We start from the raw sequence: 112,875 nt of genomic DNA on the forward strand, positions 1-112,875 counted from the left end.
AAACAAAAACAAACCGCGACCCTGGTGTCTGCGTCCCCTGCGCTTCGCTCCGGGGCAACCTGCGGTGCTCGGTCCAGGCGGGGTCTCGCTAAACTCGCTACGTTTCACTTCGCTCAGACAACGCGATCCCTGATCCGCCTGGACCTCCGCTCCTCGGCGCATACACAAGGGGTGGGGACAAAAATACCAAAAACCACAAGGACACGCCATGGCGTGTCCTTGTTTGTATTTGGTTTCTTTGTCTTCTGTCCCCGCTCCCGATTGCCCCGTCCTGGCTGGGCCGAGGAGCGCAGACGTAGGCGGATCAGGGATCGCGTTGTCTGAGCGAAGCGAGTTTGCGCGAGACCCCGCCGTAGTCGAGCACCGCAGGTTGCCCGCAGCGCAGCGGAGGGACCCAGACTGCGGGCCGCCTTTTCTTTGGTGACTTTGGTGTTCGCGTAACTTCGCTGCGCGAAGTGAGCGAACCCCGCGCGCGCAGCGCGCCTTTTGGCAAACAAAAGAAAACCCGCTTTGCGGGTTTCGCCAAAGTTACTTGCCGCCGGGCAACCCCGGCTAGCCGCCCTTAGCAGAGAGCGCAGCCGCCGGAAAAAATCAATTTAAATAGAACCTAAGTCCTGGATAGCATCCACCACCATACTCGTCCCCACCGCAATCAACAGGATGTCGGTCGCAACCCGCACATACTTGTGCCCGGCGGGCGGGGCACCGAGCTGCACCACCACAGCCGCGGGCACGGGGTAGTACACGACGTCGCGCGGCAGCGGCTGGCCGATGGCGTATTTCTTGGCCTGGCCTGGGGGCAGGCAGCCGTTGTTTTTCTTGGCCAGGCCCGGAGGGCAGTGGCCGGCCTTGAACTGCTTGCCGTAGTAGTTCTGGACCACCACACGCTGCTGCGGCACAAAATAGCCGCCGACCTTGACCTCGGTGGCTTGCTTGTTTTTCTTGGCTTTTTTGCCGCCCTGCTCTTGATTGCCCTGGTCGGACTGCTCCGCCTGTTGCTCGTGCTTGTTGCCTTTGTTTTTGCCGCCGCCCGCCCATTCGGGTTTTTCGGCAAAACTCGTGGAACAGGCCAGGGTGGCCGCCATCAGCAGTGCAATGCTGCGCCCCATTGTCATCGTGGTGGTTTTCATTATGGTTCTCCGGTGGTTTGGCAAGGGCCTGCGGCAAACAGGGCATTGGCCGCATGCCTGACTGTTCAACGGGGGGCTTGCGCGGCCGTTGACGGGACTTTGCCCATTCTCGCCATCACGGAAGGAAAAGATCTGTAGGGCAACAAGCTGAAGCAGCGTCCTACATTTGCTCACATTCAGGCTCAGGCAACACAGGCCTAGCTCGAAGGCTCCGCGAACTTCAGCAATCGCGTCGCCAGCAAGGTCTCCGCCAGAAAGCACACCAGGGCCAGCAGGAAGCAAACCACGCCCGACAAAAAGCACACCGTCGCGATCCGCAAGGTCGGCAGCTCGCTGGTCTCGCCGAGGAACAGCAGGATGATGGTGGTTCCGATCAGGATGGCGCAAAAAGTCAGCAAGGCGATGCAGATGTTGACCAGCCAGCCGCGGTGGCGAAGTTCGCGCAGTTCGGCATACATGCGTTGCGCGCGGGCGTCTTCCACGCCGCCGGCCTCCAGCCGGTTTTCCAGAAAGCGCGCGCGGTCAATGATGCGGGCCAGGCGGCCGGCCACGGCGGCAATCATGCCCGAGACGGCGGTGAGTAAAAACACCGGCGCCACCGCCAGCTGGATGCCGTGTGTGACCGTGGCAAGGTCGGGCGCGAAGTTCATGCAAAGCTCCAGCTGCGGGGTTTGAGAAAACCGCATTTTGTCATGCCACCCGCCGAGGCAAGCCCCCTAGCTCAGTTCGAACGGCGCTTCGTAGCGGTGCTGGCAGTTTTCGCAGAAAAAGCTGCGCCTGTTCGTTTTCCCCAGGTGGGCTTTCACAAAGGGGATGTCGCAGCGCGGGCAGATGCTCTTGGTATGGGCCAGCCAATGCTGCCTGAGCACAAAAGCTTTTTTCCAGGCCAGGAAATCAAAGCTGTACTGCCGGGCTTGCGTCACCAGTTCGCGCAGCTTGGGGGCGGGCAAGGCACCCACGGTTGACAAGGGGTGGACGCGCATGCGAAACAGCACCTCGTTCTTGATGATGTTGCCCACGCCGGAGAACACCGCCTGGTCCAGCAGCGCATCACAGACCAGGGTGGCAGGCATGGCGCGTAGCTTCCTGCGAGCGGCAGCGGCATCCCACGCATCGGAAAGCACGTCGGCGCTCCAGTCGTAAACAGCGTCCAGAGGTTCTTCGATGTAGCGCACCGAGCAGGTGTAGAAATTCAGTTCCTTGCCGCCCGCAAACCCCAGGCTGAGCCGGGGCACGGCCCCCTCTTTGCCTTCGTTGATACGGTAGCTGCCGAACATCAGCAAATGAATGCGGACGGTGAAGCCGTCGAACTCGAGCAGAAAATGCTTGCCCCAGCTGCGCACCGCCAGCAGGCGCTGGCCCACCATCCGCGCCGTGTCTATGCGGGTATTGCCGCCGACGCGCCGCACGACCTTGCCGGCAAAGCCCGCGGCTTCCTCCCTGAGGATCTGGATTGACGGCCCTTCGGGCATAAGAAACTCCTGAGCGCCCGACGGCAATCGGGCGTGGTGAGATTCTGGAATGCGGCCCGCGTTGTGCATGTGGGCCCGGGCCGGCCGCGGCTGACGGTAGGCGCGCGGTCGCGCACATGGGATTGCCCTACAGCAATGTCGTCGCTGTCCGACAGCCTGCGGCCCCAGGCGCTTCGCACAATGAATGTCATCGGCCACCGCTATCAGCCGTGGCTGCCGTGCAACCCCCTACCCGAAGGACTTCCCATGCTCTCCAACAACGAGGGACAGCGCGTCCCCGACGTCACCTTCAAGACACGCCAGAACGAACAGTGGGTCGACGTCTCCAGCGCCCAGCTGTTCGCAGGCAAGAACGTTGTGGTGTTCTCCCTGCCTGGCGCCTACACGCCCACCTGCTCTTCCACCCACCTGCCGCGCTTCAATGCGCTGGCCAAAACCTTCAAGGCCCACGGCATTGACGACGTGGTGTGCTTCTCGGTCAATGACGCCTTTGTGATGAATGAATGGGGCAAGGCGCAGGAAGCCGGCAACATCACCTTGATCCCCGACGGCAACGGCGATTTCTCCAGGGGCATGGGCATGCTAGTCGACAAGAGCGATCTCGGCTTCGGCAAACGCTCATGGCGCTATTCCATGCTGGTGCGCGACGGCCTGATCGAGAAGATGTTCATCGAGCCCGAGAAGGACGGGGACCCGTTCGAGGTCTCGGATGCCGACACCATGCTCAAGTACGTCGCACCGGAGGCCGTGGCGCCCGAACCCATCACGCTCTTTAGCAAGCCGGGCTGCCCGTTTTGCGCCAAGGCCCGGGCCATGCTGGACGAGGCCGGCCTTTCCTACGAGGAAATCACGCTGGGCCACGGCATCAGCACCAACACGCTGCAGGCAGTGGCGGGCGCCGCCACGGCGCCGCAGGTGTTTGCGGGTGGCAAAAAAATCGGTGGATCGGAAGCCTTGCAGGCCTGGCTCAAGGAATTGCAGTTAACGGCGAGACCGGCATCGCCGCAACAGCCGGAGCAGCAGAAGCAGCCGGAACAATTCCTCAGTTAGCCGCAGTGCTTTGCGCCCTGCGCCTGGCGCCCGCCGCGCGCCGGGCCCGCCAGCTTTTCACCGCGTCGCAGGCCTCGAAGTGCTTGAGCAGGTTCTGCTTTTGCCGCTCCATCAAGGCGCTGCCCTCAATCATCTGCGGCCACGATTCGCAGGCCTTTCCCACAGCCTCATTGAGCACGCCGCGCACGCGCGTTTCGAACATACCTGAGGCATTGCAAAAACTGCGCAGGGTCTGGGCCGTGAGCCTGGCCTGCTTTTCGCCGCCGGGCACAAAACGCAGCGCATGGCCGCGCCCGCCCAGGTAGGCCGCGTAGGCGACCACGTCGTAGGCCGGTGACAGTTCGGGCGTACGGCCGTCGCGGTACAGCACGCCGAAATTCTTCACGTGGGCATCGTAGTTGCCCAGCATTTCATTGACCATGACGCGGCGTATCAGTTCTTCCGCGGCGCCCTCGCCCACCTGGGCCGGCAGGCTCATGCCTTCGCGCAGCGTCCTGGCCATGGCGGCATAGCTGGCGGCCGGGTGGGTGTATTTTTCTTCGGGCTGTATGCGCAGGATCTGTGCGAAATCCTCGCAGTGGATGTGCCCCTGGGGTCCCCGGTCAAAGCGTTTGACAGCCAGGAAATGCCGGCTCTCGCCGAGCACAAAAGGCTGGCCGGCCGTGATCTCATCCAGGGGCGCCAGCCAGGCTTCGCACACGTCGACGCCCGCGGCCCGCGCCAGGCGCAGCGAGAGTTCCTCCACCTCGGGCAGCAGGGCAAACTCCGCCGTGGGCAGCTTGGCGATGATGTGTATGCCCTGGGCATCGCGGGTGCGCGCCACATAGCGGCCCTGCTGCTGCACCAGCGCCAGCTTGGGCTGCACGCCGGACAGCGAGGTTGCGTCGGGCAAAGGGTCGGCGCTGACGGACATCTCCAGCGCGTCATGGTGCTGGGTGACCACGCCGGCCAGCGCCTGGGCATCAAGGTGCGCCGGATAGGCGTAGACATTGCCCGGCAGGTCGGTGCCGCAGGCGGCCAGCATGTCGAAATGGTCGTTGGGCCCGCAGCCGCGCAGCTGCTCGAGGTGGCGGCGCAGCGGGCCTTCGGGCAGCAGGTTCTGGAAGAAAGCCGGCAGGCGCCCGCCCTCGGCATTGAAGAACGGGGTGTTGACGTAGCTGCGCCAGAAAATCTCGCGGCGCTGCGCGTCGTCGTCCGTAGCGGCCCAGGAAAACACCGGCGATGCCGGCTTGGACCAGAAGGCCTCGTCGGGGATGAAGCGCGTGAGCGCCGTGTTGCCCGTGCCGTACTGGAACAGCAACCCGGCGCGCAGGGAGCCCAGGTAGATGTCCAGCGCCAGGACGTTCATGGCCGCTCACCCTTGGTCTTCTTTGCGCGTGCGGCGGCGGCTGCGAGCTGCGAGGTCTCTGCCACGATGCGGTCCACCCGCGACAAGGCGGGTGGCACAGGCTCCTGGACGCTGTGAGCCTGCAGGCCGGCGGCCGCCACCTTGGGCAGCAGCAGCACCTCCAGGCCCAGCTGGTCGGCAATCGCCATCAAGGTGGTAATGCGCGGCGCGCTGCGGCCCTGCAGCACATTGCGTACCGCCAGGGGTGTGAGGCCCGTCCTTTCTGCCAGGGCCTGGTAGTCCAGCATCAGACGCTGCCGCTCCGCTTCAAGAAGGGTCGCCATTTCAGACAGTGTTTTCATCAATAGAAAAGCATCGTTTTTTATAGAAACGATAGTATTTTATCTATTTATGGATTAAAAACAATATTTAACTATCTTTTTATCGAAAATAGATAGTTAAGCATCTATTCCTATTTCAAAAACCGGAAATTGGGCAAAATCCCGCCGGGCAGATCCGGCCAATTCCGCCGCGCGACCGGCTTGGAACAGGGGGCTTTAGCCGGCAGCCTCCCTAGCCGAACTTGCGCACCGCATCGAGCGCCAGTCCCGCGCCAATACTGCCGAAGCGGTCGCCCTCCACGCTGCGCGCCTGGGGCAGCAGCGCGGAAATCTGCTCACGCAGCAAAGGCACGCCACTGGAGCCGCCGGTGAAGAACACGGTGTCTATGGCGTCCGGGTCGACGCCGGCGTCCTTGAGCAGGCCCAGGACAGCGCGCGACACCGTGCCCACAAGCTCGCCGATGGCGCCGTCAAAGTCGGGACGATGCAGGGTGAGCGTCTCGCCGGGGGCGATGCGCCCCAGGTCCATGACGGCCTCGGGCGCATCGGACAGCGTGATCTTTGCCGCCTCGACCTGCATCGCCAGCCAGTGGCCTGCGCGCTCGCGCACCAGGTTCTGCAGGCGGTCCAGCTTGTCCTTGTCGACCGCGCCGCGCCGTATGTCGCTGATCTGCGTCCAGGACTTCTTGCTGTAGACCTGGTTGATGGTGTGCCAGGTCGCGAGGTTGAAGTATTGCGCCGAGGGCACCTCCAGCCCGCTCACCAGCCGGCTGCCCAGGCCCAGCGTGGGCATGACGCTGGCCAGGCTCAGGTATTTGTCGAAATCGGTGCCGCCTATGTGCACACCGCCGCTGGCCAGGATGTCATCCCGCCGCTCGGCCTTTTTTGCGCGCTCCGGCGACAGGCGCACCAGCGCGAAGTCCGAGGTGCCGCCGCCGATGTCCACCACCAGCACCAGCTCTTCGCGCCGGATCTGCGACTCATAGTCAAAGGCTGCGGCGATGGGCTCGTACTGGAAGGCAATGTCTTTGAGGCCGACCGCGTGGGCGATCTCGGCCAGGGTGTTTTCGGCCTTCTTGTCGGCTTGAGGGTCGTCGTCCACAAAGAACACCGGGCGGCCCAGCACCGCCTGGCTGAAGGATTGGTCGGCGGCTTTTTCGGCGCGGTGCCTGAGCTCGCCGATGAACTGCGCCAGCAGCACGCGAAACGGCAGCGCGCGGCCGGCAACCTCGGTGTGGTCGTCAATCATGGCCGTGCCCAGCAGGCTTTTAAGCGAGCGCATCAAGCGCCCTTCGTAACCGGCCAGGTAGTCGGCCAGCGCCGCGCGGCCGTAGCTCACATGCTCGTCCTCGGCATGGAAAAACACCACCGAAGGCAGCGTCGGTTTGCCGCTTTCGAGCGGCAGCAGCGCGGGCAAGCCGGGCCGGCTCCAGCCCGCCGTGGAGTTGGAGGTGCCGAAGTCTATGCCGCAGGCTTGGGGAGCGCTCACCGGCCGGCCGGCTTGGCAAAGCCGCTTTCAGCCCAGGCCACGGCGCTGGCGCGGTTGAGCTTGAAGGACGGCGCCACGCGCACCTGCGCCAGTTGTTCACCGGCCTCGTCAGCGGCGCCAAGCAGGCCGTGCGGGTTGTCCTCATCCGGAACGATGTCCAGCGTCACCGTGACACGCGCCGCATGGGCGGTCACGGTGATGCTCTGGTGCAGCGTGGCATGCAGCTGCTGCTCGTGCCTGCGCACGAATTCCGAGGCGGTCTTCACCAGCGTGCTGAAGGCGGGGCCGTCCAGCGGCTTGGGATTTTTCTTGTCGCGCCCCATGGTCCAGGGGCCGACCAGCGCGGGCTCGGGCTCGCCGTCCTTGATCATGGCGACGGCCCAGCCGTCGTCGTCTTCGTTCTTGATAACCTTGGCCGTCCAACCGTCGCCGCGCCAAAGCCGCGGCTCCTGGAGAACGGGCTGCTCGTCGTGGAGGGATTCGTCGTCCGGGCCGGCCGGTGGGGTGTGGGAGTCAGTCAAAGCGGGATCACTCGGGTCGGGCGCCCCAGCAGCAGGCCGGGGGGCAAATTCAGGTCACACACCGCCTTCAACACGGTGCGCACGAGGGACACGGATTCTACAGCCCCTGCCCCATACCCTCACAAGCCAAGGTCGCTCAGGCTCGGGTGGTCGTCGGGCCGGCGCCCCAGCGGCCAGTGAAACTTGCGATCGGCCGCCTTGATGGGCAGGTCGTTGATGCTGGCGTGGCGCACCGCCATCAGGCCCATTTCGTCGAATTCCCAGTTTTCATTGCCGTAGGAGCGGAACCAGTTGCCGGCATCGTCATGCCACTCGTAGGCAAAGCGCACCGCAATGCGGTTGCCGCCGAAGGCCCACAACTCCTTGATCAGGCGGTAGTCCAGCTCTCGCGCCCATTTGCGCGACAGCAGGCCGACGATTTCCTCGCGGCCGGTGCCGAACTCGGCGCGGTTGCGCCAGCGGCTTTGCGCCGTGTAGGCCAGCGACACGCGCTGCGGGTCGCGCGTATTCCAGCCGTCTTCGGCGGCGCGGACTTTCTGCACAGCGGTGTCGTGGGTGAAGGGCGGGAGCGGCGGCCGGGTTTCCATGGAGGCATCCTTTAAATGGTGTGGAGGTGGCGGAGGCGACAAAGAAAAGAAAGTAGACAGGTCTGTCTACTTGTCGAAATTCTGGCACAAGTAGACAGACCTGTCTACAATCAGCTCATGGACGTTTCAGCCCCCTCCCCGCGCGAACGCATCCTGCTCACCGCGCACGACCTGTTTTACCGTGACGGCCTGCGCGCCACCGGCATAGACCGCATCATTGCCGAGTCGGGCGTGGCCAAGCTCACCTTCTACCGCTGCTTTCCGAGCAAGGACGAACTGATACGCACCTTCCTGGACTACCGCCACGAACGCTGGATGGCCTGGTTTGTCGACGCCCTGGGGCGGCACGGCGCGGTGGCGGGCGGCGGCCTGGCGCCGCTGTTGCCCGCGCTGGCCGAATGGTTTGCCGACCCGCTGTTTCGCGGCTGCGCCTTCATCAATGCCACGGCCGAAGCGGGCGCCCTGCCCGGCGTGGCACAAATCGTGCAAAACCACAAAAGCGAGATGCGCCAGGTCATTGCCGGCCTGTTGCCGGCCGGCCCGCGCCAACAGGCTATCGCCGGCGCGGCGGCGTTGGCCGTGGATGGCGCCATCGTGCGGGCGCAGATGGAAGGCGGTGAAGCGGCGCTGGCGGGACTCCGCCTGCTGCTCGATGCGCTGGATGCGCCGCAGGCTCCCGCCGGCTAAGCCTTCAGAGGCCGGCGCGTCTTCACCTTGGGCCGGGACGTGAGCGCCGTACCCGCGCGCTGCGCCACCTTCACCGCGGGCCGTTTGCCCGAAGCCACCCATTCATCGTAAAAATCGATCTTGCTGTCCAGCAGCTTGAGCGCCAGCTGCCACTCGGCAATCATGCCCCTGACCTGCTCGCGGTGCGCCGAGAGCAGGGCCTGCCGTTTGGCCAGCGTGCCGCTGCCCTGCTTGACCAGCGCGGTGTATTCGCGCATTTCGGCAATCGACATGCCGGTGCGCCGCAGCCTGTCCATCAGCTCCAGCCAGCTGATGTGCAGCTCGCCGTAGACGCGGCGCCGCCCGCCGTCGCGCGCCACGCCCGGAATCAGGCCCTGCGCCTCGTACCAACGTATGGTGTGCACACTGCGCCCAGTGCGCGCGGCGAGTTGCCCGATCAGGAAAGTTTCAGCCATGCGTCACTATAGAACCTGTTCACGGCCTAAACGGGGCCGCGTTGGGTGCAATCGGGATGAGTGGGCCGACCGGGACCGCCGCATGGGCTAATGCCCATGCAAGGGCCTGGGTGGCTCAATCGCCCGATTTCACGCCAACCCCGAGGGCAAGTGCCTTCTCGGGCGGTCTGCGGCGTTGCGGTGCTAGCCCATAGCCGTGCTATGGGCGTCGCACCGCGCCTTGCATCCCATCCCGATAAGGCGCTTGCGCGGCCCCGTTTAGGCCGTGAACAGGTTCTAAGAACCTGCCGCTCAGGCGGCAAGCGCCTGCGATGGCGGGGCCTCCAGCGCCGAACTCACGAGCGCGGTATCCAGGTACTCCATCAAGTCCTTGATCCGCCCGCCCTCCATGCGGCAGACATAGCAATAACGGTTGTTGTAGGCCTTGCCGGCTTTGGTCGTTACCCGCCCGTCGAACTCGATGATGACCATGTCGCCGTCGGCCATGACGCGGCGCGTGGTGCTGACATAAGGCGTGGCGAACTGGGCATACAGCGGCCGCAGCAATTCCTGAAGGACCGCCTGCTTGCCGCTGTAGGTGCGCGACCACGGCGTGTCGCCGGGAATGGTCCATGAAACATCATCGGCCATGGCCTCGACAAAGGGCTTGCCGTTGCCTTTGTCCAGCTCGGCCATGACTCGCTGGATGTACTCTTTGTTAGCCGCCGTGGTGGCGGCGGAGGATGCTGTGCTCATGAGGAATCTCCTGGAATGCCCTTCGCACCGGGCGTGGAGCCCTGCACGTCGCGAGGGCTTGCAGGGATTAAAAATCCTGGAGTGCACTCAAGGTCAAGCGCCGCTGAGGAAAAAGCGCTGCCGCCTTGAGGCCAACCCTACAATGCCCGCATGAACCAGAAACGACCGGCCGCCAGCGAATGGGTCAGCAAAATGCTGGCAGTGCTCAAAAGCGGCAACACGACGGCGGCGATCGCCCAGATCAAGGCGACCACCAGCAGCAAGGATTTGCGCCAGCTGCACGCAATGCTGGAAAAAGCCCAGCTGTTCAAACAGCTCCCGGGAGTGGAGACAGCGATTTCCGACCAGTTGCAGGCGCTGGCCTCACCGCGTCTGAGCCGCTCGCCCTGAATCGCGCTACGCCGGGCGAATCTCGAACTGCGCATCACCCATATAGCGATGTGGGCCCAGGGCGGCCGTCACGGCCGCCAGCTCCGCCGCCTGCCACTGGCTGAAGATCTCCTGTTCGTCGGCCGACAGCACATCTTCCGCCGGCGATTCGCCATAGGTCGCGACCAGCCGCATATAGGCGTTGTAGACCGGCAGCACCAGGCTTTCATGGCCCAGCGCCTCCTCCAGCGCCGTCCGGAAGCGCTGCTCGGCCGCCTGCAGCTCTCCTTCGGACGCATCTTCATAGGCGTACAGCCTGAGCCGGTAGCTCATCACACGAGCTCTTTCATGGCTTCACGGCTGCGGGCGTGTTTTGCGTCAGCTCGATGCGGCGGCGCAGGCGCTCAGCCTCGGCCGTGTTGCCGCCCTGCTCCGCCAGGCGCAGCTCCGCACCCAGCCAGGCCAGCAACGGGCGCCGCCAGCCCTGGGCCGAGGCGGTGTCTATCGCCTGGCGGATCACGGCCGGGCTGGCCTTGCCGGTTTGCAGCAGCACACCGGCCGCCACCAGCTTGGACAAAGGATCGGTGATGCCAGCCAGCGCACCCGCGTTGCCGGCCGCGGCGGCGCGCTGCGATTCAGGCAGCAGCGCGATGCCTTGCGGCGCCACCCGGCCCTTGAGATAGTCGGCATAGGCGCGCTGCGCCTCGGTGGCATCGGGGCGCAGTTTTTCAAAGCCGGCGCAGGGCTCGTCCAGCACCAGGCTGGCGACGCGCGTCGCGCAATGCAGCAGCTCGGCCGTGGCCAGCAGGTCGGCACGGCCCGAGCGCGTGAGCTGGCCGCGCGCGCGCTCCAGCTCAGCCATCTCGACACGGCTGTTGCCTTCCATGTAGGCGGCGACGGAACGGTCCATGGAACCCTTGGCTTCGAACTGCCAGTCCGGCGCGCGCGGGCCGCTGGAACAGGCGGCCAGCAGCCCGGCGGCCACCACCAGCGCGGCGGGTTTGATCAGGTGGGTGTTCATGGCAGTTTCATCTCCGCCTCGCTCGCATCCTTGGCGAAAGGCCATTTGCGGCTGATCTCGTTGATCAGGCCTTCCACCTTGCGCAGGCTGGCCTCCACGTCGGCACGCAGCGCGCCCAGGTCGGCCGTGGCGTCCTTGGCGTTGCGGGTCACGGCCTGGGCGTCCTGCAGTAGCGCATCGACCTTTTTGAGGCTGGTGCGGGCCTCGCCCAGCATGGTGTTGAGCTGCACCACGGTGGCGCGGGTTTCGGGCATCAGGCCCTTGTCGCCGAAGACCTGGGTGTCGGTCTTGGCGGCCAGGCCGTCCAGCTTGGTGAGCAAGGCATTCGTACGGTCCAGGGTGGCGGCGAATTTTTTGGCCTCGGCCTCGCTGCCCAGCAGCACTGTGAGCGCGCCGCCCGGGCCGTTCAGCCTGTCGGTCAGGGTTTTCAGGTTGGCCAGGCTGGCGCCCACCGAGCCGCCCTCGCCGGTCAGGGTGTTGAGGTTTTCGATCAGGTCCTTGGCCGCGGCGATCACCTTGGGCACCTCGGCGGCCGCGTCGCCCAGCAGCACTGTGCGCTCCGCGCCCTCGGGCAGCGGCGGGTCGTTGAGCAGCCCGGTGTAGGCACGTATGGCGGTGCCACCGACCAGCCCGCGCACCAGCGTGAACACGCTGCTGGTGCGCAGCCAGTGGGCGTCCTTGGCCGCCACGTCGACCAGGATGCGGGCCTTGCCGTCCGGGGCCAGTTCCACGCGGTTGACCCGGCCTATGGGGAAACCTGAAAACGTCAGGTCCATGCCGACCACCACGCCGTCGGAATCGTCGGCGATCAGCACCAGGCGCTGGGTGGACTCAAACGCGCCGCGCGCGTACATCACATACAGCGCCGAGCCGCACACCAGCAGCAGCATGAAAAACAGCAGCAGCCTGGCCTTGAACTCCAGGCTGCGGATTTCCGCGGGCGAGGACTGCTGCGCCTCGCGCGCCGGCTGCAGCGGGTCCGGCCGGTCCGGCTGCGGATTGGGATTGTCGTGGGGTGAACTCATGGGGTATTTTTTTCTTGTGGAGATCAATAGTAATTGCCGACCAGCGAAGCAATCTCGATCAGCAGGATCACCGCGAACATGCGCACCAGCCCGCGCATCTCGGCGCTGGTACGCACGCTGGCCTCGGACATGCCGTACAAGGCCGAGGCCATGGGAATCAACGACACGGCCAGGCAAAAAAACAGGGTCTTGAGCACAAAGATCAGCGTCACCGCCGGGCTGAACACCTGGCCGAACAGCCGGGTATAGGCCGCCAGGCCCGAGAGCGCGAAGCCGTAGGTCGCGATATAAGCCACCACCAGCGCCACCACACAGCTCAGCGCCGCCAGCGTGATGCCCGAGAACATGCCCGCCACTACACGCGGCAGCACCTCGCGCCGCACCGGCTCAATCCCCTGGCGCCGCATCTCGTCGAGTTCGCCGCTGGCCTGCATGGCCGTCAATTCGGCACCATCGGGAATCGTGCAGCGCAGCGCCACAAACAGCGCCGCCGTCAGCGGGATCAGCTCCAGCACCAGCACCCGTATCACCACCTGCAGCGCATACTGCGACAGCCCATAGCTGAGCGCCGTCACCAGCACGATGCGCGTCAGAACCACCGTCACCAGCGCGCACAGCACCGTGAACCACAAAAGAATGGGCGCGGTATTGACGTAAATGTGGCGCGCCAGAATCGCGCGGCTCTGCGGGCTATAGCTCGAAGGCGAGAGCGTCAGCACCAGGATGATCGCCCCCAGGTGCACCAGTCGCCACCACTCGATCACCCACAGCTGCGCGGCACGGCCGGTTTGCGTGAGTTGACTTTGTGCGTATCCCTTGGAGGCCATGCGGGCATGATACCCAAGGGGGCCGCTTCCATGCGCTTATGCCAAGCCTGCGGAGAATCTCCTCTATTCGAATGAGAGGCCGCGCGCCACTGTGATCCCGGTATGTAACGGAGGGCTCAAGAGGGCACGGGTCACATAGAATCCAGGGACTGTCACATCCGCTTGCAATTTCTGGTTCACCGCTCCCCATGCATCCCCTTTTCAATACCCCCCTGTCCAGGTGGCCCTTGCGCTTTCATGCAGCGGCGGCGTGCCTGGCCGTGGCATCCAAACCACTACAACACTGCTCAAAAGCGCAAGACCGAGCGCTCTGACAGTGCGGCTGTCGATGAAGAAAGAAATTAATGGTCTTCAGTTCACCACTTTTCCTGTTTCTGTTTTTGCCGGTCGTTGTGGGCATCTACTATTTGATAAAGGCCATATCTCCCGCGACGAACAGGTTCGCAAACATATGGCTACTTTTTGCAAGCATCTTCTTCTACGTTTGGGGCGCACCTAAATCGTCATATTTGCTGGTCTTTGGTGCGGGCGTCATCCTGGACTACTACATTGCACTTGCGATTGCCGCTCACCGTCAATCCGCATCCGGCGCCAGGTCCGCAAAAATCCTGCTCTGGATCGCCATCGGGATCAACCTCCTGTTGCTGGGCTATTACAAATACGCAAATTTCTTTGTTGACGAACTCAGCAAACACCTTGGGAACATGCAGTGGACGTGGCAAGCCGTCATATTGCCCATTGGCATTTCATTTATTGTTTTTCACAAAATCAGCTATTTGGTGGACGTGTACCGACAGAAAGTGGAGCCGCGGAGAAACATCGCAGAGTTCGTGCTTTACCTGCTGTTTTTTCCACAGCTCATTGCCGGGCCCATCGTGCGTTACCACACCATCGCTGCCCAGATTACAGAGCGCACTCATTCCGTAGACCTGATGTTCCATGGTATATGGCGTTTCATGGTCGGCCTTGCAAAAAAAGTGCTGATTGCAAATCAGTTGGGGCTTATCGTTGACACGATCTTCTCGCAACCGGTCACTGCGCTGGATCCAACATTGGCCTGGCTTGGCGTGATCTTTTATACGCTTCAAATCTACTTCGACTTTTCTGGATACACCGATATGGCCATTGGCATCGGCATGATGTTCGGCTTTCGACTTCCCGAGAATTTCAATCGTCCGTACACCTCAAAAAGCATCACTGAATTCTGGCGGCGGTGGCACATGTCCCTTTCATCATTTTTTCGGGACTATGTTTACATCCCCCTCGGCGGAAACCACCTGACGCTTGGCCGGACACTGCTGAACCTGTGGGTGGTTTTTCTGTTGTGCGGTTTGTGGCATGGCGCCAAATGGACCTTTATCTTCTGGGGTGCCTACTATGGCGTGTGGCTGACAATTGAGCGGCTTTTCCTGCTGCGTACGCTTGAGCGCGTCCCTGCATTCGTCGCAACGGCATATGCATTTTTTGTCGTTGTCATCGGATGGGTGTTTTTCCGGTCCCCTGACTTGACCTATGCATTTGCCTATCTGGGGAAGATGTTCAACATCCAGGGTGCGATATCCAGCGTGACACCCTACAACCTGACCGTCGATTACGGCCTCTACCCCAAGGTCATGCTTTGCGCGTTTGTGGGCCTGCTGATCAGTTTCTTTCCGGACAATATTCTGAAAAAAATCCATGCACCGGAAAAGTCAAAGCCGCTGTTAAGAAGTTTTGGCATATTGCTTTTATTGGGCTATTCGGTCATGAACCTGGCGACAGGCACATTCAATCCTTTTCTGTATTTCCAGTTTTAAGCTGAAAAGCCAATGGTCATGAAAAAAACTATCCAGGTAGCCACTATCTCGCTGTTTTTTGCATTCCTTGTTATCACAAGTATGCAGATGGTTTTGCGTGTGGTGCCGGAACCTACGCTGCTTGAAAAGCGGGTTCTCGCGCCCCGCCCCCCAGTCCCAGAAGTCCGGGATGTCTTGTCGGATAAATTCACAACCGGCTTCGACGCGTATGTGAATGACAATTTCGGATTTCGTAAGCTTCTAATACGGTTGAATAATCTGATAGATCTGAAGTTATTGGGAACTTCTTCAAACAAAAGAGTGATCCTGGGGGATTCAGATTTCCTGTTTGGACTACCGGATTGGGAAAGTTTTGTTCACAGTCACACGAAGCATTCGGACCAGGAGGTGCTCGATGCGGCCTTGAAGATCAGGGCCTTGCAGGATCGCCTGAAGTCCCGTGGCATTGAATTTTTATTTGTCATGGCGCCAAACAAAGGTAGTGTCTACAAAGAATACATACGCCAGCGCGGCTATCTTTTGCACCCGCTTTCAGAGGGAGACAGATGGTCGCGAGCTTTGGTTCAGGCCGGCGTGAATCAACTGGACATGCTTCCGGAAATATTGCAGGCCAAAAACGAACGTCTGATGTATTACAAGGGGGATCATCACTGGAACAGGTATGCCGGCCTGATGGCAACCCAACGAATCTCAGAGTCACTGGCCTCAAAACTTGGAGTGCCGTCGCCGCGTCTCAGTGTCACAGGGGCAGAAATTGACGACACCGAAAAAACGGGTGGTGGCTCGCTGGACGAACTGCTCGGCGTCAAGAAAATGCGTGTCAATGAGCAACCCACATTCACCGTCAGTGGCAAGTTGCTTCCCCCCGGCGTGGTGTTCGGCGACAGCTTTGTTCACTGGCTTAACCTGGACCGTGCTTCTGAGAAACTGATTCCCGTTGCAGATTTGAATGCGTCGAAGAAATTCCGGATTGCCATGGAGAATCCCGATATCCGGTTTTTAGTGATTCATCTATCAGAAGCACATCCTGATGACTTGATGAAAACCAGCATCTGGAATGTGGACGGCAGGGGCCTCGCCCCTGAAGTTCGCTAAGCGAGCACTGAGTCAGGAAGCTACGTAATTCGGGTCTTCTAATAGGTCAGGCTTCAGCGAAATTCAACAGGCCATCCCCATTCAGCGCCAATGCTGCCGTGTAGGATGCCTGCGTTTCGCCTCCCTCCCCCATTCCTTCTTCAATCGCACCCGACCATGGCCCTCGACACCTGGACCGCCTACTTCCTCGCCTCTATCCTGATCGCGCTGTCCCCCGGTTCAGGCGCCGTGCTGGCCATGAGCCACGGCCTGAGTTTTGGCATGCGGCGCACGCGCGCGACGATTGCCGGTTTGCAGATCGGGCTGGTGGTGATCCTGCTGGTGGCGGGTGCGGGTGTGGGTTCGCTGCTGGTGGCGTCGGAGCTGGCCTTCAGTGTCGTCAAGATCCTGGGCGCGCTGTACCTGATCTACATCGGCTGGGCGCAGTGGCGCTCGTCGAACGGCATCGCGGCAGATGGCGAGGCCGGCGTGGCGGATGCCAATGGCCTCTCAGCGAAACGCCGCTTCCTCACGGGCCTGCTGACCAATGTGACCAACCCCAAGGGCATTCTGTTTATGGTGGCGGTGCTGCCGCAGTTCATCAGCCCCAGCCGGCCGCTGTGGCCGCAGTTGCTGGTGATGGCCGTGACCACGGTGGCGGTGGACACCGTGGTGATGCACGGTTATGCCTTCGCGGCCAGCCGGCTGCAGACGCTGTTCAAGAATGCGCGCGCGATCCGGCTGCAGAACCGGGTGTTCGGCGGCATGCTGATGGCGGTGGGCGCAGGCCTGTTCTTCGTGAAGCGCAGCCACGCGGCGGCGCATTAGGTTTCATGCTCAGGCTTTGGCGGTCTGGGCCGAGACAATCGCCGCCAGCGTGCGCAAGGCCTCATCGACCTGGCTGGAGAACGGCTCGCCGCAGCTGATGCGCAAAAAGTTGTCGAAACGGTTCGAGTTGGAAAACATGGAGCCGGGCGCGACGCGTATGCCCTGGCGTATGGCGGTGTCGAAGACGGCCTGCGCCGAGCTGCCGGCCGGCAGCTCCACCCACAGCATCATGCTGCCCCTGGGCACCGACAGCCGGGTGCCGGCCGGGAAGTGGGCCGCGATGGCCTCGGCCATCTGCTCGCGCTGCGCATTGAGCATGCGGCGCAGCCTGGCCATGTGGCGGTCGTAGGCGCTGGAGGCCATGAACTCGGCCACGGTGTACTGGCCCAGGACTTCATTGGCGCGGCTTTGCGCGTACTTGATCATCTGGATGCGGGCCTGCCAGCGGCCGCCCGCGACCCAGCCCAGGCGCAGGCCGGGCGCCAGGGTCTTGCGCAGCGAGGCGCAGTAAATCACCGAGCCGTCACGGTCCCAGGCCTTCGCGGCCTTCAGGGGCACGTCGTCGGGGCCCAGGGCGCCGTAGGTGTCGTCCTCGATCACCGCGACCCGCTGGCGCTCGCACAGGCGCACCAGCTTTTCTTTTTCGGCATCGGGCATGACGCTGCCCAGCGGGTTATGGAAATTGGGCATGACCACCACGGCGCGAATCCTGTCATGCGTGCGCAGGGCCAGGTCCAGGGCCTCGACGGAGATGCCCTGCTGCGGGCTGGTGGGGATCTCCAGCGCGCGCAGGCCCAAGCTCTCGAGGATTTGCAGCAGGCCGTGGTAAGTGGGCGACTCCACCGCCACGGTGTCGCCCGGCTGCGCCACCGCGCGCAGGGCGATGTTGAGCGACTCTATGCAGCCGTGGGTCACCAGGATGTCTTCGGGCGAGAGCTGCATGCCGGCTTCCAGCGCGCGCTTGGCCAGCACGGCATTGAGCGGCGAGTCGTGCAGGAAGTCGGGTGCGCTCACCAGCAAAAAGGGGTGTTTGCGCAAGGTCCGCGTGGCGGCGTTTTTCAGCGCTTCGGCCGGGTACATCGCGGGTGAGCCATAGGTGCCCGCAAGGTTGGTGACCAGCGGGTAGACATCGCATTTGGCGACAAAGTCCGAGACGCGGTCGTGCACGCCGACGTACTGGGCCGGGTCCAGCTTGCGGCCGGATTCGGGCTCGCTGGGCGGCTGCAGGTCGGTGCGCCGGCGCTTGAGCACAAAGTAGCCGGAACGCGGCCGCGCCTCGAGCAGGCCTTCGTCCTCCAGCGTGTGGCAGGCCTCGACCGCGGTCGACAGGCTGACCTGGTGCAGCCGCGTCAGCGCCCTGACCGAAGGCATGCGTTCACCGGGCATCAGTACGCCTGACTGGATCGCCTGCCGGTAGTGGCTGGAAAGCCGCAGGTAAAGCGGTTGCGACGGGGCTTGAGCGGGGGCCGAGGTCAGGGGTAACACGTCCATGAGCTGAATGATCCGTGAAGGGACTGCGGCGACACAGCCACAGATGGGGCAAAACCAGACCATAACAGATGGGGAAAAAGCCTTCTGTACCGATACAGAAAGGGCTTGTGTGCATCTGTCAGGAATGGGGCGCTTTCCTTAATCTTGCAGCCATGCCCTCCCCGACCGACCACCCCTGATTGGAGCCGCCATGCAGCACCGCCCCGCCCCTCGCCACCTTGAGCTTGACGCCGGTGAATCCCTGTTTTTCCACAGCAGGGCCGGCAGCGCGCTGATCAGCACCTCGGGCACGCTGCTGGTGACGGGCGCGCCGCGCTGGCTGGGCGAGCAGGTGTTTCGCGACGCCGCGGCGCTGGAGCCCGGGCAGTCGCATGCCGTCGCCGAGGATGGCTGGATTACGGTCACCGCCCAGCACGGCGGCGCGGCCTGCCTACTGAGCCAGCCGGCCCGCGTGCCACTACCGCAAAGGCTGGCGGCGGTGGCTCAAAAATGGCTGGGCCGGCTGTCGGGAATCACCCAGGCCGCGCGCGGGCGATACCGCAGCGCCAAGCCGGTTTGAGGCCGCCACGGTAAATTCGATCATCCGTTCCATTCACTCGTCACCCACGCCCCATGACCACTTCCGCCTGGCTTTTGTTCATCACCATTTCACTTGTGACCGCGCTGAGCCCCGGGCCGGGCATTTTGCTGGCGGTTTCCAATGCCGTGGCCTGGGGGCCACGCAAGACGCTGTGGAGTTCCGGGGGCAATGTGCTGGGCGTGTTCTCGGTCTCAGCCGCGGCGATGGCCGGCCTGGGAACGCTGCTGCACACCTCGGCCTGGCTGTTTGCGGTGCTCAAAGCCGTGGGCGCGGTCTACCTGGTCTACCTGGGCTGGCGCCAGTGGACCAGCAAGACCTCGATGTTCGACGCGCCGCTACCGGAGCAGTCGCAGCCCGGCAAAACCAACGCCGCGCTGTTCCGCCAGGGCCTGCTGGTGGCGCTGACCAACCCGAAAAGCATTCTGTTCTTCACCGCGCTGTTTCCGCAGTTCATCCATCCCGAAGCGCCGGTGCTGCCGCAGTTCATGGCGCTGACCAGCGCGTTTGCCGCCTGCGTGCTGGTGTCGCACATGGCTTATGTGCTGCTGGCGCGCCATACGCACCGCTGGTTCGGCACGCCGCGCCGGGCCCGGGTGTTCAACCGCATCTGCGGCGGTGCCTTCGGCCTGCTGGGGCTGAGCCTGTTGCGGCTTAAAAGTCCCAGCTGATTCCCCTGGATTCCCGCCTCCCCTCTATATAACTCTCCAGAAAGAAAGCCTCTGCCATGGAAGATTCACGCGACGCCCGTTTTGCCGCCCAGGAAACCGCCCTCGGCTACAGCTTTGAGGGTGAACTCAAGATAGGCGGCAACTATGTGTCCACTGTGCGGCACGGCGACGTGGTTTATGTCAGCGGCCAGGTGCCGCGCGTGGGCAGCACGGTGGTGGTCACCGGCCGCGTCGGTGCCGACGTTTCGCTGGCCCAGGCCCAACTGGCCGCCAGGGTCTGCGCCATGCGCGCGCTGGTGCTGCTGCGGCAAAGCCTGGGCAGCCTGGACCGCATCCAGCAAATCCTGCGCGTGACGGTCTACACGCAGTCCGCCGCCGACTTCAGCCAGCAAAGCGAGGTGGCCGATGCCGCTTCAGACTTGCTGCATGCGGTGCTGGGAGCAGCCGGCACGCACACGCGCACCTCGGTGGGCGTGGCGCAGCTGCCCAAGAATGCGGCCGTCGAGCTGGACCTGATCGCCGCCGTCACGCCGGACTAAGGAGCTTCAGCCGGGCTTCAACCGCCCGGTAGCAGGCGCACCAGCTTGCCGTTGCTGTTGTCGGTCAGCACGTAAAGCAGCCCGTCCGGGCCTTGGCGCACGTCGCGTATGCGCTCGCCGAGTTCTGCAAGCAGCTTGCTTTCGCGCACCACCTTGCCGGTAAAAGGTGTCGTAAAAGGCGCAGACAGCTCGATGCGGTCCAGGTAGCCGAACTTGAGCGAGCCGACAAACAGGTTGCCCTGCCAGGCCTTGCCATAGCGCTCGCTGGTCAGAAAGGCCATGCCCGAAGGCGCGATGGACGGTACCCAGTAATGCAGCGGCTGCTGCATGCCGGCTTTTTCGGTGATGCCCTCGCCTATCTTGCCGCCGCCGTAGTTCTCGCCGTAGGTGATGACAGGCCAGCCGTAGTTGGCGCCGGCCTTGGGGAGGTTGATTTCGTCACCGCCCTGCGGGCCGTGCTCATGCATCCAGAAAGTGCCGTCCGGCGCCAGCGTCGCGCCCTGGGCATTGCGATGGCCGTAGCTCCAGATCTCCGGCAGGGCCCCGGCTTTGCCCACAAAGGGGTTGTCTTGCGGCACCGAGCCGTCCTTGTTGATGCGGACAATCTTGCCGTGGTGGTTGTCCAAGGTCTGGGCATCTTCCTTGCGCGAAAAGCGCTCACCCAGCGTGAGAAAAAGTTTGCCGTCCACAGCGCCGCTTCCGGCAGCCCGGCTTTCCACGATGCGGCAACCGAAATGCGCGCTGCTGGCCACCTTGGGCTTCTGGCTGAAGATGATTTTGAGGTTTTCCAGCCGGCCTTCGTCGGCGCTCAGGCTCGCCCGCGCCAGCGCCGTGCTGTTGCCGCGGCCGGCGGGGCCGGGTTCCGAGAAGCAGAAAAAGACCGTGCGGTTGCGGGCAAAGTCGCTGTCGGTGATGAGGTCCAACAGGCCGCCCTGCCCGCCGGCGGCTATTTCCGGCAACCCGGCCACTGGTGGCCCCAGCCTGCCGTCAGCCGCGACCACCCGCAAGCGGCCCGGGCGCTCGGTCACCAGAAAACGGCCACCGGGCAAAAAAGCCAGGCCCCAGGGGTTTTGCAGGCCGCTGGCCACAATTTCCGGGCGAACGGCCTGGGCCTGGGCAGACAAGGCGACCGCAAAAACCGCTATCAAAACAAGAGCGAACTTTGTAGACAAGGCCTTGGAATTACTCATATTTTTGCCCTCAAGCTTGATGCCAGATCAGCGGCTGCGAGCCAGCGACGGAAGCCGGCTCCCATCGGACCGCCAATGCGCCTTTTTCATATGCAAACATAGGACCTGAAGTGAAAAAAGGGGTTTTCCCGTAGATAAACTCGTTACAAATCAATGGTTTGTAAAGCTTATCAAGAAGCCACTTGAGGTTGACGTAGGACAGATCTGTCAAGTATCCTAGGCGCCATGCGAAAAATTGCCCCTGTCCTCGTCATTGCCTCTGCCGCTTTGCTGGCAGCCGGCGTGCATGCGGCGCCGGCTAACTCCGGCGATGACATGGACAAACTGCTGGCCGACAAAGGCCTGCTCGCGCAAATCGGCCAGGTCCGCCAAAACGTCAGCAACAAGGCTTCTGAACTCGTGGTCAATGCCATGGGCTTCCTGGGGGTTCCCTACAAACGCGGCGGCAATAACGTGGAAACCGGTTTTGACTGCAGCGGCTTTGTGCGTGCCATCTACGAACAAAGCGTAGGCCTGCTGCTGCCGCGCCGGGCTGAGCAACAGGCCGCGGCCACCCAGCGTATCGAGAAAAACGAGCTGCAGCCCGGCGACCTGGTGTTTTTCAATACCATGCGGCGCGCTTTCAGCCATGTCGGCATTTATGTCGGCGACGGCAAATTCATCCACTCTCCCAAGCCCGGTGCCGAAGTGCGCGTCGAAAGCATGGGCGTGAGCTACTGGCAACGCCGCTTTGACGGCGCCCGCCGCGTGCAGGCGCCGGGCGCTGCCCTGCCGGAAACCGAGCGCACGGCGGCCCAGCCGGTTTCCCAGGCGGCGGCAGTCCGTGCCCCCGAAATCCAGGCCGCGCAAACCGCAGCCCAGCCCCTTGCAGCCGGCTTGCAGGCGCAGCAACTGCAGGAACTATACCGGCGTTGAGCCAATTCCTTGCGCCCTTTTGCCGGGGCTTTTTTGCCCTTATTCCTTCTCCCGTTCGTTTTTCGGCGACATGTCGAGTTCCACCGCTTGGCCGTTGTCTATGGCCTCGCCGGCGCCGGACGGTGAGCTCCGCACCGTGCGCACCTCGGTGTCGCCCACCAGGCCGGCCGCCTTGGCCAGCTGAAGCACGGGCTGCTCGGCCGGGGCGCCTTCGGCCAGGTTGCTGCCGGACGGGATCACGCGGTTGTTTTCGGCATTGGACGACAGCTGCTGGTTGCCCTGGGGCTTGCCGTTGACGTTGACCAGGCCGCCGCCCGAATTCGTCACCTGCCCGAAATTTCCGCTGACGCTGCCGCTGGCCGCCGTCACCGTGACCTGCGAGGACGAGCCTGTCACCTGGGCCTCGCCGGCGGCGGCCACCGCCACTACGGGCGCCACGACGTTGGCCACCACCGATTCGCCGGCCAGCGAGGCAGAGCCTGAGGCCACCACCACCACATTCACGTCGCCCTGCGGCGCCTGCACGACCACGTTGCCGCCGCTGATGTTGCCGCTGACGTTGCCGGTGGTGCTGCTGATCTGCACATTGCCCTGGCTGGTGGTGGTGGCGCTGATGTCGCCCTGCGCCTGCACGACCACACTGGTGCCGCTGATGCTGCCGCTGACGTTGCCGGTGGTGCTGCTGACCTGCACAGTGCCCACACTGGTGGTGGTGGCGCTGATGTCGCCCTGCGCCTGCACAGTCACGTTGCTGCCGCTGATGGTGCCGCTGATGTCGCCGGTGCTGCTGCTGACCTGCACATTGCCCTGGCTGGTGGTAGTGCCGCTCACATCGCCGACAGCAGCCACCGCCACCGCGCTGGCCGTTACGTTGGCCGAAACGTCGCCGCCGCTGGTGACCTGGACGGCGCCCTGGCTGATGGTGGAGCCGCTGACGTCGCCGCCGGCATTCAGGGTGTTGGTGGCGCTGGCGTCCTGGCCGCGCAGGGTGTGGTTGCTCAGCGCGACGTTGCCCAGGGCGTTTATGCCGTAACCCTTGACCCAGAGCGTGCTGTCCAGCCTGAATGCGTTGGACACCACCTCGAACTGGCCCAGCGCATTGGCCTCGGAGCCGCCCGACAGCATATGCACATTGCCGCGGCTGGCGCCGGAGCCGGCGAGCAGGTTCAGCGCGCGGGCCGCCCCGCCGGCGTTCTGGATATCGCCATTGAGCGTGATGTCGGCACCCAGGGTGGCCAGCGTGGTGTCACCCAGCAGGCTGACCGGCGCCTGGAACACGATGCCCCCCACGCCGTCGGCCGTCACCGTGCCGGCGATGCCGGAGCCGCCCGCGCCGGCATTGAGCGCCAGGCTGTGCAACGTGCTGCCGCTGAAGTAGAGGTTGTAGGGATTGTTCACCACCACGTTCTCGGCATAGGTGCCGGCGCCCACGCGGATGTTGGCGCCGTTGCCCGCGTTGCCCAGCGCCGTGTTGATCGACAGGGCCTGCGTGCCGCCGCCCAGCAGGCTGCCGATGCCGACGTGGAAGTCCTGCGTGGCCTGCGCGCCGTTCCAGCCCTGTACATAGCTGGAGGCGGAACTGCCAAGGTTGACCGCGTAGTCAAACGCGTTTTGCTGCGAGGCCTGCAGCCAGGTGTACTGGTTGTTGTCGCCCGCGCTGCTGGCGTTGCGCACCGCGAAATCGAAGCCGGCGATGCTGAGCGTGCCGAAGTTGCGGCTGGCCGACTCGTCCTGCAGGTAGACCGGGTTGCGCTCGGTGAAGCTGTTGTTGCCCGCCACCGTGATGTTGTTCATCTGCTGGTTGTAAAAGCGGTTGGCCTGGTAAAGCGCCAGGCCGCCCCAGTCGTTGTTGCGCGTGGTGGAGTTGCTGACCGTCACGTTGGCGCTGTCGGTCAGCTGGATGCCCGCGCCCTGCGTGCTGCCCGCGTCATTGCCCACGGGCGCGCCGTTGGCCGTGACATGGTCGATGAGCGCGCCGTCCACACCGTTGAGGTCCAGCTCGGCCCGGCCCGCGCCTCGACTGGTGACGTTGCTGATCGAAAAATTGCGCAACCGGGCCGATGCCCCGCCGACCGGGGCCACCTTGATGCCGTAGGCCGAGGCCACATTGGCGCTGGGCCCGTAGAGCGAGAAGTCCCTGAGCGACACATTGTCGGCCGTCACGTTGATGCCGTAGCCGCTGACGCCGCGCGCGTCTATCACGGTAGCTCCCTGGCCCGAACCGGCCAGTGTCACGCCGCGGTTGACATTCAGCGTGGCCGCCTGGACGTAACTGCCGCCGCCCACATTCACCGTGCCGCCCGCGGCCACGGCATCCACCCCGCGCTGTATGCTGCCACTGGCCTGCGTGACATAGACATTGCCGTCCGTCCAGGTCACCAGGCCGCGCCCAACGCTATCCAGCGCATGGGTCACACGGTCTTCAATCGCAAAGCCGTCGGCCGCGCCCACAAAGACGGCGCCGCGGGCATCGACCGAGGTGGCATCGACCACGATGTCCTGCCCGTTGTTCTTGAACTGGGTGCCGGTGATGGTGACGCTGGTCTGGCCGCCGTTCCCGTTCCCGTTCCCGTTCCCATTGCCATTGCCATTGCCGCGGCTCAGTGTTTCGAAGCGTATGCCGGTGCGGCTGGAGTCCTCTATGCTGCCGCCCGAAATACTGACGCTTTGCAGGCTGGCCGGCGCGGCGGCATAGTCACTGTCGCCGGGAATGCCGCGGGTCTTGATCACCACAGCCGCGGCCGTCGGATCGTTCGAGCTATAGCCCGAATTCCTGACCACCACGTTGTCGAAATTGATCGAATTAAAAGCGTCGTACTTGAGGTTGATGTCTATGCCCGCGCCGTAACGCTGGTGCAGCGACGATGAAGCGGGCGCGCCGTAATTGCCGGCGTTGATGACGGTGACGTTCCTGAGCGTCAGGTTGTTCGCGGTCTCAAGGTAAAAGCCCTTGAAGGTCGGGCCATCCACCGTGACGTTCTCGAACAGGGCGTTGTTGAAAGAGCCCGTGGCTACCGGGTGGCCGCCCACCATCTGGTAGCCATTGTAGGTCTGCACGCCGATCTGCCCACCAGTGATGCTGCTGTTCAGCATCCTGAAATTGTCGGCCCGGGTCGCCGTGCCATTGCGCATGCCGGAGGTGTTGTTGTTGAAGGCGACCCGATTGACCGTTACGTTGTTGGAGGTGCCGTCTATGCGCAGGCCGTTGCCGTAGTTGGCGATCGACAAGTCGGAAAGAGTGACGTTGGAGGCGTTATTGATGGTCACCCCGTCACCGACGCCCGCCGAGGCGGACTGCAGTATCGTCTGCCCCGCGCCCGCGCCGTCCAGGGTCAGCGCTTTGGTGATGGTGACGTTGCCGCTGTAGCTCCCGGCCGCGACATTGACCGTGCCGCCCGCGACCACGGCGTCTACGGCGTTCTGGATGCGAGCGCCGCCGTAGACGTCGACCCGGTTGGAATTGCCGCTGACACTGGGCGCCTGCAGCGCGGACTTGAGCACCACCGCATTGCCGTTCACCACGATGGCACTGCTGGCCTGCTGCACGCCTTCAAGGTTGATCACGCCCGACAGCAGGTTGGCCGCGTCGCCCACGCCCAGCCGCAAGTTCGCGCCGTTCAGGCTGGCGCCGGCCTCGTTGGACACGCTACTGCCCGTCGCCCCGCCGGCAATGGCGAATTCATACAGCCCGCCGTTGAGCGACACCGTGGCAGCAGTGGCGCCGGCCAAGGCGATGGTGCCGCCGGTGGCTCTGATGCTGCCCTGGTTGGTGACCGAAGGCGCGACCAGTGCCACCAGCCCGGCGCCTTGCGCGGTGATACCGCCCTGGTTCACGATGCTGCCCGCAGCGCCCGTGATCTTCGCGCCGCCGGTGGTCAGGAAGTAGCTCTCGTCAATCGTGCCCGTGGTGGCGATCAGCGAGCCTACGTTCACCACGGCGCTCTGCCCAAACATCACGCCATTGGGATTCATCAGCATCACCGTGCCGTTGGCCGACAGTCCGCCCAGGATTTGCGAGGGGTTGGCGTCGGCAGTGACGCGGTTCAGGATGGCCGACGCGGCGCTGGGCTGCGCGATCTGCACAGCCTTGCCGGCATCGATGTTGAAGGAGTCCCAGTTCAGCACGGCCCGGTTGCTGGTCTGGTTGATGGTCATCTGGCTACCCGTCACCGAACCCGAGGCCGTGCCGGAAGTCACCGTACCGTTCTGCGGCAGGCCCGCCGCGCCCACGATGTCGACGCTCCAACCGGGCGGAGCGAACAGCAGCGCCGCCGCGGCGGGAAGGACTTTCAGCGCGAAGGACGGCCGCCGCCGTTCGGGAGGACGCGAACGCTTCGCAGGAAGTTTGGCTTGCATGGAATCACCTCTTGAACGCAAAAAAGACAAAGAACAACAGGGACGGATCCAGTGAGCATCATCAAAACCGCGCCAGCAGCGAGCCCATCAGCCGCGGGTTCTTGCCGTCGGTCTGGTAGCTCGAGATGGATTTGGTCAGCGGCCAGGCTGCCTCGATGGCGGCGACCACATCTTTTTCAAGGAAAAGGCGCAGCCCCAGGCCGGCGGACGCCAGGCTCTGGCTGGCCGGCGTTCCGGGCGTGACGCTGCCGACTTTCCAGACCTTGCCGATGTCGTAGAAGCCGAACAACTGCCAGGACCTCAGCCCCGGCATGCCGGCAGCGGCGCCGGCATAACGCGGCTCCAAACGAAAGGCCAGCGCGCGTTCACCCACGAGTTCCGCCGGTTCATAGGCCCGGCCGAAGCGCCGTCCGCCCAGCGCGTATTGCTCCGACGACAGCAGGGGCGTATTGGCCCACTGCCCGCCCACGCCCACGGTGAACGAAAAATTCGATCCAACAAATTGCGAGCGCTCGTAGTCGAAGGTGAATTTGTTGAATACGCCCTTGGCTCCCACCCGGCTCTTGAGCACATCGGACTCCTGCGTGCCGCCCAGACCCTGGCTGAAATCGACGTCCAGCGTGTTCTGCCCGTCCAGGCTATCCAGCACGCGCCAGCTCAGGCCCAGGCGCAACGCGCGTATACGGTCTTCGATCACGCGGGTGCCCAGCACCTCGGTATGGACGTCGGAATGGTCGTAGGCCGCGCGCGCAGTCAGGCTTTCGTTGCGGCCGCGCAGCAGGGGGTAGGCGGCGGACAGCGACACCGTGTCGGCACTGCCGTGCACATCAAAGGACCTGAGCACATCGCCCGGTTGCGTGCGGGCGCGGGACACGGCGGCCGAAAGCCGCAAACCTTCCGTGCTGACAACCTGGCTGTAGGAAAGCTGGGCATAGGCCATTTCGGAGTTGCCGGTTCCCACGCCGACAAAACGCCACTGGTCGTTCACGCCCAGCAGCTGGTTGCCGACCACGCCCAGGGTCAGTTGGGTGGGCCCGAGGTATTTGGAGCCGTAGTTGTCGATGGAGGCAAAGCCTTCCATCCTCTTGACGTTGGCTACCAGCGTGAGGTCGGCCGCCCCCGGCATCTGCGAAGGCGCGAGCACGCTGCGCAATTCCACGCCGGGAAAATCGTTGGCGATCAGCAGGTAGCGCTCCAGCACTTGGCCCTCTATGGGCCTGGAGGCCTGGATCTTTTCGCCTATGCGCATCAGCTGTTCCTGCACATGGGCGCTCACGCCAGGCCCCGCCTGGATGTTCACGCGGGCGATGTAACCCTCGATGACGCGCAGCGTCAGCGTGCCGTCCGCGAGCGACTGCGGCGGCACCACGACCAGCGAAAGAATGTAGCCCGCGTTGCGGTACATCGCGGTGAGCGAAGACGCAAGTTCGAGGATGTCGGCACCCGTGATCTCGCGCCCGGTATAGCTGTCGGCGCGCGCCTGCAAGGCATTGCCAGGCAGCACAGTGCTGCTCTCGATGCGGACCTCCGTGAGCGTGACGCGTATCGCCTTGAGAGAATCCGGCAAGGGCTCGGCGGACTCGCTCTTGAGCTGCGGCGGCGGCGGCGCGGGCTCAGGCGCGGGCTGAAAGTCAAAACGTTCGCGAAGGCGCCCGGGGTCTACGGTGGAGGGTTGCTGTTGTGCCAGGGCGGCGACTGGAAAAGCCAGGTACAGGGCAAGGGCATAAGAGAGAACGTTGTGCATGCCTGCACCATCGGTACGCTTCATTGCTACATCCCACTCAAAGGTCGAAAGTTACCAATCGCTGGACCCGGCTGCCCGCACTCGAAACAGCTTTTTTCGTGAATTAGTTCACAGTAACCAATTGTGAAACACGATACAAGCAAGAAAAAGTGATTAATAACTGCCAACTTTGTGTCATGATTTTTCGCCGTTTTTTGGTAACGAATTCTTGTTACTTACATTTACAGTTCCGCCTTTGCTTTTAAGGCTTGCAGAACCGGCTTTCTTGTTACCTATGGCTTACTGCAAGCCTTTGTCCGGCTGCCTCACCGTGGCGTGAATCACCCTAAAAAAATGCGGGCGGCTGTGTAAAGTTTTTGTAGATCGCGGCCGTTAATGCCGCTGCCCCGCTTTCCGGCACCCAGCGTCTTGTCACATGCACGCCTGCACCCGCAGGTGCAAAATCAACAGCAGTCCCGCCTTGTTGTCCATGCCTGTTTGCATGCGTCTGTCTTGACCTGAAGGAGGCCTGCCATGTCGAACTCACTCATCATTCCCTGCCTGCGCTACCGGGATGCGGCCGCCGCCATCGAGTGGCTCTGCAGCGCTTTCGGTTTTGAAAAGCAGGCGGCCTATCCCAATCCCGATGGCTCCATCGCGCATGCCCAGCTCACGCTGGACGGCGGCATGGTCATGCTGGGCTCGGTGGGCAGGGTGCCCACCGAGTGGGGCAAGCTGATACGCCAGCCCGATGAACTAGGGCCTGTTAACGCCATTAATGCAAATGCGAATGGGGTGAAAACGGCGCCAATCAAGGCGCGCGACGAAGCCCAGACCGGGCGTCTGGGCTAGGAGCGCAACGCCGAGTGGCGCCGCTTTCACCCCATTCCCTCCGGGTTGCGATCAAAAAGGCCTTGCGCGGCGTTGCAAAGCCTTGACGGGGTCTCCCCCGTCTGCGTTTTGCGCCTTGCTCAAGGCCTTTTTGACTCGCAACGCATCTTGCATTAATAGCGTTAACAGGCCCTAGGCGTGGAAACACAAAGCGCCTATGTCTGCGTGCACGATGCCGACACCGTGTACCTGCGCGCCAAGGCGGCGGGTGCCGCCATCGTGATCGACATCAAAGACGAGGACTACGGCGGCCGCGGCTTCAGCTGCCGCGACCCCGAAGGCCACCTGTGGAGCATAGGCACCTACAACCCCTGGTGAGCGGCCCCGTGTTTTCCGATGCCCCCCGTCGCGCGGCGAAATTGCGCTATAAGAGGCAAAAAGAAAAAACGGAAAACGCATTGAGATTCCATCTCTATACCGACATAGACACCCTGTTCGGCCGTGCCGTCCGGCTGTGGATGGACGTCCTGCTGCAAGCCGGGCACGAGGTCGAGTTCATCGACATGGGCAACAGCACCGAGGCGCCGCTGCCGGAGGTGGGCCCTAGCGATATCAACCTGCTCGTCGCCGGCATTTACGCCCTTCCGCGTTTTGCCAGGCACGGCCTGCCGCGGCACGGCAAGCATGTGCTGTGGATGTTCGACCCGCTGACGCGAAACGCATCGGCCACGGTGCACCGGCACAAGGCCGATCTCTTCGACGCCATCGCGCCCGGCCTGCATGCCGTGATGGCCATGGATGCATCCATCGAACGCTACCTCGCGCAGCATTTCCCGGCCCTCACCACCTTCCGCCTGCCCTATCTGGTGGCGGGCAAACATGTGCGCGCGCCGCTGCCCGAAGCGGACAGGACACGGGACATCGTCATGCTGGGTGGCGAGACGGCCAGGCGGCGCGAAGCCGAGCGCCTCTTCCTCGCCGGCGTGAACCCCCTGAAGGCCGAATTCATCTGGAGCGGCCTGTGGGGCGCGGCGCGCGATACCTGCCGCGCGGGCGCGCGCATCAACCTCAACGTGCATGCCGATCCCGAACTGCGCTACTTCGACCAGTTCCGCACCTTCGAAGCCTGGGCGGCCGGCACGGCCGTGGTGTCCGACAGCTTTGAGGGCTGGGAGGATTTCGGCATTGTTCCCGGCGTGCACATGGTGATGGCCGGACTGGAGGACCTGCCGCAGGCCTGTGCCGAGCTGCTGGCCGACGTGCCGCGGCGCGAGGCCATGGTGAAGGCATCACAAACGCTGCTGCGCGAACGCTTTTCGCCGGCAGCCTGGCAAAGCCGCATGCTCGCGATGATCGAAAGCATGGCCTGAGCATGGCCGACATCTCGAGGCAGGAGTTGATCGCGTTGCGGCTGGCCAGCCATCGCCTGGCCCCCGTGCCTTCCATGCCTTCCGGGCCGGCCGGTTTCAAGCGGGTCGAGCAGGCCGTGCAATGGATGGGCGCGGTGCAGGCGCAGGAATATGCCCATGCGCGCTGGGCCGTCGGTTCACGCTTCGCGGAGCCTGTCGCCGTCACCGACGCGGCGATAGAAGGCGCGCTGGCCGGCCGCAAGGTGGTGCGCAGCTGGGTCTTGCGTGGCACGCTGCATCTGGCGGCGGCCGCCGACCTGCGCTGGCTGCTGGCCCTGGCAGCGCCGGCCTTGCTGACCCGCACCGCGGCCGCCTACCGCGAGGTGAACCTTGATGAGGCCGCCTTCCGCAAGATCCTGCCGGCCTTGCGCAAATGCCTTGAAGGCGGGCAGCAACTGACACGCGCAGAACTTTTTGCCGCACTCGCCCGACGCCGCATAGACACCGAAGGCCCGCGCGGCGGGCGCATCCTCTACCGCGCGGCCCAGGCCGGGCTGATCTGCCTGGGCGACCCGCAGGGCAAGCAGGCCCGCTACACCCTGCTCGACGAATGGCTGCCGCCGCAGCCTGAACTGCCGCGCGAGGATGCATTGAAAAAACTGGCACAGCGCTATTTCGCCAGCCACGGCCCGGCAACGCTGGCGGACTTCACGTGGTGGTCCGGGCTGGCGGCCGGTGAGGCCAGGGCGGCGCTGGAGATGGCTGCGCCCGGCCTCGCGCACGCGCTGTTTGAGCGCGACACCGTCTGGTGGTCCAAAGGTACGCAAGCGCTTGCCCAGCCGACCGGCAAGCCGGCGCCGCAGCTGCTGGCGGGCTTTGACGAGTATGTGCTGGGCTACACCGACCGCAAAGCCATCGTCGATACGGCGCATGCCGGCAAGCTCATGACGCCCAACGGCCTGTTCCGCCCCGCGTTGCTCATCGGCGGCCGCGTGGCCGGCACCTGGCAGGCGGAAGTCAAAAAAAGCGGGCTCAGCATCAGCACCGCGCCGTTCACGCCGCTGCCGCGCGGCAGCGCCGGTGCGCTGCGGCTTGCCGCGCAGCGCTATGCGGCTTTCATGGACTTGCCGCTGGCGCAAGTTTGCTAAGGCAAGCCACCGGCCGTCACAAGGGTTTACCCGGCCGAACTTAATTATTAAGAGCAAGTCAGCACATTACTCAGGTATAGAAGTCCCTGGTGCATCCGACATGCGCCGGCGCTACTATCTTCCGGCCCATTCTGTTCTTTCAATCGCGAGGAGCGCATCCATGGCAAAGCTGAACGTCAACGGTACCGTGCGTGAGTTTGAAGTGGAGGACGACACACCGCTGCTCTGGGTCCTGCGCGAGCAGCTCGGGCTTACCGGCACCAAATACGGCTGCGGCATCGCCGCCTGCGGTGCCTGCACCGTGCACATCGACGGCGTGCCCACACGCAGCTGCGTGCGGCCCGTCTCCACAGTCGGCGCGGCCGAGAAAATCGTGACCATCGAAGGCCTGTCGCCCGACGGCTCGCACCCGGTGCAAAAAGCCTGGGTCGCGCTGGACGTGCCGCAGTGCGGCTACTGCCAGTGCGGCATGGTGATGACGGCGGCGGCGCTGCTCAAGGCCAAGCCCAACCCGACGGACGCCGACATCAACGAGGCCATGACCAATATCTGCCGCTGCGGCACTTACAACCGCATACGCGCCGCCATCAAGGTCGTTGCCTCGGGCGGCAACACCAAAAGCGCGGCGCTCGCCATCCAGCACACCGACGGGAGCACGACATGAGCACCACCACCCTGCCCTCCTCATCCGCTTTGGCATCGCCCCCGCTGTCGCGCCGCCGCTTCCTGGCCTCGGGCGCATCGGCCGGCCTGGTGGTCGCCTTCCATATTCCCTTCGCCGGCATGGCCGCGGCCCAGGGCACCGACACACAGGAGATCAACGCCTGGGTGGTGGTGCGTCCCGACGACACGGTGGTGATCCGCATCGCCCGCTCTGAAATGGGCCAGGGCAGCCTGACCGGCCTGGCGCAGCTCGTGGCCGAGGAGCTGGAATGCAACTGGGCGAAAGTCAGCACCGAATACCCGACACCGGGGCAAAACCTCGCGCGCAACCGGGCCTGGGGCAATTTCTCCACCGGCGGCAGCCGCGGCATACGCGAATCGCACGACTATGTGCGCAAGGGCGGGGCCACCGCGCGCATGATGCTGGTGCAGGCCGCGGCCGATGACTGGAAGGTGCCGGTGTCCGAATGCCGTGCCGCCAACAGCCTCATCACGCACACGCCCAGCGGCCGCAGCGTGAGCTACGGCAAGGTCGCGGTCGCGGCGTCCAGGCTGGCCCCGCCCGCCGAAGTCACGCTCAAGGACCCGAAGGACTGGAAACTCGTGGGCAAGCGCCTGGCGCGCCTGGACACGCAGGACAAGGTCACGGGCAAGCAGGTCTACGGCGCCGACCTCAAGCTGCCAGGCATGCTCAATGCGGCCATCAAGGACTGCCCGGTGTTCGGCGGCAAGGTCAAGAGCTTTAATGCCGCCGCAATCGAAAAACGCCCCGGCGTGAAAAAAGTGCTGGCAGTCGGGGACAGCGCGGTGGCCGTCGTGGCCGACACCTGGTGGCGCGCCAAGACCGCACTCGACGCGCTGCCCATCGAATGGGACAACGGCCCCAATGTCGCCAACTCCAGCGCCAGCGTGGCCCAGATGCTCAAGGCCGGACTGGATGCACCCGATGCGGCCGTCGGAAACCAGAATGGCGACGCCAAAGCGGCATTGGCGTCAGCCGCCAGGCGCATCGAAGCGGTGTATGCCTACCCGCACCAGAACCACGCGACCATGGAGCCCATGAACGCCACCGCGCGCTGGACGCCCGAGCGCTGCGAAGTCTGGACGCCCACCCAGAACGGCGAAGCGGCGCTGGCCGCCACCTCTGAAGCGGCCGGGTTGCCAGCCAGCAAATGCGAGGTCTACAAGATTCACCTGGGCGGCGGCTTCGGCCGGCGCGGCGCGGTGCATGACTGGGTGCGCCAGGCCGTGGACATCGCCAAGCAGATGCCAGGCGTGCCGGTGAAGCTGCTGTGGACGCGCGAGGAAGACATGCTGCACGGCCGCTACCACCCGGTGACGCAGTGCAAGCTGCAGGCCGGGCTGGACGCGCAGGGCAATGTCACGGCTTTGCACATGCGCATCTCGGGCCAGTCCATCCTGGCCGGCGTGGCGCCGCAGAACATACGCAACGGGCTGGACCCGGTGCAGTTCCAGGGGCTGAACGCGCCGGGGCCCGAGGCCTCCATAGGCTACAGCTTTCCCAACCTGCTGATAGACCATGCGATGCGCAACCCCAGCGTGCCGCCCGGTTTCTGGCGCGGCGTGAACCTGAACCAGAACACCATCTACCTCGAGTCCTTTATCGACGAAATCGCCTTCGCCACCAAACAAGACCCGCTGGCCCTGCGGCGCAAGCTCATGGGCAATCACCCCAAGCACTTGGCCGTCCTCAACGCGGTGGCCGAGCGCGTCAAGTGGGGTGTGGCGCCGCCCGACGTGGGCGGCCAGAAGGTCTACCGCGGCCTGGCCCAGACCATGGGCTTCGGCAGCTATGTGGCGGCCTGCGCCGAGGTGTCGGTGAGCCCGGACGGGGTGCTCAAGATCCACCGCATTGTGGCGGCCACCGATCCGGGTTACGCCGTCAACCCGCAGCAGATCGAGGCCCAAGTCGAAGGCTCTTTCGCCTACGGCCTGTCCGCGGCCCTGTTCGGCGAATGCACGCAAAAAGACGGCCGCATGGAGCAGGACAACTTCAGCACCTACCCGGTCGTGCAGATGCAGCACATGCCAGCGGTGGAAACCCTTATCGTGCCTTCGGGCGGCTTCTGGGGCGGCGTGGGTGAGCCGACCATCGCGGTCGCCGCGCCGGCAGTGCTCAATGCCGTGTTCGCGGCCACGGGCAAACGCATACGCGAGTTGCCGCTGAAAAACCACGACCTCAAGAAGGCATGAACTGGCAAGGCGCCATCGCCGGCGGGGTGATGATGGTGGCGCCCTGGACAGGCTTCGCGCAACAACAGCAACCACAGCAACAACAGCCGCCGCTGCAGGTCGTCGGCGACGCCATCCCGCAGGCACTGACGGCCACCCCCGGCGACCCGGCGCGCGGCCGCGCCCTCGTCGCGAGCCGGCAACTGGGCCTGTGCCTGCTGTGCCACAGCGGGCCGATTCCCGAAGAACGCTTCCAGGGCAACCTGGCGCCCGACCTCGCGGGCGCGGGCTCGCGCTGGAGCGAAGGCCAGTTGCGCCTGCGCATCGCCGACGCGCAGCACCTGAACCCGGCCAGCATGATGCCCGCCTATTACCGCAGCGAGGGCCTGGTGCGCGTGGGCACCGTCTGGCAGGGCAAACCCATCATGAACCCACAGCAGATCGAGGACGTGGTGGCTTTCCTGCGCACGCTGCGGAACTAAGACGGCCATGACGCTGCCCATGCCTCCACCCACCCTGCCCCGCCGGCGCCACATCCTCGTGGGCGCCACCGGCCTGGCCATGGGGGTGGTGCTGCGCCCCGCCTCCGCCTCCGCCGCCGCGGGCGACCTGGCGGTGGCCGTGGCGGCTTACACCCAGGGCGCGCCGGTTCGCACGGGCAAGGTCAAGCTTGACATTGCCGAGCTGGTCGACAACGGCAATGTGGTACCCATCACCGTGACGGTGGACAGCCCCATGACCGCTGCCGACCATGTCAAAAGCATCGCCGTCTTCAACGAGAAAAATCCCCAGCGCGACGTGGCCCGCTTCACGCTGGGCCCGCGCGCCGGCAAGGCCAGCGTGAGCACGCGCATACGGCTGGCCACCTCGCAGCAACTCGTCGCCGTCGCGCGGATGAGCGACGACAGCTACTGGTCGCATACGGTGAACGTGATCGTCACCCTGGCGGCCTGCATAGAAGGTGACCCCTGATGGCCCGCACCCTGATCAATGCCCCTTCCACCGCCCGACGCGGCGAAGTCATAGAAATACGCGCGACCATAGGCCACCCCATGGAAACCGGTTTTCGCGCCGGCGAGGATGGCAAGGTCCTGCCGCGCAACATCATCCAGACCTTCAGCTGCCGCTACAACGGCGAGCTGGTCTTCAGCGCCGAGCTGTTTTCGGCCGTCTCGGCCAATCCCTATATCGCCTTCCACACCGTGGCCACTGAGAGCGGCACACTGGTGCTCAGTTGGGAAGGCGACAACGGTTTTTCGCAGGCGGAAAGCATCCAGCTGGCCGTCACGGCATGACGCGCATCCTGGCCCTGCTGCTGGTGTGCCTGATGGGCACCGCCGGCGCGCAAACCCCTCCCCCCAAGGACAGCCGCCGCTCGGGCTTTGAAGACATGGGCGCCGCTACCCAGGCCATGCAGAAAGACGATGCACTCAACCCCGGCATGCTGTGGGTGCAGGACGGCGAGGCACTGTGGAAGCAGCCGGCGGGCGCCAGCGGCAAGGCCTGCGTCAGCTGCCACGCGGCGGCGCAAAGCAGCATGCGCGGCGTGGCGGCGCGCTACCCGGCGTTTGATGCCGGCCTGGGCCGCCCCCTCACCCTGGGCCAGCGCATCAACCAATGCCGCCAGCAGCACCAGCAGGCCGCGCCGCTGCGCCCCGAAAGCCAGGAACTGCTGGGCCTGGAAGCTTATGTCGCGCTGCAGTCGCGCGGCCTGCCGCTGGCGCCGCCCGACGATGCCAGGCTGGAACCGTTTCGCCAGCGCGGCCAGCAGCTGTTCATGCAACGTATTGGCCAGCTCAACCTGTCCTGCGCACAATGCCACGACGGCCTGCCCGGCAAACGCCTGGCCGGCAGCCTGATCCCCGAAGCGCACCCGACAGGCTACCCGGTGTACCGCCTCGAATGGCAGGCCATGGGCTCGCTGCAGCGCCGCCTGCGCGGCTGCATGAGCGGCGTGCGCGCCGAGCCCTTTTCCTATGGCGCGCAGGAACTGTTGGAGCTGGAGCTCTACCTCAAGACACGTGCCAAGGGCATGGTCATGGAGGCGCCGGGCGTGCGGCCCTAAAGGCCCCCAGTTCGCCAGTCGATCTGCTCAAACAGGCGCATGAGTCTGGCTTGGCGCGTCATGCTGAATTGCCCGACCCAGCCGATCCTGCCCAGCAGGTGCGAGCGGAAGTCGGCAAGCCGGTCCACGTTTTGCGATGCCGGCCCGTGCAGCACACTTTGATGCAAACACGCTTTAAGCCGGTCAAAATCGTCTCGTGGCACATTCGGACGGACGTTGACCACGACGCCGGTCACACGCTGGCGCTGATGCCGGGGCAGGCAACGCGTCTTGTCCGGATGCAGGGTAAAACCTTCCTCCCGGACGATCTCTGCAACCCAGGCATGCAAGGCGCGAAACTGCCGGCGCAGCGACTCCGGCCCAGAAAATACAAGGTCATCGGCATAGCGCGTATAACTCGCGCCGAACACCCAGGCCAATCCTTCAAGCCGCAGATCGAGGTTGAAAGCACAGAGGTTGGCCAGTGCCGGGGAGCTAGGTGCGCCCTGCGGCAAATGCGCGGAGCCCAGGCGCTTGGCACCCATCCAGTCTAGCCCGCCATCGTCGCGCAAACGCTCAACAACCATTTTCGCCGTGCGGTGCGTGCAGAGTGTGGTGAGGCTTCGCGCGATGCCTTCGGGGTAACCCAAGGTACGCCATACAGCGTTGACTTGAGCACCCCCCACGCTGCCAAAGAAATCGCGCAAATCAAAACGGATGACCACGGCCTGTCCCGCATGGGCCGCCGCATGGGTCTTGACTGAACGGCCGGTGCTAAAGCCGTGCGCGGCTTCATGCACAGGTACCTGGCTTAGCAGCGTGTGCAGGATGCGGCGCTGCACACGCTTGAGTTCCGCCTTGGGCGTCTCGAGCAGGCGCAGGCCACCCGTCTGTTTGGCCTGCAGGCTGTAACGGTAGTGCTCAACTACCGGCGGTGTCGTCGGCGCCAGCCAGCGCAGTTGCTCGCGCGAAAGCTGGAGCCAGCGCATTAGATCAGCATCCGTGGTGATCTCAGGCAAGACGCAGGCTTCCAGCCCCATAGGCCGGGGCCGCATCACCGGTGGCCGCAGAATCAGCCGGCGAATGCGCGGTGGCTTTTCCGGTTCGGGATCATCATGGCCAAGGTTCTGCTGCAAGCTTTGCGCATCATTGGCGTCGTCGGTCTCTTCGTCTTCGTCGTCCTCCTTCCCAAAGGCCAGGTCGAAGGCATGCGATGCGTCGAGCCGCCGCGCAAGCGAAGTAACGTCAAATTTTTGCCAGGTGATAGCCGACAGCAAAGCCAAGGGTTCAAGCAACTCTCGAAGCCATGCGGGGCGCTGTCCGAGCGCTGCCGCGGCCCTGGCCTGCAAGGCGCGCAAGGCGGTGCCTCCCGGCCTGTCCGCGTCGGCAAGCAGTGCGCGAGCCAGGCCGCGTGCAATCAGATATCGGGAGTTGGCTTCGCGCATGGAATTGGGTTGACGCCCGCATCCCAACCAGCAGGTCCTGCGTGAGCTGGGTGCGCAGAATGCGCAGGCCGCTCACGCGCCGAAATCGCAAAGTACAAAACAACCATGGGGGTACCCCATGGTGCGGACAGGCAGCAACGAATCGCGTCCCGCTCGCAACACTTGGAATGCTGGCGTCGCGGAAATTCTAAGGGGATGCCCCCGCAAACAGCGACTATTGATCGCTTCGACGACGGCAAAACAACACAAGAATGCTTTTGTCGCCAGTCTCAGGCATGTTCATTACCGACATTTAAGACAAGGCTGAAGCAAAAAAAAAGCCCGAACCCGTCAAGGTTCAGGCTTGGGATCGGCCCTGGTGCAATTACTTGCGCGCAGGCGGCAAGTCGGTGCAACTGCCGTGCGCCACTTCCGCGGCCATGCCCATGCTTTCGCCCAGCGTGGGGTGCGGGTGTATGGTCTTGCCGATATCGACCGCGTCGGCGCCCATCTCGATGGCCAGCGCGATCTCGCCGATCATGTCGCCGGCATGGGTGCCGACAATGCCGCCGCCCAGGATCTTGCCGTGGCCGTGGGCTTCGGGGCTGTCGTCAAACAGCAGCTTGGTGAAACCTTCGTCGCGGCCGTTGGCGATGGCGCGGCCGGAGGCCGTCCAGGGGAACAAGCCCTTTTTGACCTTGATGCCCTGCGCCTTGGCCTGGTCCTCGGTGAGGCCGACCCAGGCGATTTCGGGGTCGGTGTAGGCCACGCTGGGGATCACGCGGGCGTTGAAGGCGGCGCTGGCCAGTTCCTTGTTGCCCTGCAGTTCACCGGCAATGACTTCGGCGGCCACATGCGCTTCGTGCACGGCCTTGTGCGCCAGCATGGGCTGGCCCACGATGTCGCCGATGGCGAAGATGTGGGGCACATTGGTGCGCATCTGGATGTCGACGGGGATGAAGCCGCGGTCGCTCACGCTGACGCCGGCCTTCTCGGCGCCGATCTTCTTGCCGTTGGGTGTGCGGCCCACGGCCTGCAGCACCAGGTCGTAGGTCTGCGGTGCCGGGGCGCCCTCGCCTTCGAAAGTCACTTCAATACCGGCCTTGGTCGCCTTGGCACCTACGGTTTTGGTCTTGAGCATGATGTTGTCAAAACGCGGTGCGTTCATCTTCTGCCAGACCTTGACCAGGTCACGGTCGGCGCCCTGCATCAGGCCGTCCATCATCTCGACGACATCGAGGCGCGCGCCCAGGGTGGAGTACACAGTGCCCATTTCCAGGCCGATGATGCCGCCGCCCAGGATCAGCATGCGCTTGGGGACTTCCTTCAGGGCCAGTGCGCCGGTACTGTCCACCACGCGAGGATCGTCGGGCATGAAAGGCAGGCGCACGGCTTGCGAACCCGCCGCGATGATGCAGTTCTTGAAGGCGATGGTCTGCTTCTTGCCAGTCTTTTCCTGGCCCTCGGCCCCAGCGGTTTCTTCGACCTGCAGGTGGTTGGCGCCGACAAACTGGCCCACACCACGCACAGTGGTGACCTTGCGCATCTTGGCCATGGCCGTGAGGCCGCCGGTCAGCTTGCCGACGACTTTTTCCTTATGCGTGCGCAATTTGTTGATGTCGAGCTTGGGCTCCCCAAAACTCACACCCAGGCTGTCGAAATGTTTGACCTCATCCATCACGGCGGCCACATGCAGCAGCGCCTTGGAGGGAATGCAACCGACATTGAGGCAGACGCCGCCCAGCGTGGCGTAGCGCTCGACCAGCACGACCTTCAGGCCCAGATCGGCGGCGCGGAAGGCGGCCGAGTAGCCGCCGGGGCCGGCGCCCAGCACCAGCACGTCGCAGTCGAGGTCGGCGGAGCCGCTGAAGCTGGCGGCCGTTGGGGCCGGTGCAGCAGGTGCAGATGCTGCGGCCGGAGCGGGGGCGGCTTTCTTCTCAGGCGCAGGCGCAGGCGCTGGAGCGGCGGCAGCGGCGCCGGAGGCCTCCAGCGTCAGCACCACGGAACCTTGCTTGACCTTGTCGCCCAGCTTGACCTTGACTTCCTTGACCACGCCAGCGGCGGAGGATGGAATCTCCATCGAGGCCTTGTCGCTTTCCACGGTGATCAGGCTTTGCTCGGCCTTGATGGTGTCGCCGGCCTTGACCAGCACTTCTATCACGGACACTTCGTCAAAATCGCCAATGTCCGGCACCTTGATGTCTACCAGGCTGGATGCGCTCATTTGGAGGCTTTCAATTTAAGGGTGAATATGTCGACGGGTCCGGCGGAGTTCTTGTCGAACTCGCAACCCGCATTGAGGCCGGCCATGGCTACTTCGCGCGCGGTCTTGGCCTTGTCCCAGGCGGCATGCATGGCGCCCAGCGCGAAGCTGCGGCCCGAGCCTATGCCCCAGAACTCCTTGAACTCAAAGACCTCGCGGTAGCTGTAAAGGCCATAGATGCCGCTGGCGTTGGCGATGACGACGGTGAACTGGCTGGACTCGTAAGGGTCGTTGTCGTCTTCCTTGGTCTGCAGGAAAAAGGTTTCCTTGAGCAGCGGATGCAGCTTGACGAAGGTATCGAACACCTCGTCGCGCGAGCCCAGCTTGAGCTGGTCCTTGGGCAGGGCCGCCATGGCCTTGCGCAGCACCGGAAAATGCGCCACCGTGCCGGCCATGCCGACGTAGCTCATGCCGGCAGGCGTGTCGACCTTGAAGATCTTGCTGTTGGCCTCGAAGCGGTTGCTCAGGCTGGTGTCGCCGAAGGTGACCAGCGTGTCGGCGGCGATGGCAACCTGCCCCGCCTTTTTGACGACTACAAGCGTTGTCATCTTTGGATTAAAGGAGGACGCGGCGGAAGTCGGCGAGGATCTGTCCGAGGTAGGCGTTAAAGCGCGCGGCGGCGGCACCGTCGATCACGCGATGGTCCCAGCTCAGCGACAGCGGCAGCATCAGGCGCGGCTGGAAGGCCTTGCCGTCCCAGACCGGTTCGGTCGAGCTCTTGCAGACGCCCAGGATGGCCACTTCAGGCGCATTGATGATGGGCGTGAAGTAGCGCCCGCCAATGCCGCCCAAGGACGAGATCGTGAAGCAGGCACCGGACATGTCGGCCGGGCTCAGCTTGCCGTCGCGCGCCTTCTTGGCGAGTTCGCCCATCTCCTGCGAGATCTGCACGATGCCCTTCTGGTCGGCGTTCTTGATGACCGGAACGACCAGGCCGTTCGGGGTGTCGGCGGCGAAGGCGATGTTGTAGTACTGCTTGAGCACCAGCTGGTCGCCGTCGAGCGAGGCGTTGAACTCGGGGAATTTCTTGAGCGCGGCGACCGAGGCCTTGATCAGGAAGGCCAGCATGGTGATCTTGATGCCGGCTTTCTCGTTTTCCTTGTTCATGAGCACGCGGAAGGCTTCGAGCTCGGTGATGTCGGCGTCGTCGTGGTTGCAGACGTGCGGGATCATCACCCAGTTGCGGTGCAGGTTGGCGCCGCTGATCTTCTTGATGCGCGACATGTCCTTGCGCTCGACCGGGCCGAACTTGGTGAAGTCGACCTTGGGCCAGGGCAGCAGGTCGAGGCCGGCGCCACCACCGGACGATGCCGGCGCCTTGGCGGCCTGCGCCTGGGTGCGCACGCTGCCGTCCATCACCGACTTGGTGAAGGCCTGCACGTCGTCCTGCGTGATGCGCCCCTTGGGGCCTGAGCCCTTGACTTCGGCCAGCGGCACGCCGAGCTCGCGCGCGAACTTGCGCACCGAGGGCGAGGCATGCGGCAGGCTGCCTTGCGGCGCCGTGGTGGGGTCGTGGGCCGGCTGGCTCGCGGGGACCGATGCGGTGGCCTGTGCGGGCGCGGCTGCCGCAGCAGCGACGGCGGGAGCAGGTGCTGGCGCGGGGGCCGGCGCCGCAGCGGGCGATGCGCCCGCAGCCGAGGCGGTGGAGCCTTCGAGGATGGCCAGCAGGTCGCCGATGTTGACGGTGTCGCCCAGCTTGACCTTGAGTTCCTTGAGCACGCCGGCGGCCGAAGACGGGATCTCCATCGAGGCCTTGTCGGATTCGACGGTGACCAGCGACTGCTCGGCCTTGATGGTGTCGCCGGGCTTGACCAGCACTTCGATGACGGACACGTCCTTGAAGTCGCCGATGTCGGGCACGCGGACTTCGACCGGGCCGGAGGCCGTAGGGGCAGCTACAGGCGCCGGTGCGGGCGAAGCGGCTGCGGGAGCTGCCGGCGCGGCGGCCGGCTTGGCCGCTGCGGCGGGAGCCGGTGCGGCGGCTTCGGCGCCCGCCACTTCCAGCGTCAGCACGACCGAGCCCTGCTTGACCTTGTCGCTCAGCTTGACCCGCAGTTCCTTGACCACCCCCGCGTGGCTGGAGGGGATTTCCATGGAGGCCTTGTCGGACTCCACGGTGATCAGCGACTGCTCGGCCTTGACGGTGTCGCCGGGCTTGACCAGCAATTCGATCACGGTCACTTCGTCGAAATCCCCGATATCAGGAACTTGAATGTCTACCACTGCCATATTCTTGTCTCCGTTTGCTTCAGGCGTTCAGGGCGTCTACGTCAGGGTGTTAACTCAAGCGTAAAGCGGGTTGATCTTGTCGACATTGATGCCGTATTTTTTGATGGCCTCGGTCACCTTGGCAACCGGCACCGTGCCCTCTTCGCTGAGCGCCTTGAGCGCCGCCACGACGATGTAATGGCGGTTGATCTCGAAGTGCTCGCGCAGCTTGCTGCGGAAGTCGCTGCGGCCGAAGCCGTCGGTGCCCAGCACCTTGTAGGTGCGGCCCTTGGGGATGAAGGGGCGGATCTGCTCGGCGTAGGCCTTCATGTAGTCGGTCGACGCGATGACGGGGCCGGTGTGCTTTTCAAGCTGCTGGGCCACGAAGGACACCTGGGGCTTGTCGGCCGGGTGCAGCAGGTTCCAGCGCTCGGCGGCCTGGCCATCGCGGGCCAGTTCGTTGAAGCTCGGGCAGCTCCAGACGTTGGCGGCAATACCCCATTCCTTTTCGAGCAGTTCCTGCGCGGCGATCGACTCGCGCAGTATGGTGCCGGAGCCCAGCAGTTGCACGCGTGGCGTGAGCTTGGCGCCCTCTTTGCACAGGTACATGCCCTTGATGATCTGCTCTTCGGTGCCGGGCTTGAGGCCGGGCATGGCGTAGTTCTCATTGAGCAGGGTGAGGTAGAAGTAAACGTTGTCCTGTTTTTCGACCATGCGTTTGAGGCCATGGTGCAGGATCACGCCGACTTCGTGCGCAAACGTCGGGTCGTAGCTGATGCAGTTGGGAATCGTGCCGGCCAGGATGTGGCTGTGGCCGTCTTCGTGCTGCAGGCCTTCACCGTTGAGCGTGGTACGGCCCGAGGTGCCGCCCAAGAGGAAGCCGCGCGCCTGCATGTCGCCGGCCGCCCAGGCCAGGTCGCCGATGCGCTGGAAACCGAACATCGAGTAGTACACGTAGAAGGGCACCATGATGCGGTTGTTGGTGCTGTACGAGGTGGCCGCCGCGATCCAGCTGCTCATGCCGCCGGCCTCGTTGATGCCTTCCTGCAGGATCTGGCCCTGCTTGTCTTCCTTGTAGTACATCACCTGGTCTTTGTCGACCGGCGTGTACTTCTGGCCGTCGGGGTTGTAGATGCCGATCTGGCGGAAGAGGCCTTCCATGCCGAAGGTGCGGGCCTCGTCCACCAGGATGGGCACGACGCGCGGGCCCAGGGCCTGGTCGCGCAGCAGCTGCGTGAGGAAGCGCACATAAGCCTGGGTGGTGGAGATTTCACGGCCTTCGGCCGTGGGCTCGATCACCGACTTGAAGGTTTCCAACGCGGGCACGGTGAACTGCTCGTCGGCCTTGACGCGGCGGTGCGGCAGGTAGCCGCCCAGGGCCTTGCGGCGCTCGTGCAGGTAGCGCATCTCGGGCGTGTCGTCGGCCGGCTTGTAGAAGGGAATGTCGGCCAGCTTGCTGTCGGGGATGGGGATGTTGAAACGGTCGCGGAAGGCCTTGATGTCCTCGTCGGCCAGTTTTTTGGTCTGGTGGACGTTGTTCTTGCCTTCGCCGATCTTGCCCATGCCGAAGCCTTTGACGGTCTTGATCAAGAGGACGGTAGGCTGGCCCTTGTGGTTGACCGCCTTGTGGAAAGCGGCATAGACCTTTTGCGAATCGTGGCCGCCGCGGCGCAGGTTGAAGATGTCCTCGTCGCTCATCTTGGCGACCATCTCGAGCGTGCGCGGATCCTGGCCGAAGAAATGCTTGCGCACATAGGCGCCGTCATTGGCCTTCATGGCCTGGTAGTCGCCGTCCAGCGTGTCCATCATGATCTTGCGCAGCGCGCCGTCCTTGTCGCGGGCCAGCAGCGGGTCCCAGTTGCTGCCCCACAGCAGCTTGATGACGTTCCAGCCGGCGCCGCGGAACTCGCCTTCGAGCTCCTGGATGATCTTGCCGTTGCCGCGCACCGGGCCGTCCAGGCGCTGCAGGTTGCAGTTGATGACGAAGACCAGGTTGTCGAGCTTTTCGCGCGCGGCCAGGCCGATGGCACCCATGGATTCGACCTCGTCCATCTCGCCGTCACCGAGGAAGGCCCAGACCTTGCGGTTTTCCGTGTTGGCGATGCCGCGAGCATGCAGGTACTTGAGGAAACGCGCCTGGTAAATCGCCATCAGCGGGCCCAGGCCCATCGAGACGGTGGGGAACTGCCAGAACTCGGGCATCAGCTTGGGATGCGGGTAACTGGACAGGCCCTTGCCGTCGACTTCCTGGCGGAAGTTGAGCAGTTGTTCTTCGGTCAGGCGTCCTTCAAGATAGGCGCGGGCATAGACGCCGGGCGACACGTGGCCCTGGATGTAGAGGCAGTCGCCGCCGTGGTTTTCGCTCTCGGCGTGCCAGAAGTGGTTGAAGCCGGCGCCGAACAGGCTGGCCAGCGAGGCGAAGGAGCCGATGTGGCCGCCCAGATCGCCGCCGTCGGCGGGGTGCAGGCGGTTGGCCTTGACCACCATGGCCATGGCGTTCCAGCGCATGTAGGCGCGCAGGCGCTCCTCGATCTCGAGGTTGCCGGGCGAACGCTCTTCCTGGTCAGTTTCAATGGTGTTGACGTAGCCGGTGTTGGCCGAGAAAGGCATGTCTATGCTTTTCTGGCGGGCGTGCTCCAGGAGTTGCTCCAGCAGGAAGTGGGCGCGCTCCGGGCCTTCGCTTTCGATGACGGCGGACAAGGCGTCCATCCACTCTCGGGTTTCCTGGCTGTCTTTGTCCAGCGCGTCGTTGGCGGCGGCGCGCAAGTTGTCGCCGGCTTGGGTGGGATTGGCAGCCATGTTTGTCTCCTGAGTAGCCTGGTAAAGCTTGTTTAAGCTGCGATGCGGCCTCTTATTGAGCCGCTCACAGGGCCTGTGTCCAACTTGGTCTAAACGTGTTGTAAACGCAAATTAGATTCAAGTCCCTAGTTTCTCATAATATTTGTGAGATTTCAAATAGTGCTTATTGATTTCACATTAAGAAATTTAAAAGTAAGCATACGTCGCATCAACAGGCCCGGGACGGTCCTTTTCAGAGGCATTGCCATCGCATCGCCGCGCCGCGCTTCACCTTCGAAGATCAGGGTCAACCCTGAATGCCGGGAGCATCTCCCTTAAACTGCACCATTCCTCCTATGACCCAGCAAGCCCCTGCCCTCGCCGAATCCGCGGTGCCCCCCGCTCCCCTGGCCTTGTGGCGCCGCTGGTGGCGGCGGCAGTCGCCGTCGCGCCAGGACCGCTTCATCACGCTGGGCCCGCTGCTGGCCGTCGCGCTCTTCCTGGCGGCCGTGATCGCCGCCTTCGGTTACCTGCGCATTGAGGAAATCGACCGCGAGCAGCAGGCTGTCAAACGCGACGTGGAGTACGCCCAGCAGCGCCTTCGGCTGCGCCTGCTGGAGCGGCAGGAGCAGCTCATGCGCATAGGCCGCGACGTCTCCAACAAGGAAGTCGACACCGAGGAATTCATCACCCAGGCCGAGTCGCTGGTCAACCAGTACCCCGAACTCATGGCGGTGACCTGGGTGGACAGCAAACGGCGCATCAAGGTGGCCTATGTATCGCCCAGCGCCAACGGCAGCCAGCTGCGCGGCGCCGGCGAACAGCTCAAGGTCGGCGAGACCGACGGCACCTACGAGCTGGCCCGGGACCTGCGCCAGCCGGTGTACTCCCGGCCGCTGACGCCCAAGGAAGCCGGCGGCTACAACGCGCCCACCCTGCAGTTGCAGGTGCCGCTGGACGACCAGGGAAAATTCGCCGGCGTCATCATGGGCGAATACTCCATCGACGGGCTGCTGCGCTTCGGCGTGCCGACCGAGGTCACAGCCAAATACGCGGTGACCCTGATCGACGACAAAAACCGGGTGCTGGCGGGCAACCTGCCGCCGCCGCGCAATCCCGCGGCCAGGCTGCTGCCCTGGTCCGACGGCGCGGCCGAATACGAGATACCGGTCTCGCCGGTAGGCAACGGCCTGCTGATACGCGCCGAGGGCTACCGCGCCTCGCTGGGCGTGGTCGGTAGCGGTTTTTTCTGGCTGGTCAGCGCGCTGAGCGCGCTCACGGTGTGGATGCTGCTGGGCACCTGGCGCCACACGCGCCGCCGCGTGCAGGCCCAGCAGGCGCTGATCGCCGAGACCAATTTCCGCCGCGCCATGGAGAACTCCATGCTGACCGGCATGCGCGCGCTTGACCTGCAGGGCCGCATCACCTACGTCAACCCGGCCTTCTGCCAGATGACGGGCCTGACCGAAGGCGACCTGGTGGGCCGCACACCGCCGTTCCCGCACTGGCCGGAAGGCGAGATCGACACCCTGATGCAGCGGCTGGACGACGAGCTGCACGGCCGCACGCCGCCGGGCGGCTTCGAGGTGCGCGTCAAGCGCAAGAACGGCCAGATCTTCGACGCGCGCATGTACGTCTCGCCGCTGATTGACCCGCGCGGCCAGCAGACCGGCTGGATGACCTCCATGACGGACATCACCGAGCCCAAGCGCATACGCGAGGAACTGACCGCCTCCTATGAGCGCTTCACCACGGTGCTCGAAGGGCTGGACGCTGCCGTCTCCGTGGCGCCGCTGGGCAGCGAAGAGCTGCTGTTTGCCAACAAGCTGTACCGCTCCTGGTTTGGCGGCGAGGTGTCGGGCCACCTGAACCTGATCGCGCAGGCCGGCGTGCCCAGCGCCGTGCCCACCGACGACACGCTGGACGCGGTCGACGGCCTGGCCGGCTTCCCGACCGATACGCTGACGGCGGCGCAGACGGAAAACGCTGAAATCTACGTGCCCGAACTCAGCAAATGGCTGGAAGTGCGTTCACGCTACCTGACCTGGGTGGACGGCCGCCTGGCCCAGATGGTGATCGCCACCGACATCACGCCGCGGCGCCATGCCGAGGAACAGGCCGCCCAGCAGAACGAGCGGGCCCAGACCGCCAGCCGCCTGATCACCATGGGCGAGATGGCCTCCAGCGTGGCGCACGAGCTGAACCAGCCGCTCACGGCCATCAACAACTACTGCAACGGCATGGTCTCGCGAATCAAGGGCAAGCAGATCAGCAACGAAGACCTGCTGATCGCGCTGGACAAGACCGCCAAGCAGGCGCACCGCGCCGGGCAGATCATCCAGCGCATACGCTCCTTCGTCAAACGCAGCGAGCCCAACCGCATGGCGGCCGACGTGGCCACCATGGTCAGCAACGCCATGGAACTGGCCGACATCGAGTTGCGCCGCCACCATGTGCGCCTGAGCCACTACATCGCGGCTCGCCTGCCCGAAATCATGGTGGACCCCATCCTGATCGAGCAGGTGCTGATCAACCTGATGAAAAACGCGGCTGAATCGATCGAGCAGGCCCACCTGCCCACGGCGCGCCGCAGCGTCGAGCTGCGCGTAGTGCCCAAGCAGATCGAGGACCAGGCCGTGGTGGAGTTTTCGGTCCTGGACACCGGGCGCGGCCTGTCGCCCGAAGTCATGGGCCGGCTCTATGAGGCTTTCTATTCCACCAAGGCCGAAGGCATGGGCATAGGCCTGAAGCTTTGCCGCAGCATCGTGGAGTCCCACCAGGGAAGAATGGAGGCCGAGAACCTCTACAATGGGGACGAAGTGGTGGGGTGCCGGTTTACCTTCTGGATCCCTGTGACACCCCTGATCCTGCCGACGGCGCCAGCCGGCGACAGCACGGCAGCCAGGAACGCTGGCGTTCATTGAAAACCCTTCAAGAACCGTCTCTTGAGAAGTTCACGAAAGAAAGTTTGGCATGAGCTTGATTCCCAAAAAAGGTACCGTCTACGTCGTTGATGATGACGAGGGCGTGCGCGACTCGCTGCAGTGGCTGCTCGAGGGCAAAGACTACCGCGTTCGCTGCTACGACTCGGCCGAAACTTTCCTCTCCCGCTACGACCCGCGCGAAGTGGCCTGCCTGATCGTCGACATCCGCATGGGCGGCATGACCGGGCTGGAGCTGCAGGACCGCCTGGTCGAGCGCAAGTCGCCGCTGCCCATTGTGTTCATCACCGGCCACGGCGACGTGCCCATGGCGGTCAACACCATGAAAAAAGGCGCGATGGACTTCATCCAGAAGCCTTTCCAGGAAGAAGCCCTGGTCAACCTGGTCGAGCGCATGCTGGAGCAGGCCAAGGAAGCCTTCAGCGACTTCCAGCAGTCCGCCAGCCGCGACGCCCTGCTGGCCAAGCTGACCTCGCGCGAGGCCCAGGTGCTCGAGCGCATCGTGGCCGGCCGGCTCAACAAGCAGATCGCCGACGACCTGGGCATCAGCATCAAGACGGTGGAGGCGCACCGCGCCAACATCATGGAAAAGCTCAATGCCAACACCGTGGCCGACCTGCTCAAAATCGCCCTGGGATCCAACGCGCCCAAAGGCTGACCGCTCTTTCGCTGTCTTTGCGATAGCCCTTGACGCCCGTATTGATTGGACCAGCGGGCGTTTTTACTTTGATAGACCGATTCAAAAATGACCGCCCAGCTGATTGACGGAAACGCCCTCTCCAAACAATTGCGCGCCGACGTCGCACGGCGGGCCGCCGCCCTGCGCGCGCGCGGCATCACGCCGGGCCTGGCCGTGGTGCTGGTGGGCGAGAACCCGGCCAGCCAGGTCTATGTGCGCAACAAGGTCAAGGCCTGCGAAGACAGCGGCCTGCATTCGGTACTCGAGAAATACCCCGCCACCCTCAGTGAAGCCGACCTGCTGGCGCGCGTGGACGCGCTCAACAAGGACCCGGCCATCCACGGCATCCTGGTGCAGCTACCGCTGCCCGCGCACATCGACGCGCACAAGGTCATCGAGGCCATCTCGCCGGCCAAGGACGTGGACGGCTTTCACGTCGCCAGCGCCGGCGCGCTCATGGTCGGCCAGCCCGGCTTCTGGCCCTGCACGCCTTACGGCTGCATGAAGATGCTGGAAAGCATCAACTACGACCTCAAGGGCAAGCATGCCGTGGTGATAGGCCGCAGCAACATCGTCGGCAAGCCCATGGCGCTGATGCTGCTGCAAAAGAACGCCACCGTCACCATCTGCCACAGCGCCACCAAGGACCTCAAGGCCATGACGCTGCAGGGCGACGTGGTCGTGGCGGCGGTCGGCAAACGCAATGTGCTGACGGCCGACATGGTCAAGCCCGGTGCCGTCGTGCTCGACGTGGGTATGAACCGCAATGACGAAGGCAAGCTTTGCGGCGACGTGGATTTTGAAGGCGTCAAGGAAGTCGCGGGCTACATCACGCCGGTGCCCGGCGGTGTGGGGCCCATGACCATTACCATGCTGCTGGTCAATACGCTCGAGGCCGCTGAGCGCGGCTGAGTCACCCCTAATCGACGATAGGCTCCGCGGCCTGAGATGCGGGCTCCATCCGCACCAGGCGCCACAACGCCAGGCCGGCGCACAGCCACTGCACGACATACAAGGCCGTACCCAGTCCGTGCCAGAGCTTAAGGTTGCCGCCTTCGGCACGCGCGCTGACGATGTGCGGCGCGATGCCGAACTCCACCAGCAAGGCCAGCAGCAAGCCGGCCACGACGAACTTCATCGCGGCCTGTGCCTGCCGCGCGAGGGCCGCATCGTCTTTTTTATTGAGCACCACGAGCAGCAGCATGGCGCAGCCAGCGCTGACCCAGGTCTGCGCGGTGAAGAGTTTGGCGGCCATGGCGCCGGCCGCGGCGGGCGCGCCCAGGTTGGTGAACAGCATGGGAACCACGACGAAGCCCAGGCCGGTCAGGCTGCCCCACCAGAGGGCGGCCACCATCACATTGAAGCGCTGCTTCACGAAATGAAACTCAGATGTACATCACCGCGATGATTTCATAGCGCTTGACACCACCCGGCGCCTGGACTTCGGCCGTGTCGCCCTCGTCCTTGCCGATCAGCGCGCGCGCGATCGGCGAGCTGATGTTGACACGACCCAGCTTGATGTCGGCCTCGTCTTCGCCGACGATCTGGTAGGTCACCTTATCGCCGGTGTCTTCGTCTTCCAGCTCGATGGTCGAGCCGAACACGACCTTGCCGCCCGCGTCCAGTTCGGATGGATCGATGATCTGCGCGGCCGAAAGCTTGCCTTCGATTTCCTGGATGCGGCCTTCGATAAAGCCCTGGCGGTCCTTGGCCGCGTCGTATTCGGCGTTTTCGCTGAGGTCGCCCTGGGCGCGCGCTTCGGAAATCGAATTGATGACCCAGGGGCGGTCCACAGTTTTCAGCTGGTGCAATTCCGCCTTGAGGCTTTCCGCGCCGCGTTTGGTGATGGGGATGGTGGCCATGTTTTTTGCTCCTGCAAAAGCGAAACCGCCACCAGTCACCTGGCGGCGGCGCTTGAATTCAAAACTTCAATGAAACAAGTTTAATGCAAATCGGGCCCGGCGAAATCCGGGAAAAACCGGTGGCCGGGCCCGGGTTTTCAGGTCAGCTGGGCGTGCAGTTCCTGCACGGAATAGACCGGCAGGTTGTCCAGGTACTTCATGCCCTCCACGGCCGCTTCGGCGCCGGCAATCGTGGTGTAGGTCGTCACGCGGGCCAGCAGCGCCGAGGTGCGGATCTGGCGCGAATCAGTGATCGCGTTGCGCCGCTCTTCGACGGTGTTGATGACCAAGGCAATCTCGTTGTTCTTGATCATGTCCACCACGTGCGGCCGCCCTTCGGTGACCTTGTTGACCACGGTGCAGGCAATGCCCGCCGCCTGGATGGCCGCGGCGGTACCCTTGGTCGCCACCAGCTCGAACTTCTGCGCAGCCAGCGCGCGCGCGACTTCCACAGCGCGCGGCTTGTCGTTGTTCTTGACGGTCAGAAAAACCTTGCCCGAAGTCGGCAGCTTGGTACCCGCGCCCAGTTGGGACTTGACGAAGGCTTCGCCGAAGGTCTTGCCCACGCCCATGACTTCGCCGGTGGATTTCATCTCGGGGCCGAGAATCGTGTCCACGCCGGGGAATTTGACGAAGGGGAAAACCGCTTCCTTGACGCTGAAGTAAGGCGGCGTGACTTCGTCCTTGATGCCCTGGGACGCCAGCGACTGGCCGACCATGCAGCGCGCTGCCACCTTGGCCAGTTGGATGCCGGTGGCCTTGCTGACGAAGGGCACGGTGCGCGAGGCGCGCGGGTTGACTTCCAGCACGTAGATCACGTCCTTGCCGTCGATGTTCTGGATCGCGAACTGCACGTTCATGAGACCCACCACCGTCAGCGCCTCGGCCATGGCCGCGGTCTGGCGCTTGATTTCGGTGACGGTCTCCGCGCTCAGCGAGTACGGCGGCAGCGAGCAGGCCGAGTCACCGCTGTGCACGCCGGCCTGCTCGATGTGTTCCATCACGCCGCCGATAAAGGTGCGACCCTCGGGATCACGCAGGCAGTCGACATCGCATTCGATCGCATCGTTCAGGAAGCGGTCCAGCAGCACGGGCGAGTCATGGCTGACCTTGACGGCTTCGCGCATGTAGCGCTCGAGGTCGCGCTGCTCGTGCACGATTTCCATGGCGCGGCCGCCCAGCACGTAGCTGGGGCGCACGACCAGGGGGTAGCCCAGCGCGGCGGCTTTTTCGAGCGCCTCGGGCTCGGTGCGCGCCGTGGCGTTGGGCGGCTGGCGCAGCTTGAGCTCGTGCAGCAGCTTCTGGAAGCGCTCGCGGTCTTCGGCCGCGTCGATCATGTCGGGCGAGGTGCCGATGATGGGCACGCCGTTGGCTTCGAGGTCCAGCGCCAGCTTCAGGGGCGTCTGGCCGCCGTACTGGACGATCACGCCCAGCGGCTTTTCCTTGTCGACGATCTCGAGCACGTCTTCCAGCGTCAGCGGCTCGAAATACAGGCGGTCGCTGGTGTCGTAGTCGGTGGAGACCGTCTCGGGGTTGCAGTTGACCATGATGGTCTCATAGCCGTCTTCGCGCATGGCCAGCGCCGCGTGCACGCAGCAGTAGTCAAACTCGATGCCCTGCCCGATGCGGTTGGGCCCGCCGCCCAGCACCATGATTTTTTTCTTGTCGGTGGGCGCGGCTTCGCACTCGCTGCCTTCGGCCTCGTAGGTCGAGTACATGTAGGCGGTGTTGGTCGCGAACTCGGCGGCGCAGGTGTCCACGCGCTTGTAGACCGGGCGCACGCCCAGGGCGCGGCGCTTTTCACGGATGGCCGTGTCGGTGGTCTTGAGCTGTTTGGCCAGGCGGCGGTCGGAAAAGCCTTTTTGCTTGAGCGTGCGCAGCGTGACGGCGTCTATCTTGTCGAGCGAGGTGGTTTCGAGTTCCAGCTCGATCTTGACGATCTGCTCGATCTGGATGAGGAACCAGGGGTCGATCTTGGTCAGCGCGAACACTTCGTCGACGCTCATGCCCTGGGCGAATGCATCGCCCACATACCAGATGCGGTCCGGGCCGGGCGCGCCGAGTTCTTTCTCGAGCACTTCGCGGTCCTGGGTTTTCTCGTTCATGCCGTCCACGCCGACTTCCAGGCCGCGCAACGCTTTCTGGAAGGACTCCTGGAAGGTGCGGCCCATGGCCATGACTTCACCGACGGATTTCATCTGCGTGGTCAGGCGCGAATCGGCGGCCGGGAATTTTTCGAACGCAAAGCGCGGAATCTTGGTGACCACGTAGTCGATGCTGGGCTCGAAGCTCGCGGGGGTGGCGCCGCCCGTGATCTCGTTGCGCAGCTCGTCCAGCGTATAGCCCACGGCCAGCTTGGCCGCGACCTTGGCGATCGGAAAGCCCGTGGCCTTGGAGGCCAGCGCCGAGGAGCGCGAGACGCGCGGGTTCATTTCGATCACGACCATGCGGCCGTCGACCGGGTTGATGGAGAACTGGACGTTGGAGCCGCCGGTGTCCACGCCGATTTCGCGCAGCACGGCCAGGGAGGCGTTGCGCAGGATCTGGTATTCCTTGTCAGTCAGCGTCTGGGCCGGGGCGACCGTGATGGAGTCGCCGGTATGCACGCCCATGGGGTCCAGGTTTTCGATGGAGCAGACGATGATGCAGTTGTCGGCGGTGTCGCGCACCACTTCCATCTCGTACTCTTTCCAGCCGAGCAGTGATTCCTCAATCAGCAACTCGTTGGTGGGCGAGGCTTCCAGGCCGCGCTTGCAGATGACTTCGAATTCTTCGGAGTTGTAGGCGATGCCGCCGCCGGTGCCACCCAGCGTGAAGCTGGGGCGGATCACGGTGGGGAAGCCGACGCTCTTTTGCACGGCCCAGGCTTCGTCCATGCTGTGTGCGATGCCGGAGCGGGCCGAGCCCAAACCGATCTTGGTCATCGCGTCCTTGAACTTCAGGCGGTCTTCGGCCTTGTCGATGGCCTCTGGCTTGGCGCCTATCAGCTCGACCTTGTACTTGTCGAGCACGCCGTTGTGCCACAGGTCCAGCGCGCAGTTGAGCGCGGTCTGCCCACCCATGGTCGGCAGGATGGCGTCGGGGCGCTCCTTGGCGATGATTTTTTCAACCGTCTGCCAGGTGATGGGCTCGATGTAGGTGACGTCGGCGGTGGCCGGGTCGGTCATGATCGTGGCGGGGTTGCTGTTGATCAGGATGACCTTGTAGCCCTCCTCGCGCAGCGCCTTGCAGGCCTGTACGCCGGAGTAATCGAACTCGCAGGCCTGGCCGATGATGATGGGGCCGGCGCCGATGATGAGGACGCTTTTGATGTCTGTTCTTTTAGGCATTTGATTGAACAGCAAACTGCTGCAGCTGAATTTGAATGCGAATATTGCGAATGATGACGAACAACCCTGTAACTCCAGCCACAAGGCCGCCCAGGCCAATCGCTACAAAAATGGCAAGGTCGACTTCAGTCGGGCCAAAGATGACTCCACGGAGCCGCGTTTTTTCTGCGAAGTTGGTAAGCACAAAGCTCAGTCCAATAATTACCGACAGCAATGCCATCACGAAAAGATACCCTCCCGGCGCCAATCCAGAAATCTTTCCATTCGCTGTATCGACAAACGCAATAGCAGAATGAGGGTCCTCTGGCCTCTTGAGCCAAACGACCAGATGCTGTCCTTTGTACACATGAGGTTGACCGGACATTGCTTTAACACGAACCACTTCATTGCCGGAACGAAATGAAAAATCCGTACTGTCGAGAGCGTTCCCGGCAGGGTGATAAACGTAGTCCAAAACCTCTTCAACAGTGAATTTAACGAGGTGAGGATCGCTTGAAATCACTTCTTGTGATTTCAAGGCATCGATGTCTCCCACATCAGCCACGCTGCTTCTCCATCAGCGCGGTGAAACGGTCAAACAAGTATGAAATATCGTGCGGGCCTGGCGAGGCTTCAGGGTGGCCCTGGAAGCAGAAGGCCGGTTTGTCGGTGCGGGCCAGGCCTTGCAGCGTGCCGTCGAACAGGCTGATGTGCGTGGGCCGCAGGTTGGCGGGCAAGCTTTTTTCGTCGACCGCGAAGCCGTGGTTCTGGCTGGTGATGCTGACGCGGCCGTTGTCCAGGTCCTTGACCGGGTGGTTGGCGCCGTGGTGGCCGAACTTCATCTTGAAGGTCTTCGCGCCGCTGGCCAGCGCCATGATCTGGTGGCCCAGGCAGATGCCGAAGGTCGGGATGCCGGTTTCAATCAGCTCGCGCACCGCGGTGATCGCGTAGTCGCAAGGCTCAGGGTCACCCGGGCCGTTGGCCAGGAAGATGCCGTCGGGCTTGAGTTTGAGCACGTCGGCGGCGGGGGTTTGCGCCGGCACCACGGTGATACGCGCGCCGCGCTCGGCCATCATGCGCAGGATGTTTTTCTTCACGCCGAAGTCGAAGGCCACAACATGGAACCGGGGCGTGATCTGCACGCCGTAGCCCGCGCCGAGTTTCCACTCGGTCTGCGTCCATTCGTAGGTCTGCTTGACGGAGACGACCTTGGCAAGATCCAGGCCGGCCATGCTGGGCGCACCGCGCGCCGCCGCGACGGCTTTTTCGATCGCGGGCTGGCTCACCGCCTCGCCGGCGGGCAAGGCCAGGATGCAGCCGTTTTGCGCGCCCTTGGTGCGCAGCAGGCGGGTCAGCTGGCGCGTGTCTATGCCGGCGATGGCGACGGTTTTTTCCTTGACCAGGTATTCGGACAGGGTCATGGACTTGCGGAAATTCGAGGCCAGCAACGGCAAGTCCTTGATGATCAGGCCTGCGGCGTGGACTTTTTCAGCCTCGACGTCTTCGGCATTGACGCCGTAGTTGCCGATGTGCGGGTACGTGAGGGTGACGATCTGCTGGCAGTAGCTGGGATCCGTGAGGATTTCCTGGTAGCCGGTCATCGCGGTGTTGAACACCACTTCGCCGACCGTGGAGCCCGCGGCTCCAATCGAATTGCCGATAAAGACCGTGCCGTCTGCGAGCGCCAGGATGGCGTGAGGGGTGTTTCCCTGTAGAGACAAAAGCACTGGGTTCTCCGGGTTGGTTACGGTTCGCCCAAGCGTGCACAAGATACGTCTCGGTCAAGACTCTTGCAGGCTGCTTTTGAGAGGGTGGTGGCTTTGTATGCGCTCGGGCGAAGCTGTGTTTTGAAAAGCCACTGATTATAGCTCAGGCTGCGGCCCCCACGGTCGCTCATTGCGTGAGCCTGCGGCATCTCCCTGCCCCTTTCATCACGAGAGGAGCCGCCGCCTGCGGCCTGGCAAAGCCAGTTCCGCGGCCCCTGCTGGAATTAAGAATCTCTAACCAGGGAACTGGCGTATAGACAGATCGCGGCGGCTGCCGCCACATTGAGTGATTCTTCGCCGCCCGGCTGGTCTATGCGGACCTTGAGTGCCGCCCTGGCCATCAGGTCATCACCTACGCCCTGCCCTTCGTGGCCCATGGCCCAGGCGCAGGGCATGGGCAGTTTTTGCTGGTGCAAAAAGTCGCCGTGATGCGAGCTGGTGACGACGATGGGCACCGTCAAGGCCGCCAGCGCCTCGGGCTCCAGGCTTTCCACCAGGTGCAGGGCAAAGTGGGCGCCCATGCCGGCGCGCAGCACTTTGGGCGACCACAGCGCCGCCGTGCCCTTGAGGGCGATGACCTGGCCGAAACCAAAGGCCGCCGCACTGCGCAGGATGGAGCCGACATTGCCGGCGTCCTGCACCCGGTCCAGGATCACCGAGGCCGCATCGGGCCGCAGGCCGGCAGCAGCGGGCAGGCCCAGGACAAAGCCCATGCGCGCGGGTGACTCGAGGCCACTGATCTCGGGCAGCAAGGCGTCGGGGATCACGATGCTTTTGTCAGCCGCCCGCGTAAATTCCGCGGGTGCCGCAGGCCAATAAGACTCGGCGAACACGGCCAGCGCTGGTTTGAGTCCGCGCGCCAGCGCCGCGCGGCACAGGTGGTCACCCTCCAGCCAGACACGCCCCTGCTTGCGATAGGCCGTGCTGTCCTGGGACAGCTTGCGCAAGTCCTTGATCAGCGGGTTGTCGCGCGAGGTGACGTGTGTGGCTTCGGTGGACATCCCGCCTGAGGAGGCCGAGCCTGGACTCACCGCAGAACCTCGGCCACCGGGGCGAAGGACTTGCGGTGCTGCGGGCAGGCACCATGCTCGCGCAGCGCAGCCAGGTGCTCGGCCGTGCTGTAGCCCTTGTGGTCGGCAAAGCCGTATTGCGGGTATTCGAGATGGAATTGGGCGCACCAGCGGTCGCGGTGCACCTTGGCCAAGATGGAGGCCGCCGAGATGGCGGGCACCAGCGCATCGCCGCCCACAATGGCTTCCGACAGGATCACCAAGGTGGGCAGGCGATTGCCGTCGACCAGCACCTTGTTGGGCTTGAGGCGCAAACCCTCCACCGCGCGCTTCATGGCCAGCATGGTGGCCTGCAGGATGTTGATGCTGTCGATTTCTTCCACGCTGGCCTCAGCTATCGAGCAGCACAAGGCCTTGGCACGGATTTCGTCGTAGAGTTTTTCGCGGCGCAGGGCCGTGAGCTTTTTGGAGTCAGCCAAGCCCTTGATCGGGTTCAATTCGTCAAGAATGACGGCGGCGGCCACCACGGGCCCCATCAGGGGACCGCGCCCCGCTTCGTCAACACCGGCCACCAGCCCGGGTATGTCCCAGGACAGCGCGGTTTGCTCAGCTTTCAAGAATTTGCTGGATCGCATCGGTCGCTAATGTTGAGGTATCTCGCCGCAGTTCGGTATGCAGTGCGGCGAATCGTTGTTCCACGGCCACTATTTTGTCAGGTGCCGACGATTTTGCCTCCACCCATTGCAGGACCGCCGCAGCCAGCGCTTCGGGCGTGGCCTGGTCCTGCAGCAACTCGGGGACGACAAAGTCCCGGCACAGGATATTGGGCAGCCCCACCCAGGGCTGCAGTTTTTTGCGCCGCATGATTTGCCACGACAGCCAGTTCATGTTGTAGGCGATGACCATGGGCCGCTTGAAAAGCGCCGCCTCCAGCGTGGCGGTGCCGCTGGCGATCAGCGTGAAGTCGCAGGCGGCCAGCGCGGTATGTGACTGGCCTTCGAGGATTTGCAGCTGGTCTCGCATGCCGGTTTCGCCGGCGATGCGTTCGATGGCGGACTTCAGGGCGGGAATGGCGGGTACGACGAAACGAACGGCCGGCTGCGCCCGCCGGATCAGAGCGGCTGCCGCAAAGAAGCGCTGGGCCAGGTACTGGATTTCCGACTTCCGGCTGCCCGGCAGGATGGCAATCACGGTGTCTTCATCCCGCAAGCCCAGCGCGCGCCGCGCGGCGGCGCGGTCGGGCTGCACGGGAATGACATTGGCCAGCGGATGCCCGACATAGGTCGCGGCGATGCCGTGGGCGGCCAGCAAGGCCGGCTCGAACGGGAAGATGCACAGCACATGGTCCACGCTGCGGCGGATTTTCTCGACCCGGTCGGCACGCCACGCCCAGATGGAGGGGCAGACGAAATGGACGGTCTTGATGCCCTGGGCTTTCAGCGCGGCCTCCAGGTCCAGGTTGAAGTCGGGCGCATCCACACCGACAAAGACATCGGGACGCTGCGCCAGCAGGCGCTGCTTGAGCTGTTCACGTATGCCAACGATCTCGCGGTAGTGGCGCAGCACCTCGACGTAACCGCGCACGGCCAGCTTCTCGCTGGGCCATCCCGCTTCAAACCCGCGCTTGGCCATCTGCGGGCCGCCTATGCCGCTGGAACTCAATGCCGGCCAGCGGGCCTTGAGGCCGTCGAGCAGCAAGCCCGCCAGCAGGTCGCCGGAGGTTTCCCCCGCGACCATGGCCACCTTGGGCCTTGCCGTGGGGCCGCCAGCCTCTCCACGGGCTGGCAGAGGGCTGGTCTCGAGAGACATGGGCCTTACCGGACGATGCCGCGTTGCGGCGAGGTTTGCTCCAGGAAGGAGAGCATCATCTGCACATCAGGCGCAGCCTCCGGGTGTTTCCCGGTCAGCTCGGCAATGCGCACGCGTGCCTGGTCCAGCGTGAGGTCGTCGCGGTACAAGGCCTTGTGCATGGCTTTGACGGCGGAAATACGGTCGGGCGAAAACCCGCGCCGGCGCAAGCCTTCGAAGTTCATGGACCGCGCCTCGGCGGGCTGGCCCTGCACCATGACAAAAGGCGGCAGGTCGGCGAACAGCAGCGAGCACATGGCCGTCATGCTGTGCGCGCCCAGCCTGACAAACTGGTGAACCACCGTGAACCCGCCCAGGATCACCCAGTCGCCCACATGCACATGGCCGGCAAGTTGGGAGTTGTTGGCAAAAATGGTGTTGTTGCCGACCGAGCAGTCGTGCGCCAGGTGCACATAGGCCATCAGCCAGTTGTCGTTGCCCACGCGCGTCACGCCGGTGTCGCCCGGCGAACCGATGTTGAAGGTGCAGAACTCGCGGATCGTGTTGCGGTCGCCTATGACCAGTTCGCAGGGCTCGCCGGCGTACTTTTTGTCCTGCGGAATCGCGCCCAGCGAATTGAACTGGAAAATGCGGTTGTCACGGCCTATGGTGGTGTGGCCTTCGATGACGCAGTGCGCGCCAACGGTAGTGCCCGCACCTATCTTCACGTGCGGCCCGATGATGGTGTAAGGCCCGACACTCACCGACTCATGGAGCTGGGCCTGCGGGTCAATCAGTGCGGTGGGATGGATAGTCGTCATGACAAAACCAATTGTTCAGCGAATAGGGCGGCCGAAAGCCGTACGGGCAAGTCCCCAGTCACGCCGGGGCCGTGGAACCGGCTTTGCCGGGCCGCAGGCGCAGCGGCCCCATTCGTGAGGAAAGGGGCAGCGCGCCGCAGGCGCGAAGCGAAGAGCGTGGGGGCCATTCAGGCAATAGTGCGCATGGTGCACATCAGTTCGGCCTCGCAAGCGACGGTGTCGCCGACGCGAGTCACGCCCTTGAACTTGAAAATACCGGCCTTCATGCGGTCCAGGGTGACATCCATGATCAACTGGTCGCCCGGCTCGACGGGGCGCTTGAAGCGCGCGCCGTCTATGCCCGCGAAGTAGTACACCGTCTTGTCGTCGGGCGTCACGCCCAGGGTTTCAAAGGCCAGCAAGGCGGCGGCCTGCGCCATGGCTTCCAGCATCAGCACGCCGGGCATGACCGGGTGATGCGGGAAATGGCCCATAAAAAACGGCTCGTTGATCGTGACGTTCTTGAGCGCCTTGATACTTTTGCCTTTTTCAATTTCGAGTACGCGGTCCACCAGCAGGATGGGATAGCGATGCGGAAGCTGCTTGAGAATTTGGTGGATATCCATCATGATTTTTCTTCAATGTGTCCTGAGTTCAGAATGGCTTTTTCAGCCTGCCGCAGGCGCTCGCGCAACGTGTGGAGCTGCTTGAGCGAGGCGGCATTTTTTTCCCAGACAGCATTGTCGTCGATGGGAAAGAGCCCGGTGTAATTTCCGGGCTTGAGGAGGGACCGCGTCACAACGGACGCCGCCGACACATGCACGTGGTCGGCCAGGCTCAGGTGGCCCAGCACAATGGCGCCGCCGCCCACCGTGCAGTGGGCGCCAATGGTGGCGCTGCCCGCAACACCGGCACAGCCCGCCATGGCGGTGTGTTTGCCCACCCGCACGTTGTGGCCGATCTGCACCAAGTTGTCGAGCTTGACGCCGTCTTCGAGTATGGTGTCCTGCAGGGCGCCGCGATCTATGCAGGTGTTGGCCCCGATCTCCACGTCGTCGCCTATCAGCACGCCGCCCAGTTGCTCTATCTTGACCCATTCCCCCTGGTGCAAGGCAAAACCGAAACCGTCGGCGCCTATCACCGCGCCCGGGTGCACAATGCAGCGCGCGCCCATGCGGCAACCGTCAGCCAAGGTGACGCGCGCCGACAGGCGGCTGCCGGCGCCGACCTGCGCCCCCCGGCCGACGACGCAGTGCTCGGCGATGCGGGCACCCTCGCCTATGACCGCGCCCTCCCCTATGCAGGCAAAAGCCCCCACTGAGACGTCGGGGGCCAGCGAAGCCGTGGGATCAATGAAGGCACTGGGGTGAATGTACGGCGCGGCCTGCGGGGCATGCCGCTGCTTCCAGAGCTGGGTGACCAGCGCGAAGGCATGGTAGGGGTCGTCCACCACGATGCAGGCGCCCCGGGCCACTGCGGCCTGCCGCGCGGCGGGCGCCACGATGACGCAGGCCGCGGCGGACTGCGCCAATTTCGCCACGTATTTGGGATGGCTGAGGAAGCTCAGGTCCTGAGGCCCGGAGGCCTCCAGGGTGGAGAGCCGCTCAATCTGCAGGCCGGGATCGCCGATCAACTCGGCATTGAGGCCGGCGAGGAACTGGGCGATGTCGGCAAGACGGAGTGTCACACTGCGCCTGCCGTTTTGGCGATGGTGATCGTGGTGAACACCCCCGCTATCAACGGGCGGCGTTCAGCGCCTTGATCACCTTGTCGGTGATGTCGTGTTTGGGGTTGACGTACACCGACTCCTGAAGGATCAGGTCGTACTTTTCGGTTTCAGCCAGGGTTTTCACGACCTTGTTGGCGCGCTCAATCACCTGCTGGAGTTCTTCGTTCTTGCGGGTGTTCAGGTCTTCCTGGAACTCGCGGCGCTTGCGCTGGAAATCCCGGTCCTGGTCCACCAGCTGCTTTTGCCGCGTGTTGCGCTGGCTTTCAGCCAGCGTGGGCGCCTCGCGCTCAAACTTGTCGGACAGCGTCTTGAGCTGGTTCGCCAGGTCGTTCAGTTCTTTTTCACGCTTGCTGAATTCCTGCTCGAGCTTGGTCTGGGCGGCTTTGGCGGAATTGGCTTCGCGGAAAATCCGGTCCAGATTGACGACACCGACCTTGAACTCCTGCGCGCTCGCGGAGAAGCCCGCCAATGCGACAACAAGGCCGAGGAAAATTTTGTGTGAAAGATGCTTCATTAGAAAGATGTACCAATTTGGAATTGCAACCGCTCTATTCTATCGCCTGGCTTTTTACGCAGGGGCGTGGCAATGGCGAGCCGCAAGGGCCCCAACGGGGAAATCCAGCTGATGCCGACGCCGGTTGAGACGCGCAGGTCATTCAGCTTGTATTGCTCTTTTTCCCCGAACACGTTGCCGGCGTCGACGAAACCGAACAAACGCAGGGTCCTGTCGTTGCCGGCGCCTGGGAACGGCGCGATCAGTTCAGCGTTCAGGGTCAGTTTTTTCGGTCCGCCAATGGCCAGGTCGGACGCATCGCGCGGGCCCAGGGAGCTCTGCTCGAAGCCGCGCACCGATCCGAGGCCGCCCGAGTAGTAGTTCTTGAACAGCGGATAGGGCTGGCCGTTCAGGCCCTTGCCCCAGCCGAACTCGCCGTTCAGGGCGACGGTGAACTGCTTGTTCAGCGGAATGTACTGCTGGATCTGGTAATTGGCCCGCACGAACTTGATGTCGCCGGCGACACCCCAGTCGCCGTACACGCGCTGATAGCGGCCCGTGGTGGGGACAAGGGAGCTGTCCCGGCTGTCGCGGGACCAGCCGATCGTCAGGGGAACGGAGCTGCTCTTGTAACCGAACTGGTTGGCGTAGTCCTGGTAGCTGACGGGAAGGTTGGTGCCGGGAACAATGGTCAGTTGCTCGTAACCGCTGCCGAAATAGACGGTATCGTTCTCGGTGAACGGCACCCCAAAGCGGATGCTGGCGCCGCGGGTTTTCAGGCTGTAGTCACCACCCTGGCCGGAAAGCGGTTTGGAGGTGCGGTCATAAACGTCGATGGTGCGCGAAATGCCGTCGGCCGTGAAATACGGGTCTATGGTGCTCAGCACCAGTTGGCGATTGGACTTGCTGGTATTGAGTTCAATGCCCAGGTAGTTGCCCGAACCGAAGACGTTTTCCTGCTTGATGCCGAACAGCAGCGACACGCTGTCCGCACTGGAATAACCCGCACCGAGTTGCAAGTTGCCGGTGGGCTTTTCCGTCACGGTCATCGTGACGTCGACCTGGTCCTGGGTGCCGGGGACTTCCTGCGTGTCTATGTTCACATCGGTGAAGTAGCCCAAGCGGTCCACGCGGTCGCGCGAAAGGCGGATTTTGTCGCCGTCGTACCAGGACGACTCGAACTGGCGGAACTCGCGGCGCACGACTTCGTCGCGCGTGCGATTGTTGCCCGCCACGTTCACACGGCGCACATAAGCGCGGCGGGAAGGATCGGCCTGGATCACAAAGGCCACGCGGTTGTTGCTGCGATCGATCTCGGGCACGGCCTCGACGCGCGCGAAGGCAAACCCGAAAGTGCCGAAATAGTCAGTGAAGGCCTTGGTGGTTTCGGCCACCTGGTCGGCGTTGTAGGGCTCGCCAGGCTCAATCTTCACCAGGGTCTTGAACTCTTCTTCCTTGTTGAGGTAGTTGCCTTCGAGCTTGACGCCCGACACCACAAAACGCTCGCCTTCACTCACATTGACGGTAATGGCAATGCTTTGTTTGTCCGGGGAGATAGCGACCTGGGTGGAGTCGACCTTGAATTCCAGGTAGCCTCGCGACAGGTAGTAGGAGCGCAGCGTCTCGATGTCGGCATTGAGCTTGGTGCGTGAGTAGCGGTCGGACTTGGTGTACCAGCTGAGCCAGCCGCCGGTGTCCAGGTCAAACAGGCCCAGCAGCGTCGACTCGCTGAACGCCTTGTTGCCGGTGATGTGGATTTCCTTGATCTTCGCGACCTCGCCCTCAACCACGCTGAAGGTCAGGTTGACGCGATTACGCTCAATCGGCGTGACGGTGGTGATCACCTCGACGCCATACAGGCTCTTGTTGATGTACTGGCGCTTAAGCTCCTGCTCGGCCTTGTCGGCAAGCGCCTTGTCGAAAGGCTGCCCGTCGGCGACGCCCGCTTCGCGCAGCGCTTTTTTCAACGCTTCCTTGTCGAATTCCTTGGTTCCGACGAAATCCACGTCGGCCACGGTCGGGCGCTCTTCAACAATCACCACCAGCACGTCGCCGCTGACTTCCAGCCTCACGTCCTTGAACAGCCCCAGGCCGAACAGCGCGCGGATGGCGGTCGAGCCCTTGTCGTCGTTGTAAGTTTCGCCGACACGAAAGGGAAGCGACGCAAAAATGGTTCCAGGCTCCACGCGCTGCAAACCTTCAACCCGAATGTCGCGTACCGTGAAAGGGTCAACCGCCCAGGCGGTGCTGGCTGCAAAAAGACCGGCGGCCATGGCGCAAACTGCGCGAAGTTTGAAGCGATTTATTTGTTTTTGCATGAAATGTATGGAATTAGCCCAAGAGCCGGGTGACATCATTAAACAGGGCAACACACATCATGCCCAGCAGGATCGCAACGCCACCGCGCTGCAACCGGTCCATCCAGGCGTCGGACACGCCTCGGCCAGTGATCCCCTCCCAAAGATAATACATCAGGTGCCCCCCATCCAGAACCGGCAGCGGGAGTAAATTCAGGACGCCAAGGCTCACGCTGATCAGGGCCAGGAAGGTCAGGTAATAGCTCCAGCCGAGGCTGGCCGATTTGCCCGCATAGTCCGCAATCGTGAGCGGCCCGCTGAGGTTTTTGAGCGAGGCCTGGCCGGTCAGCATTTTCCCCATCATGCGCAGCGTGAGCGCGGATACCTGCCAGGTGCGGACAGCGCCTTGCCACAAGCCGTCGACAAAGCCGTAGCGCACCGTCACAAGCTCAGACGGAGCGTCCACGGAGGCCTCGATCCGGGGCACCATGGTCCCGTTCACGAGCTTGAGTTCAGGGGTGACCTGCAGCGTCAGCTTCTGCCCTGCGCGGATAATCTGCCAGCTCTGGGGCACGACGGCTACCGCCCCCGCCCCGGAGGTTCGCGCAGAAGTGCGTATGACTTCGCGCAACTGCTGCCCATCAGTGATGGCGGTATCCCCGATATGCACCACCACGTCCCCAGCTTTCAGGCCGGATTTGTCAGCCGGGCTACCGGGCAGGATGTTCCCGATCACGGGGCGGGTCCACGGCCCGAGGATGCCGATTTTGCGGAACAGCTGGGCATCGGCTTCGGGAGCGCTCAGCGTGCTGAGCGCCAGCCGCACCGTCCGCCCGGCACCCGCCGTATCGCCGCCCAGCGCCAGCGTGAGGTCGCGGCCGTCGAGTGCGCCCTGGGTCAGGCGCCAGCGCAGGTCCTCAAAAGAGCGGACGTCCTGGAGCTCATCACCTTCAAAAGCCGCCTGCGCCACCGTTTCCTGGCCGCGCAGGCCGGCTTTTTCCGCGAGCGATCCGGCCACGGGACTGGCGAGAACAGCTTTGGGCTCCTGCAGGCCGCTCCAGTTGAGAATGGCGTACAGCAGCACGGCCAGCAACAGGTTGGCCGCGGGGCCTGCCGCCACCACAGCGGCACGAGATTTCAGCGGCTGGGTGTTGAAGGCCAGGTGACGATCGGCCGGGTCGACGGGCGCTTCGTGCTCGTCCAGCATCTTGACGTAGCCGCCCAGGGGCAGCATGCCGATGGAAAACTCGGTGGACTTGTTCTTGAGTTTCCAGGTGTAAATCGGCTTGCCAAAGCCGATCGAAAATTTGAGGACCTTGATGCCGCAGGCCACGGCCACCCGGTAGTGTCCGTATTCGTGCACGGCAATCAGGATTCCCAGCGTCACAACGAAAGAAACCAGGGTCAGCATGTCAGCGCTCCAGTTGTCCGGCAATGCGAAGGGCAAGGCGGCGAGCCTGCCCATCCAGACCGAGCAGGCCTTCAATATCACTTACCTCTGAGGGCGCCAGCGCCTCCAAAGTTGCGTGATTTACATGGTGAATATGGTCAAAACGTATGCGTTTTTCAAGAAAGGCGGCGACGGCCACCTCATTGGCCGCATTGAGTACGGCGGTGCTGCCCACGGGGCCGTTCAGCACCTCCCAGGCCAGCGGCAACCCCGGGAAACGCGCGTCATCGGGCACTTCGAAGGTCATGGTGGCCAGCGACCGAAAATCCAGGGCCTTGGCCCCCGACACCACCCGGTCCGGCCAGGCCAGGCCGTAGGCGATGGGAACGCGCATGTCGGGCGTTCCGAGCTGCGCCACCACCGAGGTGTCGCGGTACTGGACCATGGAATGGATGATGCTTTGGGGATGGATCACAACTTCGATCTGCTCCGGCGTCAGGCCGAACAGGTACTTCGCCTCGATCACCTCCAGGGCCTTGTTCATCATGGTGGCCGAGTCGACCGAGATTTTCCGGCCCATCACCCAGTTCGGGTGGGCGCAGGCCTCGTCGGGCGTGACATGGCGCAGGCTGGCTGCATCGCGGGTGCGGAAGGGCCCGCCGGAGGCGGTCAGGATGATTTTTTCGACACGGTCGCCCCAGGTCGCGGCGTCTTCGGGCAGGGACTGGAAGATGGCCGAGTGCTCGCTGTCGATGGGCAGCAGCTTGGCGCCGCCGGCGCGCACAGCCTGCATGAAGACCTCGCCGCCCACCACCAACGCTTCCTTGTTGGCCAGCAGCAGGCGTTTGCCCGTGCGGGCCGCCGCCATGCAGGGCGCCAGGCCCGCCGCCCCCACGATGGCCGCCATAACGGTGTCCACCGATTCATGGGAGGCGATCATTTCCAGCGCATCGGGTGCCGACAGCACCTGCACAGGCAATTGATGGGCCTTGACTTTGTCGGCCAGCTGACGGGCATGCGGCTCGCTCGCCATCACGGCATAGCGCGGCTTGAACTGGACGCACTGGGCCAGCATCAGGTCGACCTGGGTCGCCGCGCTGAGCGCGAACACTTCAAAACGCTCGGGATGGCGCGCAATCACGTCCAGCGTGTTGACGCCTATGGACCCGGTGGAGCCCAGAACGGTGATGCGCTGCTTGCTGAAGGACATACCGGGCTTAAAGGGTGACCAGCATCATGGCCAGGGGCAGCGTGGGCAACAGGGCGTCGACGCGGTCCAGCACCCCACCGTGGCCGGGCAGCAGGCCGCTGGAGTCCTTGACGCCCGCGCTGCGCTTGATCAGCGATTCGACCAGGTCGCCCACCACACTCATGGCCGCCAGGAAAATAACCGCCAAAAGCATGACCCACAAACCGTGGCTGGCCACCAGCCGGCTGTAAAGCGTGGCCTCGCCCCAAAAACCGGCGCCGCCCACAGCAGCGCCCGTGTAAACCCAGGCGAGCGACAGCGCGACCACACCGGCCATGCCGCCCCAGACACCCTCCCAGCTTTTGCCCGGGCTGATCGAAGGCGCGAGCTTGCCCTTGCTGAAGCGGCCACCGAAAGTACGCCCGGCGAAGTAGGCAAAGATATCGGCCACCCAGACCAGCAGCAGCACGGACAGCAGGAAATTGATACCGGCGACACGCGCCTGGGCGACGGCCAGCCAGGCCAGCCACAATGCGACCAGCCCCGCCGCGAGCCGCAGTGCCTTGGGAATTTGCGGCCAGCCGGCCACGCCCTTGCGCAGCAACCAGCCACCGGCCAGCACCCAGGCGGCGCCGGCGGCGGCCCAGAGCATGGGCAAGGATTTATCCAGCAGGCCGACGTACCAGGACAGCGCGCAGGCCGCCACGCTCACAAGGCCCAACCCCACCGAAACGCCCTGCCCGTAGCCGTTGAGTCGGCCCCATTCCCAGGCACCCGCCGCGATCAGCAACAGCGCCACGGCGCAAAAGGGCTGAGGGGTGGAATAAAAAAGTGCGGGCAGCAGGATGGCCAGCAAGACAATCGCCGTGATGACACGCTGTTTAAGCATCAAGCCGCCTTTGCATTGTGGTTGTTGCCCTGGCCGCTGACCTGCGCGGAGGTCTGGCCAAAGCGCCGCTCGCGGGTGCGAAAAACGGCGATTGCCTCATCGAGTGCTGCCTCGTCGAACTCGGGCCACAGCTTGTCGGAAAAATGCAGTTCCGAATAGGCCGCCTGCCAGAGCAGGAAGTTGCTGATGCGCAGCTCGCCACCCGTGCGTATCAGCAGGTCCGGGTCGGGCACGTGCGCCATCGCCATCGCCCGGTCCAGCGACAGCTCGGTGATGGCCTCGCCGCGGCTCGCCAGCTTCTGCGCGGCCTGCGCGATGTCCCAGCGGCCGCCGTAATTGAAGCAGACATTAAAGACCAGCCGGCTGTTGGCCGAGGTATCCAGTTCGGCCTTTGCCAAGCCGGCCCTGACCTTCTCGGAGAGCCGTTCACGGTCGCCGATGAAGTGCAACTGCACGCCATTTTCATTGAGGCTGGGCACTTCCTTGGCCAGCGACAGGGCCAGCAGCTCCATCAGGCCCGACACCTCTTCGGAAGGCCGGTTCCAGTTCTCCGATGAAAACGCGAACACCGTCAACACGCCAATGCCGCGCTCCAGACAGGCGCGCACGCAACGGCTCAGCGAATCAACACCCTGCTTGTGGCCCGCGATGCGGGGCAAAAACCGCTTGGTCGCCCAACGGCCATTGCCGTCCATGACGATGGCGATATGGCGCGGGACCGGATGGGAGGTGGTGGCCATGGACAATTCAGGCCAGACGCTGAAGCGTCAAACCGCCATGATGTCTTGTTCCTTGCCGGCGACCAGTTTGTCGACTTCGGCAATGAAACGGTCGGTGAACTTCTGGATGTCGTCCTGGGCGCGGCGTTCGTCGTCCTCGGACGCGAGCTTTTCCTTGACCAGTTTTTTGATGCCGTCGTTGGCATCGCGGCGCAGGTTGCGAATGGCGACCTTGGCGTGCTCGCCCTCGGAGCGCACAACCTTGGTGAGCTCCTTGCGGCGCTCTTCGGTCATCGGCGGCATGGGGACACGGATCAGGTCGCCCTGCGCCGCCGGGTTGAGCCCGAGGTCGGAATCGCGGATGGCTTTTTCAATCTTGGCGCCCATGCCCTTTTCCCAAGGCGAGACGCTGATGGTGCGCGCGTCGAGCAGCGACACGTTGGCAACCTGGCTGATCGGTACCATGGAGCCGTAGTAGTCGACATGCACGGTGTCGAGCAGGCCGGGGTTGGCGCGACCGGTGCGGATCTTGGTCAGGCCGTTCTTGAACGAGTCGATGGACTGCAGCATTTTTTGCTCTGCCAGCTGCTTGACGTCAGCAATGCTCATGGTCGGATCTCCGGATTTTTATGGCGAAAAAAAGCAAGCCCTGCAGGCTCAGACGTGAACCAGTGTTCCCTCGTCTTCTCCCTGCACCACGCGCTTGAGTGCGCCGTGCTTGAAGATGCTGAACACCTTGATGGGCAGCTTCTGGTCGCGGCACAGCGCAAAGGCGGTGGCATCCATGACCTCGAGGTTTTTGCCCATGGCTTCATCAAAGGTGATGTTCGTGTAGCGCGTGGCCTTCGGGTCCTTCTTGGGGTCCGCAGTGTACACACCGTCGACCTTGGTAGCCTTGAGCACGATCTCGGCGCCTATCTCGGCGCCGCGCAGCGCTGCCGCCGTGTCGGTGGTGAAAAAAGGATTGCCGGTGCCGGCCGCGAAAATAACGACCTTGCCCTCTTCGAGGTACTGCAAGGCCTTGGGGCGGACATAAGGCTCGACCACGCGCTCAATGCCGATGGCCGACATCACGCGAGCGATCAGGCCGGCCTTGTCCATGGTGTCGCCCAAAGCCAGGGCATTCATCACGGTGGCCAGCATGCCCATGTAGTCGGCGGTGGCACGGTCCATGCCGACCGAGCCGCCCGCAACGCCGCGGAAAATATTGCCGCCGCCAATCACCACCGCCACTTCGACGCCCATGCGGGTGACCTCGGCAATTTCTTCAACCATGCGCACGATAGTGGCGCGGTTGATGCCGAAGGCATCGTCACCCATCAGGGCCTCACCTGACAGTTTTAACAAGATTCGCTTGTAGGCTGGCATGTGAGGGACTTTCTGTGGTTGAAGTGAAGGGGAGTTTAGCGGCCTTCCGGCTAGGCAGAGTGCTTAGGCGCCCTTGGCGGCTGCGACCTGAGCGGCGACTTCGGCGGCGAAATCGTCGACCTTCTTCTCGATGCCTTCGCCCACCACGTATAACGTGAAGGACTTGATCTTGGTCGCTTTTTCCTTGAGCATTTGCTCAACGGTCTGCTTGTCGTTCTTGACGAAAGTCTGGTTGTACAGGCTGACTTCCTTCAGGTACTTTTGCACGCCGCCTTCGATACGCTTTGCAACAATTTCAGCGGACTGCACAGGCTTGCCTTCGGCCTGGGCCTTGGCGGCATCTTCAGCAGCCTTGGCAGCGGCCACCGAGCGCTCTTTGGCGACCAGTTCGGCTGGAACTTCGGCGCTGGACAGCGACACGGGCTTCATCGCGGCCACGTGCATGGCGACGTCCTTGGCGGCGGCTTCGTCGCCTTCAAACTCCACCACCACGCCGATGCGCGTGCCGTGCAGATAAGAAGCCAGCTTGCTGCCGGTAAAACGCTTGAAGCGGCGCACGCTCATGTTTTCACCGATCTTGCCGATCAGGCCCTTGCGCACGTCTTCGACCGTGGGGCCGAAACCGTCCAGCGACAGGGGCATAGCGCCCACGGCTTCCACGTCGGCCGGGTTGTTCTTGACGATGCCTTCGACCACGCCTTTGGTGAAAGCCAGGAAGCTGTCGTTCTTGGTCACAAAGTCGGTTTCGCAGTTGACTTCAACCAGCGCGCCCACATCGCCTTCGCGGTGCGCGGCCACCACGCCTTCGGCGGTGACGCGAGAAGCGGCCTTGCCGGCCTTGCTACCGAGCTTGACGCGCAGGATTTCTTCGGCTTTTTCGAAGTTGCCTTCCGCCTCAGTCAGTGCCTTCTTGCACTCCATCATCGGGGCGTCGGTTTTGGCGCGCAGTTCAGCGACCATGCTTGCAGTAATTGCCATTTTGATTCTCCGTTTATCGTGTTCACAGGAATGGACCGACAGGGCCCATCCCTTCTTGATGCTTGAGTTGTGAAAAAGGGGCTACGCGAGCCCCTTTTTCGCGTCTGGCGCAGAGCCGAAAACTATCAGGCTGCGTTGTCCACTTCCACGAACTCGTCCGAGCTCTCGGCGGAAACCGCCTTGACAACGTCGTTCACGGCGTTGGCGCGGCCTTCCAGGATCGCGTCGGCGATACCGCGGGCATACAGCGCCACGGCCTTGGAGGAGTCATCGTTGCCGGGGATCACGTAATCGATGCCGATGGGCGAGTGGTTGGAGTCAACCACGCCGATCAGAGGGATACCGAGCTTCTTGGCTTCCAGGATCGCAATTTTGTGGAAACCCACGTCGATCACGAAGATGGCGTCCGGCAGGGCGTTCATGTCCTGAATGCCGCCGATGTCCTTCTCAAGCTTTTCGATTTCGCGCTTGAAGGTCAGCTGTTCTTTTTTGCTGATGGATTCGAGGCCGGCTTCCTGCTGGGCCTTCATCTCTTTCAGGCGTTTAATCGAGGTCTTGACCGTCTTGAAGTTGGTCAGCATGCCGCCCAGCCAGCGCTGGTCAACGTAAGGAACGCCAGCGCGCTTGGCTTCGGTCGCGACGATCTCGCGGGCCTGGCGCTTGGTGCCCACCATCAGGATGGTGCCGCGGTTGGCGGACAGCTGCTTGGCGAACTTCATCGCCTCCTGGTACATCGGCAGCGATTTTTCCAGGTTGATGATGTGAATACGGTTGCGATGGCCGAAGATGTAGGGGGCCATCTTGGGGTCCCAGAAGCGGGTTTGGTGTCCGAAATGAACGCCTGCTTCCAGCATTTCGCGCATAGTGGTCGACATAAAAATACTCCAAAAGGTTGTGTCTAAAATCAGCGCTTATCGCCCCATCATTGAGATTTATGGGGCAACACCTTGGGTGGCTGATTTGCGATTTGCATTGCAAATAACAAAATCGTCATTTGCAAAGCCTGTCGAGTATAACATCCCTCCGCCCTCTTCTCCTGAGCCTCCTCCCATCCCATGAGCCAGCCCCCCTTTCCCGGCGACCTTCATGCCGTCCGCCAGGCACTCCAGGCAGGCCATCTGCAAGCCCCGGACATCCTGGCGCAAGCCGCCCTGGCCGCGCAAAGTGAGGCCTGCCGCCATGTTTTCATGCCCGACTCGCCGGCAAACCCGGCTGAAACGGTGAAAGACACCCCCTCCGGCAATGCCGGGCTGGCGCTTGCCGGGATTCCGGTGTCCGTCAAGGACTTGTTCGACGTGGCCGGCCAGGTCACCGCCGCCGGCTCCAAAGTGCTGGCGCAAGCCGCCCCGGCCCAGGCCGACTGCCCCGCGGTGGCCCGGCTCAAGGCCGCCGGCGCGGCGCTGGTGGGCCGCACCAACATGGTCGAATTCGCCTTTTCGGGCGTGGGCATCAACCCGCACTACGGAACGCCCGTCAACCCGGCCGACCCGGCCACGGCGCGCATCCCGGGCGGCTCTTCGTCGGGCGCGGCGGTGTCGGTGGCCACCGGCGCGGCCTTGGTGGGCCTGGGTTCGGACACGGGCGGCTCCATCCGCATTCCCGCGGCACTGTGCGGCATCGTCGGCTTCAAAAGCACGGCCCGCCTGGTGCCGACCACAGGCGCCCTGCCGCTGTCCACCAGCCTGGACACCATATGCGCCCTGACGCGCTCGGTGCGCGACGCGGTCACCGTGCACGAGGTGCTGGCGGCGCGCCAGGTCGGGCTGACCGGCAAGCCCCTGTCCGGCCATCGCCTGGCCGTGGCCGGCACGCTGATGCAGGACGCCTTGAGCCGCACGGTGGCCCAGGCCTTTGAACGCAGCCTGCAGGTCTTGCGCGAGGCCGGCGCGAAGATCGTGGAGATCCCGCTCGGGGAAATCACCGAGCTAGCGGCTATCAACGCCACCGGCGGCCTGTCGGCGGCCGAAAGCTACGCTTGGCACCGCAAGCTGATCGCCGAGCACCAGGCCGGCTACGACCCGCGTGTCGCGCTGCGCATATTGCGCGGCGCCAGCATGAGCGCTGCCGACTACATCGACCTGCTGGCGGCGCGCAAGGACTGGATCACCCGCATGGAAGCGCGCCTGGACGGCTTTGATGCCGTGCTGTCACCCACCGTGCCCCTGGTCGCGCCGCCCATCGCCGGTCTGCTGAGCGACGACACCGAGTTTTTCAGGGTCAACGGCCTTTTGCTGCGCAACACCTCGGTGGTTAACATGCTCGACGGCTGCGCGATTTCCCTGCCCTGCCACACGCCCGGCCAGTTACCCGTGGGCCTGATGCTGTGGCACTCGGCCCTGCATGACGACGCGGTGCTGGACCTGGCCTTGCAAGTGGAAGCCGCCCTGGCGCAGTCGCTGCAACAATAATCGCCGCAAACCCGTCCTCCCTCCTGTCCGGGCTCGCGGCCTGCTCACCCATAAAAAAAACAATGCACAACAAAATTTACCGTCCCAAGCGCCCCGCGCCCACAACACGCCACCGCGGAGCCTTCGCATGAGAATCGCCGTCATTGGCGCCGGCATCATCGGCATCACCACCGCCTACGAACTGGCACTGGACGGCCACGAGGTCACGGTGTTCGAGCGACGCGGCGCCGCAGCCGAAGAAACCAGCTTTGCCAACGCCGGCCTGGTCGCGCCCGGCTATGTCACGCCCTGGGCCGCGCCCGGCATGCCGCGCAAGGTCCTCAGTCACCTGTTCAGCCGCCACGCCCCGGTCAAGCTCGGCTTGCCGCTGTCGGCCGGCGAACTCGCGTGGATGTGGCAGTGGTTTCGCGCCTGCAAGCTGGACACCTACCTGGCCAACCGCGCGCGCATGCAGCGCCTGGCTTTTTACAGCCGCGAAAGGCTGCACCACCTGACGGCCGAGTTGCAGCTCGAATACGACGGCAGCCCCGGCTACATGGTGCTGCTGCGTTCCGAAAAAGACAGCAAGCTGGTGCAGCCCGGCCTGGCGGTACTGCGCGACGCGGGCGTAACCTTCAAGGAAATCGGCCCCGAGGAGGTCCTCAAGATCGAACCAGCGCTAAACCCAGACACCCCCTTCCTGGGTGCCGTGCACCTGCCCAATGACGAGGTGGCCAATTGCCGGCAGTTCGCGCTGCTGCTAAAGAACGAGGCCCAGCGCCTTGGCGTGAATTTTGAGTTCAACACCACGGTGGCGCGGCTGGAGCAGGGGCAGCCCGCCAGCCTGATCATCGCCGGTGAAAGCACGCCGCGCGGCTTCAACCGGGTGGTCATGTGTGCGGGCCTGGCCTCGGCGCAGCTCTTGAGGCCGCTGGGCCTGAAAATCCCGATGGCCGCGGTCTACGGCTACTCCATCAGCGCGCCGATTCGCGAACCCCTGAACGCGCCGCGCAGCGCGCTGATGGATGAACGCTACAAGGTCGCGATTTCGCGCATGGGCAACCGCGTGCGGGTGGCCGGCAGCGCCGAAATCGGTGGCTCGCTGGACAACAAGCGCGCCGCCTCGCTGCAAACCCTTTACAAGGTTCTGCACGACTGGTTTCCGGGCGCGGCCCAGCTCTCCAACACCGGCTCCAGCGTGCAGGAATGGAAAGGCGCCAGGCCCATGCTGCCTGACGGGCCGCCCATCATCGGCGACAGCGGCATTCCCGGCCTCTGGCTCAACCTGGGCCATGGCTCCAGCGGCTGGGCGCTCAGTTGCGGCAGCGCGCGGACGCTGGCCGACCTCATAGCCAGCAAAAGCACCGACATCGACATGGAAGGCCTGGGCGTCGCGCGCCTGGCTTGAGCCCGACTCGCCGGGCTTTTTTGCGCCCGTAGCCGCACAATCGGGCCATGCGAAGAATTTCCAGCGCCCACAGCGAGCCGCTTCACGGCGTGGCGGCCACCCGCGAACTTGAACGGCTCGCCGCCGCCGGCCTGCCGCCGCACACGCTGATGCAGCGGGCCGGCCTGGCGGTCGCGCGCCTGACGCTGGCCCTGGCGCCACACGCGCGGCACGTCTGGATCGCCTGCGGCCCCGGCAACAACGGCGGCGACGGATTCGAGGCCGCCATGCACCTGCATCGGTGGGGCAAAAACGTGACACTGACCTGGACCGGCCTGCCGCCCGGAAAAGCCGATCAGCCGCCCGACGCCCAGGCCTCGCGCGAACGGGCCTTGGCCGCCGGCGTGCCCATGGCCGCACAACCGCCCGAGGACTTCGATTTCTGCATAGACGCCCTGCTGGGCCTGGGCGGAACGTTGGACCCAGCCCGGCCGGGCACGGCCCTGATGCTGCAATGGCTGGCGCGCATGCAGGCCGGTGCCACCCCACGGCTGGTGGTGGACCTGCCGACCGGCCTGGATGCCGACACTGGGACTTTCAACGCCGGGCCAGCCACAGTCTCAGATGTCTTTACCTTGAGCCTTTTGACCCTAAAGCCCGGCTTGTTCACGGCGGACGGCCGTGACTGCGCGGGCCAGGTGTGGTTTGACGACCTCGGCACGGCGACCGCTGGCGCGCCGGCACCGGATGCCTGGCTGCTGGGCGCCGACCGGGCCTTGCGCGCACCCAGGCAGGCCAGCCCGCATGCCAGCCACAAAGGCAGCTTCGGCGATGTAGCGATACTGGGCGGGGAGTCCACAGCCCACAGCCATATGGCGGGCGCCGCGCTGCTGGCTGCGCGGGCCGCGCTGCATGCGGGCGCGGGCCGTGTGTATGTGGCGCTGCTCGGCAGCCCGGCGCTCAGCACGGACCCCCAACAGCCTGAATTGATGTTCCGCGCCCCTGAAGCGCTGGACCTGGCGCGGCAAGTGGTGGTGTGCGGCTGTGGCGGCGGCGATGCCGTGCGCGCCGTGCTGCCCAAGGTGCTGTCGGCGGCGCCGCGGCTGGTGCTCGACGCGGACGCGCTCAACGCCATCGCCGGGGACACGCAGTTGCAGGCCCAGCTCGCGGCCCGCCGCCACCGCGGCTATGCGACGGTGCTCACGCCCCATCCGCTCGAAGCCGCCCGGCTGGCCGGGACCAGCGCCCAAGAGGTGCAAGCCGACCGCCTGGTTCACGCCCGTCAGTTGGCTGAGCGCTTTCAGTGCGTCGTGGTCCTCAAGGGCTCGGGAACCGTGATCGCCGCGCCTGGACAGGCCAGCGCCATCAACAGCAGCGGCAATGCCCTGCTGGCCACGGCGGGCACGGGAGATGTGCTGGCCGGCATGCTGGGGGCCCGCATGGCCGGGGGATTTGAGGCCTTTGAAGCGGCATGCGGTGCCGTGTTTGGCCACGGCCGCCTGGCCGATGAATGGCCCGGCGGCGGGCAGGCGCTGACGGCGTCGTCGCTGGCCAACGCCTAGATCACCAGGCCACTAAACCAGGACCATCAAGGCGATCTGCAACAGCACGATCAGCACCAGCGCCGAGATGTCGACCCCGCCCACAACGGGGATCACCCGGCGCAGCGGCGCCAGCACAGGCTCGGTCAGGCGGCCCAGCAGAATGTAGGCTGGCGAACCGGGCTGGACCCACGAAAGGATGGCAAAGCCGAGCACCAAAATGAACAGGGTTTGCAGCGCCACGCGCACCAGCATCTTGAGCGCGAACGACAGCAGCGTTAGCAGGACTGCAGGCGCCAGCTCAAGCGCGCCTAGCAGCAGGCCGAACAGCACGGCCCACAGCAGCGCATAAACCAGCGCCAGCACCACGGCGGCGATCACGCTGGCCCAGTCCACCCGCGATTGCGCCAACGATCTGGGCAAGGCACGGCGCAGGGGCTTGACCAGCCAGTCGGTCAGGGCCATCACAAAACGGCCGGGCTGGGCGCTCATGTTGACCCGAACCCAGTTCATCCAGGCGCGCAGCAGTGCGGCCGCAATCAGCACAAAGAAGATGGTTTCAAGAAGAAACGCCAGGATACGGATCAGCATGCGCGGCCTGTCCTGTGTGAGAGAAGATGGAAAAAACAATCCATGGCCATTTCCCGGACTCCTAGCGACGGGGCTTCTTGCCCTGTTTGCGACCGGGGTTGCCGGCGGCCTTCTTGACGGCTGCCTTCAAGGCCTGGATGGGCGACTTGGGCGCACGCTCGCTGCCGGCACTGTTACGTCCAGAACTGCCGCCACGGCTGCTGGAGCGGGTTTCCGTTCGCTTGCCGACCGTCTTTTTGCCGGCTTTGCCGGTCCGGGGTTCGGCAGCATGGCGCGCGGTGCCGCGCTCCTGGGCCGGCAGCTCCGTGGCATGGCCGCCGGTCTTGTCCTTCATGGCGCGGCCGACCAGGTCCTGGCCTTCGTTCACCAGCCGGAAGTCGATCTTGCGGCCGTCCAGGTCCACCCGGCTGACCTGCACCCTCACCCGCGTACCGATGGCATAGCGTATGCCGGTGCGCTCCCCGCGCAATTCCTGGCGGGCCTCATCGAAGCGGAAGTATTCGCCGCCCAGCTCGGTGATGTGCACCAGGCCCTCGACGTACATCGCGTCCAGCGTGACGAAGATGCCGAAACCGGTGGCCGCGGTGACGACGCCGCCGAACTCCTCGCCCAGGTGTTCGCGCATGTATTTGCACTTGAGCCAGGCCTCGACATCGCGGCTGGCTTCGTCGGCGCGGCGCTCATTGGCGCTGCAATGCAGGCCGGCGGCCTGCCAGGCGAGTTCGTCGGCGCTGGCTTTTTTCGGCTTCTGCGTGGGCTCCTTGACGCGCGAAGCCAGCCTCTTGGACAGCTTCGCCTCGGCCTCGCCCGGCGTGGGCAGGGTCGGTAACTGGTATTTGGCCTTGTTGAGCACCGCCTTGATGACGCGGTGCACCAGCAAATCGGGGTAGCGCCGGATCGGGCTGGTGAAGTGCGTATAGGCCTCGTAAGCCAGGCCGAAGTGGCCGCTGTTCATGGGCGTGTAGATGGCCTGCTGCATGGAGCGCAGCAGCATGGAGTGGATTTGCTGCGCGTCCGGCCTGTCCTTGGTGGCCAGCGCGATGCGCTGGAACTCACCGGGCTCCGGGTCGTCGCTGATGGTCATGCCGACGCCGGCGGCCTTCAGGTAGTTGCGCAGCATCTCCTTCTTCTCGGGCGTCGGCCCCTCGTGCACGCGGTACAGGCCCACGTGCTTGCTCTGCGAGATGAAGTCTGCCGAGCAGACGTTGGCGGCCAGCATGGCCTCCTCGATCAGGCGGTGAGCCACGTTGCGGGTACGGGGCACGATTTTTTCAATGCGCCCCGCTTCATCGCAGACGATTTGCGTTTCGGTAGTTTCAAAGTCCACCGCGCCGCGCACACCGCGCTCCTTGAGCAAGGCCTGGTAAACATCGTGCAGATCGAGCAAGTGCGGCACCAGCGCCTTGCGCTGCGCGGCTTCGGGGCCGCGCGTGTTGGCCAGGATGGCGGCGACCTCGGTGTAGGTAAAGCGCGCGTGGCTGAACATCACCGCCGGGTAGAACTGGTAGGCGTGAACCTCGCCCTTGGCATTGACCAGCATGTCGCAGACCATGCACAGGCGCTCGACGTTGGGGTTGAGCGAGCACAGGCCGTTGGAGAGTTTCTCCGGCAGCATGGGAATCACGCGGCGCGGGAAGTACACGCTGGTGGCGCGGTCATAGGCATCGATGTCGATGGCGCTGCCGGTTTCCACATAGTGGCTCACGTCGGCAATCGCCACCAGCAGGCGCCAGCCCTTGCCGCGGCCGACTTTGGCCGGCTCGCAATACACGGCATCGTCAAAGTCGCGGGCGTCTTCGCCGTCTATGGTGACCAGCGGTACGTCGGTCAGGTCGATACGGTGCTTTTTGTCGGTGGGCCGCACGGCGTCCGGCAAGGCACGGGCCAGGGCCAGCGCCTCGTCGCTGAATTCATGCGGCACGCCGTATTTGCGCACCGCGATTTCGATTTCCATGCCGGGGTCGTCAATCTCTCCCAGCACTTCCTTGACGCGGCCCACGGGCTGGCCGAACAGCGCCGGCGGCTCGGTGAGTTGCACCACCACCACCTGGCCGGCCTTGGCCGTGCCGGTGGCGCCCTTGGGGATCAGCACGTCCTGGCCGTAGCGCTTGTCTTCGGGCGCGACCAGCCAGACGCCGCTTTCCTGCAACAGGCGGCCGATGATGGGGTTGGAGGAGCGCTCGATGATCTCGGTCACGCGGCCTTCGGGCCGGTTTTTGCGGTCATGCCGCACGATGCGCGCCTTGACGCGGTCCTTGTGCAGCACCGCGCGCATTTCATTGGGCGGCAGGTAAATATCGGCCTCGCCGTCGTCGCGCAATACGAAACCATGGCCGTCGCGGTGGCCGGAAACGGTGCCCTCGAATTCAGCGAGCAGACCGGAGGAATGGGCGGACGATCCGCCCGTATGGGAATGAGTTGTTTTGATAAAAAGTCTCTTTTGTTGGGGGCTGCTGGTTTTGAGTATGCAGCCGAAATATTTCAGGAAAATTTGCGGGCCAGGGCCTCAGAATGCGTTCAAGTAATGGTACACTGCTAGCTGTGCCCGGGTGGCGGAATTGGTAGACGCGCACGGTTCAGGTCCGTGTATCGCAAGATGTGGAGATTCGAGTTCTCTCCCGGGCACCAGATACACCAAACAGCTTTGCCAGACTCTGAAACGAGCTCTGGAAGAAAGCAAGATTAAAGCCACTGTGACCCAGTGGCTTTTTTTGTTTCCGGGCCCCGCCTTGCGACCCGGTTTCTCGTGCGCCGGCTTGATCAAACAGGCACGGCCACCAGGTCGTGGCCCTGGGTTCCGACGATGCGGGCCCGGGTGAATTCGCCGACTTTCAGCGTCTTGCTGATTTTCTCGGGCGGCAGCAACTTGACCACGCCGTCGATCTCGGGCGCATCGGCATAGGAACGCCCGATACCGCCCTTTCGGCCCATCGCGGGTGCCGAATCCACCAGAACCTGCATGGTCGCGCCTATGCGCTGCTGCAGCTTCTGGCTGGAAACCGCCTCCGCCACGGCCATGAAACGGGCGCGCCGCTCTTCACGCAATTCCATCGGCAACATGCCCGGAATGTCGTTGGCCGTAGCGCCTTCCACGGCGCTGTAGGCAAAGCATCCCGCGCGGTCGATTTTGGCTTCGCGCATGAAATCGAGCAGGTGCTCGAACTCGGCCTCGGTCTCACCGGGAAAGCCGGCAATGAAAGTGCTGCGAATCACGATCTCGGGGCAAATTTCGCGCCAGCGCGCAATGCGCTCGAGGTTTTTCTCACCGCTGGCCGGCCGCTTCATGCGCTTGAGCACATCCGGATGGCTGTGCTGCAGCGGAACGTCCAGGTAAGGCAACACCTTGCCGGTGGCCATCAGCGGCAGCACTTCATCCACACTGGGGTACGGATACACGTAATGCAAGCGCACCCAGGCGCCATAGGACTCGGCGATCTCGCCCAGCGCCTGCACCAGCTCCAGCATGCGTGTCTTGACGGGCTTGCCGTCCCAGAAGCCGGTTCGGTATTTCACGTCCACGCCGTAGGCCGAGGTGTCCTGGCTAATCACCAGCAATTCTTTCACGCCGCCCTCAAACAGTGCACGCGCCTCGTTGAGCACATCGCCTATGGGCCGCGACACGAGATCGCCGCGCATCGAAGGGATGATGCAGAAGGTGCAGCGGTGGTTGCAGCCTTCGCTGATTTTCAGGTAGGCATAGTGCCGGGGCGTGAGCTTGATGCCCGCAACACCGAAAGCGTTGGGAACCAGGTCCACAAAAGGATCATGCGGTTTGGGCAAATTCAGGTGCACCGCGTCCATGACTTCCTGCGTGGCATGCGGGCCGGTCACGGCCAGCACGCTGGGATGCATCTGGCGCACCAGGTTGCCGCCGTCCTCGCCAGCCTTTGCGCCCAGGCAACCGGTGACGATGACCCGGCCGTTTTCGGCCAGCGCCTCGCCTATGGTGTCCAGGCTTTCCTTGACCGCGTCGTCGATAAAACCGCAGGTGTTGACGATGACCAGGTCCGCGCCCTCAAAGGTCTTGGAGGTCTGGTAACCCTCAGCACTCAGCTGCGTGAGGATCAGCTCGGAGTCGGTCAGGGCTTTGGGGCAGCCCAGGCTGACAAAACCAACGCGGGGCGCGGCCTTGGCGTTGGCAGGGGCGGAGGGGGAAATTACGTCGCTCATGGGGTCTATTGTCTCAGGGTAGGCGTCAGGGCGAACCGTGAACCCCGGATGGCCTTCAACGGCCTGTATGTGCGCGGGCACAAGGCCCGGCGTTCAGTTCAATTCATTTCTTGAGGCCGAAGGCCTGCAGCATCTGCTCGCTTTGCTTTTGCATCTGCTCTTGCATTTGCGTGAAAACGTTCTTGGATTGCTCCACATAAGTACCCATCATTCCTTGCATCATGGGCGACTGCGCATTCATGAACTGCGCCCACATCTCAGGTGTCAGCCCCTTGGACTGCTCGGCCATCTTGACCTGCAAGTCCATAAAGCTCTGGACATTTTTCTCCAGGTACGCACCCATGAAGCCCTGCATCGCATTACCGTAAAAACGGATGATGTTGGCCAGCACGGCCTCGGTGAACATGGGCGCGCCGCCGGTTTCTTCCTCGAGAATGATCTGCAGCAGAATGCTGCGCGTCAGGTCTTCGTTGGTCTTGGCATCGCGCACCACAAAGTCTGCGCTCTCCATCACCAGCTGCCGCACTTCGGTGAGCGTGATGTAGGTCGAGGTCTCGGTGTCGTAGAGCCGTCGGTTCGGGTACTTCTTGATCACGCGGGACGCCGCAGCCTTGCCGGCAGCCCGGCCGCTTTTGGCGCCGGAATTACCGTCGGCAGCCGTATCGCCCTGTGAAGGCGGAAGGCCGGATGCCGGGCTGGTGGATTTGCTTTTTGGCACTGATTTCTCCTCTGAATGACGGCCAGCGACCAGGCGCCGGGGTTCAATACATTCTAGGAATTCTGATGTACACAATCCCCTTGGTTTACCCTGTGTGATGGGCCCGCATCATGGATGCGAAAGCCTGGACAGGAACCGTTTCGAGGGAATTGGTAGGCGCGATTGGACTCGAACCAACGACCCCCACCATGTCAAGGTGGTGCTCTAACCAGCTGAGCTACGCGCCTAAGGACTGTTCGAAGCTAGCAGTATAACATCTTTTCGCTGCAGTCGACGAAGGCACTCAGCGCCTGCGCGCGGAGCGCACGCCCGGCACCTCAGCGACGACGGCCAGCACCTGGTTGAGGCGGCCCGATTGCGCCACTTCCACGGTGAAGGTCATCCAGGCCGTGCCGCCGCGGTTGTCTTTCACCGACTGGGTCTGCACGCCGATCACGTTCATTTTTTCCTTGGCGAAAACCTCAGAAATATCGCGCAGCAGACCCTGCCGGTCGGCTGCCTCGACGGCGACATCCACCGGATACACCGCGCCATCGGGTGTCTTGGGCGAATTCCATTGCACCTCGATCACGCGGTCCGGGCTGCCGGCGGCCATGTTGCGGAAGTTGCTGCAGTCGCTGCGGTGAATGCTGACGCCTTTTCCCTTGGTGACAAAGCCGAGAATCTCGTCGGGCGGCGCGGGCTTGCAGCACTTGGCCAGTTGCGTGAGCAGGGATCCCATGCCGACCACCAGCACACCGCCCGCCGCCTTCTTGGCATTCGGGTTGGGCGCGCGGGCTTTTTTTGCCAGCACGTAATCGTCCTGGCTCAAGACCGGTTCGGGCGGCCTGAGCATGTTCTCTATCGTGCGCAGGGACAACTCGTCCTTGCCCACGACCTCGAACAAATCATCCGCCGCCTTGAAGCCGAGCTGCGCCGCCAGGTCGTCCAGCTTCATCGCCGTCTTGCCTTCGCGCTGCAGCAGTTTTTCCACGGCCTCGCGGCCCCTGGCCACGGTCTGCTCCATGGCCAGCGCGTTGAACCAGGCACGCACCTTGGACTTCGCGCGATGGCTGCTCAGAAAACCGAGTTCGGGGTTGAGCCAGTCGCGCGAAGGCCCGCCCTCCTTGACGGTGATCACTTCCACCGTCTGGCCGTTCTGCAGCGGTGTGTTGAGCGGCACCATGACACCGTCGATGCGCGCGCCGCGGCAGCGGTGGCCCAGGCTGGTGTGCACGCTGTAGGCAAAGTCCACCGTGGTCGCGCCCTGCGGCAGCTCCACAATGGCGGCGTCCGGCGTCAGCACGTAGATGCGGTCCTCAAACAGGCCCTGCTTGGCATCGCGCGCGCGCTGGGCCGCCGGGCCCGAAAGATCGCGCTCCCAGGCCAGCAACTGGCGCAGCACGGCAATCTTTGCGTCGTATTCGCTGCTGGCCGAAACGCCGCCGTAGCCCTTGGTGCCGGCCTCCTTGTAAGCCCAGTGCGCGGCCACGCCGTGCTCGGCGTGGTCGTGCATGGCCTGGGTGCGCACCTGAATTTCCACCGCCCTGCCCGCCTCATCGCGCACCACGGTGTGTAGCGACTGGTAGCCGTTGCTCTTGGGCTTGGCGATGTAGTCGTCGAACTCGCCGTCCACCGGCGTGAAGCGCGAATGCACGTAGCCGAGCGCCGCGTAGCAGCCCTTCACGTCGGCGGCGATCACGCGCAGCGCGCGTATATCGAAGACCTGCTCGAAGTCCAGCGACTTGCCGCGCATTTTTTTCACGATGCTGTAGATGTGCTTGGGCCGGCCCTGCACCAGCGCGGCAATGCCGTTCTGGTTGAGTTCGCGCTCCAGCTGCGCGCGCAGGGCTTCCATAAAGCCTTCGCGCTCCACCCGCTTTTCGTCAAGCAGGCGGGCTGTCTGCTTGTAGGTCTCGGGCTCCAGGAAGCGGAAGGCCAGGTCCTCCATCTCCCACTTGATCTGCCAGATGCCCAGGCGGTTGGCCAGCGGCGCGAAGACGTGCAGCGACTCGTAGGCCAGCGGCAGCGGCGCAGTCTGCCGCGTCGCGGCGTAGTGGCGCAGGGTCTGCAGGCGGGACGCCAGCCGCAGCATCACCACCCGCAGGTCGCGCGAAAACGCCAGCAGCATCTTGCGCACGTTTTCGGTCTGCGCTGCGGGGTCGTCGAGCAGCTGCGCCTTGGCATTCGCCGAACGTGCCTGGCGCTGCACCTGGACCAGCTTGGTGGTCTCCATCGCCAGCGCGGCGTAGTTGGCGCCGAAGGCCTTGGTGATCACTTCCTGCGGCTTGTTCAAATGCTGGCAGGCATAGACCAGGTAGCTGGCCGCCTGCATGGCTTCGGAACCACCTATGGTCTTCAGGATGGCCGCCACCGCGTCGGCATGGGCAAGGATGTTTTCACCCGTGTCGTGCGTTTCGCTGGCGATCAGGGGCTCGGCGAACGCGCGGGCGCGGGCCAGCGCATGCGGCTGGTCCGGCAGGCTGTCGGCCGTGGCGGTCACGATGGAGGCATTCGCCCCCTGGGAGGCTGTCGGGCCACCGGGCCCGACCACATTGCTTTTCATGAAACTTCAGTCAAATTCAGTCAGATCGTTACCGGGCCTCAGCCCAGCAGAAAGTCCGTCACGGCGGCGACCTGGTCGGGCGCGATCAGCGTGGGCGCATGTCCCACACCTTCGAACTCCACCACGCGGGCACGCGGCCCACGCTGTGTCATGGCTTGGGCCGTCCCGGTGCTCAGCAGGTCGGATTGCCGGCCTCGTACCACCAGGGTTTCGGCCTTGATATTGTCGTAGAGCTGCCAGAGCATGGTTTCACCCTGGCGCGCGGATTCCTCGGTCTCCTGCTTGAAAGGCACGGCGATCGCCGGGTCGTAATGCAGGCGCCATTTGGCATCAGCGGCTTCAGAGACTCGCCTGAGCATGGGACGCGACAGGGCCAGCCACTGCTCGGGCGTGTGCGGCCCGAAGCTCTGGGAAATTGCCCACATCGCATCGGCTGCTTCCTGCACCGAGCCAAAATGGCCGGCCTGGCCCAGATAGGTTCCGATGCGCACAATCGCCTGCCACTGGATGGCCGGGCCGACGTCGTTCAATACCAGCCTGCGCATCGGTACCGGCAAAGGCAGGTTTGGCGTTCCGCAGATCGCGATGCCGATCAGCCCGCCCATGCTGGTGCCCACCCAGTCCAGCGAGACCACCGGCGCCTGGGCATGCAACTGGCCCAGCATCGCCAGCATGTCGCCCGCGTAAGTGCGCAACTGGTAGCCCATAGGATCTTTGAGCCAGTCGCTTTCGCCGCGGCCCACTACGTCGGGGCAGACCACACGCACATCGGCCCGCTCGGACAGCGCCCGCGCCAGCACGTCAAAATCGCGCCCCTGGCGCGACAGGCCGTGCACGCAGACGATGAGGTGCGCACTGTCCGCCCTGCCCCACTGCCAGTAAGCCATGCGGTGGCCGCCGCCGGCATCGGGGCAGTTTACGTAGTTCAGCGTAGGTTGGGTCATGGTGCGGCGGTTCAATTCAAAGGCTTGATAATTGCTTGAGAAATCAACCCGGCGCCAGACGCGCGGCGCGAGGTTCGGGATCCCAGTTCAACCATCGTAAATCATCCGGAGAAACAATATGCTCAAAGGTAAAACAGCCCTCGTCACCGGCTCGACCAGCGGGATAGGCCTGGGCATCGCCAAGGCGCTGGCGGCGCAGGGCGCCAACATCGTCATCAACGGCTTCGGCGACGTGGACGGCCCCAAGGCCGAGGTGGAAGCGCTGGGCGCGCGCGTGGCCTACCATGGCGCCGACATGAGCAAGGTCGCCGACATTGAGGACATGATGCGTTATGCCGCAACGCAATTCGGCCAGGTCGACATTCTCGTCAACAACGCCGGCATCCAGCACGTGGCGCGCGTCGAGAACTTCCCGGTCGAGCGCTGGGACGCCGTGATTGCCATCAACCTGAGCAGCGCCTTCCACGCCACCCGCCTGGCCCTGCCCGCCATGCTGGCGGCCAACGGCGGCAAGGGCTGGGGCCGCATCATCAACGTGGCCTCGGTCCACGGCCTGGTCGGCTCCGCCGAAAAATCCGCCTATGTCGCCGCCAAGCACGGCATCGTGGGCCTGACCAAAGTTACCGCGCTCGAGAACGCCACCACGGGTGTCACCTGCAACGCCATCTGCCCCGGCTGGGTGCTCACGCCCCTGGTGCAAAAACAGGTGGATGCCAAGGCCGCAGCCGGCAACATCAGCAACGAAGCCGCCACCAAACAACTGCTGGGCGAGAAAGAACCTTCGATGCAGTTCACCACACCCGAAGAACTGGGCGCGCTGGCGGTGTTTTTCTGCTCGCCGGCCGGCAACAATGTGCGCGGCGTGGCCTGGAACATGGACGGCGGCTGGGCGGCGCAGTAAGCGGCCTTACAGCAGCCGGCTCACGTAATCGCCAATCGCCAGCGAACTCGTGAGCCCCGGCGATTCAATGCCGAAGAGGTTGACCAGGCCCGCCACGCCGTGCTCACGCGGGCCCTCGATCATGAAGTCCTTGGCGGCCTCATGCGGCGCCTGGATCTTGGGCCGTATGCCGGCATAACCCGGCGTCAGCGCACCATCGGCGAGCGCCGGCCAGTATTTGCGCACCTCGGCGTAAAAAGCCTCGCCGCGCGCCGGGTCCACCACCAGGTCATCGGGCGAATCCACCCACTGCACATCGGGGCCGAACTTGGCCTGGCCGCCCATGTCCACCGTCAGATGCACGCCCAGGCCGGCAGCCTCGGGCACTGGATAGATCAGGCGGCTGAACGGTGAGCGCCCTGGCAGCGTGAAGTAGTTGCCCTTGGCGTAGTGGCTGGGCGGAACATGCTGCGGGGATAAGCCGGCAAAGCGCCCGGCCAACTCCTGGGCCTGCAGGCCCGCGGCGTTGACGACGGTGGTGGCTTCAAGCTCTGTGCCATCTTGCGCCGCCAGGTAAATCGCCGATGCCGAACATTCGGCGCGCGCCAGCGGTGAATTGAGCGCAACCAGCCCGCCTGCGTTCTCGAGGTCGCCCTGCAGCGCCAGCATCAGGCCGTGGCTGTCTACGATGCCGGTGCTGGGCGAATGCAGCGCGGCCACACATTCGAGCTGCGGCTCCAGCGCGCGGGCCTGCTCGCGTGTCAGCAGCACCAGGTCGTTCACGCCGTTGGCGGCGGCCTTGTCGCGTATGCCCTGCAGCTGCGCAACCTGCGCCTGGCTGGTCGCCACGATCAGTTTGCCGCAGCGCCTGTGGCCTATGCCGCGTTCGGTGCAGTAGGCATACAGCAGTTCCTTGCCTTGCACACAGAGCCGGGCTTTGAGCGAGCCTTGCGGGTAGTAGATGCCGGCGTGGATCACCTCGCTGTTGCGCGAGCTGGTGCCCGTGCCTATCGCATCGGCGGCCTCCAGCACCATGACCTCCCTGCCCCGCAGCGCCAGCGCGCGCGCCACGGCCAGGCCCACCACCCCCGCGCCTATCACCACACAATCGACTTTGTCCATCAGCAGCCTTCAAAACCTTCAATGACATTGACGGCATTGGTGCCCAGCTCGGCAGCCGCATAACCGCCTTCGAGCACAAACACCGTGGACAGGCCCAGCTTGCCCAGGCGTTCGCCGAGGCGGATGAAATCGTCCGGCTGCAGTGCGAACTTGGAGATCGGGTCTCCGGCAAAAGTATCCAGGCCCAAAGACACCACCAGCGCGTGCGCCTTGAAGGCGGCGATGCGCAGGCAGGCCGCTTCCAGCGCCTCGAACCAGCGCGCCGCCGTGCAGCCCGCCGGCAGCGGCAGGTTCAGGTTAAAGCCCGCGCCCTCGCCCATGCCGGTCTCATCGGCATGGCCCAGGTAAAACGGGTACTCGGTCATAGGGTCGCCGTGCAGGCTCACAAACAGCACGTCGGCGCGGTCGTAAAAAATGCTTTGCGTGCCGTTGCCGTGGTGGTAATCCACGTCCAGCACCGCCACGCGCGCCGCGCCGCCATCCCGCAGCGCCTGGGCGGCCACTGCGGCGTTGTTCAAAAAGCAATAGCCCCCCATGAAGTCGGGCCCCGCGTGGTGCCCGGGCGGACGGCTGCAGCAAAACACGGCGCGCTCGCCTGCCGTGAGCAGCGCCGCGGCGCTAGCGGCTGCATCCGCACCGGCCTTGGCGGCATACCAGGTGCCGGCCGACAGGGGCGAGCCGTTGTCCATCGAATACAAGCCCAGTCGCGCGGTGAAGTTGAGCGGCTCCACGTCGCTGCGCAGGGTACGCACCGGCCATACCGAGGGAAAGGGCTGGCGCGCTTCGTTGCCGGCCTCCAGTTGCACCCAGTCGCGCCAGGCATGCTCCAGAAACGCGAGGTAGCGGGCACTGTGCACCTTGGCCAGCACCACGCGGCTGTCGGCATCCGGCGTCTGCAGTACATGGCCGCGTTCGCTCAAACGGGCTTTGACATATTCGGCGCGCGCCGGTGTTTCAAAACAGGGCACGCGCTCGCCGCGGAAAAATTCGTACTGCGGGGCATGGGCGTGGTGGCTATCGCTGAAAAAGGTAAGCATGGCGGCGGGGTTTGGGCAAAAAAAACGGACGGCGGCCCGCGGGCTTCACATTGCGCGGGGATCGGTTTTAAGCAGCCGTTCGACCAGCGAGCGCAAGCTGGCCTTGAGCGATTCGGCGCCGGCCGTCAGCGCGAAGCTGCTTTCATCCATATAAAGCTTGCGGTTGATTTCGAGCTGGATGCTATGCCGGTGTTCCGCGGGTCGGCTATAGCGGCGAACCAGTTCCACGCCTTTGTAGGGATGGTTGTAGGCCACGCTGTAACCGCGCGCCTTCAGGTGTTCGCACACCAGTCTGGACAAAGCCTTGCTGGCCGTCGTGCCTTCGCGGTCGCCCACCACGAAGTCGGCATGCGCCTCGCCCGGAAAATCCGTGGCGCTGCTGGAGGCCACCGCCGGCATGGAATGGCAGTTGATGTGGATGCTGTAGCCGTGCGCCTCGTGGGCGGCATCAATCGCGCGCGCCACGGCCGCGTGGTAAGGCTTCCAGCATTGCTCTATGCGCGCCTGGATTTCCGCCACGCCAAGCTTGCGGTCGTACAGGGGAACGCCTTCATCGGTGGTGCGCCAGATCAGGCCTTTGCCCAGGCGCACCTTGGACAGTATTTGGGGATCGGTCTCCACCGGTCCGGGCCAGGGCCCATCCAGCAGGCTCACATCCATTTCCGTAGTGTTGCGGTTGGCGTCGAGGTAGCTGCGCGGAAAGTGCGCCTCCACCCAGTGCACGCCCAGGGCGGGGGCAAAGTCGTAGAGTTTTTCGACATGGGTGTCTTCGGCACTGCGCAGCACGGCGAGTTCGCAGGCGTGCCGGAAATCCGCCGGATAGACCGTTCCGCTGTGGGGAGAATCCAGGACCAGCGCTGTGCTTCCGGGCAGGTAGGTAATGAGCGGCATGCCCTGACTTTAGCACCGCAAAAATCGGCTCAGGAGCCCTGCACGGCGCCGCGCCAGCACGTCTCGCCATGCGCAAACTCTGCGGGCAAACTTCCGCTTGTCCTACAGGGATTTAACTTTTGCACCCACAAAAGCGCACCCGGGCGCCCCTTAAATTTCACGACGGAAATCAACAACTTGCGGCCGTTTTGCCACAAGCGTGACGCCGCCCATTTATCCATTGAAATCCCCTGAAGGAAACACCATGCCATCATTGACCCGTACCTTTTCCGCCACCTTGCTGGCCGCGGCCGCGCTGGCAGCCGCCACCGGCGCGCAGGCCCAGAGCAGCTCGAGTTCCAGCATGGGCACGTCGAGCAGCAGCAACTATTCCTTTTATGCACCGGGCTCGCGCTACTTCGGCCTGAACGTGGGTCAGTCGGACTTCTCGCTGCCCAGCGGCGGCGGCGCTTTCCCGTCTGACAACAAGGACACCTCGTACAACCTCTACGGCGGCAGCTACTTCAACAACAATTTCGGCCTGGAGCTGGGCTACACCGATTTCGGCAAGGCCAACCGCGGCGGCGGGCAGACCGAAGCGCAAGGCATCAGCCTGAGCCTGGTCGGGCGCCTGCCGCTGAGCAACTCCTTCAACCTGCTCGGCAAGCTGGGCACAACCTACGGGCACACCCGCGTGTCCGCCTCGCCGGCTTCCGGCCTGGCATCCGGCAGCGACAACAATTGGGGCGTGTCTTACGGCATAGGCGCCGAATGGGCTTTTACCCCGGCTCTCTCGGCCGTGCTGGCATGGGACGAACATAACCTGAAGTTCGTCGGCACCGGCAAGGAACGCGTCAGCACCACCAGCCTGGGCCTGCGCTACCGCTTCTAAGCTTGACCGCCTGATCGGCCCTGATGCGGGCGCGCTTGTCGCGCCCGTCACCATTCGCCCGCATACCTGATCAGGTCGCGGGCTTTTTCACACCCCGCCAGGGACCTCGGCCGGATTTCCGGGCCCGGCGGGCGCCAGCATTTCCTGCAACAGCCAGGTGCCGGCGCGCCCCAGGGAACGCTGGCGCGACCACACGGCATCGACCGGCACGCGCCGCGGCCAGCCGCGCGCGTCGAGCTCGCTGAGCTTGCCGGCGGCAAAACGCGTCACCATCCAGCGCGGAATCGCCGCCCAGCCAAAACCCAGCACCGCCATTTCCATCAGCATGAGGTAGCTGGGCGCCGACCAGGCGCGGCGCGACTGGGGCAAGCCCTGGGCGCCCTGCTCTCCCTCTATATACGTATCCAGCCGCAGCTCTCTGAAGCCAGCCAGTAGCTCGGGCGTGATGTCCTTTATGCCTGCCAGCGGGTGTGCCGTGGCCACAAACAGCGTAATTTCAGACTGCTCGGCAATCGTGGCCGAACCGATATCCGGCGGGTAGGTGTTTTGCGCGGCCACCACGCCAATATGCGCCCGCCCCGTCTGCACCAGCGAGACCAGGTCGCCGTGCTCGGCAATCAGGCATTCGAACTCAAGGTCCGGAAAGCGCTGTTCAAAAGCCGACAGCATTTCCTCAAACCGGTCGGACTGGTAGGTATCGGACCACACCACGCTGAGCTTGGGCTCCATGCCGCCGCCGAGCTGGCTGGCGGCGCGGTCCAGCCGGTCGCTGGCCGCCAGGATTTCCTGCACCTTGCCCAGCATGACCCTGCCGTGCTCCGTCAGGGCCGGCTTGCGGCTGCTGCGGTCAAACAACGTGATACCCAGGTCAATTTCCAGGTTGGCGATGGCACTGCTGACGGTCGACTGGCTTTTGCCCAGCTTGCGTGCCGCGGCCGAAAACGAGCCCAGTGTGGCGGCCTCGGCAAAAGCGGTCAGGGCTTCCGGGGAATGGCGCATACGGCGGCTTTTTATCTATTTTTACGATAGTTATTGATTTTAATGTATTCGAAATAGCGATGAAAATACCGTCATCGCCCCCAGCATCCATGCTGATGGGGCCTGACCTCTCAGAAAGTGAAGAGTGCACCGTGAGTCTGCAAAAATCCCTCAAAGAACGTTTTTTCCACGCCCTCGGGTTTGAAGTCCTTGCCATTGCCATCTGCGCGCCCCTGGGCGCCTGGCTGCTCGGCTATTCGCTGGCGCACATGGGCCTGCTGACCTTGATGGTCTCGCTCATGGCCATGAGCTGGAATATGCTGTTCAACGCGCTGTTCGACCGGGCGCAGCGCCGCATGGGCTTTGAACGTACCCTGGCGGCGCGAGCCGTACATGCCGTGTTGTTTGAAATCGGCCTGATCATCGCGGTGGTGCCGCTGGCCGCCTGGTGGCTGGACATAGGCCTGTGGGAAGCCTTTGTGCTGGACATCGCGATCGTGCTGTTTTTCCTGCCCTATACCTTCTGCTTTAACTGGGCTTACGACCACCTGCGCGTCAAGGTTGTCGCGCGCCATCGCCGCCAAAAGCAGAAAGCCTGCGCTTCGGCGGCCTGAATGCAGGGCGGTTAACCGCCCGGCTTCATCATTTCATCTGCACCGAGCCCGACACATTGACCAGCACCGTGCTTTTGCCGGCTTCCACGGGCACTGAAGCATCGGCCATTTCAGCCTTGGCCATCGCCATCATGCGGGGGCGCGGCGGGCTGCCCTGGTCGTTGGCATTGATGGAAACTTCGCGCAGCGAGTAGCTGCCAAAACCAAAGCTGCGCGCCACTTCGGCGGCCTTGGCCTTGAAGCGTTCGATGGCCTGGGCCTGGGCTTCACCCTCGACCTTGGCGCGCTGCTCGCGGCTCAAGGCAAAACTCACGTTGCTCATGGTGAGGGTCTGGATCTTGCCCGCCGTGCCGGTGATGCGCGGAAAATCCTTGCCTTCCAGCACCAGTTCGGTCGAACCCTGCCAGCCGTTGATCTTCCCGTCCTTGCCGTAGCGCGGGTAAAGGCTGAAGTTGCCGGTACGCACGTCCATCTGGCCCGTCGCGGCCGCCTGCTTGGCCTCCGTGAGCGCGGTGTCCAGGGCCTGTTTAAGCTGGGTCTGCACGACGCCGGCGTCAGTGCCGTCGCGCGTGGTGCTCAGGGAAATCGACAACAGGTCCTGCTGCACCTCGACGGAACCGCTGGCCGACAGCTGGGCCACGTTCTGCAGGATTTCATGCTGCATGGTCTGGGCCATGGCGCTGGAGGCCAGCGCGGCGCCGGCAAACAAGGCGCACGCGGCGATCAGGGTGGGAGTTCGCATCAGAAAAGCCTTTCGGGGATGTTCTCGGCGCCGGGCCGAAAAAAGAGAAAAAGAAACCATAAACATTCGTCAGGGTTAGCGCGCTTTTTGTGGCTTTTGCAAGTCATTCGATGCCCGAGGCGGCAGCGGTCGATGCCCGTTTTGGGCTTGGCTGATTTCTGTTTACGGCGGGTAACGCACTGCAGCAACAGGTGCGCAGCAGCGGCCGCCCATTTTTGCATGTGATTCTGGCAAAGCCTGTAGGAGCAGTGCCACAACAAGGGCTGTGCCCGCACTCACAGTTGCACATCGCCGCAACTTTTGTAACAGTATGTCAAACCGACTGAAAAACGAGACATCTCGTGTTTTCAGCCTTCAAAATGGCTCTGTTACAAATTACCAGACGACTATGACCCAAGCCCAACCTAACGCCCGTGCCGACAAAATCCTGATCCTTGACGACGATGCCCGCATCCGCGACCTGTTGCGCCGCTACCTCGCCCAGGAGGGTTTCGAAGTCATCCTGGCCGAAGACAGCAAGGCCCTGAACCGCATCATGTTGCGGGACGCCGTCGACCTGATCGTCCTGGACCTGATGATGCCCGGCGAAGACGGCCTGTCCATTTGCCGCCGGCTGCGCGCCGCCAACGACCGCACCCCCATCATCATGCTGACCGCCAAGGGCGAAGACGTGGACCGCATCGTCGGCCTGGAAGTCGGCGCGGACGACTACCTCGCCAAGCCCTTCAATCCCCGTGAACTGCTGGCCCGTATCCATGCCGTGCTGCGCCGCCGCCCTACCGCCGAAGTGCCCGGCGCGCCATCCAGCGACCAGGAAGTCATCACCTTCGGCCCCTTCTCCTTCGACATGGGCCTGCGGACCCTGCACAAGAACGGCGAGGAACTGCCCCTGACCACCGGTGAGTTCGCCATGCTCAAGACCCTGGTGCGGCACCCGCGCCAGCCGCTGTCGCGCGAAAAGCTGGCGCAACTGGCCCGCGGCCGCGAGTTCGAGCCCTTCGACCGCAGCCTGGACGTGCAGGTCTCGCGCCTGCGCAAGCTGATCGAGGTCGATGCGGCGGTGCCCCGCTACATCCAGACGGTCTGGGGCATAGGCTATGTGTTCGTGCCGGACGGCACTAACTAGCCCCCACGCTTTTCACTTCGCCTTCGGCTTCGTGTAATGCGCTGCCCCCCGAGGGGGCCGCCCGCCTGCGGTCTGGCAAAGCCAGTCCCGCGGCTCGTGCTGGTTGGAGAATTCACTGACGCGCGCCTGCAACAGGCGGCTACAGCTTGTCCGCCGTGACGCGAGCGTATCGTGCTAACGTCCATTTCCAGCCCGCCCACCCGGCACGTACCTACTTTTTATGGACGCCACCAACCCGGCCCCCCTTGAAACCGCCCCGGCACCGCTGGAGATGCGCCCGCGGCGCGGCTTCAGCCTGTTCTGGCGGACTTTTTTCTTCCTGTCCCTGCTGCTGTTCGGCTCCATCGTGGCCTGGCTGCAGACCTTTCGGGCGTTGGAATCCGAGCCGCGCGCCATCCAAAGCGCGCAGCAGCTGGCCTCCCTCGTCAACCTGAGCCGGGCCGCCCTGCGCTATTCCGATGCCATCGCCCGCGTATCGCTGATCAAGACCCTGGCCGACGAGGAACGCGTGCGCATCACGCCGCGCGAACCCAAGGACAAGTTCGATCTCTTCGAGAGCGACGAGCTGGGCGAGCGCACCGCCGAAGAACTCAGGGCCCGGCTGGGCACCGGTACCGTCGTGGCCAGCAGTGTCAACGGCCAGAAAGGCCTGTGGGTGGGCTTTGCCATCGATGGCGACTCCTACTGGCTGCTCACCGACCCGTCCAAGATAGGTCCGTCGCGCAACAGCACCTGGGTCATCTGGCTGATCACGGCGGCCGTGCTGTCGCTGGCGGGAGCGGCCTTTATCGCCCGGCTGATCAACCGGCCGCTCAAGCAGCTGTCCTTCGCGGCCAGCCGCATGCGCGACGGCGACTTCGACGCCAGCCTGCTCGACGAGAAGGTCGCCACCAGCGAAATCCGCGAAGTCAACATCGGCTTTAACCGCATGGCCGAGCAGCTCTCCAAGATCGAGCAGGACCGGGTCATCATGCTGGCCGGCATTTCGCACGACCTGCGCACGCCGCTGGCGCGCCTGCGCCTGGAAACCGAGATGAGCGTCACCGACCCCGACGCGCGCGAACACATGGCGGCCGATATCACCCAGCTGGACGCCATCATCGACAAATTCCTCGACTATGCCCGGCCTGAGCCGCCGCGGCTGGAGCGCGTGTCACTCAATGCGGTGGTCGACGCCGCGGTCTATGCCGTGGCCGACTACGAGGACATGCGCGTGACCGTCGCCATCCCCGACGACATGGCGGTGCTGGCCGATGAGGTCGAGCTATCCCGTGTGATCGCCAACCTGCTGGAAAACGCCAGGCGCTACGGCAAGACGCCGGAAACCGGCATTGCCCTGGTCGACATCGCCGCCAAGGCCCGCGACCAGTGGGTGCTCATCAAGGTCCGCGACCACGGCATGGGTGTGGCGCCGGAAGCCCTGTCCAAGCTCACGCGGCCGTTTTTCCGCGGCGACGCCGCCCGTACGGCCGCTACAGGCGCGGGCCTGGGCCTGGCGATTGTGGAAAAAACCGTTCACCGCATGGGCGGCGTGTTCGGCCTGGCCAACACCGGTTCCGGCGGGCTGGCGGCGCACATCAAACTGCGCCGAAGCTGATTTTTTCGCCCGCCTAGAGCGGCTCTCGATGCAGCAGCACCACGGCGCGGGCTTCCATGCTCAGGCCCTGGCCGACCGGACCCAGCTTTTCAGCTGTTTTGGCCTTCACGTTGACCTGGCCGGCATCGAGCCCCAAGGCGGCGGCGATGTTGCCGCGCATCGCGGCGATGTGCGGAGCCAGCTTGGGCGCCTGCGCGATTACGGTGCTGTCGATGTTGACGATCTTCCAGCCGCGCTCGGCCAGCAGCCGCCCCACTTCGGCAAGCAGCACCGACGAATCCGCGCCCTTGAAGCGCGTGTCGGTGTCCGGGAAATGCGAGCCAATATCGCCCAGCCCCGCCGCGCCCAGCAGCGCATCGGTGATCGCGTGCAGCAGCACATCGGCATCCGAATGGCCGAGCAAGCCCACGGCGTGGGGAATATCGACCCCGCCAATGATGAGCTTGCGCCCGGGCACCAGGGCATGCGTGTCCCAGCCTTCACCGATTCGAAAATTCATGGCGGTCATCGTGGGGCCTTGCTTGGGTTGAGTTGGGTTAAGAGGTCGGCCATGGCTATTTCCTTTGTCATTTCCTGCGTCGCTCAAAAATGGCTTCAGCCAGCGCAAAATCTTCCGGATAGGTGACCTTGAAGTTCTGCGCGCTGCCGCTCACCAGCCGGGGTGAGAGGCCCGCCGCCTCCATGGCGCTGGATTCGTCGGTGACTGTGTCCCCCGCCTGCTGCAAGGCATCGATCAAAGCCCCGATACGAAACATCTGCGGCGTTTGCGCCAGCCATTTGTCGCTGCGGTCCAGGGTGGAGGCTACGCGGCCGTCGCGTCCGGCTTTGAGCGTATCGGGCAGCTTTTGCGCCAGCAGGCCGCCCACGGCATCGTTGCGGCATTCATTGATCAGGTTCTTGATTTGTTCGGGCGTGACCAGACAGCGCGCCGCATCATGCACCAGCACCCAGTCGCCCAGGGCCGCGCCGCCCGGCTGCTCCACCATGGCTTTGAGACCGTTGAGCACCGTCGCCGCGCGCGTGGCCCCCCCGCCCACCAGCAGGACTTCATTGCCATGGTTGAAGTCCGGGAAGACCTCGAGAAAGTCATCGTCAGACGGCGAAATCACCACCCAGACGGCTGCAAAGGTGTCTGCCAGCGCCCTGAAAGCTTGCACGGTATGCCTCACCATGGGCAGCCCGTCAATCAGCTGGTATTGCTTGGCTTTGGCCGTTCCGGCCCGGCTTCCCTGCCCCGCGCAAGGGATCAGCACAAAAAAACGGGGTTCAGGACGGGTATTGGCCGGGCTTGTCGTCATAACTTCATCATAGATTCTAAAATCAGGGCTTGAATACGCAGGCACCCCACTCCGCATGGTTTGGGGTGCCTGGCTTTTGCCGAATCATTTCTCTCATTCCTGATTGACCGAACCCACCTGGCCAGCCCTCACCGCGCACCGATTCATGCAGCTACCCCCACTCGCCTCCGGCAAACGCTACACCCTGCCCCAGCCCGCCGGTTCCGCCGATGCACTGCTGCTGGCCCGCCTGGGCAGCCGCGAAAAAGCCGCCGGCAAGCTCACCGCCATCGTCACTTCGGACGCCACCACGGCCCAGCGCCTGATGGACGAGATCGCCTTCTTCGAGCCCGACCTGCGCTGCGCCCTGTTCCCCGACTGGGAAACCCTGCCCTACGACACCTTCTCGCCGCACCAGGACCTGATCAGCGAGCGGCTAGCCACCTTGTGGCGCATCCAGCAGCGCGACAAGGAAACCGGCGCCGACGTGGTCATCGTGCCCGCCACCACGGCGCTATACCGCCTGGCGCCGCCCAGCTTCCTGGCCGGCTACACCTTCCAGTTCAAGGTCAAACAAAAGCTCGATGAAACGCGCCTCAAAGCCCAGCTCACGCTGGCCGGCTACAGCCACGTCACGCAAGTGGTCAGCCCCGGCGAATACGCGGTACGCGGCGGGCTGATCGATTTGTTCCCCATGGGCAGCCCCGTGCCCTACCGCGTCGACCTGTTCGACGACGAGATCGACAGCATCCGTACCTTCGACCCCGACAGCCAGCGCAGCCTATACCCCGTGCCCGAAGTACGTCTGCTGCCCGGGCGCGAATTCCCCATGGACGACGATGCTCGCGCCAAATTCCGCAGCCGCTGGCGCGAGTTGCTGGACGGCGACCCGACCAAAAGCCGTATCTACAAGGACATGGGCAACGGCGTGGCCACCGCCGGCATCGAGTACTACCTGCCGCTCTTCTTTGAAGAAACCGCCACGGTGTTCGACTACCTGGGCAGCGATGCCACCGTGGTGCTGCACGGCGACCTGGAGCCGGCCTTCCAGCGCTTCTGGCAGGACACCAAGGACCGCTACCGCCTGGTACGCGATGCGCCCGACCGCCCGGCGCTGCCGCCCGAATCGCTGTTCCTGGGCACCGAACAGTTCTACGCGCGCGCCAACGATTACGCCCAACTGGCCATACGCGCCACGGTGGAAGACGTGGCCGACAACGCCCAGTTCCAGAAACTCGGGGAAATGGCCGTGGTGCGCGGCGCCGAAGACCCGCTGGCCAAATTCAAGGGCCATGTGCACAACACCGCCCACCGCGTGCTGGTGCTGGCCGAAAGCGAGGGCCGGCGCGAAAGCCTGCTGGACTTCCTGCGCGCCAGCAGCGTCAGCCCGCCGGCCTTTGACTCGCTGGCCGACTTCCAGGCCAGCGACGAAAAGCTGGGTATTGCCACCGCGGCCCTCAACACCGGCTTCAGCTGGCTCGAGGAAGGCATAGACTTCATCACCGAGACCGAGCTGTTCGCCGCCGGCGCCACCGTGCGCCGCCGCAACAAAAAACAGGAACAGGTCAGCGACGTCGAGGCGCTGATCAAAGACCTCTCGGAACTCAACGTCGGCGACCCGGTGGTGCACAGCGCCCACGGTATAGGCCGCTACCACGGCCTCATCAATATGGACCTGGGCCAGGGCACGAATACCGACGGCACGCCGCTGCTGCAGGAGTTTTTGCACCTCGAATACGCCGACAAGGCCACACTCTATGTGCCGGTCAGCCAGCTGCACCTGATCAGCCGCTACACCGGCGTCAGTGCCGAAGAAGCACCCCTGCATAAGCTGGGCAGCGGCCAGTGGGAAAAAGCCAAGCGCAAGGCCGCCGAGCAGATACGCGACTCGGCTGCAGAGCTGCTCAACATCTACGCGCGCCGCGCCGCGCGCGAAGGCCATGCCTTCCGCTACTCGCCCGGCGACTACGAAACCTTTGCCAACGACTTCGGCTTTGAAGAAACCGCCGACCAGCGCGCCGCCATCCATGCCGTGATCCAGGACATGATCAGCCCGCGGCCCATGGACCGCCTGGTCTGCGGCGACGTGGGTTTCGGCAAGACCGAGGTCGCGTTGCGCGCCGCCTTCATCGCCGTCACCGGCGGCAAGCAGGTGGCCCTGCTGGCGCCCACCACCTTGCTGGCCGAGCAGCACTACCAGACGCTGGTGGACCGCTTCGCCAAATGGCCTGTCAAGATTGCCGAGATGAGCCGTTTCCGCTCCGGCAAGGAAATCAGCGCCGCCATCAAGGGCCTGGGCGACGGCACGGTCGACATCGTGGTCGGCACACACAAGCTGCTGAGCCAGGACGTGAAGTTCGAACGCCTGGGCCTGCTCATCATCGACGAGGAACACCGCTTCGGCGTGCGCCACAAGGAGGCCATGAAGGCCATGCGCGCCGAGGTCGATGTGCTGACGCTCACGGCCACGCCGATCCCGCGCACGCTGGGCATGGCGCTCGAAGGCCTGCGCGACCTCAGCGTGATCGCCACCGCGCCGCAGCGCCGCCTGGCCATCAAGACTTTTGTGCGAAGCGAAAACAACGGTGTGATCCGCGAGGCGGTGCTGCGCGAATTGAAGCGCGGCGGCCAGGTCTATTTCCTGCACAACGAGGTCGAGACCATACAGAACCGGCGCGAAAAGCTCGAAGAGATACTGCCCGAGGCCCGTATCGCCGTGGCCCACGGCCAGATGCCCGAGCGCGAGCTGGAACGCGTGATGAAGGACTTCATCGCCCAGCGCCACAACCTGCTGCTGTGCTCCACCATCATCGAAACCGGCATCGATGTGCCGACCGCCAACACCATCGTGATGAGCCGCGCCGACCGCTTCGGCCTGGCGCAGCTGCACCAGCTGCGCGGCCGCGTGGGCCGCAGCCACCACCAGGCTTATGCCTATTTGATGGTGCCTGACATCGAGGGCCTGACCAAGCAGGCCAGCCAGCGGCTGGAAGCCATCCAGCAGATGGAGGAACTCGGCTCGGGTTTTTACCTGGCCATGCACGACCTGGAAATCCGCGGCACCGGCGAAGTACTGGGCGAAAACCAGAGCGGCAACATGCTGGAAGTGGGTTTCCAGCTTTACAACGAAATGCTCAGCGAGGCCGTGGCCTCGCTCAAGGCCGGGCGCGAGCCCGATTTGCTGTCGCCGCTGAGCGTCACGACCGAAATCAACCTGCACGCCCCGGCCCTGCTGCCCAACGACTACTGCGGCGATGTACACCTGCGCCTGTCTTTCTACAAGAAACTGGCAACTGCCAAGAACACGGACCAGATCGATGCGCTGCTCGAGGAAATCGTCGACCGCTTCGGCAAGCTGCCGGCGCAGGCGCAGACGCTGATCGACGTGCACCGCCTGCGCGTGATCGCCAGGCCTTACGGCGTGGTCAAGGTCGATGCCGCGCCCGGCGCCATCAGCATCACCTTCAAGAAGGACCCGCCCATCGATTCGATGGCCATCATGCAGCTGATCCAGAAAAACCGGCACATCCGGCTGGCCGGCAACGACAAGCTGCGCATAGAGCGCGAGCTCGAAAATCCCAAGGACCGCGCCCAGATGGTGCGCGACGTCCTGCGTTCACTCGGACAACCCACCAAGGAAGCCACGCCCGCATGACCCCCGCAGAAATCTCCCCCGGCCTCGTCGTCAACGTCGCCACGCCCGAGCTCAAGCTCGGTGCCTTCAAACTGATCGCCTTCGACATGGACTCCACGCTGATCAACATCGAATGCGTCGACGAAATCGCCGACGCCGCCGGCCGCAAGGCCGAGGTGGCGGCCATCACCGAGGCGGCCATGCGCGGCGAGATCAGCGACTACAAGGAAAGCTTGCGCCAGCGCGTGGCCCTGCTCAAGGGCGTCAGCGTGGCCAGCATGGAGCAGGTCTACCGCGAGCGCCTCCAGCTCAACCCCGGCGCGGCGGAACTGGTGAAGGCCTGCAAGCAGGCCGGCATGAAGGTGCTGCTGGTCAGCGGCGGCTTCACCTTTTTCACCGACCGCGTGCGCGACGAGCTCGGCATCGACTACACACGCTCCAATGTCCTGGAGGTGGAGGACGGCTTTCTCACCGGCCGCATGGTGGACCAGCCCTGGGGCGACATCTGCGACGGCGCGGAAAAGAAAAAAATGCTGCTGGAAACCTGCGGCAAGCTGGGCATCAACCCGCTGCAAGCCATCGCCATGGGCGACGGCGCCAACGACCTGCCCATGATGGGCGTGGCCGGCCTGTCCGTGGCCTACCATGCCAAGCCGCGCGTGCGCGAGCAGGCCATGGTGGCTATCAATGAAGGCGGACTGGACCGCCTGCTGGAACTGGTGAAATAACCGGGCAGCGCACACCAAACGAAAGCACCCACCGAAGCGATGTTGTTCAGCAAATTCGAGAAACTGCTGCACCCCTACCCCGAGGGTGAACCCAGCCTGCCGCCCAAGGGTTTTATCGCCTTCATCTGGGCATGCAGCCGCGGCGCGCGCGGCTACATCCTGGCGCTGGCCCTGCTGTCCGCCGCCATGTCGGCCTTCGAAGCCCTGATGTTCGCCATGCTGGGCCGCATTGTCGACTGGCTGGGTAAGGCTCAACCGGCGCAGCTGTGGACGGTCCACGGCAGTACGCTCACGGTGCTGGCCTGGATTGTCGTCGCCAGCATCCTGGTGGTGGCGCTGCAGACCATCGTCAAGCACCAGACCATCGCCATCAACTTCCCCATGCGCCTGCGCTGGAACTTCCACCGCCTGATGCTGGGCCAGAGCATGGCCTTCTACCAGGACGAGTTCGCCGGCCGCCTGACCACCAAGGTCATGCAGACGGCGCTGGCCGTGCGCGATACCCTGTTCGTGCTGGCCGACGTGCTGGTGGCCATGGCGGTCTATGTGGCCACCATGACGGTGCTGGCGGCCGCTTTCGACATGAAGCTGATCGCGCCCTTCCTGATCTGGCTGGGGCTTTACATCGCCGCGCTGTTCTTCTTTGTGCCGCGGCTGGGCCGCATCGGCAAGCAGCAGGCCGACGCCCGTTCGCTGATGACGGGCCGCATCACCGACGCCTACACCAACATCACCACCGTCAAGCTGTTTTCCCATACCCAGCGCGAGGCGGCCTTCGCGCGCTCGGCCATGCAGGAGTTCATGAAAACCGGCTACAGCCAGATGCGGCTGGTCAGCGCATTCGAGATCGTCAACCACGCGCTCAGCATGGGCCTGATCCTGGGCATGGCCGGTACCTCGCTGTGGCTGTGGAGCCTGGGCCAGGTCGGTGCCGGCGCCGTGGCCGCCGCCACCGCCATGGCGCTGCGGCTGCAGGGCATGTCGCACTGGATCATGTGGGAGATGACCAGCCTGTTTGAAAGCGTGGGCACCGTGCAGGACGGCATCAACACCTTGTCGCGCCCGCGCGTGATCGAAGACAAGCCGGGCGCCGCCACCCTCGAAGTGCCGCGCGGCGAAGTGCGCTTTGACAATATCGGCTTCAGCTACGGCAAGGGCCCCCGGGTGATAGACGGCCTCACGTTGACCGTGAAACCTGGCGAAAAAATAGGCCTGATAGGCCGCTCCGGCGCGGGCAAGTCCACGCTGGTCAACCTGCTGCTGCGCTTTCATGACCTGGACGCCGGCCGCATCCTGATCGACGGCCAGGACATTTCCACGGTCACGCAGGACAGCCTGCGCAGCCATATCGGCATGGTGACGCAGGACACCTCGCTGCTGCATCGCTCGGTGCGCGACAACATCACCTACAGCCGGCCCACGGCCACCGAGGAGCAGATGCGCATCGCGGCCCGCCGCGCCGAGGCCGACGGTTTTATCGAATACCTCAGCGATCCGCACGGACGCAAAGGCTACGACGCGCATGTCGGCGAGCGCGGCGTGAAGCTCTCGGGTGGGCAGCGCCAGCGCATTGCGATTGCTCGCGTGATGCTCAAGGACGCGCCCATTCTGCTGCTGGACGAAGCCACCAGCGCGCTGGACTCCGAGGTCGAGGTCGCCATCCAGGGCAGCCTCAACACCCTGATGCAGGGCAAGACGGTGATCGCCATCGCGCACCGCCTGTCCACCATCGCCGCCATGGACCGCCTCATCGTGCTGGACCAGGGCCGCATCGTCGAGGAAGGCGATCACCGCACGCTGCTGGCCAATGGCGGCCTTTACGCGCGCCTGTGGGCACACCAGAGCGGCGGTTTCCTGAGCGACAACCTCGACGAAGAAGAAACCGAACTCGCCGCTTGAGCCGCGGCACACCGGCGCGTTCGGTGCATTCCGCGCGGGTATTTTCCGCAATGAAAGTCCAGCTGTGGACAATTGACGGCACAAGTGTCCATGGCCTCCCGTATGGTTCAAACAAGTTGAACACTACTGCAGGGAGGTCGAGGTGCAGGACTCCGAACCAAAGCCGGTGCATTCGCCGCGCTTCACGCTTCAAACATCAAAACCACATAGCACGCCGAATGCCGCGAGCAGCCGGCTGTGGCTGGCCGGCCTGCCGCTGCTGCTGCTGGCCTCGTTCAACGCACTGGCCGCCGATCTGCTGGAGGTCTACCGCCAGGCACAGGCACGCGACCCCGTTTACCGCGGCGCCGTTTACGCCCTGCAGGCGGCGCGCGAGCGGGTACCGCAGGCGCGCGCCGCGCTGTTGCCCGCCATCAACCTGGTCGGTTCCGCCGGCCGGCAAACCGGACGGGCCTCTTTCGATGAAACGCCGTCCGTGCAGCGCGACGTGCATACCCGCAGCTGGAACCTGCAACTGAGCCAACCCCTGTGGCGCGCCACCGCATCGGCGGCGCTGGACCAGGCCGGGCAGCAGGAATTGCTGGCCGAGGCGCAGTTCCGGCAGGCCGAACAGGAGCTTATCCTGCGCACCGCGCAGGCTTACCTCGACATACTGGTGGCCCAGGAGGCCGAGCACGTGGCTCACCTGCAAATAGGCGCCATGGAGCAGCAGCGCAACCTGGCCCGCCGCACCTTCGAAGGCGGGACGGGCACGGTAACCGATGTGCACGAAGCTCAGTCGCGGCTGGACCTCTCGCGCGCCCAGGCGGTAGTGGCCGGCAACGAGCTGCAGAACAAGCTGGCCGAGCTGACGCGCATTCTGGGGATTTCCCATGCCCGCCTGGCGGGTTTGCGCGCGGACGGCTCCCTGCCGCGAATGGAACCAGCGGGCCTGCAGCCCTGGCTGGACAGCGCGCGCGAGCAATCCATCCAGGTGCGCATCGCCCAGGCGACGCTGGAGGTGGCCGATCGCGAGATCGCCAAGAACCAGGCTGCGCACTCCCCCACCCTGGACTTGACGGCCTCCTACGGCAGCAACTTCACCTCCGGCAACATCACCTCCCCAGCCGATATTTCTGCGCGTTCACGCGCCACCCAGGTCGGCATGAGCCTGACCATCCCGCTCTACGCCGGCGGCGGCGTGCAGTCGCGCGTGCGCGAAGCCGTGGCATTAAAGGGCAAGGCCGCGGAAGACCTGGAAGCGGCGCGCCGGCAGGCGGTAACCCAGGCGCGCCAGGCCTTTGCGGGCGTCGTCAACGGCGCGGCACAGGCCCAGGCGCTGGCCTCGGCCATCACCTCCAGCAAAAGCTCGCTGGATGCCAACAAGGTGGGCTACCTCGTTGGCACGCGTATCAACATGGATGTGCTCAACGCCGAACAGCAGTTGTTCGCGGCCCAACGCGACTGGCACAAGGCGCGGGCCGAGACCCTGCTCCAGGGCCTGCGCCTGAAGGCCGCGAATGCCACGCTGGGCGAGGCGGACCTGAGCGCCATCAATGAGCTGCTGGAAACAGCAAACCCCTGACCCGCCCAAACCCCGCCGCCTTCGCACTCATCCGATGGGCAAATACTTCAACCTTCTCGCGGGCGATCCGGCGCCCTGGTTCCGGCAAAGGTCTTTCGCGAATCCGCGTTATTCGATTCACGCCGCCGCCGGCCGCTACATCGTGCTGTGCTTTTTCGGCAGCGCCGCCCACCCCCTGGGGCAGGCCGTGATCGCCATGGCCCTGCGCCGGCAGGATATCTTCAACGATGCGCACTGCTCTTTCTTCGGCGTCAGCCTGGATCCGCGGGACGAAAGCGAAAACCGCGTCGCTGACCGCTATCCCGGCTACCGCTTCCTCTGGGACTTTGACGCGCAGGTGAGCGAACTTTACGGCGTGGCGCCGCAGGACGCCAGCATGCTGGAAAAACGGGCCCGGATTCGCCGCCTGTGCTTTGTCCTGGACCCGACCCTCAGGATATTGAAAGTACTGCCTCTGGCGGATGCCGGTGACATGCAGGCGCTTTTGTCCTACCTTGCGGGCCTGCCACCGCCTTCGCGGTTCGCGGGCGTCGAGCTGCAGGCCCCCATCCTCCTGCTGCCGAATGTCTTCCCGCCAGAGTTCTGCCGGGAACTCATCACTCTTTACGAAACCCACGGAGGCAGGGAGTCGGGTTTCATGCGCGAGGAGAACGGCAAAACCGTCCTCGCCCACGATCATGGGCACAAGCGGCGCGAAGACTACGACATCACCGACCCAGCCATCATGCAGGCGGCACAAGCCTGGATTCATCGCCGTGTCGTTCCGGAGATCGCCAAGGTCCACCAATTCAAGGCCACCCGCATGGAGCGCTACGTCATCGGCTGCTACCGCGCCGACCAGCAGGCGCATTTCAGCGCCCACCGCGACAACACCACCCGCGGGACGGTCCACCGGCGCTTTGCCGTCTCCATCAACCTCAATGACGATTTCGAGGGCGGCGAGGTCAGCTTTCCCGAATACGGCCCCAGGTCCTTCAAGCCCCCGCCGGGCGGCGCCGTGGTGTTCTCCTGCTCCCTGCTGCATGCCGTGTCCACGGTGACCCGCGGGCGGCGTTACGCCTTCCTGCCTTTTCTCTACGACGACGAGGCCGCCAAGGTGCGCGAGGCCAACAATGCCTTCCTGGACAAAGGCCTTTTGGCGACGTACAAGGCCTAGCCGGTCCTAGGCTTTTTCAACCACCGGTCGCCCGGCCTGCACCGCGAACTTCGCCAGCGTCTGCACCCCGCTGTCGACGCGCGTGACATCGTCGACCACACGCAACGTGGTGGTTAGCATGCCCGGCGTCAACTCCACCACACCATAGCCTTTACGTGCAGCGTCAGCAAACACGAAGTGCGGGTTCTCGGCCAGGGTGTCCGGGATTTTCGCGTTGTCGCCCGAGCGTGATGTGATGCTGGTGCCGCAGAACTCGGTGCCCACAGCCGCACTGGCCGCGTCGGCATAGTCGGCCTTGATGTGACCTACCCAGTTCTCATGCACGTCGCCGCCCAGCAACACCGGGTTGGCCACGGCATGCTTGCGCAACGAATCGGTAAAACGCGTGCGCGCCGCGGTATAGCCGTCCCAGCCGTCGTTCCAGAGCACCTGCCCCGATCCCGGGCGGAAATCGCGCTGGCCGAAGAGCGATTGCTGGCCCACCAGGTTCCAGCCCACCGCCTTGCCCGCGTCGCCGCCCCACTCGGCGTCCAGCCAGCTTTCCTGCTGCGCACCCAGCATGCTGCGCGCCGGGTCTTTCCACGCGGAGCAACTGGCCGGGTTCAGCATGCTGGAGCCGGCCCTGCCCTCACGCGTGCAGACCTGAGCGTCCTTGTATTGCCGCGCGTCCAGCATGTAGAGCGAGGCCAGCCGGCCGTAGGGCAGGCGCTGGTAGATGCGCATCTCGGCGCCGCCAGCCAGGCCCGCCATGGCGCGGGTCAGCACCGAGGCACGCAGCGGCATGTGTTCGTAAAACGCCTGGTAGGCTGCGGCACGCCGAGCCGCAAAATCTGTCACGGGTGGCCCGCTGTAGCCGGGTGATACGCCCGCATAGTCGTTCTGCACCTCGTGGTCGTCCCAGGTCACCAGCCAGGGGCAGGCCGCGTGCATGGCCTGCAGGTCGGCGTCGCTTTTGTGCAGGGCATAGCGCGCGCGATAGTCGTCCAGCGTCAGCACCCAGCCGCCGGTGGGCTTGCGCACGGCCTGGGCGGCATTGGGGTATTCGTAGATGTAGTCGCCCAGGAACATCACCAGGTCGAGGTTCTCATCGCGCATGTGCCGGTAGGCGCTGTAATAGCCGTGCTCCCAGCGCTGGCAGGAGGCATAGGCCAGCCGCAGGCGCGCCACCTCGGCGCCGGGCGCGGGGAAGGTGCGCGTGCGGCCGGTGGCGCTCACGGCATGGCCCACGGCGAAGCGGTAGAAATACCAGCGGTCGGGCTCCAGCCCGCGCACCTCCACGTGCACCGAATGCGCCAGCCCGGCCACGGCCTGCGCCTGGCCGGCCTGCGCAATGCGCGTGAAGCCCTCGTCATGCGCGACCTCCCAGCGAACGGCCACCGGGGCCGGCTGCAGGCGCAAGGCCTCATCGCCATCCAGCACCAGCCGCGTCCAGAGCACCACGGACTCATGCGTGGGCGAACCGCTGGCCACGCCCAGCGTGAAGGGGTCACCGGCCAGCCGCGTCTGTGCGACCGCCCTGCCCGGCAGGTACAAGCCGGCGCCCGCCGCCGCCAGCGACTGCAGCAGCCGGCGCCTTTGGATCACGAGCGGCGTGTTCATGAATGCGGCCTTCAGTGCCTGGCCGGCAGGCGCACCGTGAAGGTGGTGCCCGAACCGGCGCTGCTGCGCACGTCTATGGTGCCGCCATGGATGTCGACCGCATTGCGCACGATCGCCAGGCCCAGGCCCGTGCCCTGGATGGTGCCCACGTTGCTGGCGCGGTGGAAGGACTCGAACAGGTGCGGCAGTTCATCTTCGGGAATGCCTATGCCCTGGTCCTCGACCTCCAGGACCACCATGCCCTCCTCGGTCCGTACGCGGAACAGCACCAGGCCGCCCAGCGGCGAATACTTGACCGCGTTGGACAGCAGGTTGCTGAAGATGTGGCGCAGCAGCTTCTCGTCGTAAAGCCCCTGGCCTGTTCCGGCCGTGTAGTCCAGGCGCAGCTCGCACAGGCTGCCGGGCTGCTGCATGCGCGCTTCCTCGACCAGTTGCTGGCACAGCGCCTGCAGGTCCAGCGGATGCGGCTCGAACTCCAGCATCTGCGCATCGGCCTTGCCCAGCATCAGCACGCGATCCAGCATGCGCGTCATGCGCTTGACGCCCGCGGCGATGCTGTCGAGGATTTCCAGTTTCTCGGATTCGGGCAGCCGGCTGCCGTAATGCCGCAGCAACTCCTCGGCCGACAGGATGCCCGACAAAGGCGTGCGGAATTCATGGCTGGTCATGGCCACAAAGCGGGTGCGCAGCTCGTTGAGCGCGCGTTGTTGCTCCAGCGCCTCGCGCGTGTCCTCTTCCGACTGCTTGCGTTCGGTGATGTCCAGGAAGGCCCAGATCACGCCGGACTCCGGCTCCCTGGGCTGGACGCAGCTGCCGGCCATCTGCACCCAGAAGAGCTGGCCGTCGCGGCGCCTGAGCTGGCGCTCGCTGATGTAGCTGCCGGTGGCGATCAGCGCCTCGCGGGCTTCCTTGCCGAACTGCTCCCAGGTGGCCAGGTCGGGGTGGATGTAGCTCGAGGGCTGGCCCATGAGCGCCTCGCGCGAGCTGCCCATCATCTGCGCGAACTTCTCGTTAACCCATTCATGGCGGCGGTTCACCGACAGCACGATGCCCACCAGCGCGCTGTTGAGGATGGCCTCGCGCTCCGACGAGGTGCGCATCAGCTGCGCCTCCAGCTCCTTGCGCCGCGTGATATTGATGATGACCCAGACCGTGCCCTGGCTCAGGTCGCGCTCGCTGACCGCCTTGCCCGACAGCGACACCCAGATCAGCGTGCCGTCGTACTGCTTGACCTGGATCTCGGCTTCGTAGTTCTCGCCGCGGCTGACGCAGGCGGCCACCTCGCCGCCCACCCGCAGGTACTCCTCGCGCGAAAGGTAGAAGGGCTCCATCGAGGTCAGCTCGTTGCTGCCCACACCGAAGACCTCCAGCATGGCCTGGTTGGCCCAGCGAAAACGGCCGTCCGGCGTCAGGAAAGCAATCCCGACGATGGAGTTTTCCAGGATCATCTCGCGCTCCTTGAGCTGCGTGCGGAAATTTTCCTGCGAGGCGCTCAAGGCTTCGACCATGGCGTGCTCGGCCATGATGCGCGCCTGCGCCTGCTCCTTCTCGCGGCGCGTGACGTTGATGCGGTCGGCCAGCGCGAACGACAGCACCACCATCTCCAGCGCCGAACCAATCAGCAGGGAGTTGGCCGTCAGCGCATGCGACGGCAGCGCGCCGGTGTTGTGCAGCGCCAGCGTCACCACGCCCACCAGCAGCAGGGCCCAGGCCGCCAGGAAGTATTTGGCGCCCGGGTGGCCGGAACGCACACTCAGCACGCCCACCACCACCAGGGTAATGACGCTGAAGACCGCCAGCACCGTCACCATCAGCGACGACACGATATAAGGCAGCGTCAGCGCCGCCAGCAAGGTCAGCAGCCAGCCCGCCACCAGGGCCCGCATCAGCCGGTCCAGGCGCGGCATCCTGATCGCGCTGGACAGAAAGCTGCGCGCGAACAGCAGGCCGAAGACCGCCGTCGCGGCCATGCCGGCGGGCGGGGACACGCTGTTCCACCAGAGCTGGTCCGGCCACAGAAACTGCGCGCCGAAACCGGTCAGCGCCGCCTGCGCCACGGCCATGCAGGCCACAAAGGCGACGTAAATCAGGTAGGCCCGGTCGCGCACCGAGAAAAACAGCAGCAGGTTGTACAGCAGCAGGCCTATCAGCAGGCCGAAGTACAGGCTGATGGTGGCGTACTCCGCCTGGTCGTGCTGCCACAGCGCCGCGGGTTGCCACAGGTTCACCGGCGCCGATACCGTGCCGCCCGAACTCACGCGCAGATAAAGCGTGCTGGCGGCGCCGGGCTTGAGATGCAGCGGCATCACGTGATTGCGGTGCACCACAGCCCGTTCGGCAAAGGGCGACAGGTCGCCGCCCACCTGACGGCTGAAGCCGCCCTTGCCGTCAGGCGCATACAGCTCCAGCCTGTCCAGCGGCGGGTAGGCGAGTTCCAGCATCCAGTCGGCAGGGGCGCCGCGCTCGGGGCGCAACGTCACGCGCAGCCAGATGGCCGAGCGGGTCAGGCCGAAATTGGTGGCCGGGCCGGTTTGCGGCACCGGCTGGAAGCGCGCCTGGGCCTCGGGTTTGAGCAGGTCGGCCAGCACCAGTTCGCCGCCTGCGTCTTCCAGGTAGAAGAAAGAACGCGACAGCGCGTAGCGGCCTTCATGGCCTATGGCGACTTCATGGCCGGTATCGGCAGGGGTGGGGGCCTGCGCCACCGGGGCGGCGGGCACTTGAGCCTTTGTTTTTGCCGTCGCAGTTGCCGGCGTTACCGGCGTTTTCGGCTTTTGCGCGGCGGCCGGAAATACCAGGCTGGCCAGCAGCACAACCTGCAGCAGCCACGCCCCCCGCAACCAGGCCCGCCTCATGCGGGAACGCCAGGGTCAGCGCGCCTGAGCACCCGCCCCGGCGCAGCCGCCGAAGCCGGCACCACACCAGCGGCGTGCCGCTGGCCGTTGCAGACTTCATGGCTGATGGCGAGGTTTTCCGCGTGGCTGTTGCCGCCCTCGCTCAACGGTTTGATGTGTTCCAGCGTCGCGGCCTGGGGCGTGACATGTTCGCCGCAGACCCAGCAGGGCACCACGCCGTGCAGCTGACGCGCCACGGTCTTGTAGATCTTGTCCCGGGTATGGCCCAGCCTGCTCACGATAGCGTTTTCATCGCGACAGGGCCAGGACCGGAAGGCTCAGGGCGTGCCGGGGCAAACGCCTGCGGGGGCTCGCGCTCATAAAAACCCGCTGCCTATTCGAGCTTGGCCGGCCGCGCGTCCGCGGGCTCGATGAAGGAGTCTTCCCAGCTGGTCGAAAAACGGTTCTTCTTGTCGATGCGAAGGCCGCCGGTGCCGTCCGGGTTGAAACCGATGTCGCGGTTGGCCGCCTGGGCGGCCTCCTGCTTGGTTTCCTTGTTGAGTTCCTTGAGCGCGGCGTCCTTGGCGGCCCTCTTGCGCTCGCGGGTGAAGGATTCCAGGTCGGCGTGGAAGCTGCTGTCGCCGCCACGCGTTTCCTGGTGCTCCTCCATCAGTTCCTCGGGGATCTCGCCCAGGAAAGCCGCGCGCATGGCGCTCACGGTGGGCGGGCGGCCGGCTTTCACCGTGGTGTAGGCGATGCCGCAATCGGACAGCAGGTTCTCCTTGAGTTCCCGGCTGGCCCGGCTCACGTCGCGCTTGCCGCGCAAATCAACACAGCCCACCACCGTGCCGTCCAGCGTGCAGATGGTGAAGCTGGTGTAGACGCCGTTGAGCAGCTCAAGCAGGCGCTCCTTCCTTTCCTTGTTTTTTTCCTTGTCCTTGTCTTTTTCGGTCGGAATCGTGAAGCGCAGCACCGGCAGCTTGAGCATGACCGCATGCTCGGGGAAAGCGCTGCGCAGCCACTTCCAGACCTCGTATTCATCGTCGGTCACGATCCCGCGCGCGGCCAGCGGCCATTTTTTGGGAATACGCAGCCTTTCACTCGCCTGTTGCCGCAACCAGCGGGCATGCAGCAGGACCCCGGCCAGCGCGCCCACGGCCACGCCCAGCAATGCCATCAGCCATGAAATCAGGTTCAAGATGCGGTTCTCCTCATGATTTGGGGGGCGCTGCTGCCTGAAGGCAGTCGCGGCTGGATGGCCCCGCTGGGCCCAGTGAGTCACAGAAAGCCCGCCGTGTCAATTGAAGCCGCGGCGGCCCAAGCCGCTATTAAAGCAGGTTTTTCCCGGCTTTCCACCGGTCGGTCACATAACAGGGCGCCCCAGCCCAGCCGGCATGGGCGCCGACAGCTATCTGTTTCATAGCAAGCCGGACTGCGGCCGGCGCCGCCGCCGTGTCGCGCGCGGGGCACCCTTTGCCAGGCGACGCCTGAATCGCTATGCTGGACTTTTTGCGGGAGCCGCCATGCCGATGAAGACCGCCCAGGACTTTGACCAGGAACTGCTGATTCTGTTTGACGCCTATGTGCACGGCAACCTGGACCGGCGCGGCTTCCTGGAGCGCGCCCAGAAGTTCGCCACCGCCGGCATGACGGCCACGGCCCTGCTGGCGGCCTTGAGCCCGAACTTTGCCGCGGGGCAGCAAGTCGCCAAGGACGACCAGCGCATCAAGACCGAAACCGTCAGCTACCCCTCCTCCGCCGGAACCGGCACCGTCAAGGGCTACCTCGCGAAACCGGCCAATGCCGGCGCCAAGCTGCCCGCAGTGCTGGTCATCCACGAGAACCGCGGCCTCAACCCTCATATAGAAGACATCGCGCGCCGCCTGGCGCTGGACAATTTCATCGCCTTCGCGCCCGATGCCCTGACGCCGCTGGGCGGCTACCCCGGCGACGAAGACAAGGCGCGCGAGCTGTTCGCCAGGCTCGACCAGCGCAAGTGCGTGGAGGACTTCGTGGCCGCCGTCACCTACCTGAAAGGCCGTGACGACTGCAGCGGCAAGCTGGGCGTGGTCGGATTCTGCTACGGCGGCGGCATGACGCATACGCTGACCACCCGCCTGCCCGAACTCAACGCCGCCGTGCCTTTTTACGGCAACCAGCCCCCGGCCGAAGACGCCGCCAAGGTCAAAACTCCGCTGCTGCTCCATTTCGCGGCGGTCGACGAGCGCATCAACGCCTCCTGGCCGACCTATGAGGCAGCCCTGAAGGCGGCCGGCGTGAGCTACACCGCTTACCAGTACCCCGGCACCCAGCACGGCTTCAACAACGACACCACGCCGCGCTACGATGCGACCGCCGCCAAGCTGGCCTGGGAGCGCACCCTGGCGTTTTTCAACCGGCAACTCAGGTCCTGACCGCCCGCAGGCCCCGCTTTGGGCCCTCTTTTTGGGTGTTTTTCCCCTGCCGCCCATCCCCTCTTCGCGAAAACCCTGCCCGCCGGCCGCCGGGCACGGCTTTTGCAGGCGTTACCATTGGCTACTTTCGCTTTTCGCCTCCCCGTACGGGCCGGCAAGCACTTTTCCCCCTTCCTTTTCTGGACACTGACTATGAATTTCCTGCACAAGATCGCCGCCACCGCCGGCCTGCTCATCCTCGCCTGCGGCACCGCCCAGGCACAAAACAAGGAGCTGGTCGTCGGCTCCAGCGCCACCTACCGCCCTTTTGCCTATGAAAGCCCGACCAAGGAAATCGTCGGCTACGACGTGGACATGATCAAGGCCATCGCCCAGAAGGCCGGCCTGCAGATCAAGATCGTCAACACCCCCTGGACCGGCATCTTCGCGGCCCTGAACAATGGCGACGTGGACCTGGTCATCTCCGGCGTCACCATCAACGACAAGCGCAAGCAGTCCTACGACTTCACCACCCCCTACTTCGAAGCGCGCCAGCTGATCGCCGTGCACAGCAACAGCACCGCCAAGGGCCTGAAGGACCTGGCCGGCAAGAAAATCGGCGTGGTCACCGGCAGCACCGGCGACGACATGGCTTCCCGCGAGTTCGGCAAGACCAACCCCGACATCCGCCGCTTTGAAAGCACGCCCGTGGTGATCTCCGAGCTGGCCAACAACGGCCTGGACGCAGCCATCGGCGACAACGGCGTGATCGCCTTCCGCACCCAGGAACACAAGCAGCTCAAGACCGTGTCCGACGCGAGCTTTCCCAAGGAATACTTCGGCATCGTCGTGAAGCAGGGCAACAAGGCGCTGCTGGACAAGCTCAACGCGGGCCTGGCCGCCGTCAAGGCCGACGGCAGCTACGCCACCATCTACAAGAAGTGGTTCCAGGCCGACGCACCCGCGTTGCCCGCACAATAATCCGCCGAGACTTCCCCGCTATGGAGCAAGTCCTCTGGTTCGGCTGGTTCCGGGCCGACATCATCGCGGAGTACGGCGTGCTGTTCTGGCGCGGCCTGCAGATGACCATCCTGGTGACGCTGATCTGCATCGTGCAGGGCACGGCGCTGGGCCTGGCCATCGGCATGGCGCGCGTGGCCGAATCGCGCCACTCGCCTGCCCGTGAGCTCTGCAAATACGCGCTGCGCTGGCCGTCCACCGTCTACGTCAGCTTTTTCCGCGGCACGCCGCTGTTCGTGCAGATCCTGCTGATCCACTTCGCCGTGCTGCCGCTGTTCATCAACCCGACG

At 64.2% G+C, this 112,875-nt stretch carries 99 protein-coding genes, 2 tRNA genes and 1 pseudogene (1 of these 102 only partly in view); 40 read left to right on the forward strand and 62 right to left on the reverse strand.

Annotated features, from left to right (window positions below; all coding sequences use genetic code 11):
- Positions 1–596: 596 nt before the first annotated feature.
- The 3 genes from ACEN8I_RS14060 to ACEN8I_RS14070 all read right to left on the reverse strand — a co-directional run bounded on the left by ACEN8I_RS14060 (position 597) and on the right by ACEN8I_RS14070 (position 2,602).
- Positions 597–1,130, reverse strand: coding sequence for a hypothetical protein (locus tag ACEN8I_RS14060; protein ID WP_413329109.1), 534 nt, complete (start codon positions 1,128–1,130; stop codon positions 597–599).
- 197 nt (positions 1,131–1,327) lie between these two features.
- Entirely contained in the window at positions 1,328–1,780 is a 453-nt protein-coding gene (locus ACEN8I_RS14065) for a DUF2721 domain-containing protein (protein WP_413329110.1), read from the reverse strand.
- A 66-nt stretch (positions 1,781–1,846) separates the two neighbouring features.
- Positions 1,847–2,602 (reverse strand): DNA-formamidopyrimidine glycosylase family protein, encoded by a 756-nt coding sequence (locus tag ACEN8I_RS14070; protein WP_413329111.1) that lies wholly within the window; start codon positions 2,600–2,602, stop codon positions 1,847–1,849.
- Positions 2,603–2,848: 246 nt separating this feature from the next.
- Here ACEN8I_RS14070 and ACEN8I_RS14075 point away from each other — a divergent pair, with 246 nt between their 5' ends.
- On the forward strand, positions 2,849–3,652 hold the full coding sequence (locus ACEN8I_RS14075) for a glutathione peroxidase (protein ID WP_413329112.1): 804 nt from the start codon (positions 2,849–2,851) through the stop codon (positions 3,650–3,652).
- Here ACEN8I_RS14075 and ACEN8I_RS14080 read toward each other — a convergent pair.
- The 5 genes from ACEN8I_RS14080 to ACEN8I_RS14100 form a co-directional block, all read right to left on the reverse strand.
- Complete coding sequence (locus ACEN8I_RS14080) at positions 3,645–5,000, reverse strand: type II toxin-antitoxin system HipA family toxin (protein WP_413329113.1); 1,356 nt, start codon at positions 4,998–5,000, stop codon at positions 3,645–3,647. The genes ACEN8I_RS14075 and ACEN8I_RS14080 overlap by 8 nt on opposite strands.
- Complete coding sequence (locus tag ACEN8I_RS14085) at positions 4,997–5,323, reverse strand: helix-turn-helix domain-containing protein (protein ID WP_413329114.1); 327 nt, start codon at positions 5,321–5,323, stop codon at positions 4,997–4,999. The genes ACEN8I_RS14080 and ACEN8I_RS14085 overlap by 4 nt, the downstream gene beginning before the upstream one ends.
- Before the next feature lie 229 nt (positions 5,324–5,552).
- The gene (locus tag ACEN8I_RS14090; RefSeq protein ID WP_413329115.1) at positions 5,553–6,809 is read right to left on the reverse strand and encodes an Hsp70 family protein; all 1,257 of its coding nucleotides are present in this window, start codon (positions 6,807–6,809) and stop codon (positions 5,553–5,555) included.
- Positions 6,806–7,330 (reverse strand): hypothetical protein, encoded by a 525-nt coding sequence (locus ACEN8I_RS14095; RefSeq protein ID WP_413329116.1) that lies wholly within the window; start codon positions 7,328–7,330, stop codon positions 6,806–6,808. Before ACEN8I_RS14095 ends, ACEN8I_RS14090 begins: the two co-directional genes overlap by 4 nt.
- A gap of 119 nt (positions 7,331–7,449) precedes the next feature.
- Positions 7,450–7,917, reverse strand: coding sequence for a DUF1348 family protein (locus ACEN8I_RS14100; RefSeq protein ID WP_413329117.1), 468 nt, complete (start codon positions 7,915–7,917; stop codon positions 7,450–7,452).
- 117 nt (positions 7,918–8,034) lie between these two features.
- Here ACEN8I_RS14100 and ACEN8I_RS14105 point away from each other — a divergent pair, with 117 nt between their 5' ends.
- Positions 8,035–8,604 carry a TetR/AcrR family transcriptional regulator gene (locus ACEN8I_RS14105; RefSeq protein ID WP_413329118.1) on the forward strand — a complete coding sequence of 190 codons (570 nt, stop codon included), beginning with the start codon at positions 8,035–8,037 and terminating at the stop codon, positions 8,602–8,604.
- Here the strand turns inward: ACEN8I_RS14105 and ACEN8I_RS14110 are convergent.
- Positions 8,601–9,059: a MerR family transcriptional regulator gene (locus tag ACEN8I_RS14110; RefSeq protein WP_413329119.1), complete on the reverse strand. Its 459-nt coding sequence runs from the start codon at positions 9,057–9,059 to the stop codon at positions 8,601–8,603. The genes ACEN8I_RS14105 and ACEN8I_RS14110 overlap by 4 nt on opposite strands.
- Before the next feature lie 291 nt (positions 9,060–9,350).
- Positions 9,351–9,794: a nuclear transport factor 2 family protein gene (locus ACEN8I_RS14115; RefSeq protein ID WP_413329120.1), complete on the reverse strand. Its 444-nt coding sequence runs from the start codon at positions 9,792–9,794 to the stop codon at positions 9,351–9,353.
- A gap of 150 nt (positions 9,795–9,944) precedes the next feature.
- Here ACEN8I_RS14115 and ACEN8I_RS14120 point away from each other — a divergent pair, with 150 nt between their 5' ends.
- Complete coding sequence (locus ACEN8I_RS14120; protein WP_413329121.1) at positions 9,945–10,184, forward strand: hypothetical protein; 240 nt, start codon at positions 9,945–9,947, stop codon at positions 10,182–10,184.
- A 6-nt stretch (positions 10,185–10,190) separates the two neighbouring features.
- Here the strand turns inward: ACEN8I_RS14120 and ACEN8I_RS14125 are convergent, their stop codons facing one another.
- The 4 genes from ACEN8I_RS14125 to ACEN8I_RS14140 are packed head-to-tail and all read right to left on the reverse strand — an operon-like array spanning position 10,191 to position 13,036.
- The gene (locus ACEN8I_RS14125) at positions 10,191–10,496 is read right to left on the reverse strand and encodes a hypothetical protein (RefSeq protein WP_413329122.1); all 306 of its coding nucleotides are present in this window, start codon (positions 10,494–10,496) and stop codon (positions 10,191–10,193) included.
- A gap of 13 nt (positions 10,497–10,509) precedes the next feature.
- Complete coding sequence (locus tag ACEN8I_RS14130; protein ID WP_413329123.1) at positions 10,510–11,184, reverse strand: hypothetical protein; 675 nt, start codon at positions 11,182–11,184, stop codon at positions 10,510–10,512.
- Positions 11,181–12,209, reverse strand: a complete 1,029-nt coding sequence (locus tag ACEN8I_RS14135) for an MlaD family protein (RefSeq protein ID WP_413329124.1) — start codon at positions 12,207–12,209, stop codon at positions 11,181–11,183. Before ACEN8I_RS14135 ends, ACEN8I_RS14130 begins: the two co-directional genes overlap by 4 nt.
- A 23-nt stretch (positions 12,210–12,232) precedes the next feature.
- Positions 12,233–13,036 carry an MlaE family ABC transporter permease gene (locus ACEN8I_RS14140; RefSeq protein ID WP_413329125.1) on the reverse strand — a complete coding sequence of 268 codons (804 nt, stop codon included), beginning with the start codon at positions 13,034–13,036 and terminating at the stop codon, positions 12,233–12,235.
- A 344-nt stretch (positions 13,037–13,380) separates the two neighbouring features.
- On the opposite strand from ACEN8I_RS14140, the gene ACEN8I_RS14145 reads away from it, so the two are divergent.
- The 3 genes from ACEN8I_RS14145 to ACEN8I_RS14155 all read left to right on the forward strand — a co-directional run bounded on the left by ACEN8I_RS14145 (position 13,381) and on the right by ACEN8I_RS14155 (position 16,734).
- Entirely contained in the window at positions 13,381–14,832 is a 1,452-nt protein-coding gene (locus tag ACEN8I_RS14145; RefSeq protein WP_413329126.1) for an MBOAT family O-acyltransferase, read from the forward strand.
- 18 nt (positions 14,833–14,850) lie between these two features.
- Positions 14,851–15,927, forward strand: a complete 1,077-nt coding sequence (locus ACEN8I_RS14150; protein ID WP_413329127.1) for an alginate O-acetyltransferase AlgX-related protein — start codon at positions 14,851–14,853, stop codon at positions 15,925–15,927.
- Between the two features lie 156 nt (positions 15,928–16,083).
- Positions 16,084–16,734: a LysE family transporter gene (locus tag ACEN8I_RS14155; RefSeq protein ID WP_413329128.1), complete on the forward strand. Its 651-nt coding sequence runs from the start codon at positions 16,084–16,086 to the stop codon at positions 16,732–16,734.
- A 9-nt stretch (positions 16,735–16,743) separates the two neighbouring features.
- Here ACEN8I_RS14155 and ACEN8I_RS14160 read toward each other — a convergent pair whose 3' ends face one another.
- On the reverse strand, positions 16,744–18,225 hold the full coding sequence (locus ACEN8I_RS14160; RefSeq protein ID WP_413329129.1) for a PLP-dependent aminotransferase family protein: 1,482 nt from the start codon (positions 18,223–18,225) through the stop codon (positions 16,744–16,746).
- Between the two features lie 190 nt (positions 18,226–18,415).
- Here ACEN8I_RS14160 and ACEN8I_RS14165 point away from each other — a divergent pair, with 190 nt between their 5' ends.
- From ACEN8I_RS14165 to ACEN8I_RS14175, 3 genes are read left to right on the forward strand one after another with little or no spacing between them, the layout of a single operon-like run.
- A complete protein-coding gene (locus ACEN8I_RS14165; RefSeq protein ID WP_413329130.1) occupies positions 18,416–18,784 on the forward strand; it encodes a hypothetical protein in 369 nt (122 codons plus the stop codon).
- 53 nt (positions 18,785–18,837) lie between these two features.
- Entirely contained in the window at positions 18,838–19,473 is a 636-nt protein-coding gene (locus ACEN8I_RS14170) for a LysE family translocator (protein WP_413329131.1), read from the forward strand.
- Between the two features lie 56 nt (positions 19,474–19,529).
- Complete coding sequence (locus ACEN8I_RS14175; protein WP_413329132.1) at positions 19,530–20,012, forward strand: RidA family protein; 483 nt, start codon at positions 19,530–19,532, stop codon at positions 20,010–20,012.
- Positions 20,013–20,029: 17 nt separating this feature from the next.
- Here ACEN8I_RS14175 and ACEN8I_RS14180 read toward each other — a convergent pair whose 3' ends face one another.
- Complete coding sequence (locus ACEN8I_RS14180; protein WP_413329134.1) at positions 20,030–21,202, reverse strand: PQQ-dependent sugar dehydrogenase; 1,173 nt, start codon at positions 21,200–21,202, stop codon at positions 20,030–20,032.
- Between the two features lie 225 nt (positions 21,203–21,427).
- Here ACEN8I_RS14180 and ACEN8I_RS14185 point away from each other — a divergent pair, with 225 nt between their 5' ends.
- Positions 21,428–22,117: a C40 family peptidase gene (locus ACEN8I_RS14185; RefSeq protein ID WP_413329135.1), complete on the forward strand. Its 690-nt coding sequence runs from the start codon at positions 21,428–21,430 to the stop codon at positions 22,115–22,117.
- 39 nt (positions 22,118–22,156) lie between these two features.
- Here the strand turns inward: ACEN8I_RS14185 and ACEN8I_RS14190 are convergent, their stop codons facing one another.
- The gene (locus ACEN8I_RS14190; RefSeq protein WP_413329136.1) at positions 22,157–26,473 is read right to left on the reverse strand and encodes a beta strand repeat-containing protein; all 4,317 of its coding nucleotides are present in this window, start codon (positions 26,471–26,473) and stop codon (positions 22,157–22,159) included.
- A gap of 61 nt (positions 26,474–26,534) precedes the next feature.
- Positions 26,535–28,217: a ShlB/FhaC/HecB family hemolysin secretion/activation protein gene (locus ACEN8I_RS14195; RefSeq protein WP_413329137.1), complete on the reverse strand. Its 1,683-nt coding sequence runs from the start codon at positions 28,215–28,217 to the stop codon at positions 26,535–26,537.
- Positions 28,218–28,730: 513 nt separating this feature from the next.
- Here ACEN8I_RS14195 and ACEN8I_RS14200 point away from each other — a divergent pair.
- The 10 genes and pseudogenes from ACEN8I_RS14200 (at position 28,731) to soxA (ending at position 36,445) form a co-directional block, all read left to right on the forward strand.
- The gene (locus ACEN8I_RS14200) at positions 28,731–29,048 is read left to right on the forward strand and encodes a VOC family protein (RefSeq protein WP_413329138.1); all 318 of its coding nucleotides are present in this window, start codon (positions 28,731–28,733) and stop codon (positions 29,046–29,048) included.
- Between the two features lie 174 nt (positions 29,049–29,222).
- Positions 29,223–29,405: pseudogene (locus ACEN8I_RS14205) on the forward strand (VOC family protein); the annotation flags it as partial.
- An 80-nt stretch (positions 29,406–29,485) separates the two neighbouring features.
- Complete coding sequence (locus ACEN8I_RS14210) at positions 29,486–30,397, forward strand: glycosyltransferase (protein WP_413329139.1); 912 nt, start codon at positions 29,486–29,488, stop codon at positions 30,395–30,397.
- A 2-nt stretch (positions 30,398–30,399) separates the two neighbouring features.
- On the forward strand, positions 30,400–31,524 hold the full coding sequence (locus tag ACEN8I_RS14215) for a winged helix DNA-binding domain-containing protein (RefSeq protein ID WP_413329140.1): 1,125 nt from the start codon (positions 30,400–30,402) through the stop codon (positions 31,522–31,524).
- 160 nt (positions 31,525–31,684) lie between these two features.
- Positions 31,685–32,188 (forward strand): (2Fe-2S)-binding protein, encoded by a 504-nt coding sequence (locus ACEN8I_RS14220; protein WP_413329141.1) that lies wholly within the window; start codon positions 31,685–31,687, stop codon positions 32,186–32,188.
- Entirely contained in the window at positions 32,185–34,401 is a 2,217-nt protein-coding gene (locus tag ACEN8I_RS14225) for a molybdopterin cofactor-binding domain-containing protein (protein ID WP_413329142.1), read from the forward strand. Before ACEN8I_RS14220 ends, ACEN8I_RS14225 begins: the two co-directional genes overlap by 4 nt.
- The gene (soxX, locus tag ACEN8I_RS14230) at positions 34,398–34,862 is read left to right on the forward strand and encodes a sulfur oxidation c-type cytochrome SoxX (RefSeq protein ID WP_413329143.1); all 465 of its coding nucleotides are present in this window, start codon (positions 34,398–34,400) and stop codon (positions 34,860–34,862) included. The genes ACEN8I_RS14225 and soxX overlap by 4 nt, the downstream gene beginning before the upstream one ends.
- 19 nt (positions 34,863–34,881) lie before the next feature.
- Entirely contained in the window at positions 34,882–35,352 is a 471-nt protein-coding gene (locus ACEN8I_RS14235; protein WP_413329144.1) for a SoxY-related AACIE arm protein, read from the forward strand.
- Positions 35,352–35,675 (forward strand): thiosulfate oxidation carrier complex protein SoxZ, encoded by a 324-nt coding sequence (gene soxZ / locus ACEN8I_RS14240; RefSeq protein ID WP_413329145.1) that lies wholly within the window; start codon positions 35,352–35,354, stop codon positions 35,673–35,675. The genes ACEN8I_RS14235 and soxZ overlap by 1 nt, the downstream gene beginning before the upstream one ends.
- Complete coding sequence (gene soxA / locus ACEN8I_RS14245; protein ID WP_413329146.1) at positions 35,672–36,445, forward strand: sulfur oxidation c-type cytochrome SoxA; 774 nt, start codon at positions 35,672–35,674, stop codon at positions 36,443–36,445. The genes soxZ and soxA overlap by 4 nt, the downstream gene beginning before the upstream one ends.
- Here the strand turns inward: soxA and ACEN8I_RS14250 are convergent.
- From ACEN8I_RS14250 to aceE, 5 genes are all read right to left on the reverse strand, one after another.
- Positions 36,442–37,869, reverse strand: a complete 1,428-nt coding sequence (locus tag ACEN8I_RS14250) for a reverse transcriptase family protein (protein WP_413329147.1) — start codon at positions 37,867–37,869, stop codon at positions 36,442–36,444. The two genes, soxA and ACEN8I_RS14250, sit on opposite strands and share 4 nt — an antisense overlap.
- A gap of 364 nt (positions 37,870–38,233) precedes the next feature.
- On the reverse strand, positions 38,234–40,072 hold the full coding sequence (lpdA, locus tag ACEN8I_RS14255; RefSeq protein WP_413329148.1) for a dihydrolipoyl dehydrogenase: 1,839 nt from the start codon (positions 40,070–40,072) through the stop codon (positions 38,234–38,236).
- On the reverse strand, positions 40,069–40,659 hold the full coding sequence (locus tag ACEN8I_RS14260; RefSeq protein WP_413329149.1) for an MFS transporter: 591 nt from the start codon (positions 40,657–40,659) through the stop codon (positions 40,069–40,071). Before ACEN8I_RS14260 ends, lpdA begins: the two co-directional genes overlap by 4 nt.
- 7 nt (positions 40,660–40,666) lie before the next feature.
- Positions 40,667–42,340 carry a dihydrolipoyllysine-residue acetyltransferase gene (aceF, locus tag ACEN8I_RS14265; RefSeq protein ID WP_413329150.1) on the reverse strand — a complete coding sequence of 558 codons (1,674 nt, stop codon included), beginning with the start codon at positions 42,338–42,340 and terminating at the stop codon, positions 40,667–40,669.
- A gap of 54 nt (positions 42,341–42,394) precedes the next feature.
- Positions 42,395–45,118 (reverse strand): pyruvate dehydrogenase (acetyl-transferring), homodimeric type, encoded by a 2,724-nt coding sequence (gene aceE / locus ACEN8I_RS14270; protein ID WP_413329151.1) that lies wholly within the window; start codon positions 45,116–45,118, stop codon positions 42,395–42,397.
- A gap of 335 nt (positions 45,119–45,453) precedes the next feature.
- On the opposite strand from aceE, the gene ACEN8I_RS14275 reads away from it, so the two are divergent.
- From ACEN8I_RS14275 to folD, 3 genes are all read left to right on the forward strand, one after another.
- Positions 45,454–48,021, forward strand: a complete 2,568-nt coding sequence (locus tag ACEN8I_RS14275; RefSeq protein WP_413329152.1) for a PAS domain S-box protein — start codon at positions 45,454–45,456, stop codon at positions 48,019–48,021.
- Positions 48,022–48,070: 49 nt separating this feature from the next.
- Positions 48,071–48,697, forward strand: a complete 627-nt coding sequence (locus tag ACEN8I_RS14280; protein WP_413329153.1) for a response regulator transcription factor — start codon at positions 48,071–48,073, stop codon at positions 48,695–48,697.
- 87 nt (positions 48,698–48,784) lie between these two features.
- A complete protein-coding gene (gene folD, locus ACEN8I_RS14285; protein WP_413329154.1) occupies positions 48,785–49,630 on the forward strand; it encodes a bifunctional methylenetetrahydrofolate dehydrogenase/methenyltetrahydrofolate cyclohydrolase FolD in 846 nt (281 codons plus the stop codon).
- A 7-nt stretch (positions 49,631–49,637) separates the two neighbouring features.
- Here the strand turns inward: folD and ACEN8I_RS14290 are convergent, their stop codons facing one another.
- The 21 genes from ACEN8I_RS14290 to rpsB all read right to left on the reverse strand — a co-directional run bounded on the left by ACEN8I_RS14290 (position 49,638) and on the right by rpsB (position 71,218).
- Positions 49,638–50,093: a DUF4149 domain-containing protein gene (locus ACEN8I_RS14290; protein WP_413329155.1), complete on the reverse strand. Its 456-nt coding sequence runs from the start codon at positions 50,091–50,093 to the stop codon at positions 49,638–49,640.
- Between the two features lie 10 nt (positions 50,094–50,103).
- Positions 50,104–50,580 carry a transcription elongation factor GreA gene (greA, locus tag ACEN8I_RS14295; RefSeq protein ID WP_007866454.1) on the reverse strand — a complete coding sequence of 159 codons (477 nt, stop codon included), beginning with the start codon at positions 50,578–50,580 and terminating at the stop codon, positions 50,104–50,106.
- 137 nt (positions 50,581–50,717) lie between these two features.
- Positions 50,718–53,948 carry a carbamoyl-phosphate synthase large subunit gene (gene carB, locus ACEN8I_RS14300; protein ID WP_413329156.1) on the reverse strand — a complete coding sequence of 1,077 codons (3,231 nt, stop codon included), beginning with the start codon at positions 53,946–53,948 and terminating at the stop codon, positions 50,718–50,720.
- Positions 53,941–54,492: a hypothetical protein gene (locus ACEN8I_RS14305; RefSeq protein WP_413329157.1), complete on the reverse strand. Its 552-nt coding sequence runs from the start codon at positions 54,490–54,492 to the stop codon at positions 53,941–53,943. The genes carB and ACEN8I_RS14305 overlap by 8 nt, the downstream gene beginning before the upstream one ends.
- Entirely contained in the window at positions 54,485–55,654 is a 1,170-nt protein-coding gene (gene carA, locus ACEN8I_RS14310; RefSeq protein WP_413329158.1) for a glutamine-hydrolyzing carbamoyl-phosphate synthase small subunit, read from the reverse strand. Before carA ends, ACEN8I_RS14305 begins: the two co-directional genes overlap by 8 nt.
- A 263-nt stretch (positions 55,655–55,917) precedes the next feature.
- On the reverse strand, positions 55,918–56,694 hold the full coding sequence (locus ACEN8I_RS14315) for a TrmH family RNA methyltransferase (protein WP_413329159.1): 777 nt from the start codon (positions 56,692–56,694) through the stop codon (positions 55,918–55,920).
- Between the two features lie 26 nt (positions 56,695–56,720).
- Positions 56,721–57,338 carry a ribonuclease HII gene (gene rnhB, locus ACEN8I_RS14320; RefSeq protein ID WP_413329160.1) on the reverse strand — a complete coding sequence of 206 codons (618 nt, stop codon included), beginning with the start codon at positions 57,336–57,338 and terminating at the stop codon, positions 56,721–56,723.
- A complete protein-coding gene (gene lpxB, locus ACEN8I_RS14325; RefSeq protein WP_413329161.1) occupies positions 57,310–58,512 on the reverse strand; it encodes a lipid-A-disaccharide synthase in 1,203 nt (400 codons plus the stop codon). The genes rnhB and lpxB overlap by 29 nt, the downstream gene beginning before the upstream one ends.
- Positions 58,513–58,517: 5 nt before the next feature.
- On the reverse strand, positions 58,518–59,312 hold the full coding sequence (gene lpxA, locus ACEN8I_RS14330; protein WP_413329162.1) for an acyl-ACP--UDP-N-acetylglucosamine O-acyltransferase: 795 nt from the start codon (positions 59,310–59,312) through the stop codon (positions 58,518–58,520).
- Positions 59,313–59,479: 167 nt separating this feature from the next.
- Positions 59,480–59,920: a 3-hydroxyacyl-ACP dehydratase FabZ gene (gene fabZ / locus ACEN8I_RS14335; protein WP_007866435.1), complete on the reverse strand. Its 441-nt coding sequence runs from the start codon at positions 59,918–59,920 to the stop codon at positions 59,480–59,482.
- Positions 59,917–60,978: a UDP-3-O-(3-hydroxymyristoyl)glucosamine N-acyltransferase gene (gene lpxD / locus ACEN8I_RS14340; RefSeq protein ID WP_413329163.1), complete on the reverse strand. Its 1,062-nt coding sequence runs from the start codon at positions 60,976–60,978 to the stop codon at positions 59,917–59,919. The genes fabZ and lpxD overlap by 4 nt, the downstream gene beginning before the upstream one ends.
- 49 nt (positions 60,979–61,027) lie before the next feature.
- A complete protein-coding gene (locus ACEN8I_RS14345) occupies positions 61,028–61,534 on the reverse strand; it encodes an OmpH family outer membrane protein (protein ID WP_007866425.1) in 507 nt (168 codons plus the stop codon).
- Positions 61,534–63,831, reverse strand: coding sequence for an outer membrane protein assembly factor BamA (gene bamA / locus ACEN8I_RS14350; protein ID WP_413329164.1), 2,298 nt, complete (start codon positions 63,829–63,831; stop codon positions 61,534–61,536). The genes ACEN8I_RS14345 and bamA overlap by 1 nt, the downstream gene beginning before the upstream one ends.
- A gap of 13 nt (positions 63,832–63,844) precedes the next feature.
- Positions 63,845–65,221, reverse strand: coding sequence for an RIP metalloprotease RseP (gene rseP, locus ACEN8I_RS14355; RefSeq protein WP_413329165.1), 1,377 nt, complete (start codon positions 65,219–65,221; stop codon positions 63,845–63,847).
- Between the two features lies 1 nt (position 65,222).
- A complete protein-coding gene (ispC, locus tag ACEN8I_RS14360; RefSeq protein WP_413329166.1) occupies positions 65,223–66,410 on the reverse strand; it encodes a 1-deoxy-D-xylulose-5-phosphate reductoisomerase in 1,188 nt (395 codons plus the stop codon).
- Between the two features lie 7 nt (positions 66,411–66,417).
- A complete protein-coding gene (locus tag ACEN8I_RS14365) occupies positions 66,418–67,278 on the reverse strand; it encodes a phosphatidate cytidylyltransferase (protein ID WP_413329167.1) in 861 nt (286 codons plus the stop codon).
- The gene (uppS, locus tag ACEN8I_RS14370; RefSeq protein WP_413329168.1) at positions 67,278–68,018 is read right to left on the reverse strand and encodes a polyprenyl diphosphate synthase; all 741 of its coding nucleotides are present in this window, start codon (positions 68,016–68,018) and stop codon (positions 67,278–67,280) included. Before uppS ends, ACEN8I_RS14365 begins: the two co-directional genes overlap by 1 nt.
- A 27-nt stretch (positions 68,019–68,045) precedes the next feature.
- The gene (gene frr, locus ACEN8I_RS14375) at positions 68,046–68,606 is read right to left on the reverse strand and encodes a ribosome recycling factor (RefSeq protein WP_007866405.1); all 561 of its coding nucleotides are present in this window, start codon (positions 68,604–68,606) and stop codon (positions 68,046–68,048) included.
- Between the two features lie 48 nt (positions 68,607–68,654).
- On the reverse strand, positions 68,655–69,365 hold the full coding sequence (gene pyrH / locus ACEN8I_RS14380; RefSeq protein WP_036838012.1) for a UMP kinase: 711 nt from the start codon (positions 69,363–69,365) through the stop codon (positions 68,655–68,657).
- 63 nt (positions 69,366–69,428) lie between these two features.
- The gene (gene tsf / locus ACEN8I_RS14385) at positions 69,429–70,343 is read right to left on the reverse strand and encodes a translation elongation factor Ts (RefSeq protein ID WP_413329169.1); all 915 of its coding nucleotides are present in this window, start codon (positions 70,341–70,343) and stop codon (positions 69,429–69,431) included.
- 125 nt (positions 70,344–70,468) lie between these two features.
- A complete protein-coding gene (rpsB, locus tag ACEN8I_RS14390) occupies positions 70,469–71,218 on the reverse strand; it encodes a 30S ribosomal protein S2 (protein WP_413329170.1) in 750 nt (249 codons plus the stop codon).
- Between the two features lie 180 nt (positions 71,219–71,398).
- Between rpsB and ACEN8I_RS14395 the strand changes: the two genes are divergently transcribed.
- The 3 genes from ACEN8I_RS14395 (at position 71,399) to ACEN8I_RS14405 (ending at position 75,679) form a co-directional block, all read left to right on the forward strand.
- A complete protein-coding gene (locus tag ACEN8I_RS14395; protein WP_413329172.1) occupies positions 71,399–72,751 on the forward strand; it encodes an amidase in 1,353 nt (450 codons plus the stop codon).
- 127 nt (positions 72,752–72,878) lie between these two features.
- Positions 72,879–74,138 carry a D-amino acid dehydrogenase gene (locus ACEN8I_RS14400; protein WP_413329173.1) on the forward strand — a complete coding sequence of 420 codons (1,260 nt, stop codon included), beginning with the start codon at positions 72,879–72,881 and terminating at the stop codon, positions 74,136–74,138.
- 47 nt (positions 74,139–74,185) lie between these two features.
- Positions 74,186–75,679 carry an NAD(P)H-hydrate dehydratase gene (locus ACEN8I_RS14405; protein ID WP_413329174.1) on the forward strand — a complete coding sequence of 498 codons (1,494 nt, stop codon included), beginning with the start codon at positions 74,186–74,188 and terminating at the stop codon, positions 75,677–75,679.
- Positions 75,680–75,691: 12 nt separating this feature from the next.
- Here the strand turns inward: ACEN8I_RS14405 and ACEN8I_RS14410 are convergent, their stop codons facing one another.
- On the reverse strand, positions 75,692–76,249 hold the full coding sequence (locus ACEN8I_RS14410; protein WP_413329175.1) for a YggT family protein: 558 nt from the start codon (positions 76,247–76,249) through the stop codon (positions 75,692–75,694).
- Between the two features lie 61 nt (positions 76,250–76,310).
- The gene (gene rnr / locus ACEN8I_RS14415; protein ID WP_413329219.1) at positions 76,311–78,626 is read right to left on the reverse strand and encodes a ribonuclease R; all 2,316 of its coding nucleotides are present in this window, start codon (positions 78,624–78,626) and stop codon (positions 76,311–76,313) included.
- Between the two features lie 166 nt (positions 78,627–78,792).
- On the opposite strand from rnr, the gene ACEN8I_RS14420 reads away from it, so the two are divergent.
- A tRNA-Leu gene (locus ACEN8I_RS14420) sits at positions 78,793–78,877 on the forward strand.
- Positions 78,878–79,009: 132 nt separating this feature from the next.
- On the opposite strand, the gene rimO is transcribed toward ACEN8I_RS14420, so the two are convergent.
- From rimO to ACEN8I_RS14445, 5 genes are all read right to left on the reverse strand, one after another.
- Positions 79,010–80,419, reverse strand: a complete 1,410-nt coding sequence (gene rimO, locus ACEN8I_RS14425; RefSeq protein ID WP_413329176.1) for a 30S ribosomal protein S12 methylthiotransferase RimO — start codon at positions 80,417–80,419, stop codon at positions 79,010–79,012.
- Positions 80,420–80,522: 103 nt separating this feature from the next.
- Entirely contained in the window at positions 80,523–81,014 is a 492-nt protein-coding gene (gene phaR, locus ACEN8I_RS14430) for a polyhydroxyalkanoate synthesis repressor PhaR (RefSeq protein WP_051001938.1), read from the reverse strand.
- A 273-nt stretch (positions 81,015–81,287) separates the two neighbouring features.
- Positions 81,288–81,364: transfer RNA gene (locus ACEN8I_RS14435), tRNA-Val, on the reverse strand.
- A 56-nt stretch (positions 81,365–81,420) separates the two neighbouring features.
- A complete protein-coding gene (locus ACEN8I_RS14440) occupies positions 81,421–83,682 on the reverse strand; it encodes a RelA/SpoT family protein (RefSeq protein ID WP_074579923.1) in 2,262 nt (753 codons plus the stop codon).
- Between the two features lie 38 nt (positions 83,683–83,720).
- Positions 83,721–84,626 (reverse strand): alpha/beta fold hydrolase, encoded by a 906-nt coding sequence (locus tag ACEN8I_RS14445; RefSeq protein ID WP_413329177.1) that lies wholly within the window; start codon positions 84,624–84,626, stop codon positions 83,721–83,723.
- Between the two features lie 118 nt (positions 84,627–84,744).
- On the opposite strand from ACEN8I_RS14445, the gene ACEN8I_RS14450 reads away from it, so the two are divergent.
- Positions 84,745–85,527 (forward strand): 3-hydroxybutyrate dehydrogenase, encoded by a 783-nt coding sequence (locus ACEN8I_RS14450; RefSeq protein WP_413329178.1) that lies wholly within the window; start codon positions 84,745–84,747, stop codon positions 85,525–85,527.
- Positions 85,528–85,533: 6 nt separating this feature from the next.
- On the opposite strand, the gene ACEN8I_RS14455 is transcribed toward ACEN8I_RS14450, so the two are convergent.
- Genes ACEN8I_RS14455 through ACEN8I_RS14465 form a run of 3 tightly spaced genes read right to left on the reverse strand, consistent with a single transcriptional unit; the run spans position 85,534 to position 88,556 of the window.
- Positions 85,534–86,628, reverse strand: a complete 1,095-nt coding sequence (locus tag ACEN8I_RS14455; protein ID WP_413329179.1) for an NAD(P)/FAD-dependent oxidoreductase — start codon at positions 86,626–86,628, stop codon at positions 85,534–85,536.
- Positions 86,628–87,665 (reverse strand): histone deacetylase family protein, encoded by a 1,038-nt coding sequence (locus ACEN8I_RS14460; protein WP_413329181.1) that lies wholly within the window; start codon positions 87,663–87,665, stop codon positions 86,628–86,630. Before ACEN8I_RS14460 ends, ACEN8I_RS14455 begins: the two co-directional genes overlap by 1 nt.
- Positions 87,666–87,710: 45 nt before the next feature.
- Positions 87,711–88,556 (reverse strand): N-formylglutamate amidohydrolase, encoded by an 846-nt coding sequence (locus ACEN8I_RS14465; RefSeq protein WP_413329183.1) that lies wholly within the window; start codon positions 88,554–88,556, stop codon positions 87,711–87,713.
- A gap of 244 nt (positions 88,557–88,800) precedes the next feature.
- Here ACEN8I_RS14465 and ACEN8I_RS14470 point away from each other — a divergent pair, with 244 nt between their 5' ends.
- Positions 88,801–89,427, forward strand: coding sequence for an outer membrane beta-barrel protein (locus ACEN8I_RS14470; RefSeq protein WP_413329185.1), 627 nt, complete (start codon positions 88,801–88,803; stop codon positions 89,425–89,427).
- Positions 89,428–89,514: 87 nt separating this feature from the next.
- On the opposite strand, the gene ACEN8I_RS14475 is transcribed toward ACEN8I_RS14470, so the two are convergent.
- The gene (locus ACEN8I_RS14475; RefSeq protein ID WP_413329187.1) at positions 89,515–90,426 is read right to left on the reverse strand and encodes a LysR family transcriptional regulator; all 912 of its coding nucleotides are present in this window, start codon (positions 90,424–90,426) and stop codon (positions 89,515–89,517) included.
- A gap of 95 nt (positions 90,427–90,521) precedes the next feature.
- On the opposite strand from ACEN8I_RS14475, the gene ACEN8I_RS14480 reads away from it, so the two are divergent.
- Positions 90,522–91,019: a multidrug/biocide efflux PACE transporter gene (locus ACEN8I_RS14480; protein WP_413329188.1), complete on the forward strand. Its 498-nt coding sequence runs from the start codon at positions 90,522–90,524 to the stop codon at positions 91,017–91,019.
- A gap of 28 nt (positions 91,020–91,047) precedes the next feature.
- Here the strand turns inward: ACEN8I_RS14480 and ACEN8I_RS14485 are convergent, their stop codons facing one another.
- Positions 91,048–91,761, reverse strand: a complete 714-nt coding sequence (locus ACEN8I_RS14485) for an SIMPL domain-containing protein (RefSeq protein WP_413329189.1) — start codon at positions 91,759–91,761, stop codon at positions 91,048–91,050.
- 388 nt (positions 91,762–92,149) lie between these two features.
- On the opposite strand from ACEN8I_RS14485, the gene ompR reads away from it, so the two are divergent.
- Positions 92,150–92,887: a two-component system response regulator OmpR gene (gene ompR, locus ACEN8I_RS14490; protein ID WP_007866319.1), complete on the forward strand. Its 738-nt coding sequence runs from the start codon at positions 92,150–92,152 to the stop codon at positions 92,885–92,887.
- 220 nt (positions 92,888–93,107) lie between these two features.
- Positions 93,108–94,484, forward strand: coding sequence for an ATP-binding protein (locus tag ACEN8I_RS14495; RefSeq protein WP_413329190.1), 1,377 nt, complete (start codon positions 93,108–93,110; stop codon positions 94,482–94,484).
- A 13-nt stretch (positions 94,485–94,497) separates the two neighbouring features.
- On the opposite strand, the gene ispF is transcribed toward ACEN8I_RS14495, so the two are convergent.
- Together ispF and ispD are read right to left on the reverse strand one after the other, a co-directional pair.
- The gene (ispF, locus tag ACEN8I_RS14500; protein ID WP_413329191.1) at positions 94,498–94,992 is read right to left on the reverse strand and encodes a 2-C-methyl-D-erythritol 2,4-cyclodiphosphate synthase; all 495 of its coding nucleotides are present in this window, start codon (positions 94,990–94,992) and stop codon (positions 94,498–94,500) included.
- A 58-nt stretch (positions 94,993–95,050) separates the two neighbouring features.
- Entirely contained in the window at positions 95,051–95,782 is a 732-nt protein-coding gene (ispD, locus tag ACEN8I_RS14505) for a 2-C-methyl-D-erythritol 4-phosphate cytidylyltransferase (RefSeq protein ID WP_413329192.1), read from the reverse strand.
- A 145-nt stretch (positions 95,783–95,927) separates the two neighbouring features.
- On the opposite strand from ispD, the gene mfd reads away from it, so the two are divergent.
- The 5 genes from mfd (at position 95,928) to ACEN8I_RS14530 (ending at position 104,742) form a co-directional block, all read left to right on the forward strand.
- Positions 95,928–99,416, forward strand: coding sequence for a transcription-repair coupling factor (gene mfd / locus ACEN8I_RS14510; RefSeq protein ID WP_413329193.1), 3,489 nt, complete (start codon positions 95,928–95,930; stop codon positions 99,414–99,416).
- Positions 99,413–100,123 (forward strand): phosphoserine phosphatase SerB, encoded by a 711-nt coding sequence (serB, locus tag ACEN8I_RS14515; protein WP_413329194.1) that lies wholly within the window; start codon positions 99,413–99,415, stop codon positions 100,121–100,123. The genes mfd and serB overlap by 4 nt, the downstream gene beginning before the upstream one ends.
- A 39-nt stretch (positions 100,124–100,162) precedes the next feature.
- On the forward strand, positions 100,163–102,022 hold the full coding sequence (locus tag ACEN8I_RS14520) for an ABC transporter ATP-binding protein (protein WP_413329195.1): 1,860 nt from the start codon (positions 100,163–100,165) through the stop codon (positions 102,020–102,022).
- Positions 102,023–102,164: 142 nt separating this feature from the next.
- Positions 102,165–103,586: a TolC family outer membrane protein gene (locus tag ACEN8I_RS14525; RefSeq protein ID WP_413329196.1), complete on the forward strand. Its 1,422-nt coding sequence runs from the start codon at positions 102,165–102,167 to the stop codon at positions 103,584–103,586.
- A complete protein-coding gene (locus ACEN8I_RS14530) occupies positions 103,558–104,742 on the forward strand; it encodes a 2OG-Fe(II) oxygenase (protein ID WP_413329197.1) in 1,185 nt (394 codons plus the stop codon). The genes ACEN8I_RS14525 and ACEN8I_RS14530 overlap by 29 nt, the downstream gene beginning before the upstream one ends.
- Positions 104,743–104,748: 6 nt before the next feature.
- On the opposite strand, the gene ACEN8I_RS14535 is transcribed toward ACEN8I_RS14530, so the two are convergent.
- From ACEN8I_RS14535 to ACEN8I_RS14550, 4 genes are all read right to left on the reverse strand, one after another.
- Positions 104,749–106,341 (reverse strand): alkaline phosphatase D family protein, encoded by a 1,593-nt coding sequence (locus ACEN8I_RS14535; RefSeq protein ID WP_413329198.1) that lies wholly within the window; start codon positions 106,339–106,341, stop codon positions 104,749–104,751.
- 11 nt (positions 106,342–106,352) lie between these two features.
- Positions 106,353–109,193, reverse strand: coding sequence for a 7TM diverse intracellular signaling domain-containing protein (locus ACEN8I_RS14540; RefSeq protein WP_413329200.1), 2,841 nt, complete (start codon positions 109,191–109,193; stop codon positions 106,353–106,355).
- A complete protein-coding gene (locus tag ACEN8I_RS14545; RefSeq protein ID WP_413329202.1) occupies positions 109,190–109,471 on the reverse strand; it encodes an HNH endonuclease in 282 nt (93 codons plus the stop codon). The genes ACEN8I_RS14540 and ACEN8I_RS14545 overlap by 4 nt, the downstream gene beginning before the upstream one ends.
- Positions 109,472–109,566: 95 nt before the next feature.
- Entirely contained in the window at positions 109,567–110,370 is an 804-nt protein-coding gene (locus ACEN8I_RS14550; protein WP_413329203.1) for a DUF2726 domain-containing protein, read from the reverse strand.
- A gap of 325 nt (positions 110,371–110,695) precedes the next feature.
- Here ACEN8I_RS14550 and ACEN8I_RS14555 point away from each other — a divergent pair, with 325 nt between their 5' ends.
- The 3 genes from ACEN8I_RS14555 to ACEN8I_RS14565 all read left to right on the forward strand — a co-directional run.
- Positions 110,696–111,586 carry a dienelactone hydrolase family protein gene (locus tag ACEN8I_RS14555; protein WP_413329204.1) on the forward strand — a complete coding sequence of 297 codons (891 nt, stop codon included), beginning with the start codon at positions 110,696–110,698 and terminating at the stop codon, positions 111,584–111,586.
- Positions 111,587–111,778: 192 nt separating this feature from the next.
- The gene (locus ACEN8I_RS14560; protein ID WP_413329205.1) at positions 111,779–112,546 is read left to right on the forward strand and encodes a basic amino acid ABC transporter substrate-binding protein; all 768 of its coding nucleotides are present in this window, start codon (positions 111,779–111,781) and stop codon (positions 112,544–112,546) included.
- 20 nt (positions 112,547–112,566) lie between these two features.
- A protein-coding gene (locus ACEN8I_RS14565) for an amino acid ABC transporter permease (RefSeq protein ID WP_413329206.1) crosses the window boundary here: on the forward strand, positions 112,567–112,875 show its 5' end (the start). The gene runs 459 nt beyond the window's last position; 309 of the gene's 768 nt are visible here — the first part of the coding sequence; its start codon is at positions 112,567–112,569; its stop codon lies off the right edge, out of view.

Source organism: Polaromonas sp. CT11-55, assembly GCF_047303325.1.
GTDB lineage: Bacteria > Pseudomonadota > Gammaproteobacteria > Burkholderiales > Burkholderiaceae_C > Polaromonas.

What these genes read in the sequence shown, in the direction of transcription:
- ACEN8I_RS14060 (WP_413329109.1), bottom strand. Translation starts at nt 1,130, where the DNA reads ATGAAAACCACCACGATGACAATGGGGCGCAGCATTGCACTGCTGATG.
- ACEN8I_RS14065 (WP_413329110.1), bottom strand. Translation starts at nt 1,780, where the DNA reads ATGAACTTCGCGCCCGACCTTGCCACGGTCACACACGGCATCCAGCTG.
- ACEN8I_RS14070 (WP_413329111.1), bottom strand. Translation starts at nt 2,602, where the DNA reads ATGCCCGAAGGGCCGTCAATCCAGATCCTCAGGGAGGAAGCCGCGGGC.
- ACEN8I_RS14075 (WP_413329112.1), top strand. Translation starts at nt 2,849, where the DNA reads ATGCTCTCCAACAACGAGGGACAGCGCGTCCCCGACGTCACCTTCAAG.
- ACEN8I_RS14080 (WP_413329113.1), bottom strand. Translation starts at nt 5,000, where the DNA reads ATGAACGTCCTGGCGCTGGACATCTACCTGGGCTCCCTGCGCGCCGGG.
- ACEN8I_RS14085 (WP_413329114.1), bottom strand. Translation starts at nt 5,323, where the DNA reads ATGGCGACCCTTCTTGAAGCGGAGCGGCAGCGTCTGATGCTGGACTAC.
- ACEN8I_RS14100 (WP_413329117.1), bottom strand. Translation starts at nt 7,917, where the DNA reads ATGGAAACCCGGCCGCCGCTCCCGCCCTTCACCCACGACACCGCTGTG.
- ACEN8I_RS14105 (WP_413329118.1), top strand. Translation starts at nt 8,035, where the DNA reads ATGGACGTTTCAGCCCCCTCCCCGCGCGAACGCATCCTGCTCACCGCG.
- ACEN8I_RS14110 (WP_413329119.1), bottom strand. Translation starts at nt 9,059, where the DNA reads ATGGCTGAAACTTTCCTGATCGGGCAACTCGCCGCGCGCACTGGGCGC.
- ACEN8I_RS14115 (WP_413329120.1), bottom strand. Translation starts at nt 9,794, where the DNA reads ATGAGCACAGCATCCTCCGCCGCCACCACGGCGGCTAACAAAGAGTAC.
- ACEN8I_RS14120 (WP_413329121.1), top strand. Translation starts at nt 9,945, where the DNA reads ATGAACCAGAAACGACCGGCCGCCAGCGAATGGGTCAGCAAAATGCTG.
- ACEN8I_RS14125 (WP_413329122.1), bottom strand. Translation starts at nt 10,496, where the DNA reads ATGAGCTACCGGCTCAGGCTGTACGCCTATGAAGATGCGTCCGAAGGA.
- ACEN8I_RS14130 (WP_413329123.1), bottom strand. Translation starts at nt 11,184, where the DNA reads ATGAACACCCACCTGATCAAACCCGCCGCGCTGGTGGTGGCCGCCGGG.
- ACEN8I_RS14135 (WP_413329124.1), bottom strand. Translation starts at nt 12,209, where the DNA reads ATGAGTTCACCCCACGACAATCCCAATCCGCAGCCGGACCGGCCGGAC.
- ACEN8I_RS14140 (WP_413329125.1), bottom strand. Translation starts at nt 13,036, where the DNA reads ATGGCCTCCAAGGGATACGCACAAAGTCAACTCACGCAAACCGGCCGT.
- ACEN8I_RS14145 (WP_413329126.1), top strand. Translation starts at nt 13,381, where the DNA reads ATGGTCTTCAGTTCACCACTTTTCCTGTTTCTGTTTTTGCCGGTCGTT.
- ACEN8I_RS14150 (WP_413329127.1), top strand. Translation starts at nt 14,851, where the DNA reads ATGAAAAAAACTATCCAGGTAGCCACTATCTCGCTGTTTTTTGCATTC.
- ACEN8I_RS14155 (WP_413329128.1), top strand. Translation starts at nt 16,084, where the DNA reads ATGGCCCTCGACACCTGGACCGCCTACTTCCTCGCCTCTATCCTGATC.
- ACEN8I_RS14160 (WP_413329129.1), bottom strand. Translation starts at nt 18,225, where the DNA reads ATGGACGTGTTACCCCTGACCTCGGCCCCCGCTCAAGCCCCGTCGCAA.
- ACEN8I_RS14165 (WP_413329130.1), top strand. Translation starts at nt 18,416, where the DNA reads ATGCAGCACCGCCCCGCCCCTCGCCACCTTGAGCTTGACGCCGGTGAA.
- ACEN8I_RS14170 (WP_413329131.1), top strand. Translation starts at nt 18,838, where the DNA reads ATGACCACTTCCGCCTGGCTTTTGTTCATCACCATTTCACTTGTGACC.
- ACEN8I_RS14175 (WP_413329132.1), top strand. Translation starts at nt 19,530, where the DNA reads ATGGAAGATTCACGCGACGCCCGTTTTGCCGCCCAGGAAACCGCCCTC.
- ACEN8I_RS14180 (WP_413329134.1), bottom strand. Translation starts at nt 21,202, where the DNA reads ATGAGTAATTCCAAGGCCTTGTCTACAAAGTTCGCTCTTGTTTTGATA.
- ACEN8I_RS14185 (WP_413329135.1), top strand. Translation starts at nt 21,428, where the DNA reads ATGCGAAAAATTGCCCCTGTCCTCGTCATTGCCTCTGCCGCTTTGCTG.
- ACEN8I_RS14190 (WP_413329136.1), bottom strand. Translation starts at nt 26,473, where the DNA reads ATGCAAGCCAAACTTCCTGCGAAGCGTTCGCGTCCTCCCGAACGGCGG.
- ACEN8I_RS14195 (WP_413329137.1), bottom strand. Translation starts at nt 28,217, where the DNA reads ATGCACAACGTTCTCTCTTATGCCCTTGCCCTGTACCTGGCTTTTCCA.
- ACEN8I_RS14200 (WP_413329138.1), top strand. Translation starts at nt 28,731, where the DNA reads ATGTCGAACTCACTCATCATTCCCTGCCTGCGCTACCGGGATGCGGCC.
- ACEN8I_RS14215 (WP_413329140.1), top strand. Translation starts at nt 30,400, where the DNA reads ATGGCCGACATCTCGAGGCAGGAGTTGATCGCGTTGCGGCTGGCCAGC.
- ACEN8I_RS14220 (WP_413329141.1), top strand. Translation starts at nt 31,685, where the DNA reads ATGGCAAAGCTGAACGTCAACGGTACCGTGCGTGAGTTTGAAGTGGAG.
- ACEN8I_RS14225 (WP_413329142.1), top strand. Translation starts at nt 32,185, where the DNA reads ATGAGCACCACCACCCTGCCCTCCTCATCCGCTTTGGCATCGCCCCCG.
- soxX (WP_413329143.1), top strand. Translation starts at nt 34,398, where the DNA reads ATGAACTGGCAAGGCGCCATCGCCGGCGGGGTGATGATGGTGGCGCCC.
- ACEN8I_RS14235 (WP_413329144.1), top strand. Translation starts at nt 34,882, where the DNA reads ATGCCTCCACCCACCCTGCCCCGCCGGCGCCACATCCTCGTGGGCGCC.
- soxZ (WP_413329145.1), top strand. Translation starts at nt 35,352, where the DNA reads ATGGCCCGCACCCTGATCAATGCCCCTTCCACCGCCCGACGCGGCGAA.
- soxA (WP_413329146.1), top strand. Translation starts at nt 35,672, where the DNA reads ATGACGCGCATCCTGGCCCTGCTGCTGGTGTGCCTGATGGGCACCGCC.
- ACEN8I_RS14250 (WP_413329147.1), bottom strand. Translation starts at nt 37,869, where the DNA reads ATGCGCGAAGCCAACTCCCGATATCTGATTGCACGCGGCCTGGCTCGC.
- lpdA (WP_413329148.1), bottom strand. Translation starts at nt 40,072, where the DNA reads ATGAGCGCATCCAGCCTGGTAGACATCAAGGTGCCGGACATTGGCGAT.
- ACEN8I_RS14260 (WP_413329149.1), bottom strand. Translation starts at nt 40,659, where the DNA reads ATGACAACGCTTGTAGTCGTCAAAAAGGCGGGGCAGGTTGCCATCGCC.
- aceF (WP_413329150.1), bottom strand. Translation starts at nt 42,340, where the DNA reads ATGGCAGTGGTAGACATTCAAGTTCCTGATATCGGGGATTTCGACGAA.
- aceE (WP_413329151.1), bottom strand. Translation starts at nt 45,118, where the DNA reads ATGGCTGCCAATCCCACCCAAGCCGGCGACAACTTGCGCGCCGCCGCC.
- ACEN8I_RS14275 (WP_413329152.1), top strand. Translation starts at nt 45,454, where the DNA reads ATGACCCAGCAAGCCCCTGCCCTCGCCGAATCCGCGGTGCCCCCCGCT.
- ACEN8I_RS14280 (WP_413329153.1), top strand. Translation starts at nt 48,071, where the DNA reads ATGAGCTTGATTCCCAAAAAAGGTACCGTCTACGTCGTTGATGATGAC.
- folD (WP_413329154.1), top strand. Translation starts at nt 48,785, where the DNA reads ATGACCGCCCAGCTGATTGACGGAAACGCCCTCTCCAAACAATTGCGC.
- greA (WP_007866454.1), bottom strand. Translation starts at nt 50,580, where the DNA reads ATGGCCACCATCCCCATCACCAAACGCGGCGCGGAAAGCCTCAAGGCG.
- carB (WP_413329156.1), bottom strand. Translation starts at nt 53,948, where the DNA reads ATGCCTAAAAGAACAGACATCAAAAGCGTCCTCATCATCGGCGCCGGC.
- ACEN8I_RS14315 (WP_413329159.1), bottom strand. Translation starts at nt 56,694, where the DNA reads ATGTCCACCGAAGCCACACACGTCACCTCGCGCGACAACCCGCTGATC.
- rnhB (WP_413329160.1), bottom strand. Translation starts at nt 57,338, where the DNA reads ATGCGATCCAGCAAATTCTTGAAAGCTGAGCAAACCGCGCTGTCCTGG.
- lpxB (WP_413329161.1), bottom strand. Translation starts at nt 58,512, where the DNA reads ATGTCTCTCGAGACCAGCCCTCTGCCAGCCCGTGGAGAGGCTGGCGGC.
- lpxA (WP_413329162.1), bottom strand. Translation starts at nt 59,312, where the DNA reads ATGACGACTATCCATCCCACCGCACTGATTGACCCGCAGGCCCAGCTC.
- fabZ (WP_007866435.1), bottom strand. Translation starts at nt 59,920, where the DNA reads ATGATGGATATCCACCAAATTCTCAAGCAGCTTCCGCATCGCTATCCC.
- ACEN8I_RS14345 (WP_007866425.1), bottom strand. Translation starts at nt 61,534, where the DNA reads ATGAAGCATCTTTCACACAAAATTTTCCTCGGCCTTGTTGTCGCATTG.
- bamA (WP_413329164.1), bottom strand. Translation starts at nt 63,831, where the DNA reads ATGCAAAAACAAATAAATCGCTTCAAACTTCGCGCAGTTTGCGCCATG.
- rseP (WP_413329165.1), bottom strand. Translation starts at nt 65,221, where the DNA reads ATGCTGACCCTGGTTTCTTTCGTTGTGACGCTGGGAATCCTGATTGCC.
- ispC (WP_413329166.1), bottom strand. Translation starts at nt 66,410, where the DNA reads ATGTCCTTCAGCAAGCAGCGCATCACCGTTCTGGGCTCCACCGGGTCC.
- ACEN8I_RS14365 (WP_413329167.1), bottom strand. Translation starts at nt 67,278, where the DNA reads ATGCTTAAACAGCGTGTCATCACGGCGATTGTCTTGCTGGCCATCCTG.
- uppS (WP_413329168.1), bottom strand. Translation starts at nt 68,018, where the DNA reads ATGGCCACCACCTCCCATCCGGTCCCGCGCCATATCGCCATCGTCATG.
- frr (WP_007866405.1), bottom strand. Translation starts at nt 68,606, where the DNA reads ATGAGCATTGCTGACGTCAAGCAGCTGGCAGAGCAAAAAATGCTGCAG.
- pyrH (WP_036838012.1), bottom strand. Translation starts at nt 69,365, where the DNA reads ATGCCAGCCTACAAGCGAATCTTGTTAAAACTGTCAGGTGAGGCCCTG.
- tsf (WP_413329169.1), bottom strand. Translation starts at nt 70,343, where the DNA reads ATGGCAATTACTGCAAGCATGGTCGCTGAACTGCGCGCCAAAACCGAC.
- rpsB (WP_413329170.1), bottom strand. Translation starts at nt 71,218, where the DNA reads ATGTCGACCACTATGCGCGAAATGCTGGAAGCAGGCGTTCATTTCGGA.
- ACEN8I_RS14395 (WP_413329172.1), top strand. Translation starts at nt 71,399, where the DNA reads ATGAGCCAGCCCCCCTTTCCCGGCGACCTTCATGCCGTCCGCCAGGCA.
- ACEN8I_RS14400 (WP_413329173.1), top strand. Translation starts at nt 72,879, where the DNA reads ATGAGAATCGCCGTCATTGGCGCCGGCATCATCGGCATCACCACCGCC.
- ACEN8I_RS14405 (WP_413329174.1), top strand. Translation starts at nt 74,186, where the DNA reads ATGCGAAGAATTTCCAGCGCCCACAGCGAGCCGCTTCACGGCGTGGCG.
- ACEN8I_RS14410 (WP_413329175.1), bottom strand. Translation starts at nt 76,249, where the DNA reads ATGCTGATCCGTATCCTGGCGTTTCTTCTTGAAACCATCTTCTTTGTG.
- rimO (WP_413329176.1), bottom strand. Translation starts at nt 80,419, where the DNA reads ATGAGCGACGTAATTTCCCCCTCCGCCCCTGCCAACGCCAAGGCCGCG.
- ACEN8I_RS14440 (WP_074579923.1), bottom strand. Translation starts at nt 83,682, where the DNA reads ATGAAAAGCAATGTGGTCGGGCCCGGTGGCCCGACAGCCTCCCAGGGG.
- ACEN8I_RS14445 (WP_413329177.1), bottom strand. Translation starts at nt 84,626, where the DNA reads ATGACCCAACCTACGCTGAACTACGTAAACTGCCCCGATGCCGGCGGC.
- ACEN8I_RS14450 (WP_413329178.1), top strand. Translation starts at nt 84,745, where the DNA reads ATGCTCAAAGGTAAAACAGCCCTCGTCACCGGCTCGACCAGCGGGATA.
- ACEN8I_RS14455 (WP_413329179.1), bottom strand. Translation starts at nt 86,628, where the DNA reads ATGGACAAAGTCGATTGTGTGGTGATAGGCGCGGGGGTGGTGGGCCTG.
- ACEN8I_RS14460 (WP_413329181.1), bottom strand. Translation starts at nt 87,665, where the DNA reads ATGCTTACCTTTTTCAGCGATAGCCACCACGCCCATGCCCCGCAGTAC.
- ACEN8I_RS14465 (WP_413329183.1), bottom strand. Translation starts at nt 88,556, where the DNA reads ATGCCGCTCATTACCTACCTGCCCGGAAGCACAGCGCTGGTCCTGGAT.
- ACEN8I_RS14470 (WP_413329185.1), top strand. Translation starts at nt 88,801, where the DNA reads ATGCCATCATTGACCCGTACCTTTTCCGCCACCTTGCTGGCCGCGGCC.
- ACEN8I_RS14475 (WP_413329187.1), bottom strand. Translation starts at nt 90,426, where the DNA reads ATGCGCCATTCCCCGGAAGCCCTGACCGCTTTTGCCGAGGCCGCCACA.
- ACEN8I_RS14480 (WP_413329188.1), top strand. Translation starts at nt 90,522, where the DNA reads ATGGGGCCTGACCTCTCAGAAAGTGAAGAGTGCACCGTGAGTCTGCAA.
- ACEN8I_RS14485 (WP_413329189.1), bottom strand. Translation starts at nt 91,761, where the DNA reads ATGCGAACTCCCACCCTGATCGCCGCGTGCGCCTTGTTTGCCGGCGCC.
- ompR (WP_007866319.1), top strand. Translation starts at nt 92,150, where the DNA reads ATGACCCAAGCCCAACCTAACGCCCGTGCCGACAAAATCCTGATCCTT.
- ACEN8I_RS14495 (WP_413329190.1), top strand. Translation starts at nt 93,108, where the DNA reads ATGGACGCCACCAACCCGGCCCCCCTTGAAACCGCCCCGGCACCGCTG.
- ispF (WP_413329191.1), bottom strand. Translation starts at nt 94,992, where the DNA reads ATGACCGCCATGAATTTTCGAATCGGTGAAGGCTGGGACACGCATGCC.
- ispD (WP_413329192.1), bottom strand. Translation starts at nt 95,782, where the DNA reads ATGACGACAAGCCCGGCCAATACCCGTCCTGAACCCCGTTTTTTTGTG.
- mfd (WP_413329193.1), top strand. Translation starts at nt 95,928, where the DNA reads ATGCAGCTACCCCCACTCGCCTCCGGCAAACGCTACACCCTGCCCCAG.
- serB (WP_413329194.1), top strand. Translation starts at nt 99,413, where the DNA reads ATGACCCCCGCAGAAATCTCCCCCGGCCTCGTCGTCAACGTCGCCACG.
- ACEN8I_RS14520 (WP_413329195.1), top strand. Translation starts at nt 100,163, where the DNA reads ATGTTGTTCAGCAAATTCGAGAAACTGCTGCACCCCTACCCCGAGGGT.
- ACEN8I_RS14530 (WP_413329197.1), top strand. Translation starts at nt 103,558, where the DNA reads ATGAGCTGCTGGAAACAGCAAACCCCTGACCCGCCCAAACCCCGCCGC.
- ACEN8I_RS14535 (WP_413329198.1), bottom strand. Translation starts at nt 106,341, where the DNA reads ATGAACACGCCGCTCGTGATCCAAAGGCGCCGGCTGCTGCAGTCGCTG.
- ACEN8I_RS14540 (WP_413329200.1), bottom strand. Translation starts at nt 109,193, where the DNA reads ATGAGGCGGGCCTGGTTGCGGGGGGCGTGGCTGCTGCAGGTTGTGCTG.
- ACEN8I_RS14555 (WP_413329204.1), top strand. Translation starts at nt 110,696, where the DNA reads ATGCCGATGAAGACCGCCCAGGACTTTGACCAGGAACTGCTGATTCTG.
- ACEN8I_RS14560 (WP_413329205.1), top strand. Translation starts at nt 111,779, where the DNA reads ATGAATTTCCTGCACAAGATCGCCGCCACCGCCGGCCTGCTCATCCTC.